93 protein-coding genes and 3 pseudogenes (2 of these 96 running past the window's edge) are annotated in these 115,343 nt (G+C 74.2%); 40 read left to right on the top strand and 56 right to left on the bottom strand.

Features of this window, described 5'->3' with window-relative positions; translation table 11 throughout:
- The 3 genes from IPL61_25345 to IPL61_25335 form a co-directional block, all read left to right on the top strand.
- Positions 1-3, top strand: partial view of a transposase gene (locus tag IPL61_25345; protein ID MBK9034552.1) — the 3' end only. It extends 729 nt beyond the left edge of the window; only the last 3 of its 732 coding nucleotides appear in the window; the start codon falls outside the window, past its left edge; its stop codon occupies positions 1-3.
- A gap of 453 nt (positions 4-456) precedes the next feature.
- Positions 457-1,095 carry a PhoD-like phosphatase N-terminal domain-containing protein gene (locus tag IPL61_25340; protein ID MBK9034551.1) on the top strand — a complete coding sequence of 213 codons (639 nt, stop codon included), beginning with the start codon at positions 457-459 and terminating at the stop codon, positions 1,093-1,095.
- Entirely contained in the window at positions 1,077-2,780 is a 1,704-nt protein-coding gene (locus IPL61_25335) for an alkaline phosphatase D family protein (GenBank protein ID MBK9034550.1), read from the top strand. The genes IPL61_25340 and IPL61_25335 overlap by 19 nt, the downstream gene beginning before the upstream one ends.
- A gap of 125 nt (positions 2,781-2,905) precedes the next feature.
- Here IPL61_25335 and IPL61_25330 read toward each other — a convergent pair whose 3' ends face one another.
- From IPL61_25330 to IPL61_25315, 4 genes are all read right to left on the bottom strand, one after another.
- Positions 2,906-3,268: a DUF2019 domain-containing protein gene (locus tag IPL61_25330; GenBank protein ID MBK9034549.1), complete on the bottom strand. Its 363-nt coding sequence runs from the start codon at positions 3,266-3,268 to the stop codon at positions 2,906-2,908.
- The gene (locus IPL61_25325; GenBank protein MBK9034548.1) at positions 3,262-4,374 is read right to left on the bottom strand and encodes a Hint domain-containing protein; all 1,113 of its coding nucleotides are present in this window, start codon (positions 4,372-4,374) and stop codon (positions 3,262-3,264) included. Before IPL61_25325 ends, IPL61_25330 begins: the two co-directional genes overlap by 7 nt.
- A 287-nt stretch (positions 4,375-4,661) precedes the next feature.
- Complete coding sequence (locus tag IPL61_25320; protein MBK9034547.1) at positions 4,662-6,365, bottom strand: CotH kinase family protein; 1,704 nt, start codon at positions 6,363-6,365, stop codon at positions 4,662-4,664.
- A gap of 283 nt (positions 6,366-6,648) precedes the next feature.
- Entirely contained in the window at positions 6,649-7,719 is a 1,071-nt protein-coding gene (locus IPL61_25315) for an EAL domain-containing protein (protein MBK9034546.1), read from the bottom strand.
- A 98-nt stretch (positions 7,720-7,817) separates the two neighbouring features.
- Between IPL61_25315 and IPL61_25310 the strand changes: the two genes are divergently transcribed.
- Positions 7,818-8,276, top strand: a complete 459-nt coding sequence (locus IPL61_25310; GenBank protein ID MBK9034545.1) for a DUF1579 family protein — start codon at positions 7,818-7,820, stop codon at positions 8,274-8,276.
- A gap of 149 nt (positions 8,277-8,425) precedes the next feature.
- On the opposite strand, the gene IPL61_25305 is transcribed toward IPL61_25310, so the two are convergent.
- The 12 genes from IPL61_25305 to IPL61_25250 form a co-directional block, all read right to left on the bottom strand.
- Positions 8,426-9,253, bottom strand: coding sequence for a hypothetical protein (locus IPL61_25305; GenBank protein ID MBK9034544.1), 828 nt, complete (start codon positions 9,251-9,253; stop codon positions 8,426-8,428).
- Between the two features lie 54 nt (positions 9,254-9,307).
- Entirely contained in the window at positions 9,308-10,309 is a 1,002-nt protein-coding gene (locus IPL61_25300) for a DUF72 domain-containing protein (GenBank protein ID MBK9034543.1), read from the bottom strand.
- Between the two features lie 11 nt (positions 10,310-10,320).
- Entirely contained in the window at positions 10,321-11,574 is a 1,254-nt protein-coding gene (locus IPL61_25295; protein MBK9034542.1) for a hypothetical protein, read from the bottom strand.
- 228 nt (positions 11,575-11,802) lie between these two features.
- Complete coding sequence (locus IPL61_25290; protein ID MBK9034541.1) at positions 11,803-12,522, bottom strand: hypothetical protein; 720 nt, start codon at positions 12,520-12,522, stop codon at positions 11,803-11,805.
- A gap of 4 nt (positions 12,523-12,526) precedes the next feature.
- Positions 12,527-12,871, bottom strand: a complete 345-nt coding sequence (locus IPL61_25285; protein MBK9034540.1) for a hypothetical protein — start codon at positions 12,869-12,871, stop codon at positions 12,527-12,529.
- Between the two features lie 225 nt (positions 12,872-13,096).
- Positions 13,097-15,094 carry a DUF362 domain-containing protein gene (locus IPL61_25280; protein MBK9034539.1) on the bottom strand — a complete coding sequence of 666 codons (1,998 nt, stop codon included), beginning with the start codon at positions 15,092-15,094 and terminating at the stop codon, positions 13,097-13,099.
- 152 nt (positions 15,095-15,246) lie between these two features.
- A complete protein-coding gene (locus IPL61_25275) occupies positions 15,247-16,128 on the bottom strand; it encodes an alpha/beta hydrolase (protein MBK9034538.1) in 882 nt (293 codons plus the stop codon).
- 31 nt (positions 16,129-16,159) lie between these two features.
- A complete protein-coding gene (locus tag IPL61_25270) occupies positions 16,160-17,272 on the bottom strand; it encodes a Stp1/IreP family PP2C-type Ser/Thr phosphatase (protein MBK9034537.1) in 1,113 nt (370 codons plus the stop codon).
- A 298-nt stretch (positions 17,273-17,570) separates the two neighbouring features.
- Entirely contained in the window at positions 17,571-18,347 is a 777-nt protein-coding gene (locus IPL61_25265) for a hypothetical protein (protein MBK9034536.1), read from the bottom strand.
- 534 nt (positions 18,348-18,881) lie between these two features.
- The gene (locus IPL61_25260) at positions 18,882-19,280 is read right to left on the bottom strand and encodes a hypothetical protein (GenBank protein ID MBK9034535.1); all 399 of its coding nucleotides are present in this window, start codon (positions 19,278-19,280) and stop codon (positions 18,882-18,884) included.
- The gene (frr, locus tag IPL61_25255; GenBank protein ID MBK9034534.1) at positions 19,277-19,834 is read right to left on the bottom strand and encodes a ribosome recycling factor; all 558 of its coding nucleotides are present in this window, start codon (positions 19,832-19,834) and stop codon (positions 19,277-19,279) included. Before frr ends, IPL61_25260 begins: the two co-directional genes overlap by 4 nt.
- Before the next feature lie 21 nt (positions 19,835-19,855).
- Complete coding sequence (locus IPL61_25250) at positions 19,856-20,605, bottom strand: UMP kinase (protein MBK9034533.1); 750 nt, start codon at positions 20,603-20,605, stop codon at positions 19,856-19,858.
- Between the two features lie 89 nt (positions 20,606-20,694).
- On the opposite strand from IPL61_25250, the gene IPL61_25245 reads away from it, so the two are divergent.
- Entirely contained in the window at positions 20,695-21,102 is a 408-nt protein-coding gene (locus IPL61_25245) for a hypothetical protein (protein MBK9034532.1), read from the top strand.
- Between the two features lie 103 nt (positions 21,103-21,205).
- Here the strand turns inward: IPL61_25245 and IPL61_25240 are convergent, their stop codons facing one another.
- The 3 genes from IPL61_25240 to rpsB all read right to left on the bottom strand — a co-directional run bounded on the left by IPL61_25240 (position 21,206) and on the right by rpsB (position 24,930).
- Positions 21,206-22,504 (bottom strand): hypothetical protein, encoded by a 1,299-nt coding sequence (locus IPL61_25240; protein MBK9034531.1) that lies wholly within the window; start codon positions 22,502-22,504, stop codon positions 21,206-21,208.
- A 694-nt stretch (positions 22,505-23,198) separates the two neighbouring features.
- Positions 23,199-23,855, bottom strand: coding sequence for a translation elongation factor Ts (tsf, locus tag IPL61_25235; protein MBK9034530.1), 657 nt, complete (start codon positions 23,853-23,855; stop codon positions 23,199-23,201).
- 175 nt (positions 23,856-24,030) lie between these two features.
- Complete coding sequence (gene rpsB, locus IPL61_25230) at positions 24,031-24,930, bottom strand: 30S ribosomal protein S2 (protein MBK9034529.1); 900 nt, start codon at positions 24,928-24,930, stop codon at positions 24,031-24,033.
- 248 nt (positions 24,931-25,178) lie between these two features.
- Here rpsB and IPL61_25225 point away from each other — a divergent pair, with 248 nt between their 5' ends.
- Positions 25,179-25,664: a hypothetical protein gene (locus tag IPL61_25225; GenBank protein MBK9034528.1), complete on the top strand. Its 486-nt coding sequence runs from the start codon at positions 25,179-25,181 to the stop codon at positions 25,662-25,664.
- Positions 25,648-25,833, top strand: coding sequence for a hypothetical protein (locus tag IPL61_25220; protein ID MBK9034527.1), 186 nt, complete (start codon positions 25,648-25,650; stop codon positions 25,831-25,833). The genes IPL61_25225 and IPL61_25220 overlap by 17 nt, the downstream gene beginning before the upstream one ends.
- Here IPL61_25220 and IPL61_25215 read toward each other — a convergent pair.
- Positions 25,794-26,285, bottom strand: a complete 492-nt coding sequence (locus IPL61_25215; protein ID MBK9034526.1) for a TlpA family protein disulfide reductase — start codon at positions 26,283-26,285, stop codon at positions 25,794-25,796. The two genes, IPL61_25220 and IPL61_25215, sit on opposite strands and share 40 nt — an antisense overlap.
- Before the next feature lie 253 nt (positions 26,286-26,538).
- Here IPL61_25215 and IPL61_25210 point away from each other — a divergent pair, with 253 nt between their 5' ends.
- Positions 26,539-27,081: a hypothetical protein gene (locus tag IPL61_25210; GenBank protein ID MBK9034525.1), complete on the top strand. Its 543-nt coding sequence runs from the start codon at positions 26,539-26,541 to the stop codon at positions 27,079-27,081.
- A gap of 115 nt (positions 27,082-27,196) precedes the next feature.
- Here IPL61_25210 and tesB read toward each other — a convergent pair whose 3' ends face one another.
- The 3 genes from tesB to IPL61_25195 all read right to left on the bottom strand — a co-directional run bounded on the left by tesB (position 27,197) and on the right by IPL61_25195 (position 30,786).
- The gene (gene tesB, locus IPL61_25205; GenBank protein ID MBK9034524.1) at positions 27,197-28,084 is read right to left on the bottom strand and encodes an acyl-CoA thioesterase II; all 888 of its coding nucleotides are present in this window, start codon (positions 28,082-28,084) and stop codon (positions 27,197-27,199) included.
- A 70-nt stretch (positions 28,085-28,154) separates the two neighbouring features.
- Complete coding sequence (locus tag IPL61_25200; GenBank protein MBK9034523.1) at positions 28,155-28,928, bottom strand: hypothetical protein; 774 nt, start codon at positions 28,926-28,928, stop codon at positions 28,155-28,157.
- 139 nt (positions 28,929-29,067) lie between these two features.
- Positions 29,068-30,786, bottom strand: coding sequence for a DEAD/DEAH box helicase (locus tag IPL61_25195; GenBank protein ID MBK9034522.1), 1,719 nt, complete (start codon positions 30,784-30,786; stop codon positions 29,068-29,070).
- A 120-nt stretch (positions 30,787-30,906) separates the two neighbouring features.
- Here IPL61_25195 and IPL61_25190 point away from each other — a divergent pair, with 120 nt between their 5' ends.
- Entirely contained in the window at positions 30,907-31,374 is a 468-nt protein-coding gene (locus IPL61_25190; GenBank protein MBK9034521.1) for a GNAT family N-acetyltransferase, read from the top strand.
- 32 nt (positions 31,375-31,406) lie between these two features.
- Here IPL61_25190 and IPL61_25185 read toward each other — a convergent pair whose 3' ends face one another.
- Together IPL61_25185 and IPL61_25180 are read right to left on the bottom strand one after the other, a co-directional pair.
- Positions 31,407-34,148: a carboxypeptidase regulatory-like domain-containing protein gene (locus IPL61_25185; protein MBK9034520.1), complete on the bottom strand. Its 2,742-nt coding sequence runs from the start codon at positions 34,146-34,148 to the stop codon at positions 31,407-31,409.
- Positions 34,145-35,866: a hypothetical protein gene (locus IPL61_25180; GenBank protein MBK9034519.1), complete on the bottom strand. Its 1,722-nt coding sequence runs from the start codon at positions 35,864-35,866 to the stop codon at positions 34,145-34,147. The genes IPL61_25185 and IPL61_25180 overlap by 4 nt, the downstream gene beginning before the upstream one ends.
- A 198-nt stretch (positions 35,867-36,064) precedes the next feature.
- On the opposite strand from IPL61_25180, the pseudogene IPL61_25175 reads away from it, so the two are divergent.
- Together IPL61_25175 and IPL61_25170 are read left to right on the top strand one after the other, a co-directional pair.
- A pseudogene (locus IPL61_25175) lies at positions 36,065-36,697 on the top strand (DUF4157 domain-containing protein).
- A 1,371-nt stretch (positions 36,698-38,068) separates the two neighbouring features.
- Positions 38,069-39,544, top strand: coding sequence for a serine/threonine protein kinase (locus IPL61_25170; protein ID MBK9034518.1), 1,476 nt, complete (start codon positions 38,069-38,071; stop codon positions 39,542-39,544).
- A 113-nt stretch (positions 39,545-39,657) separates the two neighbouring features.
- On the opposite strand, the gene IPL61_25165 is transcribed toward IPL61_25170, so the two are convergent.
- Complete coding sequence (locus IPL61_25165) at positions 39,658-40,932, bottom strand: sigma 54-interacting transcriptional regulator (GenBank protein MBK9034517.1); 1,275 nt, start codon at positions 40,930-40,932, stop codon at positions 39,658-39,660.
- Positions 40,933-41,103: 171 nt separating this feature from the next.
- On the bottom strand, positions 41,104-41,610 hold the full coding sequence (locus tag IPL61_25160) for a hypothetical protein (GenBank protein MBK9034516.1): 507 nt from the start codon (positions 41,608-41,610) through the stop codon (positions 41,104-41,106).
- 154 nt (positions 41,611-41,764) lie between these two features.
- Here IPL61_25160 and IPL61_25155 point away from each other — a divergent pair, with 154 nt between their 5' ends.
- Both IPL61_25155 and IPL61_25150 read left to right on the top strand, forming a co-directional pair.
- A complete protein-coding gene (locus IPL61_25155; GenBank protein ID MBK9034515.1) occupies positions 41,765-42,373 on the top strand; it encodes a TetR family transcriptional regulator in 609 nt (202 codons plus the stop codon).
- A complete protein-coding gene (locus IPL61_25150) occupies positions 42,355-42,675 on the top strand; it encodes a DUF962 domain-containing protein (GenBank protein MBK9034514.1) in 321 nt (106 codons plus the stop codon). The genes IPL61_25155 and IPL61_25150 overlap by 19 nt, the downstream gene beginning before the upstream one ends.
- A 9-nt stretch (positions 42,676-42,684) precedes the next feature.
- On the opposite strand, the gene IPL61_25145 is transcribed toward IPL61_25150, so the two are convergent.
- The 3 genes from IPL61_25145 to IPL61_25135 all read right to left on the bottom strand — a co-directional run bounded on the left by IPL61_25145 (position 42,685) and on the right by IPL61_25135 (position 46,113).
- Complete coding sequence (locus tag IPL61_25145) at positions 42,685-44,322, bottom strand: efflux RND transporter permease subunit (protein MBK9034513.1); 1,638 nt, start codon at positions 44,320-44,322, stop codon at positions 42,685-42,687.
- Positions 44,319-44,828, bottom strand: coding sequence for a hypothetical protein (locus IPL61_25140; GenBank protein ID MBK9034512.1), 510 nt, complete (start codon positions 44,826-44,828; stop codon positions 44,319-44,321). The genes IPL61_25145 and IPL61_25140 overlap by 4 nt, the downstream gene beginning before the upstream one ends.
- Positions 44,829-44,925: 97 nt before the next feature.
- Positions 44,926-46,113, bottom strand: coding sequence for a hypothetical protein (locus IPL61_25135; GenBank protein MBK9034511.1), 1,188 nt, complete (start codon positions 46,111-46,113; stop codon positions 44,926-44,928).
- Between the two features lie 151 nt (positions 46,114-46,264).
- On the opposite strand from IPL61_25135, the gene IPL61_25130 reads away from it, so the two are divergent.
- The gene (locus tag IPL61_25130) at positions 46,265-47,992 is read left to right on the top strand and encodes a serine/threonine protein phosphatase (protein MBK9034510.1); all 1,728 of its coding nucleotides are present in this window, start codon (positions 46,265-46,267) and stop codon (positions 47,990-47,992) included.
- 52 nt (positions 47,993-48,044) lie between these two features.
- Here IPL61_25130 and IPL61_25125 read toward each other — a convergent pair whose 3' ends face one another.
- On the bottom strand, positions 48,045-48,740 hold the full coding sequence (locus IPL61_25125; protein ID MBK9034509.1) for a DUF2490 domain-containing protein: 696 nt from the start codon (positions 48,738-48,740) through the stop codon (positions 48,045-48,047).
- Positions 48,741-48,878: 138 nt separating this feature from the next.
- Between IPL61_25125 and IPL61_25120 the strand changes: the two genes are divergently transcribed.
- Positions 48,879-49,727: a hypothetical protein gene (locus IPL61_25120; protein MBK9034508.1), complete on the top strand. Its 849-nt coding sequence runs from the start codon at positions 48,879-48,881 to the stop codon at positions 49,725-49,727.
- Positions 49,728-49,743: 16 nt separating this feature from the next.
- On the opposite strand, the gene IPL61_25115 is transcribed toward IPL61_25120, so the two are convergent.
- On the bottom strand, positions 49,744-50,148 hold the full coding sequence (locus IPL61_25115; GenBank protein MBK9034507.1) for an SRPBCC family protein: 405 nt from the start codon (positions 50,146-50,148) through the stop codon (positions 49,744-49,746).
- Between the two features lie 2,325 nt (positions 50,149-52,473).
- Positions 52,474-53,793 (bottom strand): Zn-dependent hydrolase, encoded by a 1,320-nt coding sequence (locus tag IPL61_25110; protein ID MBK9034506.1) that lies wholly within the window; start codon positions 53,791-53,793, stop codon positions 52,474-52,476.
- Positions 53,794-53,878: 85 nt separating this feature from the next.
- Between IPL61_25110 and IPL61_25105 the strand changes: the two genes are divergently transcribed.
- Positions 53,879-54,442 carry a hypothetical protein gene (locus IPL61_25105; GenBank protein ID MBK9034505.1) on the top strand — a complete coding sequence of 188 codons (564 nt, stop codon included), beginning with the start codon at positions 53,879-53,881 and terminating at the stop codon, positions 54,440-54,442.
- 31 nt (positions 54,443-54,473) lie between these two features.
- Here the strand turns inward: IPL61_25105 and IPL61_25100 are convergent, their stop codons facing one another.
- Positions 54,474-55,025, bottom strand: a complete 552-nt coding sequence (locus IPL61_25100; protein MBK9034504.1) for a hypothetical protein — start codon at positions 55,023-55,025, stop codon at positions 54,474-54,476.
- A gap of 246 nt (positions 55,026-55,271) precedes the next feature.
- On the opposite strand from IPL61_25100, the gene IPL61_25095 reads away from it, so the two are divergent.
- Positions 55,272-56,657, top strand: coding sequence for a tryptophanase (locus IPL61_25095; GenBank protein ID MBK9034503.1), 1,386 nt, complete (start codon positions 55,272-55,274; stop codon positions 56,655-56,657).
- Positions 56,658-56,729: 72 nt separating this feature from the next.
- Here the strand turns inward: IPL61_25095 and IPL61_25090 are convergent, their stop codons facing one another.
- Positions 56,730-57,161, bottom strand: a complete 432-nt coding sequence (locus IPL61_25090) for a sporulation protein (GenBank protein ID MBK9034502.1) — start codon at positions 57,159-57,161, stop codon at positions 56,730-56,732.
- A gap of 296 nt (positions 57,162-57,457) precedes the next feature.
- Here IPL61_25090 and IPL61_25085 point away from each other — a divergent pair, with 296 nt between their 5' ends.
- The 3 genes from IPL61_25085 to IPL61_25075 all read left to right on the top strand — a co-directional run bounded on the left by IPL61_25085 (position 57,458) and on the right by IPL61_25075 (position 62,363).
- Positions 57,458-59,788, top strand: coding sequence for a hypothetical protein (locus IPL61_25085; protein ID MBK9034501.1), 2,331 nt, complete (start codon positions 57,458-57,460; stop codon positions 59,786-59,788).
- Between the two features lie 69 nt (positions 59,789-59,857).
- A complete protein-coding gene (locus IPL61_25080; protein MBK9034500.1) occupies positions 59,858-61,618 on the top strand; it encodes a serine/threonine protein kinase in 1,761 nt (586 codons plus the stop codon).
- 118 nt (positions 61,619-61,736) lie between these two features.
- Entirely contained in the window at positions 61,737-62,363 is a 627-nt protein-coding gene (locus IPL61_25075; GenBank protein MBK9034499.1) for a glutathione S-transferase family protein, read from the top strand.
- Between the two features lie 111 nt (positions 62,364-62,474).
- Here IPL61_25075 and IPL61_25070 read toward each other — a convergent pair whose 3' ends face one another.
- Both IPL61_25070 and IPL61_25065 read right to left on the bottom strand, forming a co-directional pair.
- Entirely contained in the window at positions 62,475-63,068 is a 594-nt protein-coding gene (locus IPL61_25070; protein ID MBK9034498.1) for a DUF938 domain-containing protein, read from the bottom strand.
- Between the two features lie 31 nt (positions 63,069-63,099).
- Positions 63,100-66,588, bottom strand: coding sequence for a M36 family metallopeptidase (locus tag IPL61_25065; GenBank protein MBK9034497.1), 3,489 nt, complete (start codon positions 66,586-66,588; stop codon positions 63,100-63,102).
- A gap of 95 nt (positions 66,589-66,683) precedes the next feature.
- On the opposite strand from IPL61_25065, the gene IPL61_25060 reads away from it, so the two are divergent.
- From IPL61_25060 to IPL61_25050, 3 genes are all read left to right on the top strand, one after another.
- Entirely contained in the window at positions 66,684-68,444 is a 1,761-nt protein-coding gene (locus tag IPL61_25060; protein MBK9034496.1) for a M1 family metallopeptidase, read from the top strand.
- A 400-nt stretch (positions 68,445-68,844) separates the two neighbouring features.
- Entirely contained in the window at positions 68,845-69,018 is a 174-nt protein-coding gene (locus IPL61_25055; GenBank protein MBK9034495.1) for a hypothetical protein, read from the top strand.
- The gene (locus IPL61_25050) at positions 69,015-70,451 is read left to right on the top strand and encodes an XRE family transcriptional regulator (protein ID MBK9034494.1); all 1,437 of its coding nucleotides are present in this window, start codon (positions 69,015-69,017) and stop codon (positions 70,449-70,451) included. Before IPL61_25055 ends, IPL61_25050 begins: the two co-directional genes overlap by 4 nt.
- Positions 70,452-70,543: 92 nt before the next feature.
- Here IPL61_25050 and IPL61_25045 read toward each other — a convergent pair whose 3' ends face one another.
- The 3 genes from IPL61_25045 to IPL61_25035 all read right to left on the bottom strand — a co-directional run bounded on the left by IPL61_25045 (position 70,544) and on the right by IPL61_25035 (position 74,429).
- Entirely contained in the window at positions 70,544-71,755 is a 1,212-nt protein-coding gene (locus IPL61_25045; GenBank protein MBK9034493.1) for a peptidoglycan-binding protein, read from the bottom strand.
- Between the two features lie 107 nt (positions 71,756-71,862).
- Positions 71,863-73,737, bottom strand: a complete 1,875-nt coding sequence (locus tag IPL61_25040; protein ID MBK9034492.1) for a hypothetical protein — start codon at positions 73,735-73,737, stop codon at positions 71,863-71,865.
- A gap of 2 nt (positions 73,738-73,739) precedes the next feature.
- Entirely contained in the window at positions 73,740-74,429 is a 690-nt protein-coding gene (locus tag IPL61_25035) for a hypothetical protein (GenBank protein MBK9034491.1), read from the bottom strand.
- Between the two features lie 136 nt (positions 74,430-74,565).
- Between IPL61_25035 and IPL61_25030 the strand changes: the two genes are divergently transcribed.
- Positions 74,566-76,143, top strand: coding sequence for a peptide MFS transporter (locus tag IPL61_25030; protein MBK9034490.1), 1,578 nt, complete (start codon positions 74,566-74,568; stop codon positions 76,141-76,143).
- Between the two features lie 47 nt (positions 76,144-76,190).
- Here the strand turns inward: IPL61_25030 and IPL61_25025 are convergent, their stop codons facing one another.
- The 4 genes and pseudogenes from IPL61_25025 to IPL61_25010 form a co-directional block, all read right to left on the bottom strand.
- A complete protein-coding gene (locus IPL61_25025) occupies positions 76,191-76,703 on the bottom strand; it encodes a hypothetical protein (protein ID MBK9034489.1) in 513 nt (170 codons plus the stop codon).
- Positions 76,704-77,681: 978 nt separating this feature from the next.
- A pseudogene (locus IPL61_25020) lies at positions 77,682-78,506 on the bottom strand (thrombospondin type 3 repeat-containing protein).
- Between the two features lie 327 nt (positions 78,507-78,833).
- Positions 78,834-79,376 (bottom strand): annotated as a pseudogene (locus IPL61_25015) (thrombospondin type 3 repeat-containing protein).
- 143 nt (positions 79,377-79,519) lie between these two features.
- Complete coding sequence (locus IPL61_25010; GenBank protein ID MBK9034488.1) at positions 79,520-80,986, bottom strand: L,D-transpeptidase; 1,467 nt, start codon at positions 80,984-80,986, stop codon at positions 79,520-79,522.
- A 56-nt stretch (positions 80,987-81,042) separates the two neighbouring features.
- Between IPL61_25010 and IPL61_25005 the strand changes: the two genes are divergently transcribed.
- Complete coding sequence (locus tag IPL61_25005; GenBank protein ID MBK9034487.1) at positions 81,043-82,287, top strand: hypothetical protein; 1,245 nt, start codon at positions 81,043-81,045, stop codon at positions 82,285-82,287.
- Positions 82,288-82,521: 234 nt separating this feature from the next.
- Here IPL61_25005 and IPL61_25000 read toward each other — a convergent pair whose 3' ends face one another.
- The 3 genes from IPL61_25000 to IPL61_24990 form a co-directional block, all read right to left on the bottom strand.
- Complete coding sequence (locus IPL61_25000) at positions 82,522-83,886, bottom strand: hypothetical protein (GenBank protein MBK9034486.1); 1,365 nt, start codon at positions 83,884-83,886, stop codon at positions 82,522-82,524.
- A gap of 27 nt (positions 83,887-83,913) precedes the next feature.
- Complete coding sequence (locus tag IPL61_24995; protein ID MBK9034485.1) at positions 83,914-84,630, bottom strand: class I SAM-dependent methyltransferase; 717 nt, start codon at positions 84,628-84,630, stop codon at positions 83,914-83,916.
- A 249-nt stretch (positions 84,631-84,879) separates the two neighbouring features.
- Positions 84,880-85,527, bottom strand: a complete 648-nt coding sequence (locus tag IPL61_24990) for a sugar transferase (GenBank protein ID MBK9034484.1) — start codon at positions 85,525-85,527, stop codon at positions 84,880-84,882.
- 234 nt (positions 85,528-85,761) lie between these two features.
- Here IPL61_24990 and IPL61_24985 point away from each other — a divergent pair, with 234 nt between their 5' ends.
- Positions 85,762-86,895: a glycosyltransferase gene (locus IPL61_24985; protein MBK9034483.1), complete on the top strand. Its 1,134-nt coding sequence runs from the start codon at positions 85,762-85,764 to the stop codon at positions 86,893-86,895.
- Between the two features lie 62 nt (positions 86,896-86,957).
- On the opposite strand, the gene IPL61_24980 is transcribed toward IPL61_24985, so the two are convergent.
- The 5 genes from IPL61_24980 to IPL61_24960 form a co-directional block, all read right to left on the bottom strand.
- The gene (locus IPL61_24980; protein ID MBK9034482.1) at positions 86,958-88,289 is read right to left on the bottom strand and encodes a hypothetical protein; all 1,332 of its coding nucleotides are present in this window, start codon (positions 88,287-88,289) and stop codon (positions 86,958-86,960) included.
- 1 nt (position 88,290) lies between these two features.
- Positions 88,291-89,277: a Gfo/Idh/MocA family oxidoreductase gene (locus IPL61_24975; protein MBK9034481.1), complete on the bottom strand. Its 987-nt coding sequence runs from the start codon at positions 89,275-89,277 to the stop codon at positions 88,291-88,293.
- Positions 89,278-89,323: 46 nt separating this feature from the next.
- Positions 89,324-90,622: a hypothetical protein gene (locus tag IPL61_24970; GenBank protein MBK9034480.1), complete on the bottom strand. Its 1,299-nt coding sequence runs from the start codon at positions 90,620-90,622 to the stop codon at positions 89,324-89,326.
- 12 nt (positions 90,623-90,634) lie between these two features.
- On the bottom strand, positions 90,635-91,282 hold the full coding sequence (locus IPL61_24965; protein MBK9034479.1) for a hypothetical protein: 648 nt from the start codon (positions 91,280-91,282) through the stop codon (positions 90,635-90,637).
- A 228-nt stretch (positions 91,283-91,510) separates the two neighbouring features.
- Positions 91,511-92,422 carry a nucleotidyltransferase family protein gene (locus IPL61_24960; GenBank protein MBK9034478.1) on the bottom strand — a complete coding sequence of 304 codons (912 nt, stop codon included), beginning with the start codon at positions 92,420-92,422 and terminating at the stop codon, positions 91,511-91,513.
- A 118-nt stretch (positions 92,423-92,540) separates the two neighbouring features.
- Here IPL61_24960 and IPL61_24955 point away from each other — a divergent pair, with 118 nt between their 5' ends.
- The 6 genes from IPL61_24955 (at position 92,541) to IPL61_24930 (ending at position 97,151) form a co-directional block, all read left to right on the top strand.
- Positions 92,541-93,800 carry an NADH:flavin oxidoreductase/NADH oxidase family protein gene (locus IPL61_24955; protein MBK9034477.1) on the top strand — a complete coding sequence of 420 codons (1,260 nt, stop codon included), beginning with the start codon at positions 92,541-92,543 and terminating at the stop codon, positions 93,798-93,800.
- Complete coding sequence (locus IPL61_24950; protein MBK9034476.1) at positions 93,797-94,396, top strand: TetR/AcrR family transcriptional regulator; 600 nt, start codon at positions 93,797-93,799, stop codon at positions 94,394-94,396. Before IPL61_24955 ends, IPL61_24950 begins: the two co-directional genes overlap by 4 nt.
- 35 nt (positions 94,397-94,431) lie before the next feature.
- On the top strand, positions 94,432-94,698 hold the full coding sequence (locus IPL61_24945) for a PqqD family protein (protein ID MBK9034475.1): 267 nt from the start codon (positions 94,432-94,434) through the stop codon (positions 94,696-94,698).
- 4 nt (positions 94,699-94,702) lie between these two features.
- Positions 94,703-95,362: a class I SAM-dependent methyltransferase gene (locus IPL61_24940; protein ID MBK9034474.1), complete on the top strand. Its 660-nt coding sequence runs from the start codon at positions 94,703-94,705 to the stop codon at positions 95,360-95,362.
- Between the two features lie 36 nt (positions 95,363-95,398).
- On the top strand, positions 95,399-96,553 hold the full coding sequence (locus IPL61_24935; GenBank protein ID MBK9034473.1) for a hypothetical protein: 1,155 nt from the start codon (positions 95,399-95,401) through the stop codon (positions 96,551-96,553).
- 154 nt (positions 96,554-96,707) lie between these two features.
- A complete protein-coding gene (locus IPL61_24930; GenBank protein MBK9034472.1) occupies positions 96,708-97,151 on the top strand; it encodes a tryptophan-rich sensory protein in 444 nt (147 codons plus the stop codon).
- A gap of 68 nt (positions 97,152-97,219) precedes the next feature.
- Here the strand turns inward: IPL61_24930 and IPL61_24925 are convergent, their stop codons facing one another.
- Positions 97,220-99,583 (bottom strand): hypothetical protein, encoded by a 2,364-nt coding sequence (locus IPL61_24925; GenBank protein ID MBK9034471.1) that lies wholly within the window; start codon positions 99,581-99,583, stop codon positions 97,220-97,222.
- Positions 99,584-99,632: 49 nt separating this feature from the next.
- Here IPL61_24925 and IPL61_24920 point away from each other — a divergent pair, with 49 nt between their 5' ends.
- From IPL61_24920 to IPL61_24885, 8 genes are all read left to right on the top strand, one after another.
- Positions 99,633-100,784: a hypothetical protein gene (locus IPL61_24920; protein MBK9034470.1), complete on the top strand. Its 1,152-nt coding sequence runs from the start codon at positions 99,633-99,635 to the stop codon at positions 100,782-100,784.
- Between the two features lie 161 nt (positions 100,785-100,945).
- Positions 100,946-104,881: a hypothetical protein gene (locus tag IPL61_24915; GenBank protein MBK9034469.1), complete on the top strand. Its 3,936-nt coding sequence runs from the start codon at positions 100,946-100,948 to the stop codon at positions 104,879-104,881.
- Between the two features lie 161 nt (positions 104,882-105,042).
- Positions 105,043-106,284, top strand: a complete 1,242-nt coding sequence (locus tag IPL61_24910) for an ROK family transcriptional regulator (GenBank protein ID MBK9034468.1) — start codon at positions 105,043-105,045, stop codon at positions 106,282-106,284.
- A gap of 11 nt (positions 106,285-106,295) precedes the next feature.
- Positions 106,296-107,108, top strand: coding sequence for a glycoside hydrolase family 16 protein (locus IPL61_24905; protein ID MBK9034467.1), 813 nt, complete (start codon positions 106,296-106,298; stop codon positions 107,106-107,108).
- A 41-nt stretch (positions 107,109-107,149) separates the two neighbouring features.
- Positions 107,150-108,796, top strand: coding sequence for an ABC transporter substrate-binding protein (locus tag IPL61_24900; GenBank protein ID MBK9034466.1), 1,647 nt, complete (start codon positions 107,150-107,152; stop codon positions 108,794-108,796).
- Entirely contained in the window at positions 108,796-109,779 is a 984-nt protein-coding gene (locus IPL61_24895) for an ABC transporter permease (GenBank protein MBK9034465.1), read from the top strand. Before IPL61_24900 ends, IPL61_24895 begins: the two co-directional genes overlap by 1 nt.
- A 107-nt stretch (positions 109,780-109,886) precedes the next feature.
- Entirely contained in the window at positions 109,887-110,717 is an 831-nt protein-coding gene (locus tag IPL61_24890; GenBank protein MBK9034464.1) for an ABC transporter permease, read from the top strand.
- A gap of 58 nt (positions 110,718-110,775) precedes the next feature.
- Positions 110,776-111,744: an ABC transporter ATP-binding protein gene (locus tag IPL61_24885; protein ID MBK9034463.1), complete on the top strand. Its 969-nt coding sequence runs from the start codon at positions 110,776-110,778 to the stop codon at positions 111,742-111,744.
- 169 nt (positions 111,745-111,913) lie between these two features.
- Here the strand turns inward: IPL61_24885 and ung are convergent, their stop codons facing one another.
- The 3 genes from ung to IPL61_24870 all read right to left on the bottom strand — a co-directional run.
- On the bottom strand, positions 111,914-112,609 hold the full coding sequence (gene ung, locus IPL61_24880; GenBank protein MBK9034462.1) for a uracil-DNA glycosylase: 696 nt from the start codon (positions 112,607-112,609) through the stop codon (positions 111,914-111,916).
- Between the two features lie 1,029 nt (positions 112,610-113,638).
- A complete protein-coding gene (locus tag IPL61_24875) occupies positions 113,639-114,637 on the bottom strand; it encodes a glycosyl hydrolase family 17 (GenBank protein ID MBK9034461.1) in 999 nt (332 codons plus the stop codon).
- On the bottom strand, positions 114,634-115,343 hold the 3' portion of the coding sequence (locus tag IPL61_24870; protein MBK9034460.1) for a glycosidase. 2,506 nt of this gene lie beyond the right edge of the window; 710 of the gene's 3,216 nt are visible here — the last part of the coding sequence; its start codon lies off the right edge, out of view; it ends in the stop codon at positions 114,634-114,636. Before IPL61_24870 ends, IPL61_24875 begins: the two co-directional genes overlap by 4 nt.

Below are 115,343 nucleotides of genomic sequence, written 5' to 3'. Positions count from 1 at the left end.
TGAGCAGGGGCCCTCGGCCCCTGGCCGCGCTCGGTCGGCTGGCGCGCGGCGGCCTCGTCGACGTGGACGACGTCCCGGGCCGCCCGTGAGCCAGCCGCGGGCACCTGGCTGCTCGCGGTGGCTGGCGCCGCGGCGGCCTATCGACGTCGGCGCCGGCGCCGTGGGCGCCATGGTGGCCGGCCTGGCGTGGGTCGGGACTCGGTGGGAGGCCTCGCCCAGGTCAGCTGGTTCTCGGTGCCGGGCCGGCGACCGCGCTCCTCGGTCGCTGCACCGACGTGGCCCCACTCAGGCCACCCGGCGCGAGACGCCAGCACACCCCCGAGCCGCCCGAGCCGCCCGAGACTCCCGTCGCCGGCGCCGCCGCTCGATGGGCGCGACGCCGCGTCCCGTGTGCCGCTCACGTGGGTCGGCTCGTCGGCCTTGTGTAGCGCCCGCGGCTAGGCGATCCTGGCCGCCATGAAGCGTCGCGACTTCCTGCGTCTGTCCGGAACCTTCTTCGCCGTCGCCAGCCTGGGAGGGGTCGCCGCGTGCAGCGATGACAGCAGCGGCAGCCCCGACGCGGGCACCGACGCGCCGCCGACCGGCCTGGTCCTGTTCCCGCAAGGCCTCGGCTCGGGCGACCCGCGCGAGACTTCGGTCGTGCTGTGGACCCGGGCCGTGCCGGCGTCGGGCACCGCCGACGTGCCGCTGCGGGTCGAGGTCGCGTCCGACGCGGCGTTCGCGACGATCGTCGTGATGCAGGACATCACCGCCGGCGCCAGCGCCGACCACACCGTGCGCGTGGTCGTGACCGGCCTCGCCGCCGACACGATCTACTACTACCGGTTCGTCGCCGCCGCCGACTCGATCAGCGGCCGCACCCGCACCGCGCCCGCGGCCGGCGCCGACGTGCCCATCCGCATGGCCTGGGTCAGCTGCCAGGACTACGCCGCCGGCCAGTACCACGCCTACCGCCAGATGGTCACCGAGGACATGGCCCGGCCCGAGGCCGATCAGGTCCGCTTCGTCCTGCACCTCGGCGACTTCATCTACGAGACCCGCGGCGACGGCTTCCAGGGGCGATCGACGAGGAGTTCATGCCGATCATCGTCATGAACCCCGACGGCTCGCCGCGCACGGTCCCGACGTTCCCGTCGGGCGGCGGCACCGCCGGCACGTCGAACTTCGCCAACACGCTCGACGACTACCGCCACCTGTACAAGACCTTCGGTACCGACCCGGACCTCCAGGCCGCGCGCGCCCGCTGGCCGTTCGTCCACACCTGGGACGACCACGAGTTCTCCGACGACTGCTGGCAGTCGATGGCCAACTACACCGACGCCGAGACCCTCGACGAGCCGTCGCAGCGGCGCAAGCTGGCCGCCAACCAGGCCTGGTTCGAGTACGTCCCCAGCCAGCTCACCGGCGCGGTCGGGGTCACCGGCGTCACCCAGGACGCCCACGACTTCGCGGCCGCGACCGTCGCCGACGCGGCGTTCACCGCGGTCAATGCCGACAACTTCGTGCCCGAGCCCAACAACGTCGCCGCGGTCGGCTCGGTGACCATCTACCGCAGCCTGCGGTTCGGCCAGCACTGCGAGCTGATCGTCACCGACCTGCGCTCGTACCGCAGCGACCACGCGGTGCCCGAGGAGACCTTCGGCCTGGCGATCGAGTACCTGAACCCGCGCTACGTGCTGCCGGTGCCCGACGTCGAGACCCTGGATGCCGGCGCCACCGCCAACGGCGGCAACCCGCCGGCGATGGTCGGCATCACGCCGGTGCCTAACCCGCGCCTGACCACGCCGCCCGGCACGATGCTCGGCGCCGAGCAGAAGGCCTGGTGGAAGGCGTCGATGCAGGGCTCGACCGCGACCTGGAAGGTCTGGGGCAACCAGGTCCCGTTCATGCGCTTCTACATCAACAAGGGCCCGGTGATCAGCCTGATCGTCGATCGCCTCATGAGCTGCGACGCCTGGGACGGGTACCCGAGCGAGCGCAAGGAGCTGACGCAGTTCCTGCGCACCAACAACATCAAGAACGTGGTGCTCCTGACCGGCGACATCCACGCGCACTTCGCCGGCACCGTCAGCGACAACTTCGCCTCGACCACGCCCACGCCGGTCGGCGTCGAGTTCATCGCCGCCGGCATCTCGTCGAACTCGGTGTTCTCGTTCTACGAGTCGGCGTCGCGGCCCGCGCCCGGCGACGTGCGCTCGGTCGTCACCTACGACGCGCGGCCCGGGCGGACCGAAGTTCGTCGAGAACATGAACATGCTGCTGGTCCACGGCTCCGCCGCCGCGCGCACGATGGCGCAGACCAACGACCGCGCCATGGCGCTGGCCGCCTCCGATCGCACGATCAACCCGCACCTCAAGTACGCCGACACCAACGCCCAGGGCTACGGCGTCGCGCTCTTCACCGCCGCCCAGGTCGAGTCCACGCTCACCACCATCGGCCGCCCCATCCGCACCGGCGACCCCGTCGTCACCCGCACCGCCCGCTTCGTCGTCCCCAAGGACAACCCCGCCGGCATGACCGGCCCCACCTTCACCGGCACGCCGCCGTTCCCGTTCTGACGGCGGGTCACGTAGCGCGGCCCGTCGAGGCCTGGCCGCCCGGTCGCGCGGTCGGCGCGCGGCTTCACGGCGCGCGACCAGGTGCGTGCGCGCCGCTCGGGAAAGGCGAGACGCCCGACGCGGCGCGTTCGGCAGCGACTCGGGCCCGGGGCCGCAATGCGCCGCTCGGGCACCGCCGCGCCGTCGACATCGATGATTGGCTGACGAGACCACGCCGGTGACGCCGTCGCGCAGGAGCACCTGATGTGCCGGTGGCGCGACCTCGTGGAAGCATCGCAAGCCATCTAGCCTGTATGGCACGGGCTCGAACGTCCAGACTCGTCGAGCGGCTTCGCCCGGCGGCGCGTCACACTGGGTCGAGCTGCCAGACCCCTTCGTCCCATCGCTTGAGAGCCTCCTGCGCTTCGAACGGTATGAGCCCCGCGCCCCGAGCGATCTCCTGCAGGACCTTCCGCGCTTCGTCATGCCGGTAGCGCAGCAAGAACGCCGCGGCGGTCGCGCGGACGTCAGGTCGATGCTCCTTGGACATCAACGGCACGAGTGCCTCACGGCCTTCGTCGCCGATGGCTCGCAGGCGTTCGAAGGCGCGGATGTAGCGCTTGGCGTGCTTGTTGCCCGTCCTCGCGTCCCCCGACCAGATGGCATCGGTCTGAGCCGCGACGTTCTCGCTGAACTCCTTGACCAGCGTTGCCAAGTCGAACTTCACCATATGCCTCGAGCGACGTTCCGAAGTGCGCGCCGACCGAATGCGGCTTGGGCGCTGAAGGACTGGGAACTCAACCACTGCCGTACCGTGAGGCTACTCGATCCCGTAATGTTGACACGAATGCTGCTGTAGAGACCGCTTATCTTGTTGTGAAGCGTTCCCGCGCCGTGCGGAAGTCGGACGACATTGCGGGTGTTGTGGATCACCCGCGCTCCGAACCGCGCCACGTTCCGCGGGGTTTGCTCGACGACGTGGTGCCACGCCTGCCCAGGGCCGGCTTTCCCCAGTGCACGCACCATCTGGCTGTGCGAATTCCAGGCGCAGTTGTGGACCCACGCGCCGACCTGGCCGACGAAGAAGGTGTGGTCGTTGGCGACGGAGAGGTTGTAGACGTACTGCCGGGTGGGGCGCGGGGTGTTGGAGACGACGCGGGCCCAGGTGCCGCCCTCGGTGAAGACGAGGTCGCCGGGGGCGAGGCGGTAGGCCTTGGTCCAGCCGTGGTCGCGCAGCCAGAACGGGTGCTCGCGGGTGACGCCGATCGTCTCGTCGATGCCGTCGCGCTCGAGGCGCAGGTCGGACGCCTCCTTGTCGGCGGTGACGATGACGTGCTCGATCGGCTGGTACGAGACCTCGCCGGTGACCGCGTCGCGCGCGAGCACGCGGTCCCCGGGCACCAGCGCCTCGATCGGCACCAGCCCGTCGGGCGTGTGCACCGGCGTGCCGGCCACGAACGAGTTGCGACAGACCGCGGCGATCTCGGCGCCGCCGCCCAGGACGCGCGCGACCCCAGCTCCGATGATGTAGTCCCGGACGAGCTCGCCGGCGATGCGGCCGCCGAGGTACCAGCCCGAGCACTTGTTGACGACATCGTCGGTCCCCAGCTTGCGCCGCAGCCAGGCGGTGCCACCGAACGTCAGCCGGTCGCCGAAGCCGGCCGAAAGGTCGGCCAGGTTCTGCAACGAGACGCCCCACGTGCCGAACGGATCGACGAGGTTGATCGGATCGGAGTCGACGTAGGCGTAGCGGTTGCCGCCGTCGACGAAGCCCATCGGATCGCGCCACAGCCACCGACCGATGCCCGCGTCGTACTCGCGCGCGCCGAACAGCACCAGCCGGTGTCGTGGTCGTAGAGGCCGCCGGCGTGGAAGCCCTTTGCGCTGTCGGACAGGACGCGGCCGAACTCGTCCAGCTGCTGCGCGGCCGTCCGGCAGAGTGCCAGACCGTCGAGATCGCGTGGGGCTCACCGCCACTCGGACGAGGGACGTTCAGCCGCGGTGCGGTCAGAATCTCGAAAGATTCTGGATGGTTGAGATGGTAGAGCCTGTCCCTTTTTCGGCCGCGGTAGGCCGAAATACAGGCGTGATATCGAGGGGTTGGAGGGTAGGAGCCTGTCCCCCTACAGCTCGATGACCGTGCCGGTGACGGTGCCAGTGATGGGGGCGCCGGGGGTGGTGCCGGCGGCGGAGAAGGTGAGGGTGCCGGGGAGGAGCAGGCCGCCGCCGGTGGTGGTGTCAGTGACGGGGTCGTAGAAGGTCATGATCGAGGCGACGTTGACGAGGTCGATGGGGCGGGTGCCGGGGGTGACGTCGGCGGGGTTGGTGACGATCACGAACACGACGGCGTAGCGGCCGTCGGGGAGCTGCGCGAGCAGCTGCAGCGCGCCCTTGCCCTCGGCGTCGACGCCGGCGCTGGCCGACGCGAGGGGCCGGGTCACGTCGACGCCGGCGATCGTGCCGCTCATCATGCCGCTGCCGACGCCGAACATGCCGAGCGTGCCCCACGTGGTCGAGAATGTGGTCGTGATCGTGCCGAGGTCGATCCGGCACGAGGCCTCGCCGGCGGGGTACGGCCACACCGGGTCGCCGGCGGCGAGCTCGGCGCGGAGCTGGCCCTCGCGCGTCATCACGAACGCGCGCACGCGGTCGAGGCGGGCCGCGAAGTCGCCGGAGTTGGTGGGGTCGGCGAACGGGCGCAAGAGCGTCTGGAGCCGATCGATCTCGGCGACGATCGTCGGCCCGTCCCAGACCGTGTCGAGCACGCCGCGCAGCGCGGCGAGGTAGCGCGCGCGCGTGGCCGGGACCGAGTACAGGCGCCACGGCAGCGAGCCGCACGCGAACACCGAGTACGGACGGGTCGTGCGCTGGCGCCCGCTGAACAGCGCGTCGATGCCCCACGGGATGAACTGGAGCTGGTCCGAGGTGGGGTCGTGATAGAAGTAGTAGTTGTTGCGGTTGTTGGCGTAGCCGTCCCAGTGATCGGTCACGACCTCCATCGCCCAGAAGCGGTTGTAGGCGTCGAGATCGATCACCGCGCCGACCCGGGCCTCGAGCTCGGCGTCGGGGACGGCCAGCGCCGCCACCACCGGATCGAGATCGCTGCAGTCGGGCGCGGTCGAGTTGGTCTTGGGCTGGAAGCCGCCGGTGCCGCCGGGCGTGAAGTCGCCGCCGGCCTCGTAGAGGTTGCCGGTGGCGTCGGCGAACCGGCGCGCCAGGAACTCCTCGCGGATCGTCTCGACGTGCGAGTAGACGCCGAGGTCCTCGCCGTTGACGACGACGTGGGCGAACGCGCAGCGCGACGCGGGCAGCCCGGCGGCGCGGAACAGGCCGTAGCCGAGGCACTGGCTGATCAGCGTGTCGTCCTGGTGGTTGTTGTTGAGCGTGAGCGCCTCGAGCCCTGCGATGCGCTGGCCGGCGACGTACTCGTTGGCCTTCACCCGCATGCCGGGGCGCGTGCTCGAGAGCGAGCCCAGGTTGCCCTTCTTGCGCAGCCCGACGTCGGCGACGGTCAGGCCGTCGATCGTGATCGTCGCCGGGTAGTAGGTGTAGCCCTCGGCGGTGGGCTGGCGCGCGCACGTGGTGTTCGACAGATCGCTCGGCCGCGGCTGGTTGCGCAGCGCGGCCCAGTCGGCCGGGGCCATCGTGATCTGGACCGACATCACGCGGTCGGTCGGGAACAGGGCCGCGCTCGGGTCGACGCCGCCGTCGTCGGGCGCGTCGATCGGCCCGGCGTCGAGCGGGCTGTCGCCGGGGTCGTCACTGCACGCGGCGGCGAGCAGCACGAGGACGAGCGCGAGCCAGCCCAGGGCGTGGGATCGCGCCACGCGCGACGCATCAGCAGCGGCGGTCGAGGGCATCGTTCGGGAGCATTGCACGCCGCGTGCTTGCGCAGGTGCGCGGAATCTCACGGCGCTGGCCGTCGGATCTCGCCACACCCGGCGACCGGCGGCGGAAAGTCCGACGGTGCTCCGCGCGCGCTCGACGCCCGCGCTGACCGGCGCGCGGTCCTTCCGCGCCGCGCGCTCGACGCCCACCCTGGCCGTCGCGGTCCTTGGTCCTGCGCGCGCTCGACGCCCGCCCTGACCGGCGCGCGGTCCTCGGTGATGTCTACCCCGCGGCCGGCCGCGGGCGGCCGTACAGGTAGCCCTGGCCCAGGGCGCAGCCCAGCTCGACGCAGGCCTCGCTCTCGCCCTCGCGCTCGACCCCCTCGGCCAGCACCGCGATGCCCAGGTCGGTCATGACGTGGACCAGCGCGCGCACCAGCTCCTGGCGCTTGCCGCTGCGATCGATGTCGCGCACCAGGCTCATGTCGAGCTTCAGGAAGTCGGGCGGGACCTCGACCAGCTCCATCAGCCGCGACTGGCCGGCGCCGAAGTCGTCGTACGCGAGGTGGAGGCCGAGCTCGCGGAGCTGCGCGCGGATGCGCTTCATCGCGGCGAGGTCGGTGACCGCCGACTCGTGGATCTCGATCACCGCGCGCTGGCCCGGGCCGAGCGCGTCGACGATCGCGCGCAGCTCGGCGTCGAGCTCGTCCGGCTCGGTCATCTCCTGCGGGTGCAGGTTGAAGAAGATCGCCGCCGGCCGCGCCGGCAGCTGCGTCAGGTCGGCCAGGGCCACCGAGCGGAACAGCCGGCTCAGGCGCGCCCCGGCGCCGCGCGTGCTCGCGATCCGGAACAGCTCGCCGATGCCGTAGCGCGCGACGGCGACCTGGGGCCGGCCCAGGGTCTCGTACGCGACCACCGCCCGGTCGGCGAGGCGGACGATCGGCTGGAACACCGCGGTGACCGCGCGCTGGGTCAGCACGCGCTCGAGCGCGGTCGACTCGTGGATCAGGGCCTCCTGGACCGTGCCCGGGCTGGCCAGCGTGCGCTCGTCGCCGAACGCGGCCTCGCCGACGACGAACCGGAACTCTTCGTGGGCGACGTGGACGATGTCGCCGTCGAACAGCGGCGCCAGGTCGATCCGCTCGCCGTTGACGAACGTGCCGTTGCGGCTGCCGAGATCACGGACCGCGTAGCCGCCCTCGTCCTCGAAGATCTCGGCGTGGAAGCTCGAGACCTCGCGCGTCGGCAGCGTGTGGTCCGCGTCCTTGCTCCGGCCGATCCGGAACGGCAGCCGATCGAGCGCGACCCGGACCGCGTGCTCGCCGTGACGCTCGAGGAATGGCTGTCGACTCACGATCTGCCCTGGTGCCGCGAGGGTACCGCAGCCGCGCGCCCGCCGGGTTGACCGCGCGCCCGCGTCGTGGCGCCATGGTCCCGGAGGTGACCATGGCCATGCCGAAGGTTTCGGAGCAGATGCAGCGGTTGACCGAGCTGTTCGTCGGGACGTGGCGGGGCGAGGAGCGGCTGTTCCCGTCGGAGTGGGACCCGGTGGGCGGCCCGGCGACGGGCACCTGGACCGTGCGCCCGGGCGCGGGCGGGTTCTGCCTGCTGGTCGAGTACGACGAGGAGCGCGACGGCCAGGTCAGCTATCGCGGGCACGGCGTGCACGGCCAGGACGCGCGCGACGGGCACTTCTACGCCTACTGGTTCGACAGCATCGGCATGATGCCGAAGGCCGGCACGCGCGCGACGCTCGACGGCGACCGCTACACGTACACCGAGACCGGCCCGACGGGGCAGTCGCGGTTCACCTACGCGTGGCGTGACGGCGTGCTCAGCTTCTCGATCGAGCGCGCGCGCGACGGCGCGACCTGGGCGCCGATGCACGAGGGCACCTATCGCCGCGTGTGATCAGCGGCTCAGACGAACGTCGCGTCGGGCGGCGACGCCGCGTGTGATCAGCGGCTCAGACGAACGTCGCGTCGGGCGGCGACGCCGCGTGTGATCAGCGGCTCAGACGAACGTCGCGTCGGGCGGCGACGCCGCGTGTGATCAGCGGCTCAGACGAACGTCGCGTCGGGCGGCCACGGCGCGTCGGGCGTCGGTGGCAGCGGTGCGACCTTGGCGCCGGGCTTGGGCTCGGCGTCGAGCGCCAGGCGGCGTCCGGGCCAGTCGCGCATGAGCTCCCAGGCCAGGCGCGGCAGGTCGAGGGCGCGCCCGCGGTCGCTGCCGCGGCCGGTGGCCTGCCAGTGGCCGGCGATGCGCTCGAGCCCGACCGGCTCGGCGCTGTCGGGGAAGAACGCGGTGTCGTGGACCACGTCGAACACCGGCTTGCCGCGCTCGGCCACGCGCCAGCGCACGACGCCCGGGCTGAAGTAGCTGGTCGGGATGCGATCCGGCGTGGTCGTCCGGCCGGTGCGCACCTGCGCGTCGACCACGAGCTGCGTGCGCAAGAGCGGCGTCAGCCCGGCGGCGTCGCGGACGATCGGGACCGCGGTGAACGTGAACCGCGCGGGCGGCGGCGCCGGTGGTGCGACGGCGGCGCTCGCGGCCGGGGCGCGGGTGCGGCTCGACGACGGCGCGGTGTTGGCGGCGGGCGCCTTGGCTGCCGGCGCGGCCTTCCTGGCGGTCGGCGCCTTGGCTGCCGGCGCGGCCTGCTTGGCGGTCGGCGCCTTGGCTGCCGGCGCGGCCTTCTTCTTGGCGGTCGGCGCCTTGGCTGCCGGCGCGGCCTGCTTGGCGTCGGGCGCGGCCTGCTTGGCGGCGGGCACAGTCTTCTTGGCGACCGGCTCAGTGGCGACCGGCTTGGGATCCGGCTTGGCCTTGGCCGTGGTCTTCGCGGCCGGCTTGGCCTTCGCGCTCGATGTCTGCTTCGCGACCGGACGGGCCATGGGATCGATCGTCGAGCATCCGTCGGGCCGGGGCAACATCTGCACCGGCGACGGTCAGAACGGGACCGGATCGCCGTCGACCAGCTCGCGCGCCAGCTCGGCGACCGAGCGCGGCGACGAGCCCTCGGCCTTGTTGTTGACGATCACGGTCGCCGGGACGCCGCGCGCGACCGCGCCACGGACCAGGTCGACGATCGCCCGGCGGGTGCGCGGATCGGGATCGACCAGCGCGTGGAACGGGTGGTACGCGGCGACCGCGCTGTCGTAGTCGTGGTGCGCCGCCATCATCCAGCGCACCACCAGCGCGTCGGCCTCGGCCGCGCGCGTGGCCAGGGCCAGGGTCGCGAGCGCCGGCAGGCCCGGCAGCACCGCCAGGCACGGCACCGCGCCGACCGACCGCAGCGCCGCGGCGAAGTCGTCGGTGACGAGCGCCGCGGTGCGGACCTCGACCGCGTAGCGCGGGCCCCGGGGCAGCTCACGCAGGAACCGGTACAGGCGCTCGGCGAAGCGCCGCGCGGCGCTGCGCGGGCCGGGCCCGGCCAGCACCTCGGCCGGCTGCGGCGCGAACTGGAACAGCAGCACCGCGCCGCGCGGGCCGAGCCCGTCGACGAACGGCTCGACGACGGCGTCGCGCGCGTAGCCCGGGTCGAGGTAGTGCGGGCTGGGCTGACCGCGCAGCGCGCCGTAGCGCGGGTGGTTCGGGAACCGCGCCAGCGTCAGCGCCTCGTGGGCCTTCACCAGGAACCGGAAGCTCGACGGGACCGCGCGCGCGTAGCCCGCCATGACCTCGGTCGACACCGGCGCGTACAACGTGCGATCGAGGCCGACCGTGCGCAGGAGCGGGTGCGCCGCGTACGCGGTCAGGCCGTGGCGGGCCAGGGTCGCCTCGCTGGCGCGGTCCTGGTAGACCAGCCCGGCCCAGCCCGGGAACGTCCACGACGACGTGCCCAGGTAGACCTCGGGCGGCAGCGCCGCGCCCAGGCGACGGGTGTCGTCGTCGACGGTGGCGGGCGTGACCGGGGCGCGCGACCCCGCCGGCGGCGGCCCGCCGAACATGTCGAGCTGGGTCACGGCGTCGCGGCGTCGGGGCGACGCTCGACGACGATCAGGTGCTCGCGCTTGCCGCGCTCGCCGAACGCGCGTCGCTCGACCGCCCCCAGCATGGGCCGCTCCTGCGACGCCCACGCCACCTCGACCATCCGGGGATCGAACGAGCCGCGCAGATCCGCGTCGGCGTAGAGCGCCCGCTGGCCGGCAAGCGAGTCGCCGACGACGAACGCCGCCCACGCGCCCGGCACCATCACGTCGGCCAGCGCGCGCATCCAGGTCGCCTGGGCCTCCTTCCACACGCGCGCGGCGTCGACGCTGTTGGCGGCGAACGCGCGGCGCGCGCCCAGCTCGCCCTCGTCGAACGCGCGGTGGCGGATGCCGAGGAAGTCGAAGCGCAGCCGGTGGTGATCGGCGTAGTCGTAGGTGCCGGGGTAGGGCGGCGAGGTCACGACCGCGCCGACCCGCGGCAGGGCCAGGGTCGCGAGCGTGCGCGCGTCGGCCTCGTGCACGATCGTCGGCGGCATCCGCCCGACCGCGAGGTCGTCGAGGCCGGCCACGATCATCGCGACGCGATCGGCGAACCAGCGGGCGGCGGCGCCGCGCGCGACGGTGCGCTCGACCCAGGTGCCGTCGGTGTCGCTCTTGCGCGACGACACCTTGTAGAGCACCGCCGACAGCGCCATCGTCAGCACCTCGGCGACGTCGGGGTCGTCGACGCGCAGCTCCTCGATCGCCGAGGCCAGGCCCTCGAGCTCGCGGCGCACGTGCGGCGGGAACCACTTGGCGATCCGGCGCTGGCGGGCGTTGGGATCGAAGCCCGCGGGCGCGCGCTGCGGCGCCGGCGCGTAGCCCGACCGGCGCGCGTCCCGGCCCGCGGCCAGCACCTCGGCCGAGATCCGCAGGCCGGCGTCGCGGGCGTTGCGGCGGCGCGGCACCGACGGCGTCCAGGTCTTGACCCGGGCCAGGCGCACCGCCAGCGGGTTGAGGTCGATGCCGACCGCCGGCACGTTGACCGCGCGGGCCTCGACCAGGGTCGTGCCCGAGCCGCAGAACGGATCGAGCAGCACGGTTCCGTCGCGCATGCGCTCGGCGACCAGCTCGACCAGCGCGCGGGCCGTGGCCGGGTGCAGGCGCGCCGGGTAGCTGTGGACCGGGTGGGTCAGGCTGTCGGCGACGACGTCGTCGCGGCCGGCCTCGAGCAGCGCCTCGGCCAGCTGCTCGGAGATCGCCCGATCGCCGCCGATGTCGATGCGGCCGGGCGCGCGCGCCATCGACAGCGCGCGGCGTTGCCCGCCGGGGGCGCGCAGATCGGGCCGGGCCGGGCGCTCGCGGCCGCGATCAGTGCCGCGGCCGCGATCGCGCTCACCGGGGCCGGCGCCCGGTCCGCGCGGGCGCGCCGGGCTGGGTCCGGGGCGAGCACCGCGGCGCGGCGGAGGCGTACGTCCTGCCATGGCGCGCACCCTAGCACCCCCGGTCACGCCGTGCGCTACCACCGGCGGTCACGCCGCGCGCGCTCGGGCCTCCAGCCCGTCGAGGAAGGCCGCGCCCGGGGTCACGTCGACGCCGGCGCCGGCCAGCCCCGGCAGGAGCACGGCGCGCATGCCGTCGAGGAACGCGGCCCGGCGGTCGACGATCGGCGACGAGCCGAACCGCGCCATCGTGGCCTCGTCGCCGACCCGGGCGTGCGGGCCGAACTGCTCGACCGCGACCGCGCCGGCCAGCATCGCCGGCAGGTGGACCGCCACGCCCGCGGCCTGGGCGCGGTCGAGCGGGTGGGTGGCCAGGAACTGCCAGCCCAGGCGGCTGTGCTGGACCTCGTCGGCGAGGATCCGCCGGGCCGCGCGCTCGATCGGCGGATCGTCGATGGCGTCGAGGCCGCCGGCGACCAGCGCGGTGTTCGAGGTCTCGGTCACGCAGCAGAACGCGACCACCTCGTAGAGCACGCGCGCGTGGTGCGGCCACGCCGCCGGCGCGACCTCGGTCACCGCGTCGTCGGGCGGCGCCCAGGCCGCGCCGAAGCGCGCGGCGATCGTCGCGCACAGCTCGACGTGGGCGTGCTCCTGCCGGACCGCCGTGCGCGCGATCGCGGTCAGCGCCGGCGCGCAGCCGGCCGTGGTCATGCGGGCCGCGAGCCGCTCGAACCGGTGCGCCGCCGACCACTCGACCGTGGCCCGGGACGCCCACCGCCGGCCCAGCTCGGCGCGGGTGATCGCGTCCACGACCTCAGCCTCCGAACCAGCCGCGGACCCCGCCGGCCGCCGGGTCGGGCGCGGGCGCCGGGCGGGGCGCGGGCGTGGTGGCGTCGGGCGCGGGCGTCGCCGCCGCGGTCGAGGGCGCGGGCCTGACGTCGGGCTGGTCGCGGTTGACGTGGACCGGCGTCGTCGGCGCGGGCGCCGCCGCTGCGGTCGTGGTCGGCGCGGGTTGGGCTGCGGCGCTCGCGGGCTGCGTCGCCGCGCTGGCGTCGGCGGGTGTGGCGGTCGAGCGCTGGGCCGGGTGGTCGCAGGCCGCGGCGGCGAGCGCGCCACCCACCACCAGCACGTTGTAGAGCCTCTTCATCTTCGCGTTCACGGGATCTCCTTGGGTTTCCCCGAGAACGCGGCGTGGCCCCGACCGGCGCACCGAAATCGACCGAGCCCCGTCGCGGGTCAGCGCGGGTCGGCGCGGTCGGCGCGGTCCGCGCGGTCGGCGCGGTCGGTCGCTACTCGTCGGGCACCCGCTCGCCGAAGCCGGTCGGCGCGGGTCGGCGCGGTCGGCGCGGTCGGCGCGGTCGGCGCGGTCGGTCGCGGTCGGTCGCTACTCGTCGAGCACCAGCTCGCCGAACCCGGTCGGCGCGTGGAAGCTGGGCTTGGGCGTGCGGCCCGGGAACGCCATCAGGTAGCGGCGCGGCTTGCCGCCCTCCATGCGGTCGAGGCCGAGCGGCAGCACCGCGCCCGCGACCAGCGCCGCGAGCAGCTCGGGCGCGGCGATCGTGAACTCGATCGTCGCGGTGCGGGCGGCGGCGTCGCGGGTCGTGCCGATCGTCAGCGCGCCCGACCACGCGGTGTCCTCCTTCTTCACGCCCTTGCGGCCGGTGCGGTCGACCGCGATGTCGAACCAGTGCCCGTGGGGCCCGACCTCGATCTCGAAGTACCGCCGCGGCAGCGTGGGATCGGGCGCGATGAACAGCTCGACGCAGTCCTCGCGGTACAGGCCCTCGCGCTCGACGTCGATCGGCCGGGTCGTGTCGGTGGCGAGCCCGGCGCCCTCGACCTGCCACAGGACGTGCAGCCCCTTGCTCGACCACAGCAGGCGCACCGTCGAGCGGTGCGGCGTCGCGGCGCCCATCCAGTCGGTCGCGAACGCGATCGGCGGCGCGCGATCCCAGATCGGCTCGATCGCGCCGTCCATCGTCGGCACGTCGGCGTCGGCGACGTGGGCGGCGTGCACGCGCCGGTCCTCGGCCGCGGCGACGTCGTCGATCACGAAGCCGGCCATCGCGTAGAACCGCGCCGGGCGCCGCGTCGCGAGCAACGCCGCGCCGTCGCCGGTGACCGCCGGGTGGGCGAGGTCGACGCCGAACCGCCGGGCCGCGACCTCGAGCAGCGGCGAGGTGCGGTGGCCGCCCAGCTCCGCGGCGAGGCCGGCGTGATCCCACAGGCCCAGGAACTCGGCGGCGACGCGATCGACCAGGATCGGGTTGGTGCCGCCGATCGCGACCATCTCGGCCGACGGCAACAGCACCTGGAAGCCGTCGCCGCTCATCGCCGGCGCGCCCTCGGCGAGGATCACGTGCGGGGTCTCGACCTCGAACACGTCGACCATGCGCTCGGCGAACTTCTCGAGCGCGGCGACGTAGACCGCGCGGGCCTTGGGATCGCCCTTCTTCACCAGGTCGATCGCGGCGCCGACCTCCTTGTGGGTGCGCCACTTCTGGCGATAGGCCGGCGCGGCGTCGCTGTACATCGCGGCGCCCTGCAGCGACTTGATCGCGACCGAGAACACCGCGAACCGGTGGGTCTTGAGCTTCGGCAGCGACAGGAACAGCCCGTGGTCGAGGTGCTCGGCGACCAGCTTGGGCACGAGCAACGTCGGCACCCGGGTGCGCTCCATGCCGGAGAGGCCCAGCGGCTTGCCCGGCTGGGTGCCCTCGACGTCGAACCGGCCGTCGTCGTCGAGCGCGACCAGCGGCACGCCCTCGTCGGCGCACATCGCCTGGTAGCCCGACACCTTGATCAGGCGGTCCCAGTCGGCCGGCTGCGCGCCGAAACCGTCGGCGACGGTGATCGCGGTGTGGCCGCGGGCCTTGAGGCAGCGGATCACGCCGCGCACGAACTCGGGATCGGTGGTGCGCCCGGCGACGCCGTTGTCGCCGTTGTTGCTCTTGGGGTTCTTGAACCAGTCGAAGCCGCCGATGTTGGGCTTGAGCAAGACCGGCGTCGCCGCCGGCCGCTTGGGCACGACCGCCTCGCACAGCCGCTGGCCCAGCTCGAGGGCGGTGCCGCCGCGCAGGATCGTCACCGGGGACGTGTCCGCGGCCACGCGCGCGCGGTTGGCGGCGCGCAGCGCGGCGCCATCGACGGTGTCGCCGACCACCACCGGCGGCCCGGCCTGCCACGTCGGCGACGCGCCGGTCGTCGTGTCGACCGCCGGCACCGCGGCCTCGCCGGCGTCGGCCGTCGCGGCGGGGGCATCGAGCGTGGCCACCGTCGCCACGGCCGCGTCGTCGCCGTGCGCGCGCGCGGCCGGCTTGCCGCCCTTGCCGCACGCCGCCGCTACCGCCACCAGGATCGCGAACCGCGTGGACGTGCCCATCGCGCGAGCTTCGGCGCCCGGCCGCCGCTTGGCAAGCCGCGGCCGGGCTCGCGGCGCCGCATCGAGGCGCACGTCGACGCGCACCGTCCGGGCGAGGCGCCGCGGCGGCGCGCGGCCGGATCGAGGCGGGCGTCGCCGTCAGCGGTGCCCGGTCACAGCCGGTGGTCGGCGAGGAACGCGTCGATCGTCGCGTGCACGTCGGCCGGCCGCTCGACCTGGACCAGGTGGCTGTGGCCGGGGAACACGACGAGCCGGCTGCCGGGGATCGCGCGCTGCATGCGCTCGGCGGTGGCGACCGGCGTGAGCTGATCGCGATCGCCGGCGATGATCAACGTCGGCACGGTGATCGACGTCAGCACGTCGGCGGCGCTGTGCTCGAAGTAGGCCGCGGTGACCTCGCCGACCACCGCCGGCGCCAGCGCGGCGACGTGGGCGAACAGTCCCTCGAGCACCTCGACCGGGCACTGCGCGCGGTGGGCGCCGCCCGACAGGTAGGCCAGCTCGCGCGCCACCCGGACGCCGGCCCCGCTCCGCAGCGGCGCCAGCAGCCGACCCGCCAGCGCCGGGCGCGCGCCGAGCCACCGCATCGCCTGGGCCGCGGTGCGCCGCAGCCGCGGGGACGCCGACACCCGATCGAGCGGGTGCCCGGGCGTGCCGCAGATGAGCACCAGCGCGCGCACCGCCTCGGGGTGCTGGCGCCACAGCTCGAGCGCGACCTGCACGCCGAAGCTGAGCCCGACCACCACCGCCGGCGGCGCGGCCGCGGCCCGCCACACCGCGGCGCCGTCGTCGGCGAACTGCGCGACGCTGATCGTCGCGGGCGCGCGCGGCGCCGGCAGGCCGCCGTGCCCGCGGTAGTCCCAGGTCACGACCGGCCGGGTCGCGGCGAAGTGCGGCACGAACGCCTGCCAGTGCTGGCTCGACGACACCAGCCCGTGGGCGGTCAGCATCGGCGTCGCGCCCGCGGTCCCGTGGACCGCGAACGACAGCGGCTCGCCGTCCGCGGCGGTGATCGATCGAACGACGGCGGTCACGCCGCACGGTAGCGCGACCGGGGCGGGCGCGTCAGCGCAGGAGCGCGAACGCGACGCCGGCGCCCAGCACCACGAGCGCGATCAGGAGGTAGGGCAGCCAGGACCGTCGTGGCGGCCTGGTCGCTCCGGCGGGTGTGCCGGCGGCGGGCGCGGGCGCCGCCGCTGCGGGCGCCGCTGCTGCGGGCGCCGCTGCTGCGGGCGCTGCTGCCGCGGGCGTTGCTGCCGCGGGCGTTGCTGCCGCGGGCGCTGCTGCCGCGGGCGACGCTGCCGGCGCGTCGGGCCGCGGGCGCGCCGCGGGGCCTCCGGGGTCGTAGGCCTGCAGGATCTCGAAGGTCTGGGTCAGGGTCTCGGTCGTCGTCGGCAGCGGCAGGCCCTCGCCGTCGAGCGCGGCGACGATCGCGGTGATGTTGTCGTCGCCGCCGCGCGAGTTGGCCAGCTCGATGGTCCGCTCGCACGCCGCCGCCAGGTCGCGCTCGCTGATCAGGACCGCGCGCAGCTCGTCGTCGGACACCAGGTTCGACAGCCCGTCGGAGCACAGGAGCAGCCGGTCGCCGCGCCGCAGCTGCAGACGCCCGATCGAGACCTGGACGTCGTCCTTCAGGCCCATGCCCTGGAGGATGAGGTTCTTCTGGTTGGAGAGCTTGGCCTCCTCGAGCGTCAGCGCGCCGGCGTCGACCAGCAGCTGGACGAAGCTCTGGTCCTTCGTGATCTGCCGCAGCCGACCCTGCCGCAAGATGTAGGCCCGCGAGTCCCCGACCCCGGCGACGTAGGCCTCGTGGTGGTGGACCAGCACCGCGGTCAAGGTCGCGCCCATGCCGGCCTTGCGGGTCGCGCGCGCCGCTTCGAAGACGTCGGTGTTGGCGCGCTTCACCGCGTTGTCGATCAGGCGCTGCATGCTCGAGGTGTCCAGGCCCGGGACCTCGAGCGACCGCCGCAGCGAGTCGACGACCATCGCGCTGGCGACCTCGCCGGCGGCGTGGCCGCCCATCCCGTCGGACACCACCAGCAGGATGCCGCGCGCGCGGACGTCGAACGAGCGCGGGGCCGGGCCGCTCTCGAGCCGGGCGCCGTCGTCGAGGTCGGCGACCGAGAACGCGTCCTCGTTCTTCGTGCGCACCCGCCCGACGTCGGAGCGCGCGGACACCGTCAGCTGCACTGCACCCATGGTCGACCTCGCGGGCGACGCGATCGCGTCGTTCGTCCCTGCGGGCATGATGCCCGAACCCCGCGCCGAGCGCGACGCCGCGGGGCCCGCGCCGCTGGTCGAGCGGCGTCAGCGGCGGTCGCCGTCGCCGCTCCGCGTCAGATCGGCGTGCCGCGGCACTGGCTCGCGGCCGGGCGCGTGCACTGCGCGGCGAACGGCGTGCGGGCCCGGCGCGCGTCGAGGAAGTCGATGATCTCCGGCAGCGACCAGGTGGTGGCGCGGCGCGCGGTCGTCGTCGTCAGCGCCGGTCGGCGGTGAAGCCGGTCGTGAACTTCACGCTCGCGCTCGCGACCAGGGCCTCGAGCTGGCCGTCCATGTTGGGATCGCCGGCCCACAGGCAGCCGCCGGCGTAGCCCAGGGTCACCAGGCCGGCGTCCATCGCGACCGCGCTCCAGTCGGCGTCGCCGCGGGTGCCGGTCGTGCGCAGGGACGCGTCGGCCACCGACCAGCCGAGCACCGCGCAGTTGAAGCCGTTGCTGGCGATGCCAGCGCCGAGGTACAGCCGGAAGGTCTCGCCGGCCTCGCCGATCACGCCGAAGGTCTCGCGGCTCTCGGTGACCACCGCGCCGGTGCAGACGTCGTCGCAGTCGGGGTTGTCGGTGCCAGCGCCGCAGGTGCCCGGCGCCGGCCGCTCGAGCGCGCCGGTGCAGCGCTGGGTCGGCAGCGTCACGTACATGCGGTGTTCGAGGCCCGCGTCGCGCTGATCGGCGAGGATCTCGCGCGGCCACGCCTCGCTCGGGCACAGCACCTCGGGGCGGCTGCAGTCGAGGTTGAAGCGGAACGGCTGGCCGTCGTGGGTGATGTCGACGACGCCGCCTTGGGGACCCAGCTCGGCCGTGTAGACCGCGGCGCCGATCTTGATCTCGACCCCGATCGTGTCGTCGTAGGTCACGTCCCACCAGCCGGTCACGTCCGGCGCCGGCGACTTCGAGTTCGCCGCGCAGCCGTCGCCTTTCGCGCCACCGAGGAGGGGGAGGGCCAGGAGGAGGACCGCGGACAGGTGGATGGTGCGCATGCCTGAGCCTATCGCAAGGCTCGATCCAGCCCCGATCGCCCACGCTGGGTCACCCCTCGTCGCCGCCGGTTCACACCGCTGTCGAGTCTTCCGACACGGCCCGCGGTCGTTCCAGATCCCGCGGGCGCCGCGTTGGATCGGGTCGCGCTCAGGGCGCCGATCCCCCTGAAATCGTGGAGGGCATCTCCGCCGCGGGATGACGGATCTGGAGACACCACGCGATGGGTCGACCGCTGCGCGAGGTCCGAGCTCGCGAGACCGGGGACGGCGCGGTCGGTGCCGCCGCCGCCGAGTCGGCCGCCCGCCATCAGCGCCTGAACGAGACGTAGATGTGCGGCCGGGGCGCGGTGACCGACGCGGCCACCGGCCAGCATGCACCACGGTGGGGAGGTCGGCGCGAGGGGCGCTGCGCGCGACGTCGAGCCGGGGTCGGCCGCGGCGGGCTCACGGGCGTCGCGCCCGACTCGAGCCGGGGGCCGCGGCGTGTTCAGGCGTGTCGCGGTCGACTCGAGTCCGGGGACGGCCGCGGGGCGCTCAGGGGGCGTCGTGCGCGCCGGCCTCGAACCACGGGTGGAGGCAGTCCTCGGCGGCGTCGAGCAGCGCCTCGGCCTCGGCCTGGGCCAGCGGGCCGGGCGCGGCGGCGCGCACGACCTCGCGATGATCGAGGCCCCACTGCACGGCCAGGGCCTCGGCGTCCTCGGCGCACGCGCGATCGGCGCACGCGCACGCCCGGTCGCGCTGCTCGGCCAGGGCCGCCAGCAGCGTCACCGTGGCCGGGTCCCGCGCCTCGGCGGCGTCGACCGGCGCGCGCCCCGCGTCCACCGCACTACCACCACCACCACCACCGCCGGGCCGGGGCTGGGCCCCGCCGCACGCCATCGGCGCGGCCACCAGCGCGGCCGCGACCAGCGCGGCGCGCGCGCCGGCGATCACAGCTCGGTGATCTCCTTCTCCTTGGTCTTCTCGAGCTCGTCGACGCTCGCGACGTAGCGATCGGTCAGGTCCTGGACCCGCTTCTCGCCGTTCTTCTTCTCGTCCTCGGTGATCGCCTTGTCCTTCTCGGCGTCCTTGAGCATGTCCATCGCGTCGCGCCGGGCGGCGCGCACGGCCACCTTGGCGTCCTCGGCGGTCTTCTTGATGCCCTTGACCAGATCGCGGCGGCGCTCGGCGGTGAGCGGCGGGATCGGCACGCGCACGAGGTCGTTGTCGGCCACCGGGTTCAGGCCGAGATCGCTGGCGCGGATCGCCTTGTCGATCGCGCCGACCATCGTCTTCTCCCACGGCTTGACCGACAGCATGCGGGCGTCGACCACCGTCACCGTCGAGACCTGGTTCACGGGCGTCGGCGTGCCGTAGTAGTCGACGCGCACACCGTCGAGCATCGCCGGCGACGCGCGGCCGGTGCGGACCTTGGCCAGCTCGCGCTTGAAGGCCTCGACGGCCTTCTTCATGCCCTCTTCTGATTCGGTGGTGATCTCGTTCAGCATGGCTTCCCTCTGGTGCGCAGGTTACGCGAAACGCGAGCCCTCGACGTCCTTGACGATGCGGGTGCCCACGGCCTCGCCGCACACGACCCGCTGGATGTTGCCGGGCTTGGTCAGGTCGAAGACGTTCATCGGCATCTCGTTGTCGCGGCACAGCGCGAACGCGGTCGCGTCCATCACGCCGAGATCGTTCTTGAGCGCGTCGGTGAACGTGACCTGCGCGTAGCGGCGCGCGTCGGCGTGCTTGCGCGGGTCCTTGTCGTAGACGCCGTCGACCTTGGTGGCCTTGAGCAGGATCTCGGCGCCGATCTCCATCGCCCGGAGCGCCGCGGCGGTGTCGGTGGTGAAGAACGGGTTGCCGGTGCCGGCGCCGAAGATGACGACGCGGCCCTTCTCGAGGTGGCGCATCGCGCGCCGCCGGATGTACGGCTCGGCCAGCTGCGACATCGGGATCGCCGACTGCACGCGCGTGGGCACGCCGGCGCGCTCGATCGCGTCCTGCAGCGAGACCGCGTTCATCACGGTCGCGAGCATGCCGACGTAGTCGGCCGAGGCGCGATCCATGCCCTTGCTCGACTCGGTCAGGCCCCGGAAGATGTTGCCGCCGCCGACGACCACGGCCAGCTGGACGCCGAGCTTGGCGGTCTCGGCGACCTCGGTCGCGATGGTCCGGATGGTCTCCGGCGAGATGCCGTAGCCCTGGTCGCCCATCAGCGCCTCGCCCGAGAGCTTGAGGAGCACGCGCTTGTAGGCCGGTCGCGCCGCGTCGGTCATGTGCGCGCGAACTTACAGGTGTGACGGGCGCTTGCCTAGGGCCCGCGGTTCCTCGGTCGCCTCGGCGCCGGGAGTGCTACGCTCATGGGATGGAGCAGCGCGACACCCTCGTCGATCCGCAGATCCGTCGTGAGGTCGAGGCCCCGCGCGTCGACGCCCGACGCCCGATGCTGCTGATCGCGATCATCACGTCGGCCGCGATGGCCGGCGCCACCGCGATGGCGCTGATGATGTCGGGCCGCGGGGCGCCGCCGCCCCCCACGCCGGCGGCGATGGTGGCCCCGCCCGACGCGCCGAGGTCATGCCCAGGGCGCCACGGCCACGATCACCCTGCGCCACCGGCACCGCCGGCACCGCCCGCGCCGCCCGCGCCGCCCGCGCCGCCGGCGCCCGCCGTCGAGGAGGTGCACGGGCATCCGTGCGTGAGCTACCACCAGCGCGGCGTCGGCAGCGACGACGCGCCCGGCCGCACCGACTGCTTCCACCCGACGCCCTGAGGTCGTCGGATGAGCGCCCGCGTCCGCCTGGTCGGCGCGCTGGCGCTCGGCGCGGCCCTGACCAGCGTCGGGGACGCGCGCGCCGGTGCTGATCGCGCGCGGGTCAGCGCTCGACCCGGGCGGTGAGCGCCACCAGCACCTGCCCGCCGAGGGTCGCGACCGGTGCGCGATCACCGTCGAGGCGCGCGTACGGCGACACGCCCAGCTCGCCGTAGACGTCGAGGCGGAGCGCGTCGGTGAGCGGCCGGCCCGCGGTCGCCGACGCGCCGAGCGCGCGCCCGACGGAGCTGCCGGCGTCGCGGGTCCAGGTCCGGGTGCGGGTCGCGAACGGCGCCAGCGCCACGGTGGTCTTGCCGATCGCGCCGTCGAGCCGCGCGCTGGCGCGCTCCTCGGCCGCGACGTTGCTGTCGAAGGTCGGGTAGACCGCGCGGCCGACCGACGCGCTGGCCGACCACCCGCCGTGGCGGACGCCGAGGGTGGCCTGGCCGACCGGGATGATGAGCTCGGGCAGGCCGGCGCCATCGATCGTCTCGGCCCAGCCGTCGACGACCTCGCCGTCGACCTTGGTCTCGCTCGACGCCGACAGCGTGCCGCCGGTCATGCCCCAGCCGCCGTGGGCCGACGCGAACCAGCTGCCGCCGTCGAGCGACGCGCGCAGCGGCGCGAACGTGCTGGCGACGCCGCCGTGATCGTCGGTGCCCGACTTGAGCCCGCTGGCGCCGACGGCCAGCACCTCGAGCTTGGCGTCGAGCGCGGCGCCCGCGTAGTGGTACCAGTAGAACGTCACGTCGAGATCGAGCTGCGTGATCGCGCGCGCGCCGAGGTCGTCGTGCTGCGCGATCGTGCCGTGGCCGATCGTCACCATCGCGATCGCGTGGCGGTGCCGGATGTCGTTCCTCCAGAGCTCGCCGACGCCGACCACGATGCGCTCGTAGTCGGCGTCGTAGCGGCGCCGCCAGATCGACTGCCGGCGATCGAGCGCCGGGGCCACGCCGAGCTCGTGCACGCCGCTCATCTCGAACGTCATGAGCACGCGCGACAGGCACAGGCCCCACTGCGCGCTGGCGACCGCGCGCTGCTCCTCGAGCGGGCGCACCCGGCCCTGGACCGAGCCGCTGACCACATCGCACCCGATGCCCGAGACCGCGGCGGCCGCGCCGACGCCGACGTCGGGGCCGCTGGCGGACCCCGCGGTCACCTGCGCGAACGCGGCGGCGTGCCAGTACGGTCCGGTCGCGTCCTCGGACATCAGGTCGCGCCGCGGCAGTAGATCGAGCTGGGCGGCGCCGACCGCGAGGTCGCCGGGGGCGGCGGTAGCGCCGTGGGCGCTGAGTACGAGAACCAGCAGCGTAGAGATCGTCTTGAGCACGACCGGCCACATTGCAACCATCGGTCCAGCCACCGAACCTATGGTCATGGCCCACAACCGCTCAGGATCACTTGGCTGTGGATGGCGATGCCGGCTGTCAGCCGTCAGGATCTGGTCCAGGTCGCCAAGCCCCTGTCAGCCTCCGCCAAACGTGATCTTCGATGGGGACAGGCTCCTAGGTCTCAACATACTGTAACTAATTTGGTTTTTGGCGCTACCGCGTCAGGATCTCCGCTCGCCGGGAAACCCGATAGATTCCAGATGGTTCAAAGCCGACAGCGGCGGCCCCGGTGACGCAAAAAAGCCCTTTGGTTCCGGATGGTTGAGACCTGCGCAAATCCGCCGCGGTAGGGCTGAATTCGTGAGCGATTCCAGCGGGTTGGGACCCCGGAGCCTGTCCCTAATTCCGCCGCGGTAGGGCTGAATTCGTGAGCGATTCCAGCGGGTTGGGACCCCGGAGCCTGTCCCCAAATCCGCCGCGGTATGGCTGAATTCGTGAGCGATTCTAGCGGGTTGGGACCCCGGAGCCTGTCCCTAATTCCGCCGCGGTAGGGCTGAATTCGTGAGCGATTCCAGCGGGTTGGGACCCCGGAGCCTGTCCCCAAATCCGCCGCGGTAGGGCTGAATTCGTGAGCGATTCCAGCGGGTTGGGACCCAGGAGCCTGTCCCCGAAAACGAGGACGGGCCCGCCGGTGTGGCGAGCCCGTGGGACGTGCGAGGGATGGGATCAGGCGAGGCCGGCGGCCTGCGCGACCTCGGCGGCGAAGTCGGTCTGCTTCTTCTCGAGGCCCTCGCCGAGCTCGAAGCGCGTGAAGCGGCGGACGCGGATGTTCTCGCCGATCTTGGCGACGAGCTCCTGCTGGAGCTGCTCGATCGTCTTGTCGGGGTTCTTCACGAACGGCTGGTCGAGGAGGCAGATCTCCTTGAGCCACTTCGAGAGCTGACCCTCGACCATCTTCTGGGCGATCGCCTCGGGCTTGCCGGTCTCGACCGCCTTGGCGACGAGCACGGCGCGCTCGCGCGCGATCACGTCCTCGGCGACGTCCTCGCGGCGGACGAACTGCGGGCCCATCGCGGCGATCTGCATCGCGACGTCCTTGGTGAACGTGACGAAGTCGTCGTTGCGCGCCACGAAGTCGGTCTCGCAGTTGATCTCGACGAGCACGCCGATGCGGCCGTTGCCGTGGATGTACGACACGACCGCGCCCTCGGTGGCCTCGCGGCCCGCCTTCTTGGCGGCCTTGGCCAGGCCCTTGGCGCGGAGGAAGTCGATGGCCTTCTCCATGTCGGCGGCGCACTCGACGAGCGCCTTCTTGCAGTCGGCCATGCCGGCGCCAGTGCGCTCGCGCAGGTCCTTGATCATCGGGGCGGTCACTTCAGCCATGGCGGTCTCCTGAATAGCGAAGCCGCGACTGTCGCGGCGTCCAGAGTTCGTGCGTTGGGGCCGGCCGCAGCGGTCGCGTCCAGCCGTCGGTCAGCGTGCCGCGCGCGCGGTCCCCGCCGGTCCAGCCCGCGCGGGCAGCCCCGGCGGACCGGGGCGTCCTCGCGCGAACGCGGGCTCAGGGGGTCGTGGTGGTGGGCGGGGCGGGCGGCGCCTCGGGCGAGGGCGACGCCGAGGCCTCGCTGTCGCCGTACATGCGGCCGCCCGACGCCATCTCGACCTTGGGGCCGTCGCCACCCGACGACACGTGGATCACGCGCTCGTCGTTGTGCTCCTCGCGGGCGCCGCGGGTGTGCGCGCGCTCCTTGTGGACCTTGGCGCCGATGACGCACGCGTCGGCGATGCGCGACGTGAACAGCTTGATCGCGCGGATCGCGTCGTCGTTGCCCGGGATGACGTAGTCGATCATGTCCGGGTTGCAGTTGGTGTCGGTGATGCCGACGACCGGGATCTCGAGCTTGCGGGCCTCGTCGACGGCGATGTGCTCCTTGGCCGGATCGATCACGAACACCAGGCCGGGCAGCTTGGTCATCGCCTTGATGCCGCCGAGGGACTTCATCAGCTTGTCGCGGTCGCGGCGGATCTCGATCTGCTCGCGCTTGGTCAGCGCCAGCATCGTGCCGTCCTCTTCCATCTTCTCGAGGTTCTTCAGGCGCTCGAGGGAGCCCTTGACCGTCTTGAAGTTGGTGAGCGTGCCGCCCAGCCAGCGCTGGGTGACGTAGAGCTGACCCGAGCGGGTGGCCTCCTCGACGATGACGTCTTGCGCCTGCTTCTTGGTGCCGACGAACAGCACCAGCTCGCCGCGCGAGGTCGCGTCGACGACCGCGTTGAACGCGGCCTTGAACAGCTTGACCGTGTGGGTCAGGTCGATGATGTGGATGCCGTTGCGCGCGCCGAAGATGTACTGCTTCATCTTCGGGTTCCAGCGGCCGGTGTTGTGGCCGAAGTGAACACCGGCCTCGAGCAGCTGGCGCATCGCGATCGGGGTGGACGACGTGGCGTCTTGCATCGTTTCCATGTGCGTAACCTCTCGTTTCCGTTGGGCCTCCGGCGCTTCAACGGTCCCCTGACACCCGCTCTGCGGGCACGGACGAGGACCTCGGCCACCGTGGGAGTTAAGAGGGCGCGATCTAGCACGCCCCAGCGGCGAAAGGCAAGGCGGCGATGCGACCCACGACCCGGCTAGATTCGTGTCTGATTCCATACGGTTGGGTCAGCGCGCGGGCCGATCTGGTCGAACGCGGCCGCCATCGCTACAGTGACGGCGTGGCGCTCGACCTGATCGCAGAGCTCGAGGGGGTCATCGAGGCGTTCGCGGCGGCTGGGGTCCAGTACGCGCTGTGCGGCGGGCTGGCGGTGGCGATCCACGGGTATCCACGCGCGACGATGGACATCGACGTCTTGGTCGAGCCCGCGCAGCTGGCGCTCGCGCTGGCGACCGCGCGCGGGATCGGCTTCGATATCCCGGCACGATCGATGACTTTCGGCGTACGGACGGGCACCCCGCGTGAGGTCCAGCGTGTCTCCAAGCTCGATGCCCCAACCGGCGCGCTGCTGTCGCTCGATCTGCGGGTGGTCGGTGCGACCTTGGCGGAGCCGTGGCGCACACGCCAGACCGTGGTCTGGCGTGGACGACCCGTCGAGATCGTCTCGCGCGCCGGCCTGATCGTCATGAAGCGGCTCGCGGCCCGACCGCAGGACCTCGCCGACATCGCGGCGCTCGAAGGAGGTGACGATGACGGCGACGCCTGACGCCCCGGCGCCGCGCCAGGTCGAGCTGTCGGCCGACGAGATCGAGGCGCGCCTCGCGCAGGTCGGGGCGCTGTACCAGTTGATGGTGTCGCTGGGCACGGTGACGCGCGCGGGGGACGCGGCGCCCGCTCAGCGGATCGAGGCGATCACGGCGGGCAAGGACGCGTAGTCGGTCTCGCGTGGCTCCTCGAGTCGGAGCCGGACGCGGCCGGCGGCGTCGACGACCAGCACGGTCGGGAGCTTGGTGATCGCCAGCGGCGCGTCCTCGACCGACTGGGTGCGGTCCCGGGCGATCGGGAAGCGCGCGGGGATCTCGGCCAGGAACGCAGTGACCGCGGCGTCGTCCTCGTCGACCGACAGCCCGAGCACCGCGACCGTGGGATCCTCCGCGAGCTGGTTCAGGTGCGGGAACGACTTCCGGCACGGCTTGCAGTAGCTGGCCCACACGTCGATCACCGCGACGGTGCCGAGCGTGTCGGCGCTGCGCCAGGTCCCGCCGTCGCGCAGCGGGTAGCTGAGCGCCGGCAGCGGCGGCGCCTGGGCGGCGGCGACCGCGGTCGGCGCCGGGGTCGGCCGGGCGCACGCGCCCGCGAGGATCGAGATCAGCACCGCCGCGCGCATCGCGCGACCATAGCCGGCGGCGGCGTGATCGGCACGGCGCCGCGGTTGCGCGCCGCGCGAGATCGGCCAAGGTGCCGCGATGCGCGCGCTGGTCTCGGTCGCTGCCCTGGTCGTGTCGATCCCCGCCGCGCCCCGTCGCGCCGAGGCTTGAGGCATCGGCGCGCCCGTCGGTCCGACGGGGTGTGAGGGTCACGCGACGCCGACGACGACGTACTTCGTCAGCGCGGCCGGCGCGGCGTCGGCGACGCGGCTGGTGTTCGAGGGCGACCGCGACTTCGATCTCGATCAGCAGGCGGTGATGGTGTCGGTCGGGCAGGTGCGGCCGTCGCAGCTCAGCCTGCGCGCGTCGATCGGCGCGGTCCTCGACGGCACGATCGCCGGCGCCGGCCGCACCCACGACCTCGGGCCCGGCGTGGTCGGCGCGATCGCCGCGGCGCGGCCGTGGACCTGGGGGCCGTGGTTCGTGCACGGCACGCTGTCGGTGGGCGCGTCGCGCGTGACCACGACCGAGGTCATGGCCGGCGCGCCGACCGAGGGCCTGGTCGCGGTCGACGCGCGGATCGGCGTCAGCGCCGGGCGGCGGTTCGGCCCGGTGATGCCGTACGTGCTCGCGCGCGGGTTCGGCGGCCCGGTGCTCTGGACCGTCGACGGCGCCGGCGTGACCGGCACCGACGCCTACCACGTGCAGCTCGGCGCCGGCGCCAGCGTGACGATCGGCGACGCGTGGTCGGTGATGGTGGACGTGTCGGCGCTCGGCGAGCGGGCCGCGTCGGTGGGCGTGGCCTGGCGCCGCTGACGCGCGCGTGATGGTCGACGTGTCGGCGCTCGGCGAGCGGGCCGCGTCGGTGGGCGTGGCCTGGCGCCGCTGACGCGCGCGTGATGGTCGACGTGTCGGCGCTGAGCCGCGCGCGCTAGCGCCGGTCGCGGATCAGGCCCTCCTGCATCGTCGACGCCACCAGCCGGCCGTCGCGGGTGAACCACCGGCCGTGCGCGAGGCCGCGGCCGCCTTGCGCCGACGGGCTGTCGCAGTCGTAGAGCAGCCAGTCGTCGAAGCGGAACGGGCGGTGGAACCACATCGCGTGATCGAGGCTGGCGACCTGGATGGCCGGGGTCAGCCAGCCGACCGCGTGCGGCTGCAGCGCCGTGCCCAGCAGGTGGAAGTCGGACGCGTAGGCCAGCACCAGCTCGTGGATCGCGCGGCGGTCGGGCAGCGCGCCGTTGGCGCGGAACCAGACCTGCCGGCGGGGCTCGCGGGCGGGCGGGTGCACCGGCGGCAGCGGCGCCACCGGCCGGATCTCGATCGGGCGCTCGGCGACGACGCGCTCGCGGATCGCCGCCGGGATCGCGTCGCGGGCGCCCGCGGGCAGCGCCGCGAGGTAGCGCTCGCCGAGCGCGCGCTCCGACAGCAGCTCGTCGGGGTCGGGCACGTCGGGCATCGGCGCGGCCTGGTGCTCGAAGCCGGGCTCCTCGATCTGGAACGACGCCGCCATGCTGAAGATCGCGCGGCCGTCCTGGACCGCGACGACCCGGCGGGTCGTGAAGCTGTGGCCGTCGCGGATCGGATCGACCGTGAAGACGATCGGCTTGGCGACGTCGCCGGAGCGCAAGAAGTAGCCGTGGAACGAGTGGACCATCCGCTCGGCTGGCACGGTCTGCTCGGCCGCCGACAGCGCCTGGCCCAGGACCTGGCCGCCGAACACCCGGCCCCAGCCGAGGTCCTGGCTCTGGCCGCGGAAGAGGTTCTCTTCGATCCGCTCGAGCTCGAGGCGCGCGATCAGCTCGTCCAGGACGGTCGTCATCGCGGCACTTTCGCCCCCGCGCGGGCGCGGCGCAACCGCCCTGCCGTGGTCGTCCGCGTCGCGGCGGCGATCAGAAGGGTCGCGCGGCCGCGCCGAGCCAGGTCGGGAACCTCGTCGCCTCGAGGGGCTCGAAGCGCCAGGCGCGACCGTCGAGCGTCGCGCGCACGAGCACGCGCGCGATCCGGACCTGGTCGTCGACCAGCACCGGGACGATCAGCGTCGTGCCGTCGGCGACCGGCTGGCGAGCGTCGGCCGACCACAGGACCAGGGGGGTGGCACGGACGGCGCCCTCGGGCGCCATCCGGCCCTGGGCGATCATCCAGGCCGCGGCCGGGGCCACGGCGCCGCCGTAGGCCCGCGACGGCGCGCTCCAGGGCGTGAAGTGCCCGAGCGTCAGCCGCGGGCGGCCGTCGCACGCGTACCAGGTGGTGACGTCGGCCTCGCCGCGCTCGAACGCCACGAACGCGGTGTAGCGGGTGCGCGCGCGCGCCACGCTCGTGAAGCGCTCGAAGCGGCCGAAGCCCTGGACGTCGTCGAACGCGCGCGCGGCGGTGGCGCGGCCGCGATCGAACCGCGCCAGCAGCGCGTCGCGTCGCCCGGTCAGCAGATCGTCGAACAGCGCGCGGGTCGAGGGCGCCATCGCGGTCGGGTCGATGCGCTCCGCGCGGCCCCAGCCCGAGCAGTCGGTGGCCGCGAGCGTGTCCAGCTCGATGCGCGGACGTTCGTCCGAACGCCGGACACCCAGCACCGCGGCGGCGAGCCCGGCCGTGAGCGCGGCGGCGAGCCACACGCCCCGGCGCGCACGTCCCGGTGGAGCGAGGTCATCGGCGATGGCGAACCGCATCCGTCAAGGATAGTCGATCGAGGCGCGGTCCAGGGGACTTCCTGAGGGGCATGGGTCGGGCCCCGCGCGCGCACCGGTGCTGCGCCCGGCGTGGAGCTCACGCACGGCCGGCGCAGCAGTTGGCGGCGACCAACGGTGATCACGCCAGCAGCAGGCGCTCGATCTCGCGCAGGGTCTCGGCGTCGTCGCCGATCATCTCCTTCATGGCCTGGAGCCGGCCCGCGACCACGCGCGCGATCTTGTCCTCGATGGTGCCGTCGGCGTAGGCCCAGTAGACCTGCGCGAACCGGCCGTCGCGGTGGCAGCGGCCCTCGACCTGGGCCATCTGGATCGCCGACCAGCGCAGGTCGTGGATGATCTCGGACCGCGGCACGTCGTTGTGCTCGCCCTGGTGCAGCGAGATGCCCTCCTCGACGGTGAACAGCACGACCCGGGCGTCGCCGCGCTGGAACCGCAGGCGCTCGGCCTCGCGCGCGGCGGCCGGCAGGGCGCCGTGGATCGACGCGCACGGCACCGCGCCCAGGCCGCGCTCGAGCGCCTCGCGCATCGCGGTCAGGCTCTCGATGAACGCGACCGAGATCGCGACCTGGTGGCCGTTGTCGAGCAGCTCGCGCGCCAGCTCGACGGTGCCCTCGGCGCGGATGAGCGAGCTCTTCTGGCGCAGGCGCACCGTCGCCGCCAGCGCCGACTTCGGGTCGCGGCCGCGCGGGGACAGCTCGAGCTCGCGCCGGAACTCGGTCCAGGCCTGCTGGTAGAGGTCGCGGGCCGAGGCGTCGAGCTCGATCGGCGTCAGGATGCGGTTGATCGCCGGCCAGCCGACGATGTCCTCGGGCCGCCGGCGCAGTCCGGCCGGGCCGTGGCCGCGGGCCGGCTCGAACAGCATCGCGCGCACGCGCTCGCAGTCGGCGCGCTCGCCGCGCCACGCCCACTTGCCGTAGCCGCCGCGGGTGACGCCGAGCCCCTGCGCGAGGCACCACTGCTCGAAGTCCTTCAGGTCGGCGGCGCGGGCGCCGGTCGTGCTCGCGAGCAGCGGCGCCAGGTACGACAGCTCGAGCGGGTTCTGGCCCGCGGTCGCCGACAGCCACAGGCAGAAGCCCGCGTTGGCGACCAGCTTGGCGGCGAGCTTCGAGCGCGCCGCCGTGGGGTTCTTGCAGCGGTGGCTCTCGTCCAGGACGATCACGTCGAGCTCGGGCGCGGTGCCGGCCCGGGCCAGGCCCTTCTTGGTGCGGATCTTCTTGCGCGCCGCCGGGCTGACCTCGAACAGCTTGCCCAGCCGCTCGTAGTTGAGGACGACGACGTCCTTGCCGCCGTCGCCCATCGCCTCGATCGTGCGGCGCCAGTGCGCGATCACCGCGAGCGGGCACACGATCAGCACGCTGGTGGCGGCGCGCATCTGCAGGATCGCCGCCCACGCGGTGATGGTCTTGCCCAGGCCGACGTCGTCGGCGAGCAGGAACCCGGGGCGCCGCGCGGTGACGGCGCCGGCGATGGCGGTGACCGCGGTGGCCTGGTGCGCGCGCAGGGTGATCGCGCCGGTCGGCGTCGACGGCGCCGCGCGCTCGCCGCCGTTGAGCTCGCGCTCGACGTGGCGCTCCCACGAGTACGGCTGGGCCGCGAACGGCGCCAGCGCCGCCGGCAGGGTCGCGCCCTGGTAGAGGTGCACGCCGTGGTCGGCGTCCCAGCGCGCGTCGCTGGCGGCCGCGACCGCGCGCATCGCGAACGGGACGTCGAGGACGTGGACCCGGGTGCGCGGCGCGGCGGCGGGCGCAGCCTTGGTCACCACGGGCGCGGACGCGGCGGTCGGGCGGGTGGCGCGCAGCGGGGCCGACACGGTGCGCTTGGCGCGGAGGATGCTCACGCGTCCTGAGATAACACGCGCGATCGGCGCCGGCGTGCGCCACGATCACCGAGCGTCTCAGGAGATCTCGCCAGCGCGATCGCGGCGCGGTCGCGGGCGCCGTGCGACGATCCGGCCGCGATGGACCTCGCGCTGCGCTTCCAACTCGACGATCTGACCGGCGCGGCGATCCGCAGGCTCGTCGCGCAGCACCGCACGCGCATGCACGCGATCTCGCCGCGCGACAGCGTCCACGCGCTCGACGTCGACGCCCTGCGCCAGCCCGACGTGACCTGCTGGTCGGCCTGGGCCGGCGCCGACCTCGCCGGCTGCGGCGCGCTCAAGCAGCTCGACGCCGCGCGCGGCGAGCTGAAGTCGATGCGGGTCGCCGACGCGTTCCTCGGGCGTGGCGTCGGCAAGGCCATCCTCGCGCACCTCATCGCCGCCGCCCGGGCTCGCGGCCTCACGAGCTTGTGGCTCGAGACCGGCACCGGCCCGGCGTTCGCGCCCGCGCACCGCCTGTACGAGGGCGCCGGGTTCGTCCGCTGCGGCCCGTTCACCGGCTACGTCGCCGATCCGTTCAGCGTGTTCATGACCCGGGCGATCTGAGCGCAGCGCGCGCCGCCCGCGGGCGAAGCGCGCTACTCGGCGACGGTGACCGCGACCGCCGGCGCCCAGCGCTTGTCCTCGTCGGTGTAGTACAGGTACGCCGAGCTGGCGGGGGCCTCGTAGGTGCCGGGCACCGCGGCCAGCAGGTTGAGATCGACCTGCTTGTGCGCCGACGGCGGCAGCGCGCGCCAGTACAGGATGACCTCGCGCGGGCCGGTCTCGTAGAAGTCGATCTTGCCCTGGTCGCGCAGCTCCTTGAGCTGCCAGGTCTGGAACACCAGGCCGCCGGGGATGCCGATCCGCGCCAGGGTCATCGGCACCCCGGCGTCGGTCGTGTTGTCGATCTGGGCCCGCAGCGTGACGCCCTCGCCCATGCGGACGTGATCGGCCAGGAGCGTCGTCGCGACCGCGACCTTGGCCGCGGGCGATGACTGCGGCTGGGCCGCGCGGTACGCGATCGCGATCGAGTATGGCAGCGACGCGGCGCTGTCGAGCTTGACCTCGATCGTGTTGGGCCCGGGCCGCAGCGCGCCGGCGAGGTCGTCCCAGACCAGCGCGTCCTTGCGGCCGCGCTCGAACTGGATCGTGCCGGCCGGGCGGCCGTTGACGATCACGGTCGCGGCGCCGTCGGCGGCCATCTGCTTGGACGCCTCGGCGTAGGCGGTCAGCGCCTTGAGGCCGAGGATCGTCGCCTGGGTGTTGCTCCACTCGCCGTAGCCGCCGCGGTTGGCGTTGAGGTAGTCGACGGCGGCGCGGACCTGTGGCTGGTAGGCGTCGCCGGCCTGGAGCATGGCCAGGATCGCCAGCGCGGTGGTCTCGATCGTCAGCGACGCGTCGCCCGACATCGTGATCGACTCCTTGGCGCCGGTGAAGCTGCCGTCGCGCTGCTGCATCGCGGCCAGGCGCTTGACCATCGCCGCGCCGTCAGCGGCGCGCGCGCGCAGGTGCGTGTTGGCGGTGAGCGCGAGCAGGTACGGATCGCGGGTCGTGGCGCCGAGCTCGCGCTGCACCTTCAGCTCTGCGGTCATGCCGTCGGCGCGGCCGGCCTCGGCCAGGGCCCACATGATGTACGCGTTGGTGGTGGCCTCGCCGGCGCGGCCGAACGAGTCGAGCGCGGTGGTCGAGCGGGTGAACCCGCCGTGGCCGTCGCGCCGGCTCATGAGCCAGGCCGCGGTGCGCTCGACCATCGCCGGATCGACGTCGTAGACTCGGGCCATGTCGGCGAACTCCATCAGGCCGTAGGCGGTGAGCGCCTCGTGGCCGGGCGTCTGCCCGAACCACTCGTAGCCGCGCTGCTTGGTCTCGTAGCCGGTGAGGAGGCCGTAGCCGCGGTCGAGCACCGCCTGCGAACGCTCGACCAGCGCCGGGTCGGCGTCGTCGGACGACGCCAGGTACGCCAGCACCATCACGTTGGGGTAGTTGCTCGACGAGGTCTGCTCGAAGCAGCCGCCGGGCTCGCGGATCATGCCCTCCATGCCCTTGGTCATCGACGCCAGCGCCGAGGGGTACATCGTGACCGTGGCGGTGATCGAGCCCGGCAGCGCGCCGGTCAGATCGAGCTGCGCCCGGGCGGTGTGGCCGCCGCTGGCGGTGCCGGCGGCCGAGACCTCGAACGGGAAGCCGCGCGGCACGACCCGGATGGTCTTGCGCACCTCGTCGGCGAGGCCGCGCGCGGTGACCGCGAGCGCGACCTCGGCGTCGCCGCCGGTGGCGACGACCTCGAGCGCGAAGAACATCGACCTCTTCTCGCCGGCGCGGAGGTGGATCGGGGTGGTGGCGGCGGCGCCGGTGAGCTTGAACGCGCTGCCGAACCGGGTCGCGAGCGTGGCGTCGAGCGCGGCCTCGGTCTGGTTGGTGAGCGTGATCGGCAAGCGGATGCGATCGCCGGCGGTGACCTCGACCGGCAGGTGCGCGTCGAGCGTGAGCGGCAGCTTCGACTGCAGCGCGACCTGGCCGGCGCCGGGCGTGCCGTCGGTGGCGAAGCCCTCGGCCGTGGCCCGGAACGCGGTGACCGCGTCGGAGGTGACGAACGTGACCTCGGCCTCGCCGCGGGCGTCGGTCGTGACGGTCGGGTTCCAGTAGATGGTCTCGCGGAAGTCGGTGCGCGGGCCGTCGTAGGCCGCGGTGTACTGCGGCACCGGGAACACGCGCACCGGCGCGAAGCCGCCGCCGTCCTGGGCGATCAGCACGTCGTCGAGATCGCGGCCGCGGTCGGCGGCGACGCGGCGGTTCGCCTGCTTGCCGATCGGCGCCCGCGCATCGTCGAGCCGGACCACCCGCGGCGGTGGCGGCGGCGGCCGCGGCGGGGCCGCGGCGCGCATCTCCTCGGCGGGCGCGGCCCGATCGCGCGGCGCCGGGGCGCGGGCCGGCGCGACCATCGGCGGGGCGCCGCCGGCGCCGGCCATCGGCGCGGGTGCCATCGGCGCCATCGTCACCTCGGGCGCCGGCGGTCGCATCGAGATCATCACGCTGGCGATCGCGTCGTCGGCGACGGTCACGGTCAGGGCGACGGTCGCGAAGCCGGCGCCCTGACCGGAGACGGTGCAGGTGCCGGCTGGCAGGCCGGTGACGCTGAAGCCGCCGCCGCGGTCGAGGGTCGCGGTCTTCTTGACCGCGCCGCAGGTGATCGTGACGCGGACGCCGGCGGCCAGCGGCGCGCCGCTGCCGTCGACGACGACGCCCTCGATCGCGCCCGGGCCGGCGGCGAGGACGGCCGCGGGGGCGGCGAGCAGCGCGCCGAGCGCGAGCAGGGCGTGGCGAGGAAGTCGGGTCATGGCGTGCCTCCCAGCGCCGCGGTGATCGGGCGCCACTCGAACCGTCGGTAGCCGCGGGTCGCGAGCAGCGCGTCCATCGCCGCCGCGGCCTCGGGCTGGTCGCTGAAGTAGAAGTTCGGCTCCTCGATCGGCTCGGCGCCGGTCGCGCCGAGCTCGGGCTCGAGGTACATGCGCGCCAGGATGCGCGCCGACTTGTCGTCGGCGAACGCCAGCACGGTCTCGTCGACGACCGCGACCGCGACCGAGGCCGCCACCGGCTTGCCGGCGGCGTCGGTGGTCTTGACCCGCAGCTTGACCGGCTCGCGCGGCGTGTACGTGGGCTTGTCGGCGGTCAGCTCGACCCGCAGGTCGGCGCCGCGGTTGTGATAGACGAGGCGCTCGGCCAGCGGCGCGCGATCGCTCGAGAACAGGGTCACGCGCACGACGCCCTGGCCCTGGGCCTTGGGGTCGGCGGGGATCTCGACCACGGTCGGCTGGCCGGCGGCGACGTCGAAGCCGCCGCTGCCGAGCCGGCGCTCGCGCATGACCGCGACGACCTCGAGGTGGCGCGCGGTGTCGCACAGCGCCGCGACGCGGACGACGTCGGGCGTGGTCGGATCGACGCTGCGGATCACGCAGCCGCCGGGCTGCGCCGCCGGGACCGGGTAGCGCGCGGTGATGCCGGCCGGTCGCGTGATCACGACCTGGTAGCGGCGGTCGGTCTCGGGCGTGAGCTCGAACCGGCCGAGGCCGTCGTGGATCGACGTGAACTCGGCGACGACGCGGCCGCGGTCGTCGACGACCTGGCCCTCGACGTCGGCCGGCTTGCCGATCAGCGTCCGGGCCATGACGTAGACCCGGCCCGGCAGGCCGTCGATCAGGTCGCCGCCCTCGGGGAACAGCCCGAGCTGCAGGCTGGTCATGACGATCGGGATCCGCTTCTGGATCGACTCGGTGACGCCGCCGTCCTCGGCCAGGATCGTCAGCAGGCCGTCGCCGCGGGCCATCGTCGTCGGGAGCGTGAAGCGCGCCGTGGTCTTGCCGTCGCGGTTGGTCGTGAGCGCGAGGCGCTGGACCTCGACGTCGTCGATCGTGACGATGCCGGTGAGCGCGCGGTCGGCGAACGGCTCGCCGGTGGCCTGCTTGATCTCGATCGCGGCGGCGACGGCGTCCCCGGCGCCGTAGGCCTTGCGCAGGAGCTCGAGCGTCTTCTGCAGCCGCGGCGCCTCGTAGGTGTTGATGATGAGCTTGCGCTCGTCGGTGGTGCCGTCGGCGGCGGTGAGCTTGAGCGTGTACTCGCCGCCCTCGAGGGTCTCGGCCAGCGCGACGTCGTTGCGGGCGACGCCGTGCTGGACCAACACGAGCTTGGTCGCGACGATCGCGCCGCGCGGCGACACCAGCTGCACCGTGGTCGCCAGCGCCGGCCCCGCCAGCATGGTGCCGGTGGTGCGCAGATCGGCGCGGAACCAGATCGTCTCGCCCGGCTGGTACAGCGGCTTGTCGGTCTGGAGGTAGCCGCGCCGGGTCGCGGCCCGCTCGTAGTAGCTGGCGATGGCGGCGTCGAGCCCGGCGGCGCCGGCGGTGAGCGGCGCCGGCGTCAGCGCCGCGAGCTGGTGGTCGGTCGGGGTCGTGGCGATCGAGATCGGTGCGCTGCGGGCGGGGGGCGATGACGATGTCACCGTGCCCCCGCCGGCGCAGCCGATCGCGACCGCCAGCATGAGCGGCGGGAGGTTCCTCATGCCGCCCATGGACGCGCTGGGTGCGCGATGGATCTTCCAAGGATCGCGCGGGCGCTGGTGTCGCGGCGGCGCGTGCTCATGATGAGCACGGCGGCGACGCCGCGGCGCGGATTGAGCATCAGCGGGTCGGCGCGCGCAGCCAAGTCCACGAGATCTGGGCGCGGCCGCCGTGGCACGCGCGCTGCTGTTGTTCGGGGCATGAGCACCTACGACGAGGGTCTACGGCACGACGACCAGCGCGACCGCGCGACCGCCGACGGCGCCCGCCGGCGGTCGGCGCCCGGCAAGGCGACCTTGACCTCCCGGCTGGGGCCGTCGCTGCAGTCGATCGCTCGGGCGGTCGCCGCCGAGCTCGGTGGCGGTGCGTCCGGCCCCGCGGTCCAGGCCCGGGCCGACGTCGCGGCGCGCGGCGCCAGCGCGCCCGAGGTCCACGCGGCAGCGGCGGCGGGCGTCGCCGGGGCCGGCGGGCCGCTGCCGTTCCTCGATCAGATCCAGCGGGCCTTCGGTCACCACGACGTGTCCGGCGTGCGCGCCCACGTCGGCGGCGCGGCGGCCGAGGCCTCGGCCGCGATCGGCGCCCGCGCCTACGCGACCGGCGACGAGGTCGCGTTCGCCGCCACGCCCGATCTGCACCTGGCCGCGCACGAGGCCGCGCACGTGGTCCAGCAGCGCGGCGGCGTGCGCCTGGCGGGCGGCGTCGGCCAGCTCGGCGACGCCTACGAGCGGCACGCCGACGCGGTCGCCGACGCGGTGGTGCGCGGCGAGTCGGCGCAGGAGCTGCTCGGCACGATGGCCCACCGCGGCGCGGCCGGCGGACCGGCGGTGCAGCGCGATCCTCCGCGCGGCGGCGACGGCGCCACCGCGACCACGCCCGACGCTCAGCCGGGCAGCCCCGGCACCAGCGGCGCCACCGGCGCTGGCCCCGCCGCCACGACCACGCCGACCGAGTGGTTCGTCGACTACGACCGCGTCTACCTCGGGCAGAGCCGGCCGGCGACGCCGCGCTCGAGCTCGTCGGTGCTGCACGTGCGCGCGATGACGATCACGCCCACCGACGCCAGCGTCGCGCCGGGCCGCTTCGCGGGCTGGGACCTGACCGACGCGGGGCCGGTGCGCGCCGGCAGCTACGCTCACCCGCGCGAGGGCGACGGCGTCGTCGCGATGACCTACAGCTTCCACCGCCAGGGCGGACGGCGCAGCGTCCAGGTCGTGCTCGAGGGCTCGAGCGGGCCCGCGGCCCGGCAGGCGATCCGCGCCGCCGGCCAGCAGGCAGGTGTGCTCCGCCACATCCAGCAACAGATCGAGAATCCCGACGAGCTGGTCGACGACGCCGACGTTACGGCGATGCTGCCGCCGCCGGTGGCGGCCGCGGGCGTGACCGCGCGTCTGTCGGCGCCGGCGCTGGCCGCGGGCTTGCCCGAGCAGCACGTCGGGCACGCGCGTTACCCGGCCCCGGGCGCGAGCGCGCGCCGGTACACGGTCTACGCCGAGATCCCCACGACCCAGGCCGCGGTGACGCTGGCCGATCGACGCCTCGGGCGCTCGGGGCGCGAGCGCGAGGACACCCAGACGCAAGGCACCACCACGGAGCAGCAGCAGGGCTCCACCACGACCGACACCCAGACGACCACCGACCAGCACCACCAGCGCTACTCGACCCAGGTCACCCGCGAGCGCGAGCAGCTGATCGAGCGCGTGCTCGAGGCCGGCGTCGAGGCCGGCGTCGAGGGCAGCGGCGAGGTCCGCGGGGGCGGCTCGCTGACCGGGCAGCTCCCGCTCGGGCCGCTGCTGGCCGCCGCGGTGCCCGAGCTGGCGTTGCTCCTGGCCGGGCTCGAGGCGACCGTGAGCGGCACCGTCGAGGCGGGGCTCACGCTCGGGCTGCGCGGCCACCTCAACGGCAGCCTCACCCAGACCCAGCGCGACCAGCTCCGCACCGCGCTGCGGACCGTGGTCGAGTCGGGCTTCGAGCGGATCTGGACCACGACCCTGGAGTCGACGGTGAGCCACTCCCAGCAAGGCACCGAGGGCACGAGCGGCCAGCTGGGCGCGCGCGACACCAGCAGCGCCAGCGACGAGCACGAGCGCGCGCGCGGCGTCGCGACCCAGCGCGAGGACACCAGCGGGCTCGGCCGGATCCGCGTCGAATGACACCGCGGCGACCGCGGCATGGCGGGCGCGCGCCGGCGCGCGTACGATCGCCGCGTGGGCTCCCAGGGGCCAGACCTCGATCCGACCGTGCCGGCGGCGGCCGCGCGTGACCGGGCGCAGCCGGCCGGCGGCGACGCCGACCGGTACGCGCTGCTCGAGAAGCTCGGCGAGGGCGGGATGGGTGTGGTCTGGGTCGCCCGCGACCGCGTGCTCGATCGCAACGTCGCGCTCAAGCTGCTGCACGACGACTTGCTGGGCGCCGCGCACCAGGAGCGGCTGGCGACCGAGGCCCGCGCGATGGCGCGGCTGGCGCACCCCAACGTGGTCGCGGTCCACGACGCGGGCGTGCGCGACGGCCGCGCGTACCTGGCGATGGAGCTGGTGGCAGGCCAGCCGCTGTCGCGCTGGCTCGAGCGCGCGCGGGCCTGGCCCGAGGTGGTCGCGGTGTTCCGCGACGTCGCCGCCGGGCTGGTCGCGGCCCACGCCGCCGGCATCGTCCACCGCGACGTCAAGCCGAGCAACATCCTGGTCGGCGACGACGGGCGCGCGCGCATCGCCGACTTCGGCGTCGCGCACGTCAGCACCGTGCCGCCCGCGGCCGGGGCCCCGGCGACGATCTCGACCGCGACCGGCGGCGTGATCGGGACACCGGTGTTCATGGCGCCGGAGTGCCTGGCCGGGGAGCCGGCCGGGCCCCGCAGCGATCAGTTCGGCTTCTGCGCCGCGCTGTACGAGGCGCTGCACGGCCAGCGCGCGTACCCGGGCGAGACCCTCGCCGCGATGATGTTCGCGATCGCCCGCGGGGCGCCGGCGCCCGTGCGCCCGGTGCCGGCGTGGCTGCACGCGATCTGCGCGCGCGGGCTCGCGGCGGATCCAGACGAGCGGTTCGCGTCGCTGGCGGCGGTGCGCGACGCGCTGCGCGGGCCGGCGCCGCCTCGTCGGCGCCGCCTCGTCGGCGTCGGCGTCGGCGTCGCGGCGCTCGCGCTGGTCGCGGTCGTGGTCGGGCGCGGCGGTCGCCGGGCAGCCGCGCCGACGCGGGCCCCGGCCGTCGACGATCGCGCGCTGGCCGCAGCCCCCGCGCCAGACGCCGGCGTGGCCGCGGTCGCGCCCGTCGAGGTGCCGAGCGACGCGACGGTCGTCGACGCGATGGTCGCCGACGTCGCCGCGGACATCGACGCGCGCGCGCCGCCCGGGTCCGCGCCGCGGCGGGCCGCGGTGGGTCCGCCGCCCGGGATGGATCGCGCCGCGGTGGCGGCGCGCTATCACGAGCTCCATGGCGCGGCGCTGGCGGCGTTCCATCGGGGCGACGCCCGCCGCGCGCTGGCCGGCGCCGAGCAGGCGATCCCGTGGGCGCAGGGCGATCCCGACGCGCGCAACCTGGCCGCGATCGCGGCCTGTCACGTGGGCGACGCCGCCCGCGCGCGCAGGCACCTGGCGTCGATCCCGCAGGGCGAGATGCGCGCGCAGATCATCGGGATCTGCCGCGACCACGACCTCGAGCTGAGCGGCGAGGCCGCGCCGCCGCGCTGACCGCCGCGCGCTCACCTGCGCCGCGCGCTCACCTGCGCCGCCGCGCTCACCCGCGCCGCCGCGCTGACCGCCGCGCGCTCACCTGCGCCGCGCGCTCACCTGCGCCGCCGCGCTCACCCGCGCCGTGGCCGGGGGATCGCGAGCTCGGCCAGGCGCTTGACCAGCGTCCGCCGCGGCATGCCGAGCATCGCCGCGGCGCGGCTCTGGTTGCCGGCGCAGGCGGCGAGCGCGTCGACGATGCGCTCGCGCTCGTCGGTGGTCGGCGGGCTCACCGGCGGCGCCGCCGCGGCCAGCGCGGGGCCCCCGCGCAGCTCGAGGTGCGCAGGCTCGACGGTGTCGTCGGGCGCCATCAGCGCGGCCCGCTCCATCGCGCTGCGGAGCTCGCGCACGTTGCCAGGCCACGGGTGCCGGCGCAGCTGATCGAGCGCCGCCGCCGACAGCCGCAGCGTCGGTCGGTCGAGCGCCGCCGCGGCCCGCGCCAGCCACGCCGACGCCAGCGGCTCGATCTCCGCGGGGCGCGCGCGCAGCGGCGGCACCACCAGCACGACACCGGCGATCCGGAAGTACAGGTCGCTGCGGAAGCGCCCGGCCGCGATCTCGGCCTCGAGGTCGCGGTTGGTCGCCGCGACGACGCGCACGTCGACGGTGCGCGGCGCGGTCGCGCCGACCGGCGTCACCGCGCCGTGCTCGAGCACGCGCAGCAGCTTGGCCTGCACCAGCAGCGGCAGCTCGCCGACCTCGTCGAGCAGCACGGTGCCGCCGTGGCCCGCCTCGAGCAGACCCACGCGGCTGCGGTCGGCGCCGGTGAACGCGCCCTTCTCGTGGCCGAAGATCTCGCTCTCGACCAGCGCCTCGGGCAGGGCCGCGCAGTTGATCCGGATCAGCGGCCCGGCCGCGCGCGGCGACGCGCGGTGGAGCAGCTCGGCGAGCACCTCCTTGCCGGTGCCGGTCTCGCCGGTGATCAGCACCGGGATCCGCCCGCGCGCGACCCGGGTCGCCAGCTCGTGCAGGCGCACCATCGCGGGATCCCGGAGCACGACGTCGCCGGCGATCGGCGCGACCGGCCCCGACGGCTTGGGCGGGCGTGGCGCCGCGGTCGCGGAGGTCAGGCGCGCCCGATCCTGGATCACCACCGCTACCTCGCCGACGATCAGCACCTCGTCGCAGCCCAGCGGGACCCGGCGGTGCGCGGGCAGGCGCACGCCCCGCAGCGACGTGCCGTTGGTGCCGCCGAGGTCCTCGGCCTCGAGCCCGCTGGCGAGCCACAGGCGCAGGTGGCGGCGCGAGATCGACGGATGGTCGATCCGGATCGGTGCGTCGACCGCGCGGCCGAGCTCGACCGAGCCGGTCGCCGGCAGCTCGTGGACCGCGACCGTCTCGCCGGCCATGATCACCAGCGTCCGGCGCCCGTGCGGGCGCGTCGCCTGGACCGGCAACGTGCTGGCGTCGTTCCCCACGGCGGCTCGACGCTAGCACGCGCGGCGCGTTGTCACGGCCGCGCGACGCTAGCGCGCGCGGCGCGTTGTCACGGGATCGCCGGCGGCGCGCGCGGTCCTCGGTCAGACGCGGATGCCGCCGGTCGGGAACAGCTCGGCCTGGCGGGTCAAGACGACGCCGCGTCGCGCGAGGGCCTCGCGGATCGCGGTGGTCGCGGTGCCGAGCACGGTGTCACCGCCCTCGACGTGGCTGCCGTCGGCGAGGACGATGCGCACCGAGTGCTCATCGCCATGCGGCGGGCCGCCGTAGGTCGCGTAGTGGACGCGCCGGGTCACGAGGCCGACCGCCACGATCTCGTCGGCGCGCGTGCGCAGCACCCGCTCGGCTGGCGCCTCGCGCGGCTTGTACACGACCGCCTTGCCGAACCAGACGAACGCGACCACCAGCGCGACCAGCGTCGCGAGGGCGATCGCCAGCGGTACCTTGGTCAGGAAGTCGCGCTCGAGCAGGTGCGCGGACCCGAGCAGCGCGGCGGCGACGCCGGCGCAGGTCAGCGCGCCCGCGACGACGTCGTAGGTGAACTGCCGATCCAAGCGCGTGCGCCCCTGGCCCTTGTGAGCGAGCAGCACGAATGGAGGTAAGACGAGGGGGGCGGAGGAGGTCTTTGCCGGCACCATTCTAGGTGCTTATCATATGAACTTGACCTCTGGTTCATATTTGTGATTGTCTCGGTGCATGGACGCCGCGCCGACCCGAAACCGCGTGCCCTCGCAAGGGCGGGCGGTGCGTACCCGGGCCGCGCTCGTGGCGGCGGCGGCGGCGGAGTTCGCGGAGGCTGGGTATGCGGCCGCGACCGCGCGCAGCATCGCGGCGCGGGCGGCGGCGGCGACCGGGAGCTTCTACCAGTACTTCACCTGCAAGGACGAGGTGCTGCGCGAGCTGGCCGGCGCGCGCCAGGACGCGCTGATCGACCGCGCGCTGGGGCTGGTCGAGGCCGGCGAGGCGCAGCTGGCGCCCGACGTGCGCGCCCGGCTGCGCGCGGTGATCGACGCGGTGATCGACTACCACGCGGCCGACGCCGGGCTGCACGCGGTCATCACCGAGCGCCGCCACGCGGATCCTGGCCTCGACGCGCTGATCACCGCGGGCGAGCGCCGGCTGCTCGAGCGCATCGCCGCGGTGCTCGGTCGCTGGGGGCACGCCGGTGACCCGACCGCGACCGCCTTCATCTTGCTCGCCACGCTCGAGGGCGCCGTGCACGCGCACGTCCTCGGGCACCCGGTGGTCGACGACCGCCGCTTCGTCGACGCGCTCGCGGAGGCGTTGCTCCGCATCGCGCTGCCATCCTCGCCGCTGCCCCCGGAGAACCTGTCATGGCCCTCGTCAACCTGAACGCCGAATGGTCCGAGCTGATGGATCGCTACCAGGCCGATCACCAGCACCCCGTCAACCAGGCCTGCCACTCGATCGGCATCCCGATGATCGCGGCGTCGCTGCCGATCGGCGCGACCGTGATCGGCCTGCCGCTGGCGATCCCGCTGTTCACCGTCGGCTGGACCTTCCAGTTCGTCGGCCACGCCTTCGAGGGCAAGAAGCCGTCGTTCGTCGACGATCGACGCCAGCTCGTGACCGGGCTCCTGTGGTGGACCGAGAAGGTCGGCCTCGGCCTGGTCGCGCGCGCCGCGCGCGCCTGAGCTCCGCGGCTACCAGCGATCGCGGTCGAGCTCCGCGGTCCGCACGCGCGCGCCCGGCAGCGCCTTCGCCAGGACCGCGCGGGTCGCGCTCAAGGTGCGGCCGCGCGGCGCGCGCAGCCAGTAGACCACCGCGCGACGGCGGTCGTCGTGGAGGATGCGCTCGGGGGCACGGCGGTCGCTGATCGTGACCAGCTCGCGGAGCGGGAGCGTCGCGCCGGTGCTCGTGCGGACCGGCAGGTCCAGGCGCTCGACCGCGTCCGGATCGCCCCAGGTCAGGCGCACGTCGCGCGCGTCGTCCGGGCCCTGGACGCTGGTGACGACCGCGCCGCCGGCGATCCGCAGCGCCCCGATGATCGCTGCCACCGGCACGCCGAGCATCGCGGCGCGATCGGGATCGATGCCGATCGCGTGGGTCTCGCCGATCCGCGGCGTGATCACCGGGGCGCGCGCGGCGGCGGCGATCGTCCGCGCGGCCACGGCCGCTTCGGCGAGGGCGCGCTCGAGGTCGGGCGCGTCGACGATCGCCTCGACCGCGCGTACCCCTGGGCCGGACCAGCGGACGCCGTCGAGCTGCTGCTCGACGGCGAGCTCCTCGATGGCGGCGAGCGTGGCGTCGCCCGCGGCGGTGGTCGCGTCGGCGTCGACCAGGATCTCGAGCGTGCCCGGCGTCGGGTGGACGCGCACCGCGGCGGCCCCGCGCGCGATCAGGGTCGCCGCGAGCGCCTCGAGCTGGTCGGGCGCCGCACCTGGCCGCGTGAGCCGCCCGACGGTCGGCACGCCGACGAACGGCTGGGCGCCGCCGGCCCGCAGCGCCGCGAGCACGGCCGCGAGGTCGGCGCGCGCGCGGACCGGCACCTCCAGGATCGCGGCGCGACCGGCCGGCGTCAGCGCCACGCAGTCGGTGCGGACGCCGAGCGTGATCTGCGCGACGTCCTGCAGGTGGACGCCATCGGCGACCAGCACGCGCGCCAGCTCGTCGACCGACCCCGCGCCGGCCGTGCGGATCGTGAGCGCGTCGCGCCCGGCGGGTGCGGCGAGGCGGCCGGCCGGGACGGTCGTCGCGCGCGCGCGCACGGCGGCGCTGATCTGCGCCGGGTCGAGGCCGCGCGCCACCACCGCGCGCGGATCGAGGTCGAGCTGCAGCTCGGGCTCGGCCAGGCCGCACACGTCGACCGCGCTGACCCCGGGCAGGCGCTCGAGCAGGTGCCGGAGCGCAGCCGCGCGCGCGCCCAGCTCGACGGCGCTGGCGTCACCGGCCGGCAGGATCGCGGCGATCACCGCGGCCGGGCGCACGCGGCGGGTCACGACCGGCGCCTCCGCGCCGGTGGGCAACGTCGGCAAGAGCGCGCCCGCGGCCGCGCGCGTCGCCTCGGCCACGGCCTCGACCCGATCCCCGGCGCGGACCAGCAGATCGAGCGTGGCGACGCCGTCGGTGGCGACGCCGCGCATGCCGACCACGCCGCCGAGCCCGGCGGTCGCGGCCTCGAGCGGTTCGAGCAGCTCGCGCTCGACGGCCTCGGGCGCGGCGTCGGACCAGCGGATCTCGACCCGGACCGCGTGGGGCGGCGCCGCCGGCGCGCCACCGCCGCCGCAGGCCGCCAGCGCCAGCGCGGCGGCGATCGCGGCCGACCTCCGCGCGGCGATCACGGCACACCCTCGTCGGGCGCGTCGCGCAGCGCGGCGTCGAGGAACGAGCGCAGCTCGTACATCTGCTCGGACCCGAGGCCCTGGCCGATGTACGCGGTGCCGTAGCTGAGGCCGCCGCCGATCAGCGCGCCCGCGAGCAAGAGCGCCGGGACCAGCAAGCCCTGGCCCAGCGACCACAGGCTGAACACGTAGATCGCCAGGCCCAGCGCCAGGATCCCGAACAGGAGCTGGGTCGCGACGAACGTCGTCCACAGCCGCGGGTGCGGCGCGAACGTGCCGTCGACGTCAGTGCCGTCGGTCGGCGCGTCGCTGAACTGGACCTCGAGGTGCGGCGTCCAGAAGTGCCGGCGATCCTCGGCCAGCGTGAGCATGACCGTGCGCCGGAACACCCGGCCGGTGACCGGGTGCGGGTGGGCGCTCAGGTACGCGTCGACCCGCGCGATCGCCGCGTCGGGGGCGTGCGTCAGGTGGAACGAGAACCGAGGCCGGGCGCGCGGGCGGTCCATCGCGGGCAGCGTACACCGTCCGTCCGGGTCACGGCCCGGCGGCGTCGGGCGGCACCTCGGCGCGGTGCTCGGCAGGCGCGCGGTGACCGCGTCGCCGTCAGCCCCCGGCGCGCGCCAGCAGCGCGAGCGCCTTCTGGTAGGTGTCCCCCGACGGGCCCTTGGCGGCCTGCTCGAGGATCGGGCGCGCGTACGCCACCCGGGTCGCCAGCAGCGCGGTCGCGGCGGCGCGCGCGCGCGAGCCGACCGCGAGCGTCGCCAGCAGCTCGATCGCCTCGGGCAGCTGGACCTCGGCCAGCCAGCGCGCCAGCGCCACGGTCTCGTGCTCGGACTCGACCCGGCGCCAGTGGGGCAGGATCGCGCGGACCACGTCGGCGCCGCCGAGGAAGATCAGCCGTCCGCTGGTGATGTGCTTGCCGACCTTGGCGGCGGCGGCCACCGCGGCGGGATCGTCGGTCACGTTCAGGTAGAAGCTCGGCTGCAGCCCCAGCGCCTGGGCGCCGGCGGCCCCGCCGATGGCCGCGCGCAGGTGCTCGCGCAGCGGCTCGGTCGGCGCGGTCTCGAGCAGGGCCTCGATGCGGACCCGGGCGGCGGCCGCGGCCGCCGGCGGCACGCGCAGCATCAGCAGGCCCATCGTCGTCGCCAGCGTGCAGGCCTCCTCGTCGCGATCGAGCGGCTCGGTCGCGGTGGTCGCCTGCTCGAACGCGGTCAGCGCCCAGCTCAGCACCTGCTCGGTGCCGTGCATGGCCTCGAGCAAGAACACGAAGTGCTCCGTCGGCGCGCCGCCGCGGTAGCGCCGGTTCCCGAACAGCTGCGCCATGAGCCGCGGCCCCTCGCCGGCGCGGATCGGGGTCGCGTCGGCCAGCACCGGCAGCGCGTGGGTCGGGTTGAGGTTGCACGCGTTCACCGAGCTGCGCGCGTAGCCGCGGACGAAGCGCGTGGCCAGGCCGCGCGGCCACACCAGCCCGTACCAGCCGTTCTCGCTCGAGATCCGCATGAGCGTCGCCTCGGTCGGCTCGACGTCATCGGGGTGGTCGTCGCGCAGCCAGCGCAGGTGCGGCCAGCCCAGGGCGAACAGCAGGTCTTGCTCGGGCGTGTACGCGAAGCCGGGCTGCAGGAACGCGCGCCCGGCGGCGTCGTCGCGGTGGTCGAGCGCGCGCGTGACCGCGTCGAGCGCGGCGGGGGACGGCTCGGCCTTCACCTTCGCCGTCCGGGCGGCCCCGGCCCGGGCCTTCACGGGCCTGGGCGCGCGCGACGCGCCGACCCCGCCCGACTTCTTCGTTGGCATGCGCACACGATACCCGACCCGGGCCGTCCCCCGCGCCGCGCGACCCACGCATCGGCGGTGTCGTGCACGTCAAGCCTTAACAAGTGCGCGCGCCAGCTTGCGCGGTCGCACGGCCCTTGGTCACACTGGTGGGTGGAGGCACCTGAGCTACGTGCAGAAGCGCGCTGAACCGACCACCGCGACCGACGGCGGTGGCGGCCGGACATCCGAGATCGTCGATCTGCTGCTCACCGTCGGGTACATCGACGGGGTCTTCCATCAGCGCGAGCAGGTCTTCATCCAGCGCTACCTGGACTCAGTGCTGCTCGTGCTCGAGGCGTCGAGCGGCGGGACGCCGGAGCAGCGGGCGCAGCTCCGGGCCTCGTTCAACGCGCACTTCGCCGACCTCTACGCGCAGCTCAACGCGCTGATCGCGCGGCTCAGCGTCGAGGTGATGACCAGCGGCGATCCCAGCTACGTGCCGACCCGCCTGAAGGTCCGCGCGGTCACGATCTTTCGCGCCTTCAACTCGGCCGAGCAGACCACGGCCCTCGAGCTGGTGCGGGCGCTGATGCACGCGGACGGCCTGATCAGCCAGCCCGAGCAGCTGCTGTACGACGAGCTGCTCACCTACTTCACGGCGCCGAGCAAGCCGCCCGCGACCCGGGCCGCCGCCGCGCTGGCCCCGACCCTGATCGGCGCGCCGGCGGTGTCGGCGCCCCACGCGGGCCCGGTCACGGTCGCGGCGCCGCACTGGCTCGAGCTCAAGGCGCTCGCCCACCCGCTGCTCGATCCGCTCGAGCAGACCTACTCGCCGCACCCGGTCGAGCTCCAGGCCCAGGTCGCGCTCGACTACCAGCTGGTGTCGCAGGCGATGACCGCGTGGCACCGCCTGCGCGTCGTCGGCGACGGCCGGCTCGCGAACATCACCGACGTCGGCCAGCTCCCCGCCGGCGCGCAGTTCCTCGATCGCCACGTCCACGTGCTGCGCCCGAACCGGCCGATCGAGCTGGTCGTGCTCGGCGATCTCCACGGCTGCTACAGCTGCCTCAAGGCGGCGCTGCTCCAGACCAACTTCGTCAACCGGGTCTGGGCCCACCAGTGGGATCCCGACCACCACCCCGACGTCAAGCTGGTGCTGCTCGGCGACTACATCGACCGCGGCCGGTTCAGCTTCGACGGCGTGCTGCGGGCGGTGCTGCAGCTGTTCGTGGCCATGCCCGACCACGTCATCGTCCTGCGCGGCAACCACGAGTACTTCCACTCGTCCGAGGGCCGGGTCTGGAGCGGCGTCCACCCGGCCGAGGCGCTGGCGTCGCTGTCGCCGCACGTGCCGCGCGAGATGCTCGAGGCCTACCGGATCCTGTTCGAGCACATGCCGACGTCGTGCCTGTTCGATCGCACGCTGTTCGTGCACGGCGGCATCCCCCGCGACGACACCTTCGCGGCGCGCTACCGCGACCTGTCGAGCCTCAACGATCCCGAGCTGTGGTTCCAGATGATGTGGAGCGACCCCGAGCAGGTCGATCACATCCCGGTCGAGCTCCAGCGCCAGAACCCGCGCTTCAGCTTCGGCCGCGATCAGTTCCGCGCGTTCATGGAGCGGGTCGGCGTCCACACGATGATCCGCGGCCACGAGAAGATCGATCGCGGCTTCGACGTGGTCTTCGACGTGGCCGACCGGCTCCTGCTCAACCTGTTCTCGGCCGGCGGCCACGACAACCGCGACCTGCCGATCGACGGCTCGTACCGCTCGGTCACGCCGATGGCGCTGACGGTCCTGCACGACGCGCGCGGGCAGCGGGCGATCCCGTGGCCGATCAACTACCAGCCGTTCAACTACGAGGTCCACAACGGCCTCCACCGCCCGGCGCCGCTGCTCGAGTTCCGCTACACCTGAGCGCGCAGGGAGGGGGCCCGACCGGAACGCGTCGAGCCCCGACGGCGCGTCGTCACAGCTCGTGGTGGTAGCTGAGGCCGAGGATGTGCAGCGTCGGATCCGCGGCGTCGTACTGCGGCAGCTCGGCCCGGTAGTAGGCCTCGACCTCGCCGCGCCCGAGCGCGCGGCCGACGCCGAACGTCAGCCAGACCTTGTCGAGGTGGATCGTGTCGCCGTTGTCGAGATCGTGGTGGAGCTCGAGCGACGCGGCCGGCGTCCACGGCCGCACCCCGCGGTACTCGATCCCGACGCGGTTGCGGAGGCTGTGGCGGCGCGTGGTCTTGGCGTCGGGGCGGTACTGCTCCTGGAACTGCAGCCGGTACTCGACGCGGATCGCCTTGGTCAGGTCGGCGCGCGCGCGCGCGGCCAGCTGGAGCCGGTGGCGCAGCTCGAGGTCGCCGTTGTTGTTGCGCTCGTACTGCATGCGGTAGCCGGCGCCGAGGCGGAGCCAGCGCGCGGCCCGGACGCTGACGCCGGGCTCGGGCATGAGCGCCCCGAGCCGGCTCATGCCGTCGTCGAACCGGACGTGCTGGTCGAACGACAGCGTCACGCGCGCGCCGACGTCGTGGCTGACCCCGGCCTCGAGCCACAGCTGGCTGTCCGACTGGGCGTGCGCCGGGCGGGCGGCCAGCACGACCAGCGTCGCCGCGACGGCGATCAGGCGCAGGGCGCGGTGACGTAGGGGCGTGTGGGGGCGGCGCACGATCATCGCGGACAGGGCAGCAAGCCGCGTTCCTATCGTGCGACCCGCCAGGCGCGCGCTGCGCGCGGATCCGGCGGCCGCGCTGTACGGTTCGTGCACACGCGCCGACGCGGACCGGGACAGGTGACCGTGGTATCTGCGGGGATGCACACCCTCGTGGCGATCGCGCTGGTCGTGACCTCGGTCGGCTGCGCGCGGACCAAGCGCCGACCGCCGGCGCCCACGGCCGGCGACGCGGCGGGGGCGCCGATCGACGCGGGCGCGCCCGACGTCGACGCCGGCCTCGACGCCGGCCCGGCGATGCTGACGCCCGCGCCCGGCGCGCGCGGCGTGCAGATCAACGACCTCGAGTACGGCGGGTTCGCCCAACCGGGCCTGCCGGCGATCAAGGACGACGGCAGCGAGGTGGTCGCGACCACCGTCGCCGACGATGGCGGCCGCGGCTACCTCGACCTGGCCGTGGTCGTCGTCGATGGCGCGACCGGCCGCGTGCGCACGCGCCTGCGCCTGGTCGATCCCGACGAGACCAGCGCCGCGATCGCCGCCGACGACACCGCCGGGGATCAGGCGGCCACCGCCGCGCTGGCCGCGCAGGTGCAGACCCGGGTCGCCGCCGCGAACGCGCTGGTCGCGACCGGCACCTGGCGGACCCTGACCGGCGCCCGGCGCGCCGACGACGCCGGCGAACCCGCCGATCCCGAGGCGTTGACCGTCGGCGATCTGACCGTCACGTACGCGCTGGCTGGTCAGACGCTGACGATCGCGCGCGCCGGGGCAACGGTCGCGACCCACCCGCTGCGCGCGCTGGCGCCGGACCTGGCGCGGCCTGCGCCGGGCGCGCCCGACGACGCGTGCCCTGGCGACCTGGTCTACCTGGCCGGCGCCTATCCAGATCCGCCGAGCAAGCGGCTGGTGCTCGAGCTGGGGCGCGCCGCCCAGGGCCACAACTGCGGCGCCGCGGGCCAGGTCTACGCGGTCGTGCCGCTGCCGTGAGCCGCGCCGCCCGCGGTCACCGGGCCGCGACCATCCAGCGCACGAAGCTCTCGAGCAGCGCGTGGGGCGCGTCGAGCGCCCGATCGGCCGCGGTGCGCCCGTCGCCGTCCTCGGTCGTGTAGGTGACGCGGGTGCCGTGGTCCTCGGCGTCGAACCGGGCCGAGCCGCGCACGGCGTCGCGCTGGCCCATCCGCGGCGCCCAGCTCACCGCGCGCGCCTCGACGTCGTAGCTGTAGACCAGCGAGTACGTGCGCGAGGCCGCGAACTCGAACGCGACCTCGTGGGCCAGCCCGCCCGGATAGCTCGTGACGACGCGCGCACGGCGCAGGCCCGGCACCCAGCCCGTCAGGGTCGCGGCGTCGGTGAAGTGGCGCCAGCACGCCTCGGGCGCGCGCGGCACGAACTTGCTGGCCGTGGACATGCGCCGGCAGAGTGCCTGCACCGGCCCGTGCTTTTCAAGCACCGCGTGGGGCCGACGCGCGCGGCAGAGCCCGGCCGCCCCCGCCGCCCCCGCCGCCCCCCCCCCCCCCCCCCCCCGCCCCCCCCCCCCCCCCGCCGCCCGGCGACCGGGCGCCCCCCCCCCCCCTCCCCGCCGCCCCCGCCCCCCTCGCCGCCCCCGCCCCCCCCCCCCCCCCCGCCGCCCCCCCCCCCGCCGCCGGCGCGCCCCCCCCCCCCCCCGCCGCCCCCCCCCCCCCCCCGCGCGCGCCCCCGCCCCCCCGGCGCCCGCCCCCCCCCGCCCGCCCCCCCCCCCCCCCCCCCGCCCGAGGCCCCCCCCTCCCCCCGGCGCGGCCTCCGGCTGGGCCGCCCCCCCCGCCCCCCCCCCCCCGCCCCCCCCCCCGCCCCCCGCCCCCTTCGCCCCCGCGCGCGCCCCCCCGGCCCGCCCCGTCCCGCCCCCCGGCCCGGCCCCCCCCCCTCCCTTCCCTCCCGCCCCCCCCCCGCCGCCCCCCCCCCTCCTCCCCCCCCCCCCCGCCCCCTCCCCCGGCCCTCGCCGTGGGGCCTGCAGTCCCCCTGGGTGGGCCCCGGCGCGGGGCCCGCGGGGCCCGGCGCCCCGGGGCCCGCGCGCTCCGCCCGGCGGGCCCCCCCCCCCCCCGGCGCCGGGCGGGCGGCGGGCCGGGCCGGCGCCCCGCCCGCCCCGGCGCCGGCGCCCCGCCCCGGCCCCGCGGGGCGGGCCCGGCGGCGCGGGGGCGCCGGCCCCCCCCCGCCCCCGCGCCGCCCGCGCCCCCCGCGCCCCCCCCCGGGCGGCCCCCGCCGCCCGCCCCCCCCCGCCCCGCCCGCCCCCCCGCCCCGCCGCCCGCCCCCCCCGCGCCGGCGGCCCCCCCCGCCGCCCGCCGCGCCCCCCCCGCCGCCCCCCCCCCCCGCCCGGCGCCGCCGGCCGGGCCGGCCCCCCCCCCCCCCCCCCGCGCCGGCGCCCCCGGCCCGCCGGCCGCCCCCCCCGCCCCCCCCCCCCCCCCCCCCGCGGGGCCCCCCGGCGGCCCCCGCGGCCGCCGCCCCCCGCCGCGAGCGTCTCCCCCCCCCCCCCCCCCCCCCCCCCCCCCCCCCCCCCCCCCCCCCCCCCCCCCCCCCCCCCCCCCCCCCCCCCCCCCCCCCCCCCCCCCCCCCCCCCCCCCCCCCCCCCCCCCCCCCCCCCCCCCCCCCCCCCCCCCCCCCCCCCCCCCCCCCCCCCCCCCCCCCCCCCCCCCCCCCCCCCCCCCCCCCCCCCCCCCCCCCCCCCCCCCCCCCCCCCCCCCCCCCCCCCCCCCCCCCCCCCCCGCCCCCCCCCCCCCCCCCCCCCCCCCCCCCCCCCCCCCCCCCCCCCCCCCCCCCCCCCCCCCCCCCCCCCCCCCCCCCCGCCCCCCCGCCCCCCCCCCCCCCTCCCCCCCCCCCGCCCCCCCCCCCCGCCCCCCCCCCCCCGCCCCCCCCCCCCCCCCCCCCGCCCCGGCGCGCCCCCCCGCCCGCGCCCCCCCGCCCCCCCGCCCCCCCCCCCCCCCCCGCGGCGTCAGCGCCGGCGTGGGGGTGCGCCCCCCCCCCCCCCCCCCCCCCCCCCCCCCCCCCCCCCCCCGGGGCCCCCCCCCCCCCCGCCCGCGCCGGCGCCCCCCCCCGGGCCCCCCCCCCCCCGCCGCCGCCGCCCGCCCCCCCCCCCCCCCCCCCCCCCCCCCCCCCCCCCCCCCCCCCCCCCCCCCGCCCCCCCCCCCCCCCCCCCCCCCCCCCCCCCCCCCCCCCCCCCCCCGCCCCCCCCCCCCCCCCCCGGCCCCCCCGCGGGCCCCCCCCCCCGGGGCCCCCCGCGCCCCGCCCCCCCCCCCCCCCCCCCCCCCCCCCCGCCCCCCCCCCCCCCCCCCCCCCCCCCCCCCCCCCCGCGGCCCCCCCCCCCCCCCCCCCCCCCCGCCGGCGCCCCCCGCCCCGCCCCCGCGGGCGCCCGGGCCGGGGGGGCCCCCCCCCCCCCCCCCCCCCCCCCCCCCCCCCCCCCCCCCCCCCCCCCCCCCCCCCCCCCCCCCCCCCCCCCCCCCCCCCCCCGGGGCCCCCCGGGCCCCCCCCCCCCGCCGGCCCCCCCCCCGGGGCGGCCCCCGCCGGGGGCGCCGGCGGGGCCGCCCCCCCCGCCCCCCCCGGGGCCCCGCCCGGCGGGCCCCCCCCCCCCCCCCCCCGCCCCCGCCCCCCGCGGCCCCCCCCGCCCCCGCGGGGCCCCCCGCCCGGGCCCGGGCCCCGCCGGGGGCCCCCGCGCCGCCCCCGGCGGGGCGGCCGGGCCGGCGCCCTGGCGGGGGGGGTTCCACCGCTAGCGACGGGCGCGGGCGGGCGGGCGGCGCGGCGGCCGGGTCGGCGACCGCGGCGTCGGCGGCGTCGCCAGGTGGGCGATCGTGCGGTCGACCGCGAGCAGGAACGCCCGGATCGACTTGTCGAGCGCGGGGCGCGGGGTGTCCTCGAGGCGCGTGTGCGAGATGCCGGGGCTGCTCTGGGCGAACACCATCGCGGTCGGCACGACGCCGGCCATCTCGGCGGCGTCGTGGAGCGGCCCCGACGGGAGCTCGGGCGCGGCGCCGGTGATCTCCTTGATCGCCACGCGCGCGAACTTCATCAGGGTCTCGTCGAACGGCCGCGGCGAGATGTGGAGCAGCGGGCTCCAGCTCACCTCGACCTTGTGGGCGCGCGCGGCCCGGGTCGCGGCCGTGCGCGCGTCGGCCAGCATCTTCGCCAGGACCTTGCCGTCGAGGGCGCGCAGGTCGATCGAGATCTCGGTCGAGCCCGGCACGGCGGTGACGAAGTTGGGCTCGACCTTGACGACGCCGCAGGTCGCGACGACGCGCGTGCGCGGGGTCTTGCCGGAGTACTTGACGCTGATGTCGCGGCACGCCAGCGCGAACTGGGCCGCGGCCAGGAACGCGTCCTTGCGCAGGTGGATCGGCGCCGCGCCCGAGTGCGCGGCCTGGCCGACGAAGCGCAGGTTGTAGCGCTCGACGCCCATCGTGCCGAGCACGACCCCGGTCGGCTTGCGCAGGTCCTCGAGCACCGGGCCCTGCTCGATGTGGAGCTCGAGGTAGGCGATCGCGTCGAGCGTGTCGAAGTACGCGCGCGCGGTGCCCATGCCGGCCAGCGTGACGCCGTTCTCGGCGAGCGCGTCGGGCAGCTTGACGCCGGCGCGATCGGTGAGGTGCGCGAGCTCGGCCTCGGCGTCGAGGGTCCCGGCCGACGCCGCCGAGCCGGCCAGGCTGCGCCCGAACCGCGCGCCCTCCTCGTCGGCCCAGTCGACCAGGTGCAGCGTGAGCGGCGGTGTGCCAGCGGCCTTGGCCCGGCGCAGGACCTCGAGGCCGGCCAGCACGCCCAGGCAGCCGTCGAGCCAGCCGCCGCCCGGCACCGAGTCGAGGTGGCTGCCGATCACCAGGCTCCTCGTCGACGCGCCCGGCAGCGTCGCCCACAGGTTGCCGGCGCCGTCCCGGTGCGGCACCAGGCCCAGCTCGGCCTTGAGCTTGGCCGTGTACCAGGCGCGGGCCTCGCGCCAGACCGGGCCCCACGCCACCCGCTGCGCGCCGCGCGCGTCGGTGGTCCGCTCGGCCAGCTCCTCGAGATCCGCGATCACCCGCTTGGAGGTCGGCTTCATCGCCGCGACCCTACCAAACCCTGGCGCGCGCCGGGCCCGCGCCCGCGCCGTGACCGCTCGGCGCGGCCGCGCTACTGTCGCCGCGATGCTGGCCGAGGCGTTCCCGGGGTACCTGCGCGGATCCGCCCGCGCCGCCGCCGCGATGGTGACGACCGTGCACGCGTCGATGGGGACGATCGCGGTCGTGGTCGAGGGCGACGAGGTCACGCTGCCGGGCCGGATCTACGCCCACGAGCCCAGCGCCGAGGCCCTGGCCGCGTGTCCGGCGACGGCGCGCGCGATGGTGCACTGCCTCTACACGCGCCACCACAACGGCTTCGTGCGCGCGCGCCACCTCGACCACGTGCTCGCCTGCGACGCGCCGTGGGCGGCGCCGTTCGTCGTGCAGCTCGTCGGTGAGTACGTGCTGCCGATCGTCGAGACCATCGCGGCGCGGCTCGACCTCGCCGACCTGCACGGGCCCGTGGCCGCGCGCTACGGGCGCTTCATCGCGGCCAACCGACGCTTCGCCGCCGCCACGGTCGCGCGGACCATCAGCTACTGGAACTGCTACTACCGGCGCGCGTACGCGCGGGTCACGACCTATCCGGGCCGGATGGTGATGGCGAGGCTGCAGGAGGCGGCGGCGATCCACGGCCCGCCGACGTGAGCGCGTCAGGACCGCGCGTCAGGACTGCGCGTCAGGACTGCCAGTGCAGCGCCAGCACGGTGCGGGGCTCGTCGCGCCACGCGCGGGTGATGAAGCGCGCGAGGATGTCGCGGGCGCCGGCCAGCTCGAGCAGGCGCTCGAAGAAGCCCAGCGTCTGCATCGCGGCGGCCTCCTCGGCGGTCGCGCCCATGTGGAAGCGCACCTCGAGCTCGGCCTCGTCGTCGTGCAGCATCAGCACGTCGAGCGCGGGGAAGTCGAAGAACGTCGCGCGCATGACCCGGAACCGGTTGAGCGTCTCGAGCGGGTCGTCGGGCGCCAGCAGCATCGGGTTGGCCGCGCGCAGCACGTCGACCGAGTACCGCCCCCACATCCGCACGGCCTGCAGGTCGCCGCGGGCGACGTGGTGCAGGATCTGGTCGCCGAGCCGCTCGAACGAGTCCATCGGGTACCACGCCGCCACGTCGATGCGCGCGGCCAGCAACGCCATGTCCTCGGGCGGGAGGTGCCGGCTCCAGTCGACGCCCTTGTGCCCGCGGAGCATCTTCACGTAGTCGACGAACAGGGAGCCCTTGACCTGCCGCACGGCGCCAGCGTACCGCATCCGGCCCGGACCGATCGACGCGCGGATCGCGCGCGGTCGCCGCGCCCCGGCACGTTGTCGCGCCCGACGTCCGTCGCGGCGGCGCCGCCGCGGGCTTTTCGCGCGGCGGCGGCGGGATCTGCGTCGCCCGCAACGCTTGCGCGAAAATGGTCGCTGACCGCGGGCGTCGTTCTTGCTTGCGCAGGCGCCCATGACCACGACCTGCGCGTCCGTCGGAGCCACGACCCCATGACCGTCGCCGAGCCCGGCCGGCGCACGGTCATCGAGCCCTTCAAGGTCAAGGTGTGCGAGCCGCTGCCGTTCCTCGACCGCCCGACCCGGGCCAAGGTCCTCGAGGAGGCCGGCTGGAACCTGTTCCTGGTCCACGCCCGGGACGTGACGTTCGATCTGCTGACCGACTCCGGCACCACCGCGATGAGCGCGGCGCAGTGGGCGGCGATGATGGTCGCCGACGAGAGCTACGCCGGGTCGAGCAGCTTCGGCCGGTTCGAGGCCGTGGTCCAGCGCATCACCGGCTTCCCCCACGTCATCCCGACCCACCAGGGCCGCGCCGCCGAGCGGCTGCTGTTCTCGACCCTGGTCAAGCCCGGGCACGTGGTGCCGTCGAACAACCACTTCGACACCACCCGCGCCAACCTCGAGCACCTCGGCGCGATCGCCCTCGATCTGGTGATCCGCGAGGGCACCGACCCGTCGAACCCGCACCCGTTCAAGGGCAACATCGACCTCGATCGGCTCGAGGCCTGCTGCCGCGAGCACGCCGGCCAGATCCCGTTCGGGATGATCACGATCACCAACAACACCGGCGGCGGTCAGCCGGTCGCGCTGGCCAACCTGCGCGCGGCCGCGGAGATCTATCGCCGGCACGGCATCCCGTTCGTGATCGACGCGTGCCGGTTCGCCGAGAACAGCTGGTTCATCAAGTCGCGCGAGCCCGGCTGTGGCGACCGCCCGGTGCGCGACATCGCGCGCGAGACCTTCGATCTCGCCGACGCCTGCCTGATGAGCGCCAAGAAGGACGGCATGGTCAACATCGGCGGCTTCATCGCCACCCGCCGCGCCGACTGGCTGCCGGCGCTGCGCAGCCTGCTGATCCTGACCGAGGGCTTCCCGACCTACGGCGGGCTGGCGGCGCGCGATCTCGAGGCGCTGGCGGTCGGCCTCGACGAGGCGCTCGACGAGCGCTACCTCGAGTACCGGGTCGCGGTCGTGCAGTACTTCAGCGACGGCCTGGCCCGGGTCGGCCTGCCGGTGATGCGCCCGGCCGGCGGGCACGCGGTCTACATCGACGCGCGCGCGCTCTTGCCGCACCTGCCGCCCGACCACCTCCCGGCGCAGGTGCTGGCGTGCGAGCTGTACCTGGCGCTGGGCGTGCGCTCGTGCGAGATCGGCTCGGTCATGTTCGGCAAGACCGTCGCCGGCCAGTTCCAGCCGGCGCCGATGGAGCTGGTGCGGCTGGCGATCCCGCGCCGGGTCTACACCCAGGCCCACTTCGACTCGATCATCGAGGGCATGGTCGACATCGTCGCGCGCAAGGACACGCTGCGCGGGCTGCGGATCGTCGAGGAGCCGCCGTTCCTGCGCCACTTCACCGCGCGGTTCGCGCCGCGCTGACCGCGCGGCCGCGCTGACGGGTGTGGACCTGTGCCGCCGCGGCGCCGCTGACCGCCGCGCCGGCGCCGCCGCTCACTCGCGGATGTCGAAGTTGGTCGCGAACTCGGGGTCCTTGGCGTCGTCGATGTCGGCGCGCACGAAGAACTTGTACTTGAGCTTGTCGTGCGAGAGCGGGCTGTCGCTCGGGATCTTGAGCTCGACCGGGTAGGTGTAGCTGCCGCCCGGCTCGATCATGACGTCGGTGGTGTTGGGCCAGTCGCCGTACCAGATGCGGCCGGTGCCCTCGACGTTGATCATGCCGCCGTCGACGGTCGGCACCTGGAAGTGGCCGGTGTACTCGAGCGAGACGCGCAGGTAGCGCATCTTCTGCTTGTTCTTGCCGGGCTTGACGTGGATCAGCGCCCGCAGGGGCTCGCCCCGCTTGGTCGGCCGCTGCTGCATGTCGACTTCGAGGTCGGCGGAGTCCTTGCCGACCGACGCCTTGACCTTGTCCAGGAAGCTCATCGTGTCCCCCTCGATGTGAGGATCCGATTGGAGACGAATCCTGGGCTGGCCGCAAGGCCCGACGCGGGATCGTCGGTGCGGCCTGAGTTAGCGCCGCGCGACCGCGTCCCCGGACCGGCGCCGTCGCGTGGTGTCGTCGACACGCCCGCAGCGCGGCGGCCGCGCGCGCAGCTCGACCCGCGCCGCCACGTCGCGCCGTCGTCGACGCCCCGCCGCCGGGGCCGGCCGGCCAGCGCGCCGCCCATCGGATCCACCCGCCGCTTGCGTCGCCGGGACCGAGCGTCGAACATCCGCCGATGCGCGCACCGCCCCGGACGCTCGTCGGCCTCGGCCTGATCTGCTTCGCCAACCTGCTCTTGTCGGTGCTGATGACGCGGGTGTTCTCGGCGACGATGTTCTACCACTTCACGTTCCTGGCCGTGGCGCTGGCCATGTTCGGGGTCGCGGCCTCGGGCGTGTACGTGTTCATCCACGACGCCCGGCTCCGGGCCGACCCCGCGGTCGCGCTGCGGTGGGCCGCGCGCTGGTTCGGCGTCGCGACGATCGCCGCGCTGATCTATGCGCTCGCCAACCCGATCGACATCCTCTTCTACTACGGCACCGGCAAGGTCCCCAACTTCGCGCCCCGGCAGTTCTGGCAGCTCGTGCTGCTGGTGCTGGTCAGCGCGGCGCCGTTCTTCTTCTCCGGCGTGGTCGTGTCGCTGTGCCTGACGATCTACACGGACAACGTCAACCGGGTCTACTTCGCCGATCTGCTCGGCGCCGCCGCGGCGACCCTGGTGACCGGCCTGTTGCTCAAGCTCCTGGGCGGGCCCAACGCGGTGCTGGTGGTCGCGGGCCTGGCGTTCGTGTCGGGCCACCTGCTGGCGCCGACCCGATGGACCTGGGTGGCGCCGGTGGTGGTGCTGGCGCTGATCATCGTCAACGCCCGGGCCAGCTTCATCGAGGTGCCGTCGGGCAAGGGCGTCGCCGCCGAAAAGGTCGCGTTCGAGGAGTGGAACATCTTCTCGCGGGTCACCGTCGATCAGGGCGGCAACATCAAGATCGACGCCAGCGCCGCCACCCAGATCCACGACCTGCGCAAGCTCCGGCCCGGCCTGCAGGCGGTCGAGATCACCGCGCTGGCCCACGCGATCTTCGACGGCGGCGCCGATCGGGCGCTGGTGATCGGCCCGGGCGGCGGGCGCGACGTGCTGCACGCGCTGGCGGCCGGGGCCAAGGACGTGACCGCGGTCGAGATCAACCCGATCATCGGCCAGCGGATCATGCGCGAGCGCTTCGCCGAGCGCTCGGGCCGGCTGTACTTCGATCCGCGCGTGCACCTGGTCGTCGACGACGGCCGCAGCTTCGTGCGCCGCCAGGCCGGCCGGTTCGACCTGATCCAGGCGTCGCTGGTCGACACCTTCGCCGCGACCGCGGCCGGGGCGTTCGCGCTGTCCGAGAACACGCTCTACACGGTCGAGGCCTTCGCCGACTACTACCAGCACCTGACCGAGCGCGGGGTCGTGACGATGACGCGGTGGCACACCGGCGAGCGCAACGAGACCGCGCGCCTGCTGCTGCTGGCGGCGGCCGGGCTCGAGGCGGTCGGCGTGCCGGCCGGCCAGGCCCGGCGTCACATGATCTACGTGGTGGCGCCCAAGCTCGGCCTGGGCACGCTGATCGCCAAGCGCGGCGAGCTGACCGACGCCGAGCTCGATCGGGTCAGCAACGCCGCCGCCCAGCAGGGCTGGACCGTCGCGGTGTCGCCGCGGACCAGCGGCGCGGGCCTGCTCGAGCGCATGCTCGACGCCGGCCCGGACGGCGCGCTGGTGCGCAGCCAGGCCGAGGACCTGTCGCCGCCGACCGACGATCGGCCGTTCTTCTTCTACTTCAAGAAGCTGGGCGACCTGTTCAGCCCGTCGAAGAAGATGAGCGACCCGGCGCTGTGGATCCTGGTGTCGTTGGGCTCGGTGCTGGTGCTGGCGCTGGTGTTCATCGTGCTGCCGCTGGTGACGCGGGCGGTCCGCGGCGACGGGCCGCGATCGCCCGAGTCGCTCCGCGCCAAGGTGCTGACGCTGGCGTACTTCGGGCTGGTCGGGTTCGCGTTCATGGCGGTCGAGATCGGCCTGCTCCAGCGCATGACGCTGTTCCTCGGGCACCCGTCGTACTCGCTGGTCGTCGTGCTGTTCGGCGTGCTGCTCGCGACCGCGTTCGGGGCGTTCTTCGCCGAGCGCATCCCGACCGCGCGGCTGGGGGCGGCGATGGCGCTCGGCGGCGGCGCGCTGCTGGTGCTGGCGGGCTTCTACGCGCTGGCGCTGACCGGGGTGATCCACGGCTTCATCGCCCACGGGCTGACGGTGCGGATCGCGCTGGCGCTGGCGTTCATCGCGCCGGCCGGGCTGGTGATGGGCTCGATGGTGCCGGGCGCGGTGCGGGTGCTGGGCGCGCGCGGCAGCCTGCTGGTGCCGTGGGGCTGGGGCGTCAACGGCGCGACCTCGGTGCTGGGCTCGGTCATCTCGACGGTGGTCGCGATCTACGGCGGCTTCAGCGCGGTGTTCTGGCTGGGCGGGCTGTGCTACGCGGCCGCGGGCGTGGCCGGCCTGGCGATGGCGCGCGTGCGCGTGCCCGGCCCCGCCGTGGACTGACCGCGGGCGCGCGGGCGTCTGCGGGCCCGCCACCGTCGGTGGTCGGGCGCGCTGTGGTACCTTCGAGGCGTGGACGACCCGCGGATCGGCACGATCGTCGCCGAGCGGTACCAGGTGCTCGAACGCCTGGCCCAGGGCGGGATGGGCGCGGTCTATCGCGGCACCCACATCGACCTCGGCCGCGAGGTCGCGATCAAGTTCCTGCACGAGTGGGCGGTCAGCGAACCGGCGTTCGTCAAGCGGTTCGAGGTCGAGGCCCGGGCCATGGCCAGCCTGCAGCACGCGAGCTGCGCCCAGGTGCTCGACGTCGGCGTCGCCGGCGGCGCGCCGTTCGTGGTGATGGAGTTCGTCGGCGGCCGGACCCTGCACGAGCTGCTCGACGACGGGCCGCTCGAGGCGCAGCGCGCGATCGAGATCGCGCGCCAGGTGCTCGCGGCGCTCGATCACGCCCACGGCCAGGGCATCATCCATCGCGACATCAAGCCCGCCAACGTCGCCGTGACCAGCTCGGAGTTCGGCGATCAGGTCAAGGTGCTCGACTTCGGCCTGGCCAAGGTGCTCGCCAACGCCAGCCAGCTCACCGGCGCGTTCGCGGTCGGGACGCCCAGCTACATGCCGCCCGAGCAGAGCCTCGGGCTCGAGGTCGACGCGCGCACCGATCTGTACGCGGTCGGGGTGATGTTGTTCGAGCTGTTGACCGGCGACCTGCCGTTCGTGCGCGACGATCCGGCCGAGGTGATCGCGGCGCACCGCACCTCGCCGCCGCCGCTCTTGTGCGAGCGCAACCCGGCCGGCGTCTACTCGGCCGAGCTCGAGGCGGTGCTGGTCCGCGCGCTGGCGAAGGCGCCGGCGGATCGCTACCCCAGCGCGACCGAGATGGCGCGGGCGCTGGCCGCGGTGCCCGAGGCGCGGGTCGGCCGGGTCGTGGCGATGACGCCGGCGCCGACGCCGCTGGTCCCGCGACCGCTCGACAGCGGCACGATGGTCCTCGGCAGCGAGGCGATGATCGCGATCGAGCCGGCGGCCGTGGCCTCGGTCGCGGCCGCCCCGGTCGTCGCGGTCGCGGCGGCCCCGGTCGTCGCGGTCGCGGCGGCCCCGCCCGCGGTCGAGCCGCTGGCGGTCGAGCCGCCGGTCCCCGTGGTGGCGGCGCCGGCGGTGGTGCCGCTGGCGCTCCCGCCCGCGGCGGCGATGCCGATGCCGGTGGTCGCGCCGATGCGCGCGATGACGCCGACGCCGACGCCGCTGGGGCGGCTGCGCAAGCTGGTGGGGTCGCTCGATCGGCGCGGGCGCGTGATCGCCGCGGCCGTCGTCGGCGGCACCGTCGTCGTCGTCATCGCCGCGCTCGTGGGCGGCGGCGCCAGCTCACCCAAGGCCAAGCCCCCGCCGTCGCCGCCGGGCGCGAGCGCGGATCCAGATCCGCCGACCAGCGCGGAGCTCGAGGCGCTGCGCCCGCGGCTGCGCGGCGCCGACACCAGCGACGAGGTCGTGCGCGCGCTCCAGCGCCTCGGCGGCCGCGAGCCCACCAACGGCGAGATCCCGCTGGCGCTCGGGCAGGTCTACTGCGAGCGCTTGTGGGTCAGCGACTGCCTCCAGGCGTTCCGCAAGGCGATCCAGCTCGCGCCGGCGCTGCGCGACGATCCGCGCCTGGTCGGCAGCGCGGTCTACGGCCTCGGCAACGACCGGGCCCACGGCGACGTGCGGCGGTTCCTGGTGCGCGAGGTCGGCGCCAGCGCGGTGCCGACCCTGACCGCGGTGGTCGAGGGCCGGTGGCGCAAGGAAGTGAAGGAGCGGGCGACGGCCACGCTGCGCGACCTGGGCGCGGCGCCGTAGGGCGTCGTCGCGCCCCGCGCGCCCTGTCGCGAACGAATCGAGAAGAGATCGAGAGAAGATCGATGGGACCTGTCGATCGCGGCCGCGCCCGTTCGACCCGGCGGTGAAAGGAACCGCCATGACCCAGATCATCCTCCACGGACCGCCCCAGAGCTCCTACGTTCGCACCGCGCGCATGGTCGCGCACGAGAAGGGCCTCGCGTACCAGCTCGCGCCGGTCGAGCTCGGCAGCGCCGACCACCTCGCCAAGCACCCCTGGGGCCGGGTGCCGCTGCTCACCCACGGCGACGTCGAGCTCATCGAGACCTCGGCGATCGCCCACTACCTCGACGCGATCGGCCCGGGCCCGGCGCTGGTGCCGACCGCGCCGGTGGCGCGGGCCGAGAACGAGAAGTGGATCAGCGTCATCCACTGCTACGCCTACGGCGACCTGGTGCGGAACTACCTGTTCCACTACCTGTTCCCGAAGACCGCCGACGGCCAGCCCGATCGCGCGCTGATCGAGCGCGACGCGCCGGCGATGGCGCGCGACCTGCGGCTGTTCGAGGCCGGGTTCCGCGGCGAGTGGCTGACCGGGCCGACGCTGGCGCTGGCCGACCTGTTCCTCGCGCCGATCCTCACCTACGTCGGGATGTTCCCCGAGGCCCAGGCGGTGCTGGAGGGGGCGCCCAACCTGCGCCGGTTCCAGCGCGCGATCGGGGCCCGCGCCAGCTTCGTCGAGACCGCGCCGCCGCGCCCGGCGTGAGGGCGCCGCGGCGCCGACGCGGCTGCCGCCGGCCGACGCGTATCACGACGACGCGCACGTCGATTCACGCCGCCGGGGCGAGGGATCGAGCGCCCCTGCGGGCGCTGACGCTCAGCCGCGGCGCCAGACCAGGGCGTGGTTGTTGGCCGGCAGCGCGACGGTCTCGATGCGCGCGAGGCCGCAGGTGGCGGCGCACGCGTCGAGGTCGTCGACGTCGCGCACGCCCCAGCGCGGATCGCGCGCGCGCAGGCTGGCGTCGAAGTCGAGGTTCGACGGCGCGGTCACGCCGCCGAACCGGTACGGGCCGTAGGTGACCAGCGGCGCGCCGGCGGCGAGCACGCGCGCCGCGCCGGCGAACAGCGCCTCGGTCGCGGCCCACGGCGAGATGTGGATCATGTTGATGCACACGACCGCGTCGGCGGTGGCGAGCGGCCACGGCCCGGTGACGTCGAGCGGCAGCGGCGCGCGCAGGTTGGGCAGGGCCGCGTCCTCGCGCCAGGCGGCGATGCTGGCGCGAGCGGCCGGGTCGGCGTCGGTCGGCTGCCACGTCAGGGCCGGCAACGCGCCCGCGAAGTGGACGGCGTGCTCGCCGGTGCCGCTGGCGATCTCGAGCACGACGCCGCTGGGCGGCAGCGCCCGGCGCAGGACCTCGAGGATGGGCGCGCGGTTGCGCGCGACGGACGGCGACGATCGCTGGGCGGTCACGGCGCCAGCGTACGCCGGGACCGCGCCCGCGTCAGGCCGCGCGCCGACGGCGCCGCCGGAGCAGCGCCGCGACCACCAGCCCGCCGGCCAGCGACGAGCCGGCGCCGGCGCCGCCGTTGGTGCTGCAGCAGCCGCCGTCGTCGGTCTGGTCCGGCGGGGCGGTGCAGGCGTCGGCGTCGGCGACGACCACCGGGAACGGCGTGTTGGTGATGCCGGTGACGACGAGGTTGTCGATGTCCCAGCCCGGCGCGCTGGCCGAGGCGTCGGTGCCGATGCGGAACCGCAGGCGGAAGGTCGTGCCCGCGAGCTGGGTGCCGAAGTCGAGGACGACGTGGTCGCGGGCCGGGAACGCCGGGTTCTGATCGCTGAACGCCATCTGCCCGGCCAGGACGTTGCCGGCGTCGACGCTGAGCGGGCCGTCGTACGGGATGTTGGTCAGGTCCGCCACGTCGCGCCAGGTGGCGCCGGCGTCGGTGGTGATCTCGACGACGCCGCCGTCCCAGTAGACGTCGTTCGAGAACTCGAACTGGTAGGCGTGGTCGAAGGCCACGGTCACCGGGCCGGCGCCGGCGGTCATCGCCGGCGACTCGATCGCGGTGTCGCTGGGGAAGCCGAGGTCCTCGCCGTGCCAGAACCGATCGAGGCCGACGCCGTCGACGGCGCCCCACGCGCGGCGGGCGTCGGACCCGGTCGGCGTCCACGGCGACACCAGCGCGTCGAAGGTGTCGCTGGCCGCGGCGGCGGGGTCGTCGTCAGCGACCAGCCGGATCGGCAGCACGATCTGGCGGGTCTCGGTGCACCCGCCGGGCGCGGTGATCGTGACGTCGACGGTCGCGGCCACGGGGCCCACGGCGTCGGCGACGGTGACCTGGAAGCTCGCGGTGCCGCTGCCGTCGGGCGCCAGCGCGCCGAGGTCGACGGTCGGGGTGGAGATCGTCAGCCCGGCGCTGCCGGTCGCGGTCACGGTCACCGCGCTCAACAGCTCGACGCCGACGTTGGTCACCGGCACGGTGATCGTCGCGGTCTCGCCGACGTCGAGCGCGCCGTCGTGATCACAGTCCTTGACGTCGATCGCCACGGTGACGCCGCTGGGCTCGGCGTTGCCCTTGGTCACGAAGCTCTCGAGCGCGCCGATGAAGTCGCTGGAGTCACGCGGCGGCGACACGGCGCACGAGCCGAGCCCGCGCCGGGCGAAGGCGGCGGTGAGCACCGCGGCGTCGGCCGGGCTGGCGGCGCGCGCCGCCGCGAGGATGGCGTTGCGGGTCTCGGTGAAGGTGGCGTCGGTCGGCGCCAGCCCGAGGCCGGCGACCACGTAGCGCATCATCGTGCGGCGGGCCTCGTCGAAGGTGCGGGCGCCGCGCGCCTGCTGCAGCGCGACGTAGCCCTCCCACATCACCTGGGCCCAGATCTCGCCGGCGTTGTGGACCTCGGAGTTGGCGCCGGCGAAGGCGAGCGGGTGGCTGGTCGGCAGCGCCGCGTCGTCGGCGACCATCTGGAACGTGAACGCGTTCTTGGCGCCGTCGGTCGAGTACGGCGCGCGGCGGATGCCGAAGTACGGATCGTCGTTGCTGGCGTAGGTGCTGATCGCGTAGGCGCCGGTCAGATCGTCGCCGTCGCGGGCCAGCGTCAACAGCGCGATGAAGTCGCCCCAGCCCTCGCTCTGGGCGCCGCACATGCGCGTGTTGCAGTCGCTCAGGCGGTGGTGGACGTAGTGGCCGAACTCGTGCGCGACCAGCGCCGCGTCGAGCGCGCCGTCGACCTCGGGCCCGAGGTCGCGGTGGAAGGTCGCGGTCACCGGCCCGGCGCCGAGGTCGGCGCGGATCGCGACGCCCTCGTCGTAGCTGACCGACATCACGGGGATCGTGATCGGCTGCGTGACGTTGGCGTCGTTGGGCAGGCCCGGCGCGGGGCTGCCGACGACGTTGTGCGCGATGATCAGCCCGATCGCGCCGGCGGCCTGGGCGGTCGCCGCCTTGACCTCGCCGGTGCAGTTGCCCCGGGCCAGGAGCGCGACGCGGCCGGTGACGTCGTTGGTCAGCGGCTCGCACCCGTCGTCGAGCGCGGCGCCGGCGCCGTCGGTGCCGGCCACGATCGTGCCGACCAGATCGTACTGGGTCGGGCCGTACGTCGTGGGCGCCCGGGTGCTCGGGGTGCGCGCGCCGATCGTCAGCGTGCGGTCGTCGAGCCCGCTCCACAGGTACACCTGCATGCGCGGCGCCATGCCGTCCTCGGGCGTCGACATGTTGGCGTTGTTGCGGGCGCCGTCGTTCGCGCTGTCCTGGGCCTCGGCCAAGAGCGCGTCGCCGGCGACGCCGCCGCGGCCGTAGTTGTCGGCCTGGCCGTTGCCGGCCGCCTCGGTGAAGCCGGCGTCGTACCAGTCGTCGTGGAGCCAGTTGATCGCGTAGAACAGCTGCGCGATCGCGGCCGACTGCTGCGCGGTCGAGGCCAGCGCCTCGGCGCCGGTGTCGTAGGTGCGATCGAACGTGGACGCGCTGGTGGTCGTCGCGCGGAAGTCGCCCGCGGACAGGCCGCCCGGCAGGTTGATGTCGGTGTACGCGTCGACGTTGTTGCCGACGGTCTCGGTCGCGCCCGAGGCGAGCCACGGGTCGGCGGGGCCGCCCGCGGGGTGGTTCAGGCCGTCGACGGTGACCAGGTTGGGGGCGATGAACGCCGGGCGGGCGCCGCCCGGGGTGCCGCTCGGGGTCGGCGAGAAGTCCTCGATCGGGCCGTCGAGCATGCGCCGGTCGCCGCCGGTCTCGGCCCACACGCGGTAGGTGAAGGCGGCGTCGACGGTGAGGTCGTGGCGCGCCAGCACCCGGCCGTCGCGGGCCGCGACGACGACGCGCTCGGCGCGGCTGTCGGTCGAGTCGCTGGCGGCGACGTAGGCCTCGACCACCCAGACCGGCACCAGCGCGTCGCGGTCGCGGTGCCAGCGGTGGCGGGCGCGGGCGCGCTCGACGACCACGTCGCCGGCGCCGCCGCTGAACCAGCCCAGGTCGGCGGTCGCGCCGGCCTCGGCGCGCAGGCCGGCGGCGACGTCGACGCCGGTGCTGGCGGCGACCGCGCGGGCGACCGCGGCGCGCGCGTCGAGCTGGAAGCCGTCGCGGTCGCGCGCCAGATCGGCCGGGACGAGCACGCCCGAGGCCGCGAGCAGCGTGCCGCCGGGGCCGATCAGCACCTTCAGATCGGCGCGATCGACCGGCACGCCGTCGACCTCCTGGGCCAGGCGCACCAGCTCGCCGCCCGGGACCGGCAGGGTCGCGCGCGCGACCAGGTCGACGGCGCCGGCCGGCGCGCCCCAGCGCGGCGCGATCCGGCGGACGTGGGCGATCGCCGAGGCGGCGGCGGTGGCGGCGGGCTGGGCCGGCTCGGCGGCCACCCACAGGCGGCCGGCGACCGCGGGCGTCGTCGCCAGCGTCCGGGGTGTCACGTCGGTCGGTGCGGGCGCGCCATCGGCGCACGCCGCCGTCGCCGCCAGCGCGGCGAGCATCAGTCGTCGAGAGAACACCCGGAGCTTCATCGCGCGACCATACACCGGCCCGGGGCCGGTCCAGTGGGGGACGTCGGCCGGCGTGACGGCGCCGACCCGCCCGCGATTCGGGTATAGACAGCGCCATGGCCCGTCGCGATCCGCACTCGTACAACGACGACACCCAGGCCGAGACCGCGCACCTGGCGCTGGTCGCGCGGGTCGACTTCGCGAGCCACACGCTCGACGCCGAGGCGACCCTGACCTTCCGGGCGCCGGGGTCGGGCCCGCTCGATCTCGACACCCGCGACCTGACGATCGCCGAGGTGGTCGATCAGGACGGCGGCCCGGTCGCGCACGTGCTGCACCCGGCCGAGCCGTTCCTGGGCGCGCGGCTCGAGCTGACGCTGCCGGCCGGCACCCGCGCGGTCCGCATCCGCTACCGCACCGCGCCGACCGCGTCGGCGCTGCAGTGGCTCGAGCCGACCCAGACCGCCGGCGGCGTGCACCCGTTCCTGTTCAGCCAGTGCCAGGCCATCCACGCGCGCGCGGTGGTGCCGCTCCAGGACACGCCGCGGCTGCGCATCCGCTACAGCGCCGAGCTGACGGTGCCGCGCACGCTGACCGCCGTCATGGCCGCGGCCCACCTCGGGCGCACCGAGGACGGCGACGTCGCGATCGAGCGCTGGGAGATGCCGCAGCCGATCCCGCCGTACCTGCTGGCGTTCGCGGTCGGCGACCTGACGTCGCGCGAGCTGTCGTCGCGGTGCCGGGTCTGGGCCGAGCCGTGTGAGGTCGACGCCGCGGCCTGGGAGTTCGCGGGCGTCGAGCCGATGATCAGCGCGGCCGAGGCGCTGTTCGGGCCGTACGACTGGGAGCGGTTCGATCTGTTGACGATGCCGCCGTCGTTCCCGTATGGCGGCATGGAGAACCCGCGGCTCACGTTCCTGACGCCGACGGTGATCACCGGCGATCGCGCGCTGGTCAGCGTGGTCGCGCACGAGCTGGCGCACTCGTGGACCGGCAACCTGGTGACCAACGCCAGCGCCGAGCACTTCTGGTTGAACGAGGGCTTCACGGTCTACGCCGAGCGCCGCATCATCGAGGCGCTCGAGGGCCCCGAGGTGGCGTCCCTGCACGCGGCCCTGGGCCGGCGCGAGCTCGACGAGTCGATCGAGCGGTTCGCCGACCGGCCCGAGCTGACCCGGCTGCGCACGCACCTGGCCGGGGTCGACCCCGACGACGCCTACTCGCTGGTGCCGTACGAGAAGGGCTACTTCTTCCTGTGCGCGATCGAGGCGGTGGTCGGACGCCCGGCGTTCGACGCGTGGCTCAAGCGCTACCTGGCCGACTTCCGGTTCGGCGCGGTCACGACCGACGACTTCGTCGCGCACATCGAGGCCGCGCTGCCGGGCGCGCTGGCCCAGGCCGACGCGCCCCAGTGGCTCGACGGCGCCGGCATCCCCGCCTCGGCCGTGGCCCCGCGGTCGACCCGGCTGGCCGCGGTCGAGGCGGTGGCCACCACCGTGCCGTCGGTCGAGGCCACCGCCGGCTGGACCGCGACCGAGTGGCAGCTGTTCCTCGAGCTGGTGCCGCGGCCGGCCACCGTCGCGACCTGCCGCGCGCTCGACGAGCGCTTCGACCTGACCGCGGGCCGCAACTACGACGTGCTGGTGTCGTGGCTGACCCTGGCCCTCGGCACCGGCGACCACGCCGTGCTCGACCGCGTCGATCACGTGCTCGCGCACGTCGGTCGGATGAAGTACCTGCGCCCGCTCTACACCGCGCTCGTGCGCGAGCCCGCGACCCGCGACCGCGCCGCGGCGGTGTTCGCGAAGGTCGGCGCCGGCTACCACCCGATCGCGCGGCAGATGGTCGAGGCGGTCCTGCGCGACGCCGCGGCGTGAGCCGCGCCCGAGGCTGAGCCCCGAGCCGTCTGAGGAGTGGCGACCAGCCGCAACGGGCGGGACGGTAGTGGCGCGAGGTGGCGCCGACGCGGGCATGAGAGGTCCGTTCGACTCTCGCCACCCTCGACCATGTCCGCGGGGCGACCGCCGCGGTCCCATTTTTGGGCTTGCCTTCGAACATTCATTCGATAGAATATTCCCTGTCAGGAATGCCCAGGCCCCTCGTCCCAAGGTTCGCTCGGTTGCAGGTGTTCGTCGAGCGACTCCTGGCCGCCCCACCGTCAGTCAGCGGTGACGACGCGAAGCGCCTGATCGACGAGACGTTGAACCGCGTCGAGGACGAGTTCACGACATCCCGTTCGATCCTTCTCGTTGGCGCACGGACGGCCGGATGTACCCGGTGCAGGACGACAACGCCAGCGACGTCGAAGGACACCCAGGCGTGACGAGCTATCGGAGCCGGAAGCACGAGACGCTGATCCGCACGAACGGCGCCTTCGAGATCCGCGACGCGCTCACGAAGGACGTCGTGGTGACGAAGGCCGGCGCCGATGGTCATGGAGTATGGTCATGAACTCAATCGAAGCCCTCAAGCGAGACCTCGAAAGCACGCTCCCTGATGTGGAGACGAAGCTCCGGAAGCCTCGCAACGAGACTGGACACTGGTGGCTTGATGCTTCGCGTGATGGTCACGCGGTTGTGATCGAATGGTCACCTCGCCGCGGCTTTGGCATCAACACCGACGACCCCGGAGACGGATACGGCGAGGGACCCGACGAAGTCTACACGGACCGTGCGGAAGTCACTCGGCGCGTAATCGAGTTGTTCGCGAATCGCGGCCGTTCAGTCCCTCCGCGCGAGGTGGTCCTGCGCGAGCTACGCGCAGCGCTCGGCTTCACACAAGAGCAACTCGCCGATCGCCTCGGCGTCCAGCAAGCTGCGGTGTCACGGCTCGAGCGGCGACCGGACATGACCTTGAGCTCGTTGCGCAGGTATGTAGAGGCGCTCGGCGGTGCTCTCGAGATCAACGTGCGCACGCCCGAGGGCGAGCAGGTGCGGTTGCTCGATGCGCCCCAGCGCGTGCGGCGCGCGACCTGCGAGCACGTCGCGGCGACTCTGGCCGGCGAGTACGGTGCAAGTCATTCGCTATCCTCGTCGTCTGCCGAGTTGCTGGGACAACTCGAGCGCGAGGCGCGGCAGCGGTGGGAGTTGGTGGCGCCCGATGCGCTTCGGTTCGAGGAGCGACCGGGTGAGCTTGCGTCCGCGGAGCCCGAACAAGGACGGGTCGCGCTGAGCGCTGCGCTCGTGTCGACCTTGCAGCGCCGGCTCGCGAGCAACTCCTGCGATGCTTTCCGGCCGCCGAGTTGGACCACGCGCGAGCTCTATCGCTACTTGCTCGGACACGAGGTGGGGCACTTTGTTCGTGAAGATTCACTCCGACTCGGTCCGACGTCCAAGTCAGTCATCGATCCCGAGTTGCGGGCTGATGCCGTCGCCGGATGGCTGGCCGCGGCCGTGGGCGACGAGCCTTCGACTGGGGCGGTCGTCGCGAGTTGGCTCGGATGCAGGATCCCGAGGTGCACGCATCCAACGCCCGAGCAACGGATGTTCGCGTTCCTGTCCGGTCATGCCCATGGCCTTCGCGATGAGTCGCGGACACCTCGAGTGAGCATGCTGGTGCTTCGTGTCGCCGATCTCGACGCGTCACGCGCGTTCTACTCGACCTTGGGGCTCGGGCTCGTGGCAGAAAGGCATGGACAGGGACCGCTTCACTACTCGTGCAGCACGCGGAGCGTCCTCCTCGAGCTCTACCCATGCACGGATGCGAGCCCGCGCCCTCACGGTCTGAGATTCGGCCTCGTAGCCCAGCGACACGCCTTTGAGCAGTTGCGCGATTCGGGCTTGCTGAGGCAACCCCCACGCCTCATTCGGTCGCGACCAAGCGCGGAGGTATATCTCGTGAGAGATCCCGATGAGAACTCGATTGAGCTCGCCATCGCTGCCTGAGTCGCGGCCGTAGATCGCTAGTCGCCGCCGCCTCCCGGCTACGCGTCGGCCGCCCCGGCTTCGCGTCGGCCGGTCGCCGCCCCGCGCCGCGCTCAGCCGTTCGCGCCAGCGTCAGCCAGGGCGCCGATGTCGATCCAGCCGTAGACCATGCGCTCGCGGGTGCCCTTGAGCGTCGTGCCGGTCGCGGGGTTGTACTTCAGCGTGACCCGGGCGATCTGCTCGCAGCCCTGCTGCACGCAGACGCCGTCGACGTACTTGCCGGCCTGGCCCTGCCCGCCGTCGATGCACTCCCACTGCTCCATGCCGTCGTCGGTCGGCGTCGGGCCCTCGATGAAGTTGCCCATGTGCGCGAACGTGCGGCCGTCGAGCTGCGAGAAGATCACGATGTCGCCGGGGCGCGGGCGGTCGCTGCCGCCGCCGGGGTGGAAGCAGCCGTCGGGCAGGTTCTGCGCCCGCCACTTCGGATCCATCACGTACAGGTTGATCTTGGTCTTGAGCTTCACGCCCGACTTCTGCTCCGCCATCGTCTGCATGATCCCCGAGAAGGAGTTGCAGGTGGAGAAGGTCTTGCCGTCGGCGGCCTTGCGCTGGGCCTCGAGGCCCGAGTGCGACATGATCGACTCGAACTTCTTGTCGCCCTCGACCGCGCCCTCGAAGTAGAGCAGCTGTTCGACGTACTGCTCGCGGTAGCGGTCGCCCGCGGTCTGGGCGCCGGCGGGGCCCGAGCCCGTCGTGGTCGTGGCCGGCGGCGCGGCGGTCGTGGCCGGCTCGGTCGTATCGTCCTTCACCGGCGCGCCCTGCTCGTGCCCGGCCTCGGGCTCGGCCCGCTGCTCGAGCGGCGCGCCCTCGAGCGAGCCCCAGGTCCGCGGGCCGACCACGCCGTCGGCGACCAGGTTGCTCTGGAGCTGGAACGCCATGACCGCCGCTGCGGTCATCGGCCCGAACGCGCCGTCGGGGCTGATGCTCGCGCCGTGCTTGATCAGGTGGTGCTGGAGCCGCTCGACCGGCTGGCCGCGCGCGCCCATCCGCAACAGCGGCTGCGGCCCCTTCGGCGCCGACATCGCGTCGAGCACCTCGGCGCACAGCGCGTTGCCGCCCTGCGCCTGCATCGCCGCCACGATCGCCTCGCGCTGGTCGGGGTGCCGCTTCAAGAGCTCCGCGAGCGCGGCCGGGTCGGCGCCGCCGGCCAGGAGCACCTTGGCCTCGGCCACCGCCGGCGCCTCGTGGGCGTGGGCGTCGATCTGCGCTCCGACGTGTGGGTCGACCTGCTGCTCGGCCGCCTGCTGGTGTGCGAGCTGTTCCATGGTTCGATCGGTAGAGTCGGCTTGGTGTCGTTCGTGACACCGAATCCACACCGACCCGCCGATGTCGAATTCTTGAGCTGCCCCCAGCGGCTGCGGCCGCCCGCGGCCTACGCGCGCGCCGCGCGGGGCGGCGTGGTCGTCGCCCGGCCGATCATCGGCGCCAGCAGGTCGCCGAGGTGATCGTCGCGCAGGAGGTACTCGAGCACCTCGTCGCGGCTGGCCTGGCGATCGCCGACCAGGACCTCGGCGGCGCCAGCGGCGTCGAGCATCAGCTCGGCCCCGACCAGGCGCATCGCGTCGTCCTCCTCGATCCACACGACCGCGCCGCCGTGGGCGCTCAGCTCGGCCAGGAGCTCGTGCGACTTCTTGGCCGACTCGGGCAGCGGCGCGGCGCGCTCGCGCAGGAGCACCGCGCAGTCGGCGGCGTGGTTCTCGACCAGATCGCGCAGCCGGGTCAGCACCCGGACCGTCGCCTGGGCCGGGCCGCTGTTGACGTCGACCGCGATCCGGCGCGCGCCGGCGGGCGTGTCGAGCGTGACGACCGCCGGCGGCCGCGGGCCGTTGCGCGGCTTCTCGGGCTGGTCGATCACCGCGATCGTGACGCCGGCGATGACCTGGCCCTGGTGCTTGGCGCCGTCGAGGATGCCGAGCACGGCGTTGCGGACCAGCTCCTCGCGGAACGCCGGCGTGCCCAGCTCGCGGCGCTCGGCGGCGCCGCGGCGGAACTTGTCGCGGGCGGCGCGCAGGGCCTCACCCGGATCGGTCTTGGCCCGCTCCAGCGGCGGCGGCGGCAGCGCCGACGGCTCGCGGCTCGGCTCGACCACGAGCCCGGTGCGGCGCATGTCGCCGAGCAGGGCGTCGGCCTCGAGCAGGAGCTGCCGGATGGTCGGGCGACGCTCGTCGACCAGCGTCCGGATGAAGGCCGACGGCAGGGGCCAGGTCGGGTAGGGCGGCGTGTGCCCGGTGCCGGTCCAGATCGGCGCCAGGCGCGCCGCGATCACGGCCTCGGCCTCGTCGCCGGTCGGCTTGGCCAGCGGCGGCAGCACCCGGATGCGATCGAGCGCGGCCAGCGGCACGTCCTTGCGCAGCTCGATCCACTGCTGGGTCTGGCACATCAGCACGATCGCGATCGGCGCTTGCTGGTACAGCTCCATCAGCGCGGTGAACATGCGGGCGACGCCGTCGGCGCCGACCAGGCCCGCGATCGACTCGATCTGATCGAGGCACAGCACGACCGGCCGGCTCGAGCACACGCACAGCGCGCGCAGCACCTCGAACGCGCGGGCCTCGTCGGCGACGCCGGTCCGCAGGTCGAGCGCCGCGAGATCTTCGTCGGCCAGCTCGGCCGCGCGCAGCCAGTCGACGATCGCGCGCTCGGCGTCGCGGTCGGTGATCCGGCACAGCACCTTGCCGAAATCGGCTGGCAGCCCCGACAGCGGCGCCAGCCGACGGCCGCGCTTGTACAGGAGCGCGCCCAGCTCGGGGTCCTGCTGGGCCAGGTTGCGGAACGCCATCGCGAACTGCTCGCCGCCGATCAGCGCCTGGTCGATCCGATCGACCACGTCGTCGTCGTCGTGGTCCTCGGCGTCGGCCCGGACCGCGGTCGCGACCTGCCGCAGCGTGTCCCAGAGCAGGCGCTCGAGGGCGCCGGCGGCGGCCAGGCCCTGGACCGCGTAACGGGCGATGTGCACGAACGGCGCCGCCAGATCCTTGAGCGGCGGCACGTCGACGCACACGTACTGGCCGTCGGCGCGTCGGCGCAGGTGCGCGAGCTGGTGGGTCTTGCCCATGCCGGGATCGCCGGTGATGAGCACCATCTGCGAGCGGCGCTCGCGCCCGACCACCGCGATGGCCTCGGCGACCGCCATGCGCGCGGGCGCGTGGATCGTGGCGACGTCGGGCGGCGGCAGCGCGTCGGGATCGAGGCGGGCCACCGGGTCGGCGAACGGGCGAGCGTCGAGGAGCACCTGGGCCAGCGTCATCGCTACCTCCGCGCCACGTAGTAGAGGAGGCCGCGCCCGCTGCGCTCGATGCCGGCGCTGCGATCGGCGACCGCGGTCGGGGACTGGGCCACGGCCAGATCGAACGTCCAGGCCTTCTCGAGGTCCTCGAGCGCGCTGGTGACCTCGGCGTCGCTGGCGCCGACCCCGCGGCGGCGCAGCTCGGCGCGGACCTCGGGGATCGGGACCAGCCCGCCGAGCCGGCCGCTGGCGTCGAGCTCGCCGACCACCGCGACGATCGTGGAGCGCAGCGCGGCGGGCTCGATCGTGGGCTCGATCGCGGGCTCGATCGTGGGCGCGATCGTCGGCGCGATCGTCGGCGCGATCGTCGGCGCGACCGGACCCTCGAGCGCGGCGACCCGCGCCGCCAGCGCCGCGACGGTCGCCTCGAGCTGGGCCAGGCGGACGGCCGCGGTCGGGGCCTTGGGCCTGGCGACGCGGGCCGCCTTCGGCGGCTTCGGCGGCTTCGGCGGCGGGGCCAGCGCTTCCAGCCGCGCGCGCTCGGCCACCCCGGCCGCGGTCAGGCGCACCAGCACCACGCGGCCGTCCTTGCGGGCCTCGACCCAGCCGGCCTCGACCAGCGCTGGCAGCGCGGGCCCGAGCCCGCGCACCTTGCCGGCGGCGAGCTCGTCGCCGGGCGTCAGCTTGGCCAGGAGGTCGGCGGGGGTTCCCACCGCCCGATCGTAAGCCGTGCGGGCCGCCACGTCGATCCCCTGCGACAGGCGCGACGCGCCGGGCGCGACCGGGGCCCGCACTCCTGCCACCGCGCGCCAGCCGGGCGTCGCCGGCCCCATGGTAGTGTGCGCGCCCATGGCGACGACGGCCCCCTCCGACGACCGCGCGTTCTTCGGCCACCCGCGCGGGCTGATGACGCTGTTCATGCTCGAGCTGTGGGAGCGCTTCAGCTACTACGGCATGCGGGCGTTCCTGGTGATCTTCATCATCACCCCCGTCGCCCAGGGCGGCCTCGGCGAGAGCAAGACCACCGCCGGCATCATCTACGCGATGTACGGCTCGCTGGTCTACCTGATGAGCCTGCCCGGCGGCTGGCTGGCCGATCGCTTCCTCGGCCAGCAGAAGGCCGTGCTCTACGGCGGCATCATCATCATGGCCGGGCACATCGTCCTGGCGGTGCCGTCGCACTCGACGTTCTACATGGGCCTGGGGCTGATCATCATCGGCACCGGCCTGCTCAAGCCCAACGCCTCGACCATCGTCGGGCAGCTCTACGACAAGAACGACATCCGCCGCGACGCCGGCTACTCGATCTTCTACATGGGCATCAACATCGGCGCGTTCATCGCCCCGATCGCCTGCGGCTACCTGGCCCAGAGCAACGGCTTCCGCGCGCGCCTCGTCGACGCCGGCATCAACCCCAACAACGCCTGGCACTTCGGGTTCGGCGCCGCGGCGGTCGGCATGGGCCTGGGCATCGCGATGTTCTCGGCGATGCGCCACCACCTCGGCGCCGCCGGCCGCGATCCGGCCCCGCGCAAGCCGGTGGCCGACCGCGCGCCGCTGCCGATGCTGACCTGGATCGTCGTCGGCGTCGCCGCCGCGGTCACCGTCGCGTTCGGCACCTGGCGGCTGTCCTCCGGCGTCGACAAGAAGGCGATCGCCGACGCGTTCGGCGTCGGCCTCGGCACCATCGCGGTGGCGGTGTTCGTGATCATGCACCAGGTCGTCGCGGCCAACCGCGACGAGAAGAACCGGGTGCTGGCGATGGCGGTGCTGTTCTTCGGCTGCCTGTCGTTCTTCGGCATCTTCGAGCAGGCCGGCTCGACCCTGTCGTTCTTCGCCGAGGAGCGCACCCAGCGCAACGTGCTCGGCATCGACTTCCCGTCGAGCTACTGGCAGTTCGTCAACGCCGGCTGGGTGATCATGCTGGCGCCGGTGTTCACCTGGCTGTGGGTCTGGCTGGCCAAGCAGGGCAAGGAGCCGTTCTCGGTCAACAAGTTCGCGATCGGCATGGTCATCGCCGGCGTCGCGTTCGTGCCGCTGTTCATGGCCATCCCCGCGATCGATCGCGGCGAGCGCTCGAGCGCCGGCTACCTGCTCACCTACTACTTCTTCGCGACCTGCGCCGAGATGTGCATCTCGCCGGTGGGCCTGTCGGTCATGAACAAGCTGGCGCCCGAGCGGCTGGCCAGCTTCGTCATGGGCGTGTGGTTCCTGGCCATCTCGATCGGCCTGTACATCGCCGGCCGGGCCGAGGTCGAGGTCGGCAAGCTGTCGGCCAAGCTCGAGTGGGGCACCGGCGGCGTCTTCTACCTGATCATGATCTTCGCGCTGGTCGTCGCCGCCATGCTGTTCATCGCGGCCGGCCCGGTGCGGCGCATGCTCGCGGGCTCGGCGCCGTTGCCCCAGGCCAAGGCCACCGAGGCCTGAGCGGGCGCGGGTTCGTCGCCGAGCCCAGCGCGTCGACGCCGGTCGCGTCAGTCGTCTTCGTCGGCCGCGTCGTCCTGGCCGTCCTCATCGCCCTGGTCGCGGAAGTCGCTGGGGTTGTCGCCCAGGTTGCACTCGAGCGCCGACGGGCCCCAGCGGTCGATCCAGTCGACGCAGTCGCAGCCGCCGTGACACCCCTGGTCGAGGCAGGCGCGCAACGCCTCGAGGCCGTCCTCCGACAGCCTGGCCACCGTGGTCATGCAGGCCGCGCTCACCTGCTCATCGGCGTCGGGGTCGTCGGCGGGCTCCCGGCCGTCGCGCCACGCCGCCGCCAGGTCGCCGCAGCGGTCGTAGCCGGTGCACGCGCTGAGCGCGAGCGCGCGGCTGGCCTCGTCGGGGAACGGGTCGTCGGCGGCGGCGACCGGCGGCTCGTCCGTCGACGCTGGTGGGGCGGCCACGGTGGTCACCGATCGCGGCGACGACGGACCGCAGGCGACGGCCGCGAGGAGCCATGCGGCCAGCGTGATGCGGAGGTGTGAGGCCGGGGTGATGCGCATCGTCATCGGGATGATGGAGTCACCTCCGCCTGGGACGTGACCCGCGTAGCGTCGATTCTGGCGCCCGAGCCGCCGGCCCGCGCGGACGCGCAGGGTCGCCTACCGCTGACGGTGGCCGCCGGCGGCCACGCCGTCGAACATCCACGGCAGCAGCAACGAGGCCCGCGGCGCGCGGGGCAGCGGCGCCAGCGCGCGCGGCGGGGCCACCCGGTTGGGCACCACGGTCGAGTCGACGGCCTCGACCACGACCGCGTTGACGATCCACGCCAGGCAGTCGTTGGTCGAGGTGATCGTCGTGGTGATCGAGGTCGCGCCCGGCGTGACCAGCGCGGTCACGTCGTCGATGCGCGTGTCCCAGAAGTCGCCGTCGAGCCCGCTGAACGGGCTGGTGCCGCCGATCTGGGTGCCCTCGCAGAACAGCTCCTCGGGGAACGGCTGGCCGTCGCCGACGATGTTGTACAGCGTCGCCGCCTGGAAGCCGGCGCCGATCGTGAAGCCGTTCATGACCGACTGCGCCGGCGCGCCGTCGCCGAGGTAGCCGATCGCGCCCTCGGACACCTTGACCAGGTTGTGGCGAGGATCCGCGGGGTCGGCGTAGACCACCATGATGCTCAGGCCCTGACCGTCGAAGTTGGCCGAGGTCGACGGGTAGCCGGTGATCGTGTAGGCGCCGTTGCCGGTCACCAGCGCCGCCACGTTCGCCCGGTAGGCGAAGTTGCCCTCGGGCCGGCCCCAGCAGGTGTCGGGCGCGGTCGCGAACAGGGTCCCGGTGATCGGCGTGCCGTCGAGCTCGATCGCGTCGTCGCCGCCGCCGATGGTCATCCAGTACGCCGTCGCCGAGACCACCGTGGCGCCGGCCGGGATGCCGGCGACCGTCACGGTGGCCGAGGTCGTCGGCCCGCTGCCGCGGCCGGCCCACCCGACGCCGGCGGCGGCGAGGCCGCCACCGGTGATCACCTGATCGAAGGTCGGGTCGAGGCCGTCGCAGACGTCGCCGAGGCCGTCGCCGTCGGTGTCGTTCTGGTTGGGGTTGGACGCGGTCGGGCAGTTGTCGCAGTCGTCGCCGGCGCCGTCGCCGTCGGCGTCGATCTGGCCCGGGTTCATGATCGCCGGGCAGTTGTCGACCGCGTGGAAGACGCCATCGCCGTCGCTGTCCTCGCAGGCGTCGCCGAGGCCGTCGCCGTCGAAGTCGGCCTGGTCGGAGTTGCCGACCGTCGGGCAGTTGTCGCAGACGTCGCCGACGCCGTCCTCGTCGCCGTCGGCCTGGTCGGTGTTGGCGATGGCCGGGCAGTTGTCGTCGAGGTCGAACACGGTGTCGCCGTCGCCGTCGTCGCAGACGTCGCCGATGCCGTCCATGTCAGCGTCGGCCTGGTCGGTGTTGCCGATCATCGGGCAGTTGTCGCAGGCGTCGCCGAACCCGTCGCCGTCGCCGTCGAGCTGCATCGGATCGGCGGCGACCGGGCAGATGTCGCAGACGTCGCCGAGGCCGTCGGTGTCGCCGTCGGCCTGGCTGACGTTGTAGATCCCCGCGCAGTTGTCGCAGGCGTCGCCGACGCCGTCGCCGCCGGTCGCGGTGTTGAACTCCTGGGCGTCGTCGGTGGCGCTCCACGACGTCGCCGACCGGCCCGGGGCGACCCCGGCGCTGGTGCCGTCGAAGTTCTCGATGCCCTGGGTGTGCGGCCGGCCGTCGCTGGTGCAGGTCGCGCACACGAGCTCGATCAGGTTCGAGGTCTCGTGCAGGATGATCTGACCGGTGACCGGGGCGCCGCCGCCGGAGTAGTGGGGCACGGCGTTCCACGACACGATCAGCTCGCGGTCGGGGGCGGTGCCGACGACGCCGTAGGTGATCGTCCCGGTCGCGGTCGTGACGAGGTCGACCCAGTAGAGCGCGATCAGCCCGTTGGGGGCGGCGGCGTCGGGGATCGGGCCGCCCTGGCAGCAGCCGCTGGTGCTGACGTCGCCGAAGGTCAGGAAGCCGTTGGTCGACACGTTGATGTCGGTGACCGCGGTGCCGAAGAACTCGAACGGGAAGCCGATCGGGAGCGCCGGGGAGAAGGCGTCGTCGCCGGACACCGCGACCGTGGTCGGCGCCGGGCGCAGCACCGCGGGGATCGCGGTCACCGACGGCTCGCCGCTGTCGGTGTCGGCCTGGTCGAGGTTGGCTACGGTCGGGCAGTTGTCGACCGCGTCGAGCAGGGTGTCGTCGTCGTCGTCGGGGTCGCAGGCGTCGCCGAGGGCGTCGGTGTCGTGGTTGGCCTGGTCGGTGTTGGGGGCGCGCGGGCAGTTGTCGACGCTGTCGAGGATCGTGTCACCGTCGACGTCGTCGTCGCAGGCGTCGCCGAGGTTGTCCATGTCGAGGTCGGCCTGGTCGACGTTGGTCACCGTCGGACAGTTGTCCTCGCCGTCGAGGATCGTGTCGTTGTCGTCATCGGTGTCGCACGCGTCGCCGTCGGCGTCGCCGTCGGCGTTCGCCTGATCCGGGTTGCTGACCGCGGGGCAGTTGTCGGTGCTGTTCGGGACGCCGTCCCCGTCGTCATCGATCGAGCCGTCGAGCGCGACCGGCGCGTCGACGCCCGCGTCGGTGATCTGCGCCGGGCTGTCGTCGCAGGCGACGAGGCCGACCGTGAGCGCGGCGACGAGCCACGCGGATAGACGAAGGCGGTGCCAGTTGATCCCCATTCCCCCATCGTAAACAACGTGAGCCGGCGCACGTGTGGTCAGCGTCACGATTCCGCCTGATCGAGGTCGGACCGGTCGTCGATGTGTTCGAATTTATTGTGAAAGCTCGAATTTCGGGGGCACGCTCGCGGCGAAAAAATTCGTCACCGGTCGGGGTCGTCGACCTTCTGCGCGTACCCGCGGACCGGCGGATCCGGGTCGGCCTTGGACCGTACCCGCACGACCGAGCCCGGCGCCTCGACCACGCCGGCCGACATCGACCAGCCCGCGGGCACCTGCGGATCGCTGAAGAAGTACAGCCAGCGCGCGTCGCGCGGCGCCAGGTTCACGCAGCCGTGGCTCTTGGGGTAGCCGAACCGATCGTGCCAGTACGAGGTGTGCAGGGCCAGGCCCTTCTCGGGGCTGAAGAACTGCGTCCACGGCACCGTCGCGACCGCGTAGGGATCCTCGCCCGTGAGGCCCTTCATGTCGGTCTCCGACACCTTCTTCCAGATGCGGTAGACGCCGGTCTCGGTCGGCGTGTCCTTGAGCCCCGTCGACACCAGCGTCGCGTAGACCGGCAGGTCACCCTCGTAGGCGACCAGCAGCTGCTGATCGAGGTCGATGTCGAGCCAGCGCTCGCCCGGCTTGACCCCGGCCGGCAGCGGCATCGGCCTGGCGACGCGCACGTGGACCGCGTCGATCCACTCGGCGTCGCCGATGCGGTACGCGATCACGGCGCCGCCCTCCTGGGCGGTCTCGAGGACCGGCACCGCGGCGCGCGCCTTGAGCTGCCGGCGGCTGCCGCCGCCACGGGCCGCGCCGTGGGTCCACGCGGTGGTCGCGCTGCCGCGGGGCCACACGAACGCCAGCGGCAAGGTCAGGCCGGTGTCGTCGCCGAGGCGGGTCCCCTGGTACGTGCTGGGCTTGTGCTCGCGGATCGCGCTGGCCGGCAGGTACTCCTCGACGCCCCGGGTGATCTTCCAGAACAGCTTGCCGTTGGCGGTCAGCTCGCCGTACTTGCGGACGTTGACCGAGCCGACCAGCGGCCGGCCCTTCTCGAGCCCGACCGACGCGGCGGCCTGCGCGGTCGCGGCCCGCTGCTCGGCCTTGTCGTCGTCGGGGTCGGTCGCGGGATCGTCGTCGGGGGTCGGCTCGTCCTTGCCGCCCTTCTTCTTGCCCTTGGGCTTGGCGTAGACGTACGTCCCGGCCTCGATCACCTTGCCGTACGTGCCCGGCACGATCTCGGCGTCGGCGAGGCGCGGCAGCTCGACGCCGCTGGGGACCTTGGGCGAGGGCTCGAGGAAGTCGCCGCACACCCAGCCCTGGGGATCGATCGCGTACCAGCTCTTCTGGCAGCCCGGCCCGACGGCGGCGTCGCGCCAGCCGACGCGGGTGTCGCCGGCGACGGTGCCGATGCGCTTGGCGGCCTCGTCGGGGCCGAGCCGGGCGGCGACGGTGCGGATCAGGCGCAGCGACCGCGTGCCGGGCGGCAGCTCGGGCCGGGCCGGCGGGGGCGGCGTGACCGCGACGCCGGGGCCGCCGGCGTCGGGCGCGGGCGCGGGCGCGGCGCTGCGACCGCCGCCGCACGCGGCGCACAGGGCCAGAGCCGGGGCGAGAGCGCGACGCACCCGTAGGTGGTAGCACACCGCTGGGGTCGGCGCGCACCGTGGTACGATCGTCGACGATGAAGCTCGGTGAGATGCTGGTCCGCGACGGTCGGCTGACCGAGGCCCAGATCGACCAGGCCGTGGCGGCGCAGCAGCGCAGCGGCGGCCGGTTCGGCACCGTCCTGTTCGAGATGGGCTTCATCGATCTCGACGCGCTGACCGTGTACCTCGGGCTCGAGCTCGGCATCCCGATCGCGACCGGGGCGATGCTCGAGCGCGCCAAGCGCGCCGCGGTCAAGCTGCTCACGCCCGAGCAGGCGTTCCGCTACAAGTGCGTGCCGCTGATCATGCAGCACCGCCAGCTGATCGCCGCGATCGACGAGCCCCACGACCTCGACACCCTCGACGCGCTCGCGCACCTGACCGGCTACCGGATCATCCCGCGCGTCGCCGCCGAGGTCCGCATCTACTACTACATCGAGCGCTTCTACGGCATCGAGCGCCCGGCCCGGTTCCTGCGCCTCGGCGACAGCCCGCGCGGCGATCTCCCGCCGTCGTCGTCGCTGCCGGCGCCGCCGCTGCCGGGGTTGCCGCCGCAGTCGGCGCGGCCGGTGGTGGCGCCGCGCCCGGCCCAGCCGCTGCGTTTCGGGCGCGCGCCGACGCCGCTGCCGGTCGACCTCGCCGAGGACCTGACGCTCGAGGCCTCGGACATGCTCGAGGAGATCACCGCCGACAGCACCGCCGTGGCCGAGACCGCGCCGGTGGCGGCGGTGCGGGCCGCCGGCCAGCCGGTGCCCGAGGGCTCGATCACCCAGCGGACCTGGGTGCCGCTGCCGGCGGCGCCGGCGATCGAGGTGATCACCGGCGCCACCGATCGCGGCGCGATCGCCGACGCCGTGCTCGGGTTCGCGACCACGCTGTTCGACCTGGCGGTGCTGTTCATCGTCCGCGACAACTTCGCGTTCGGGTGGAAGGCCGTGGGCGACGGCGTCGATCTGGGCCGGATCGAGTGCGCGCTGGTGCCGCTCGAGGCGACGTCGATCTTCCAGCAGGCGGTCAGCAGCGCCGACGGCGTCTACCACGGCCAGCCGACGCCGGGCGCGGTGCTGTCGTACTGGTACAAGGTCCTGCGCGTGACCGCGCCCAGCCACGCCACCGTCGCGGCGGTGTCGATCCGCAAGCGCCCGGTCAACCTGCTCTACGGCCACCGGGTCGGGCGCCCGCCGCTCGCCGCCGACGAGCTGGCCGACCTGGCCGCGGTCACCGCCGCCGCCGCCAGCGGCTACGCCCGGCTGATCGCCGGCGCCAAGCGGCGCGGCTAGCGGCTGCTCCGACCGACTGATTGCTGTGCCCGCCACGATCCCGCCGGGGCGCCTCGCGCCCGTGCGATCCCGCCGAGCCAGCTCCCTCGAGCTACGCGCAATGGCTCGACGTGTGGCGCTCCAGGGGCGAGGCGCGACGACGAAGGGCTACTGCCCGTAACTCGAGGAGTTGGGACGAAGCCCATGGAGATGGATCGACGCCGTGGACAGAATCACGATCATCCTGTCCGAGCGCTAGTCCGGGCGCTCGGGAGGGGGCGCCGCGGCGTGATCGCGGATGCGGCCCCTCAGCGCGTACTCGGCGGCCAGCGCCAGGCACGCCCCCGAGAACACGTAGATGCACACGGTCGAGAGCGCGATGCCGTGGACGCCGAGATGCCACACCCGCGTGAACAGCCAGTTGAGCGTGCCGTTGAGGGCCAGCAACATCGCGCCGATCACGAAGCCGACGTGGTTCAGGCGTAGCGCGTTGAGCACGCGCAGGTATACGATCCCACCGATCACGAACGGCGCTTGTACGAACAGGAGCCGTTGCACCGAGATCACCGACTCGGCGTCAGCGGCCGTGAACGAGCCACGCTGCAGCGTCGCGCGGACGAGCAGGGGCCCGATGACGAGGCCGCCCAGGCACGCGAGCACACCGACGCCAAGCCCGGTGATGACCGTGTGCCGCACCTTCGCGCGCAGCGCCGCCGGATCGAGCTGGAGCGCGTCTTCGGCCATCGTCCGCAACAGCACCGTGCCGAGCGCGAGCGCCGGGAGCTGCGTCGCGAACATCGGCCAGCGCTGCGCGAACGCCAGCGTGGCGTAGCTACCCTCGCCGAGCGGCATCGTGTAGATCTGATCCACGACCGACATGCCGATCGTCAGGGTTCCGGCGCCGAGGCTGGGCAGGGCCTGGGCGTAGGTCCGGCGCAACAGCGCGCGGTCGCGGGCGGGGCCACCGAGGCGCACGAGGCCGGCGCCGAGCACCGCGGTCCAGGTCAGCGCGGCCGCGGTCGCGAACGAGATCACCGCCAGCTCCGCGGCGTCGGTGGCGCCGTGCGGGGAGCGGAGCATGACCAGGCCGCCGAACAGCAGGTTGCCGACCCCACCAGCGATCGCGAACGAGACGTAGCGCTTCTCTAGCGCGAAGATCGACTTGCCCAGCTCGTTGATCGCCAGCGCCGCAGTGAAGAAGGCGAGGATCGGCAGCACCAACGCCAGCGCCGCTGTGCTCGCTCGTGGTGCGATGAGGCGCGCCAGCGGCTCATTGGCCAGGAACATCACCAGCATCAACACCACGGCCAACGCGACGAACCGTAGCGAGAGGGTCCCCAGCAGCTCGTGCATGGCGCGCGGGCCCTTGGTCACTTTGGTGTGGACCGCCGACGAGAACACCGAGGTCTGAAACGTGGTCGGGACCAGCTGGCCGACCGTGGTCGCCACGATCAATCCCGCGAGCAGGGTGTCCGCCACCGCGGTCCGCCCCAGGTTGTCGGAGATCGCGATGTCGCGGAACAGCACCGCGGCCGCGGCGGCCATCGACCCCAGCGCCACGGCGCCGGCCTCGCGGAGGAGACGCAGGGTCGCGGCGATCCTCGCGCGCAAGCTATCCATGCGGGTTGCGGTGGTCCCCCGTGGGGCTTACGCGCGCGTGCCGATGTAGCAGAGGTTCGGTTGCGGTCTGCCGAGGACCTGTCGGGCGCGCGTCAGCAGCTGCGACTGCAACCAGTTGGGGGCGTACGCCAGCTCGATCGCGCGATGGTCGGTGAAGCCGTGGCGCGCCAGCTGCGCGACCAGCGACCGAGCGTTCCAGGTGCGCATATGCTGCCAGCGGTGGAAGGTCGCGCCACAGTCGGGGCACATCGTCGTGTTGCGACTCATGTCCTCGTCGTTGGGCGTGGTCAGGTACAGCGTGCCACCTGGGCGCAGCACCCGCGCGAACAGCTCGCACACGTGCTCGAGCGTCGGGTCGTCGAGATGTTCGATGACCTCGCAGCAAACGATGACGTCGAACTGACGGTCGAGCGTGATCGGGAACCCATCGATCGCGGCGCCGCCGCTGAACTGAGCGTGCGTGCCCCACTGGCGCTCGAGCTGCTCGATCGAGCCGGCGGAGAAGTCCATGCCGAAGTACTTCATCGTCGGCGCCGCCTTCACCATGTGGCGGAACAGGTGGCCGGGGCCGCAGCCGAAGTCGAGCACCGAGCGGCCGGCCAGGGGCACTTCGCGTGCGACGTGTCGGGCAACGACGGCGCCCACGGCGTAGGTGAAGTAGTTCTCCGGCCGTGTCGTCGCGGAGATGAAGTCCCAGTAGGACCCGATCTTCTCGGGCGTCCACACCACGTCGTGTCGCTTCATCAGGTAACTCCTCGGACGACGGTAGCACGGCCGACATGGCCGACCAACCAGCGCCACGGTCGACGTCGTCGTCGGTGCCAACGCCCGGCGCGCGTGAACATCTGCCGCTGGTGCGGCACTAACCCCGGCACCAACCCGCAGTCTGACCTGACCTCGCGAGTCCGGCGCGGCCGCCGCGCGTCGGCGCCGGTGACCGGCGGATCGGCGCCGTGGCTGGTGCAGCAGCCTCCGGTCGGGCGCTAATCTACGCTAGCCTCGCGAGCCCGGGGCGGCCGCCGCGTGGCCTGCGCCGGTGAACGGCGGCATCGTCGCCTCGGCGCCGTGGCTGATCCCGTCCCTGGCCAGCGCCGCGCGAACGGTGGCGATCAGGATCCGCAGGTCGAGCGCGAGCGACGCGTGATCGACGTACCAGACGTCGAGCGCGAACTTGTCATCCCAGGACAGCGCGTTGCGGCCATTGACCTGGGCCCACCCGGTGATGCCGGGCTTGACGTCGTGGCGCCGCGCCTGCTCCGCCGAGTACAGCGGCAGGTACTGCGTCAGCAGCGGCCGCGGACCGACCAGGCTCATGTCGCCCTTGAGCACGTTCCAGAACTGCGGCAGCTCGTCGAGGCTGGTCGCGCGCAGCCGCTGGCCGAACCGCGAGAGCCGCTCGCCGTCCGGCAGCGGCCGGCCGGCTCGATCGGTGGCGTCGCGCATGGTGCGGAACTTCACCAGCGTGAACGGGCGACCATCGCGCCCAGGCCGGACCTGCCGGAACAGGACCGGCCGCCCGAGTTCGCGCGCGACCGCGAGCGCGGTCGCCGCCATGATCGGCGCGCCGAGCGTCAGCGCGACCGTCGCGCCGGCGACGTCGATCGCGCGCTTGAGCGCGTGCTGCCACAGCGGGCGCGGCATGGACCCGATTGTAGCCGCAAGGCTGGGCGGAGACGAGGCCGGCGCCGCGGCGACCTGGCCGCGCGGAACCCAGGCCCGCGCCGCGGCGGCCCGGCCGCGCGCCCGCCAGGTCCGGCGCCGCGCGTGATGCGCGCCGACGTGCGTGTATGATCTCCGCGTGCGAACCCGCCAGCGGCCCACTCCGGGCGCCGTCCGCACGTGCGCGGTGGCGCCGCTCGCCTGGACCGATCCGTCGTGAGCCGTGACGCGATCCGGGTGCTGCACGTGTTCGGCGCGATGGAGCGGGGCGGCGCCGAGCTGCGGACGATCGAGATCATGCGCCGCGTCGATCCCCAGGTCGTGATCCAGGAGTTCGCGACGCTGTCGGGCCGGGCTGGGGCGCTCGCGCCCGAGATCTACGACCTCGGCGGCGCCGTCCACCCGTGTCGGCTCGACCTCGGGTTCGCGCCCCGGTTCGTCCGGATCGTGCGCGCCCGCAAGATCGACGTCGTGCACTCGCACGTGTTCTTGTCCTCCGGCCTGGCCCTGGCGCTGGCGATGACCGCGGGCGTGCCTCGCCGCGTCGCGCACTTCCGCTCGACCTCCGACGGACGCGCCACCACGGCCCGGCGGCGCGCCTACCGCGCTGCCATGCGCCAGGTGATCGACCGCACGGCCACCGACATCGTCGGCGTGTCGGCGGGCAGCCTGGCCGCGGGCTGGTCGACGGCGTGGGCGCGGGATCCGCGGTGCCGCGTGATCTACAACGGCGTCGATCCCGCGCGGTTCGCGGCGGCAACCGCGGCCGGCATCCGCGCCGAGCTCGGCCTGGCCGACGAGGCCCCGCTGGTGGTGCAGGTGGGTCGGTTCGATCCGCCCAAGAACCACCTATTCACCGCCGCGCTCGTGCCGCTCTTGCCCGAGGCGCACTTCGTCTTCGTCGGGCGCGGCGGCACGGCGCTCGAGGCCGAGACCCGGCGCCGCATCGCCGCGGCCGGCGCCAGCGGGCGGGCGCACTTCCCGGGCGAGCGCGCCGACGTCGGGCGCTGGCTCGCGGCCGCCGACGTGTCGCTCTTGCCGTCGCTGCACGAGGGGCTGCCCGGGGTCGTGCTCGAGGCGCTCGCGGTCGGCACGCCGGTCGTCGCTAGCGACGTGCCAGGAGCTCAAGAGATCGCCGCGCACCTCGACGGTGTCTCCACGCTCAGCCTCGGCGCCGGCCCGGTGGCGTGGGCCGCGGCCGTGCGCGCGCACCTGGCGGCCCGGCCGACCGCGACGACCCGGCGCCGGCTGCGCGACCAGCTCGCGGCCAGCCCGTTCACGCTGACCGCGGCGGTCGCGGCCCACGTCGACCTGTGGACCCAAGGCCAGGCAGTGCGAGGACGACGCTGACTCCAGGGCTCAGCCCGGTCGACCTGCGTGATCACGCGCCGGGGCCGCTCCGCGCGGTGCGATCACCTCCGTGGGCGGCGCAGCACCGGTGCGCCACCGGCGCCGGTCGTGGGTGTGGCGCCGAGGTCGGTGCGTCCTCGCGCCATCGTCACGATCCACAGGCCGATCAGCGGCATGTAGGCGATGACGTGCAGCATCAGCAGCAGCGAGGCGATCGTCACCGTCAGCATGCCGGCGAACGGTGACCGCCGGCGGTCGCCGACGCGACACACCAGCGCGGGCAGCAGCGGTCCGAGCAGCATGCCGAACCAGCCGAAGTTCGCGATCGCCTCCTCGAGCCACGAGGTCGTGATGCCCCAGCCCATGTAGGTCGGCGGGATGTCGAACATCGCCGCGGTGGCGTACACCGCGTACGGGTACGGCTTGCCGGGCCAGATCCCGCGCGGCACGAAGAACGTGACGTCGAACAGCACCGACTGGCCCCGGTACTCGAGCACCTGCAGCTCGTCGGGGTGGAGCTCGGCGTAGATCGTCTGCCGGGTCACCGCGTCGCGCCCGTAGTCGATGCGGTAGTTGAGGTAGAGCGGCGACGCCGTGACCGTCTGGTCGCGCGCCATTGGGCCCTCCACGACCCGGTCGAGGCTCGCCTGGTACGCGTACGAGAAGACACCGAGGGCGAGCGCCGCGGCGAACGCCACCGCGACGAACCGCCGGCCGCGCAGGACGCCGCGGGTCCACAGCAGGTACAGCGTCAGCAGCAGCGCCAGCGCCACGATCGAGCGCTTGCCGTGGATCCACACGCCCATGGCCAGGAACGGCAGCGTCGCGATCCGGAGCGGCGCCAGGGTGTTGGGCGCGGTCAGCACCAGCACGCCGGAGATGACGGCGAGCGTCGCGATCAGCGAGACGATGCCCTGGTAGCTCTGGTTCGCGCCGGGCGCGTTGCCGACGTAGGCGGCGTAGCGGGCGTACTCCGCCGGCGCCGGGGCCAGGGCGATGGCGAACGGCAGCGCCAGCATCGCGGCCCACGCCAGCGCCCGGAGCCAGCCGCGCAGCTGCTGGGCCGGCAGCGGCGTGTCGTCGAAGCGCGGCGGTCCGCCGACGACGCGGAACACCAACGGCACCACCGCCAGGTAGCCGAGGTAGATCAGGTTGGTCGTGGAGTCCTGCTGGCCCAGCAGGAAGCCGCGCTGGTACGTGAACGCGGGCGCGCCGATGGTCAGGTCCAGCAGCAGCGGCAGGCCGAAGAAGAAGTAGAAGACGATCTGGACGAACAGGATCGTGCGCCGGTCGCCGTGCGCGAGCGCGCGCACCGAGCGGATCAGGACGATCGTCAGCCACAGCGCGACGACGACGTGGGCGAAGAGCACCGAGCGGTCGAGCCCCGGGGCCATCTCACGCGCCTCCCGCGAGCAGCGACGCGTGCGCCGCGGCCAGCGTGCGCACCACGCGCACGCCGCTGGCGGCGTCGGTGCGCGGCGTCTCTCCGTCGAGGATGCACGCGATGAAGTGGCGGACCTCGGCCACCAGCGGCTCGGCCATCGGCACCTGCGGGATCGTCACGTCGCCGTTGCGCAAGGTCAGGTACTCGGCGAACGACGCGAACTCGGGCGGGCGATCGTAGCCGCGGTCGTAGATGTGGAGCTTGTCGGGGGCGACGTCGTCGAACTCGACCATCTTCTTCGAGCCGACCACGACCAGCCGCCGCTCCTTGCGCGGGTTGAGCCACGACACGTGCACGTGGGCCAGCGACGGCGCGCCCGGGCGCGGCTCGAAGCCGAGCGTCACGAACACGACGTCGTGGATGCCGGGCTGCAGGAAGCTCTGGCCGCGGGCGGTCACCGACGTGATCGGCGCGCGCACCAGGTAGTCGATCATCGACAGGTCGTGCGGCCCCAGGCTCCACAGCGCGTTCTCGTCGGACCGCAGCCGGCCCAGGTTCACGCGCGTCGACGACAGGTAGTACAGGTCGCCGAGCTCGCCGCCGTCGATCAGCTCGCGCAGGCGCTCGACCACCGGGTGGTAGAGCATCAGGTGGCCGACCAGCAGCACGGTGCCGGCGGTCGCGGCCGCGCGCTCAACCGCGAGCGCGTCCTCGACCGACAGCGCCATCGGCTTCTCGACCAGGACGTGCCGGCCCGAGGCCAGGGCCCGCTGGGCCAGCGCGGCGTGGGTCGACGACGGCGTCGCCACCACCACCGCGTCGACGTCGGGCGCCGCCAGCACGTCGTCGACCCGCTCGGTCAGCCGCGCGCCGGGCGCCATGCCGTGGGCCCGGGCCAGCGCCGCCGGGCTGCGATCGCACACCCAGGTCAGCTCGGCCCGCTCCGCCGCCGCCACCGCCCGGACCAGCGACGAGCCCCAGGCGCCCGCTCCGATCACGCCGATCCGGACCGTCATCGGCAGGGCCCGCGTGCCCGGGCGCTCCTCAGAACGCCGCGCGCGCGCCGAACATCAGCTCGTGGCGGGTGTAGCTCGGATCGTCGGGGAAGCCGCCGGCCGAGTACATGTAGCTGGTCGAGTCGACCGTGCCGATGTACGTGCCGGTCAGGTAGTAGCGATCGGTCAGCACGTACTGCGCCCGCGCGGTCGCGCCGAGGAGCAGATCGTCACGCGACGGGGCGCCGAGCGCCATGTCGATGCCGCGGTAGCCGCGCAGCCGCAGGTCGACGCCCGCGGTCAGCAGCAGCTTGTCCATGAGCTGCTGATCGACCTTCGCGGTGAACCGGTGATCCCGGTAGTAGTTCGCGTTGATCGAGTCCTCGTAGTCGTAGTTGTACTCGAGCACCACCCGGCCGGCCGGCGCGTAGGCGTAGCCGAACTCGAGGTCGAGCAGCGGGCCGTTGTAGCCCTCACCGGCGCCGTACGGGCCGTAGGCCCAGCCGACGTGCGCCTTGACGGTGATCGGCTCGCTCAGCGTCGTCGCGATCCCGGTCAGGCCGCGGATCGGCATCGACGAGTTCTTGGTGAGTGGGCCGCCGCCGGTGCTCGAGCCGATCGCGCCGAAGAACCCGAGGCTGACATCGGCGAAGAAGCGCGTGTACGGCAGCCACTGCCAGTCGCTGCGCACGCCGAGCGTGTGGTTCATGCGGTTGGCGACGGTCGAGTCCTCGAACACGTCGAGCATGTTCTGGTAGCGGATCGTCCCGCTCAGCGTGCGGCCACCGGGCTGGTAGCGCAGGCCCAGGTCGAGCAGGTTGTCGATCCGATTGTTCGAGGAAGGGTCCTCGAAGTTGCGGGGCCGGACGTCGCGCCGCAGGCGATCGTCGGCGATGAACGACCAGGTGCCCTTGGGGTAGGCCTGGAGGTGGGCCTGGGTGTCGAACGCGAGGTTGCGCTGGCCGGTCGCCGACGGGTTGGCGTAGTAGAGGTACTCCTCGTAGCGCAGCCCGCCCGAGGCCCGGAACTCGAGCGTCTGGGGCGCCGGCTCGTTGCCGGGCTCCTCGCCGGGGATCTCCTCGTCGGGCTCGATCTTCTCGGACGCCACCGCGAAGTTGGCCGTCAGGCGCAGCAGGCCCGACGTCACCGTCGTGTCCTGCTCGTAGAAGACGTTGTCGATGACGCCGAGCTCGACGCCGATGTTGGGGTGCAGGACGGTGCCCCGCGACACCTCGACGCCCTTGCCCTCGACGGCCTCTTGCGCGTGCGCCGCGCCGGCCGACAGGGCCATGGCCGCGAACAGCCCCGACGCGGCCGAGGCCGCGATCACGATCTTACGCTTGGTCATTGGCGCGGCTCGTCACAGCGGCGGAGCGAAGGGGCTGGCGTAGGCGGGGTCTTCGAGGGACTGGGTGTACGCGTCCTCGCCGCTCGCGTTGCCGACGTCGCCGTCCGCGGTCGGATCGTGCGGGATCGCCGGGCCATCGACCGTCACGTCGTTCTTGCCGATGAAGTAGAGCTCCTCGCCGATGCAGGCCTGGGCCTCGCCCAGCGCCTCCTTGGACTTCTCGGCGGCGATCGTGATCTGGCCGTACTGGTGGACCTGCTCGCCGCGATCGTCCTGGGCCTTGGCCTCGGTGAAGTCGTTCTTGGCCTGGTCGGCGATGTTGAGGAGCTGCTTGACCGCGAGGAGCTGCTCGTTGACACAGTTGAGCTTGATGACGTCCTTGGCCTTCTGGGCCGCGGCCTTGAGCTCGAGGGTACGGCGGTGGCCGGCCTCCATCTCATCGATCATCCGGCGGCCGTTCTCGTCCATCTCGCGCGGCGACAGGTTGGCGTTCTTCTCCGTCGGCAGCGACAGATCGGGCTCGTCGGAGGGGGCCGGCGCGGGCGCCGCGCTGCCGGGGCCGGGCGGATCGCTCGGCTGGCTGCCAGGTTGCGCGTACAGCACGCCGCCGCCCGCGAACGCGGTGGCGACGATGGCTGCGACGAAGGTGCGTGCTCGCATGATGGGGTTCCTGGCGGGGGGACGGCTGGGAAGCCACGTCGGCGGGACGCCGCGCCGGCGCGGAGGCCGGTGCCCGAGGAGAGTTCGAGGGAGATGCTACGCGGTGTCCCGCGCAGCGTCAACCTTGGGAATTCCCTTCGGGATTGTCGGCATCTGGGAATTGGATACCGGCGGGGGGGCTGGTGTTCAAATCGAGCGGCGGATTTCGAGGGGGTAGGGTGGAGCGCGTCACAGCCCGAGGCGAGTCCGGATGGCGCCCCAGGCCAGGCCGGGCAGGTCGCGCGGCGAGTCATGGATGGCGAGCTTGCGCAGCACCTGAAGCCCCCGGCCTGGCAAGGCGCCGCGGATCAGCTCATGGGTGTCTGGGAACACCTTGAAACTGCTGAAATGTTCGCCTCGGAGCGCCTCGACGTACCCGCGGACCAGGCGATCGGCCCGGCGGAGTCCCCAGACGGCGGCGAGCGTGTCGGTGGGGCCGGCGAGGGCAGCCAGCCGGTCGGCGTCGACGAACGAGATCAGCGCGAGCGAGAACTCGTGCCTGGCCATGTGCGCGAGATGAATCAGGTACTCATGCAGCGGGCGAGGTCGCAGCGTGCCGAGCGCGGCTGGGATCGCGTCGCGCCAGATCTGGTCGAGGTCGATGCGCATCCGGCCGGCCTGGACCATCGACCGGTGTAGATCGATCGCGCTCTCACGCCGGCGAAACGTGACCGCGTGGTTGACCGGTGACCGCTGGTTTCTCTTTCCATCATCATGATACCCAAGGGCTTTCAGACGATCAGCGGCATCGGCGAAGCGGCCGGCGGGGACCATCAGGTCGATGTCGGTCATCGGCCGGAGCGCGGGGTCCTCGTAGAGATCGTCGATGTACGCGATCCCCTTGAGCCGCATGATCGGGATGCCATGCAGGGCTCCGACCGCCTCGGCGAGAAACCCCGCCCGGCGCTCGGCGTGGAGCGCCGCGGCGATGTAGTCGGGCTTGAAGTCTTTGATTCCAGCTTGATAGGCCAGCGGGGCGAGCAGGTGGCGGCGGACCCTCGCAGGGTCGAGACCCGGCGTGGCCGCGAGCGTGCGGCGCTCAAGGATCGCGGCCACCAGCGCCAGCAGCGCACGATCGGACGTGGTGACCGCGCTCGCCATCCCCACACGGTGGTCGGAGTCCCGAAAACGTTCAAGGGCGGCCGAGATGCGCCGACTATGTATATCGGTCGGTATATTTTGTCTTGCGTTCTATGCCGACCGGTATAATGGTAGGAGCATGACGATCCTCGCCGCGCCGCTGACGCTCCCCTCCGGGGCGACCCTGCCCAATCGCCTCGCCAAGTCCGCCATGAGCGAGGTGCTGGGCGATCCGGAGACCGGGGCGCCGACCGCGCAGCTCGATCGGCTGTACGAGCGCTGGGGCCAGGGCGGGACCGGCCTGCTGATCACCGGGCATGTGATCGTCGATCCCGACGGCCGCGGCGAGCCCGGCAACGTCGTGGTCAGCGATCGCCGGCACCTCGCGGGGCTGAAGCGCTGGGCGACCGCGGCGCAGGCCCACGGCGCGCGCTTGTGGATGCAGCTCAACCACGCGGGTCGTCAGGCGCCGCGTCGGGTGGTCAAGCAGCCGGTGGCGCCGTCGGCGATCTCGCTGCGCGGGTTCGCCGGCGCGTTCGCGCGCCCGCGGGCGCTGACCGAGGACGAGATCGTGGCGATCATCGGTCGGTTCGCGACCGCCGCGGCGGTGGCGCAGGAGGCCGGGTTCGCGGGCGTCCAGATCCACGGCGCCCACGGCTACCTCGTCAGCCAGTTCCTGTCGGCGCGCACCAACCAGCGCGACGACGCCTGGGGCGGCGACGCGGTCCGCCGGCGGCGGTTCTTGCTCGAGATCGTCGGCGCGATCCGCGCGGCGGTGGGCCCGACGTTCCCGATCGGCGTGAAGCTCAACTCGGCCGACTTCCAGCGCGGCGGCTTCACGATCGAGGAGGCGATGGACGTGGCGCGCGCGCTCGAGGCCGCCGGCGTCGACCTGCTCGAGGTGTCGGGCGGCAACTACGAGAGCCCGGCGATGGCGGGCAGCGGCGAGCTGCCGGCCGAGCAGCGCGACAGCTCGCGCGACCGCGAGGCCTACTTCCTCGACTACGCGCGCCAGATCCGCGCGGTGACCACGCTGCCCTTGATGCTCACCGGCGGCATGCGCACGCGCGCGACGATGGAGGCGGTGGTCGGCGGCGGCGACGTCGACGTCGTCGGCCTGGCGCGGCCGCTGACGATCGCGCCGGCGCTGTCGGCGGACCTCCTGGCCGGGCGCGTCGCCGGCGCCCCGGCGGTGCGGATCCGCAGCCGGCTGCGCCGCATCGACGACGCGCTGCAGGTGTTCTGGTTCCAGGAGCAGATCCACCGCATGGGCCGCGGCGAGGATCCCGACCTCGCGCTCGGCAAGTTCGGGGCGCTGTGGCGGGGCGTGCGATCGACCTTGTGGCCGCGCGGCGGCGGGCGCGGCCCGACCCTGGCCGCGGCCGAGGCCGGCGCGTGACCGACGAGCGCACCAGCAAGGGCGAGCGCACCCGCGCCAAGCTCACCGCGGCGACCGCGGCGCTCTTGCAGCGGCAGGGCTACCACGCCACCGGCCTGGCCGAGATCGTCGCGGCCTCGGGCGCGCCCCGCGGCTCGCTGTACTTCTACTTCCCCGACGGCAAGGAGGCGCTGGCGTGCGCGGCGCTCGAGGAGAGCGGCCGGGCGTGGCGCGACCGGCTCGAGGGCGTGATCGCGCGGGCGCCGGATCTGGGCGCGGCCATCACCGCGGTGTGCGACGAGCTGGCCGGGGCGCTGGTCGACTCGGACTTCCGCGACGGCTGCCCGCTCGCGACCGTCGCGCTCGAGGCGTCGACCACGTCCGAGGCGGTGCGCGCGACGGTGGCGGCGAGCTACGACGCGTGGCTAGGGTCGATCGCGGCCCGGGTCGCGGCGCTGGGCGTGCCGGCCGAGGTCGCGGCGCGCCTGGCGACGTTCACCCTCGCCGCCATCGAGGGCGCGATGATGCTGGCCAAGGTCCAGCGCTCGGTGGCGCCGCTGATCGAGGTCGCCGAGACGCTGCGCGTGCTGACGGCGATGCTGGCGCCGGGCCGCTGATTGCCGGGGCCGGGGTTCGCGTGTAGCGTTGGCCCATGGCGCGCTACCGACGCAACCCGCAGACCGCCGGCCGCGTCATCGACGGCCAGGCGTTCGTGGTGACGCCCGACGACAACAAGCTGCACACGCTCAACGGCGCGGCGACGCTGCTGTGGCAGCTCACGCAGGCGGGCGCGTCGATCGACGACGCCGCGGCGCTCTTGGTGCGCGAGTACGAGGTCGATCTGCCAACGGCGACCGTCGACGCGGCCGCGTGCCTCGACGATCTGGTCGCGCGCCAGATCCTCGTCGTCGAACCGTGACCGCATGACCGGGCCGCGCGACTGGCGCGCGGTCGCCGCCGGCTACGACGCCGCCGCGGCGGGCTACGACGCGCGCCACGACGACGACGACCGCAGCGCCGCGCGGACCCGCGCGATCGATCGGGTGCTGCTCGACGGCGTGGCCGGGGCCGCGCGCGTGCTCGAGGTCGGCGTCGGCACCGGCCGGCTGCTGGCGCAGGTGCGCGCGCCGGTGCGGCTCGGGCTCGACGTCTCGGCCGGCATGCTCGCGCACGCGCGCGCGCGCGGGCTGGCGGTGGTGCGCGCCGACGGCCACGCGCTGCCGTTCGCCGCCGCCAGCGTCGACGCGGTCGTCGCCGGCAAGGGCGCGCTGCGCTACCTGGCGCCGGCCCGCGCGCTGGTCGAGATCGCGCGCGTGCTCGTGCCCGGCGGCGCGCTCGCGTTCCACCTGTACCCGCGGCGCACCTGGTCGCTGCGACCGGCGCCGGCGCCGGCGCCGGAGCTGTGGCAGCCGGCGTCGCTGGCCGAGCTCGAGGCCACGGTCGCCGCCGCCGGCTTCGCGATCGCGCGGATCGCCGCGTTCCGCTCGATCCGGGTGTGGCCGTACGCGCTGCCGATCGCGCCGTGGCTGGCCGCGCGCGCCCCGCTGTGGAGCCACGTCGCCGTGGTCGCGCGCCGCCGATAGGTCGCGCGCCGACCGCGGCTCCGCTACGCTGTGCGGGTGAAGCTCGGGCTCCTCCTCGCATCGGTGCTGCTGGCGTGCGCGAGCACCAACGACACCTCGATCGACGCCACCGAGGCGGACGCCGCGCGCGGCGACGGCCCGACCGCGCCCGACGCCGCGGTGGCCGCGGACTGTCCCGCGGGCCTGGTCGCGACCAGCATCAGCCCGACCGGCGAGCTCGGGTGCGCGGCCGTCGACGACGCCGCGGCGGTCGCCGTGCGCTCGCGGTGCTCGGTCTACCTGGGGCAGCGCGACAGCTGCACCGGCTGCGCCGATCCGCCGGCGAAGTGGACCATGAGCGGCCCGCTGGCGTGCGCGCCCGGCGTCGGCGCCGGCAACACCTGCCTGACCGCGACGCTCGACGACCCGACGACGCCGGTCGAGCTCGCGGCGCTCGATCTCGACGGCGACGTCAACGGCGACGACAAGCTGTACACGACGCTGCACTGCGTCGCGGTGCCGCGCGCGCCGGTGCCGGCCCCGTGCCAGCAGGGCTGGGCGATCACCGGCCGCTCGGGCACGTCGTGGACGTGCGCGCCGCTGGCGGAGGCGGTGGTCGGGTACGTCCGCTCGCAGTGCTCGATCTACCTCGGCTGGCAGGACAGCTGCGATGGCTGCACGACGCCGCCGAGCAAGTGGGGCCACGCCAACGACGCCGGGTGCACCTCCGGCGCCGGGGCCAACGGCACGTGCACGACCACGATCCTCGGCGGCGAGACGGTGAACCTGTTCGGCCTCAACACCGGCGGCGACGTCGACGGCAACGACAAGCTCCACCTCGGGCTCACCTGCACCCCGCCGACCGCGCCCGGCGAGGCGTCGCGGACCCAGTGCCCCGACGGCCAGTTCGTCGTCGGCACCAACGCCGACGGCTCGTTCGACTGCGCCGATCCGGCGGCCGCCTTCGCGGCCTACGTCGACACCCACTGTGCGCTGTTCCTGGGCTGGCGCGACAGCTGCGACGGCTGCACCCAGGCGCCGACCAAGTGGGGCAAGACCGGGACGAGCGCGTGCACGCCCGGCGTCGGCGCCGACGACACCTGCACCGCGATGACGCTGGGCGGCACGACCGTCCAGATGTTCGGGCTCAACACCGACGGCGACGTCAACAGCGACGACACGCTCTACCTCGGCCTCCGCTGCACGCCGTGACCGCGCGCGGCCGGCGGACCGGGGCGGCGCCTCACGTCCCGAGGATCGTCTTGAACGTGCGGACGGCGCGACGTCGGTAACCCAGGTGCGGGGCCTGCGTCCAAGCCGGGTGACCGCCACTGACTCGTCGAGCCGATCGGGCCGCGGCCTCGCGCTGGTCGGGTGGATCGCGCTGTGCCAGGCCGCCGGCGGCCTCGGCGCGCTGGCGACCAGCGCCGCCTGGTACCGCGCGCTGGACCGGCCGGCGTGGGCCCCGCCCGGCTGGGTGTTCGGTCCGGTCTGGCTCACGCTCTACGCCGCGATGGGGGTGGCGGCCTGGCTGGTGTGGCGCACCCCGTCGGGCGCGGCGCGGACCCGGGCGCTCCGGTGGTTCGGCCTGCAGCTCGGGCTCAACGCGGCGTGGACGCCGGTGTTCTTCGGCCTGCGCTCGCTCGTCGGCGGGCTGGTCGTGATCGTGGCGCTGCTGGCCGCGATCGTCGCGACGATCGTCGCGTTCGCGCCCAGGTCCCGGCCGGCCGCGTGGCTGCTGGCGCCGTACCTGGCCTGGGTCGCGTTCGCGGCCGCGCTCAACGCCGCGCTGTGGTGGCTGGCGCGCTGATCTCGTCGACGCGGCGCGGTGGCGCGACCGGCGGCGGATCGTCGTCGAGCGGGCGCACGCCCGCGACGTCACGGCTGGCCGGGCGCGGTGTCGACGTCGATCCGGGTGACCGCGCCGGTGCGCATGAACACCGCGGCGGAGCGCGCGGCGTCGAGCGTGTCGCCGGGGACCTCGTGGCGCGCGCCGGTGGCGTCGGTGACGATCACGCGGCGCGCGGTGCTGAGGTGATAGATCACCGGCACCTGGCAGTACGTGAACGCCAGGGTGTCCGGCGGCAGCGGGATGCGCAGGCGCTGGCCGTCGACGGCGATCGGCTGGAACAGGTCGGGCTCGGTCAGGAACTCGGCGCGGCGCAGCAGGTGCGGCGCGAAGGTCACGCGGCCGGCCCGGACCCGGACGCCCAGCTCGCCGAGGCGGATCAGGATCTCCTCCTTGACCTGGCCGGTCATGCCGGGCTGGCGGGCGCCGCCGTGGGCCGGCGAGTGCGAGTAGGGATCGAGCGGGAACGCGCCCCACACCGTCGGCGACTTGGCGGTGCCCGACATGCCGGCCCGGACCGCGTGGTAGTGCCGGGCCAGCGCCGCGCGGACGTCGCGATCGGCGCCGGCCGCGGTCGCGTCGAGGAAGCGCTCCTGGATCGCCAGCACCAGCTTGCCGACCATGTGCCAGTACACGCTGCCGAGGCCCTCGTACGCGAACATCGTGCCGCTGCGGCCGGTGAACGCGCGGTGCTCGAACACCTCCTCGTAGACCTCGAGCAGCTCGGCGATCGCCGCGTCGGCGTCGGCGTCCGCGGTCGCCGGCAGCGCGCCCGCGGTCCGCAGCGCGGCCAGGCGCGCGGCGCACGCGTCGGCGTTGGCCAGGTCGGCGTGGAAGCGCAGGGTGCCGTCGGGGTCGCTGACGATCACCCGCGCGGCGGCGTCGGCCGCGAGCCGCCCGATCAGCGGGGCCCGCGCCGCGGCGGCGGGGGCGATGCGGTTCTTGCCGAGGAAGCGCGGCATCGTGCGATCGGGGTAGAGCAGGTAGCTGTGCTGGTCGGCGCGGTACAGCCGGCTGGCCGGCAGCGCGTCGAGGATCGCCAGCGCGGCGCGATCGTCGAGCGCGCGCGTGGCCAGCGCGGCGACCTGGCCCTCGAGCATCTCGGCCAGCGGCGCGAGCCCGAAACGATCGGGGCCGCGCGGGACCAGGACGAGGTAGGCGTGGATCAGGTCGTCGGGCCGGCGGAGCTGGCCGAGCGTGTGGCGCAGGAGCGCGCCGGCGTCCCGCGCCAGGGCCAGCACGTCGGCGACCGCGACCTCGCTCCGACCGGTGAAGCCGCGGGCGTAGACGTCGGCGCGGTACGTGCTCGCGGCGGCGCCGAGCGCGCGCATCACCTGGCCGCGGTCGTCATCGGTGATCTCGGTGGCGGTGGTCAGGGACCGGTGGCGCGCCAGCGCGGCCCGGGTCGCGGCGAGCCAGGTCGCGACCTCGCGCGACAGCGCCACCGGCTGATCGGCGAGGTGGCCCAGCAGGTCGGGCACCAGCGCCAGGTACCGCTCGAGGTAGCACGCGGTCACCGCCGACACGCCGTAGCCGACCAGCGCGTTGTTGGCGTCGTTCCACTCCGGGCGCTGGGTGTTCATCCAGACGCCGCCGCCGGGGACGAAGCTGGCGAGCTTGGCCAGCGCCGGCACCAGCAGCTTCTCGATCAGGTTGACCCGGTACACCCCGGCGGCGTCGTGGACCAGGCGCGCGTCGGAGCCGAGCGCGGCGGCGCGGGCGACGATCTCGGCGTGGCGGGCGGCGTCGAACTCGATCGTCGTGCGCGGATCGGCGACGAGCTGATCGTACGAACGCAGGCGGTACGGGACGTCGGCGTAGGCGAACTCGGGGCGCGTCAGCGACGTCGCCAGCCGGTCGGGGTGGTGCGCGCGCGCGAGCTCGAGCAGGCGCGTCAGGTAGACGATCTGGTGATCGCCCCAGTAGCCGATCGTCGACCACGGGTGATCGGGCTCGGGCACCTCCCAGTCGATCCCGGCCCGGCCGATGCGGTACGGGTTGTGGCCGTCGACGGTCGAGGCGTTGACGAACTTGGCGACCATCTGCTCGAGGAACTCGGGCTGGGCGCAGCCGAGCGCCTCCCAGTTCTGGAAGATGTCGCGCCAGTTGCCCTGGTAGTCGAGCACCAGCTCGCCGCGGTCGTCGCGGACCCGGATGTCGAAGCGGTTCCAGGGGCGGCTGGGATCGCCGTGGCGGCGGCTGAACGTCAGCGGCAGGTACTCGGCGGTCAGGCGCGTGAGGTCGGGATCGCCGAGGGCCTCGAGCCGGGCCTGGTGGTCCGCGCGCGGCGCCAGCGCCGGCAGGGCGTCGAGGAGCGCGCGGTGGCGCTGCCACACGCCGGCGTTGGCCTGACGCACGAACGCCGCGAAGTCGGGGCCCGGGACGCTGGGCACCGTACGCGAACACGCCGCCGCGCATGTCGTTGAACAGCACGTTGGCGACGTGGTGGGCCGAGGCCAGGCGGTCGGCGGTGCGCTGCAGCCCGTCGGTCGCCGCGACGATCTGCGCGAGCCGGGCGGTGCCGCGGGCGACGTCGGCGCGGACCTCGGTCACCAGCGCCTCGGGCCCCCGCAGGCGCGCGACCAGCGCCGCGACGTCGGGCTGGGTCTGGGCGACGTCGGCGACGATCACCCAGGCGTGGTCGGCCCCGGGCGCCAGGGTCACCTCGGCCTGCACCAGGTACGCGCCGCGGCGGCCGCGCACGACCTCGGCGCGGTCCGGCTGGCGCCCGTGCGCGAACGCCTCGCCGCCGTCGTCGATCAGGATCACGTCGGCGCGCGGCAGGCCGTGGCTCCAGACCGTGGTCGCGTGGAGCGCCTCCATCGGCTCGGCCCGATCGATGACCTGGGCCGCGAGCGTGTACAGCGCCAGGGTCGTGTCGGGCACGCGCTCGTTCAGCTTGAACGCGTCGATGAGGCAGCTCGCCGACTGCTGCAGCGGCTCGCTGACGTCGCCCGGCAGCAGGTTGAGCAGGCCGTCGCGCACGCGCACGATCGCCGGGGTCGCGGCGCGGTTCACGATCGTCGAGGTGCGGACGAACCCGAACCGGGCGCTGGTCTGCCACGCCGCCCGGAAGCACAGCCCGAGCGCGTGGTTGTCCTCCTCGAACACCAGCAGGTTGCCGAGCACGTTCTTGTACAGCCGGCGGGTGATCGGGTAGGCGAGGCGATCGGCGTCGAGGAGCGGGCGCCACAGCGCGGGCGGCGCCCCGTCGCGGGTGACGACCAGCGCGGTCACCGGCCCGGTCACGCCCACGGCGTCGTAGATCTTGTCCTCGGTGACGTACGGGAACAGCGCGGTCGCCGGCCCGCCGCGCCCGGCGGTCAGCGGGCCGGTGCTGGCGGCGAACAGCCAGTGGTCGGTGTCGCTGACCACGCTGGTGAGGAACGGCGCCAGCGCCTGGACGTCGTCGATGACGTAGCACTCGTCGCCGAACGCCGGCGTCAGGCGCCCCGCCGCGCCGGGCGCCGCGACCGGCACCGGCGTACGTCCAAACACCAGCGTGGGGTGGTCCATCGGTGGGGGCTCCGGCGCAGGTTCGCACGCGGTCGGCGTGGTCGCGCCGATCGGGGCGGGTGGGGCGATGGTGCTTGACATCGGGCGGTTGATGAGTCGTACTTAGTTTGTTCGCTCACAGAACAAAGTCAAGAGCCGACGCGCCCGCGTGCTCGCCTGCGCCTGACCCTGACCCCGGAGGCACGATCATGAACGCCCCTCGAATTTGGCTCCCGAAGCTCGCGACCGTCGCGTTGACCGTGCTCGCCGTGGGGTGCTTCGACGATCCGTCCGACAGCTCCAGCATCGTGTTCGCCGACGACTACGCCGCCGGGGTGGGCTACCAGGCGTTCGCGCAGTCGAAGCTCGACGCGGCCGTCCGCGACACCACCGAGCACTACGTCGGCAGCGCCTCGCTCGGCTACCGCGTGCCGACGCCGGGTGAGCCCGGCGCCGGCGAGTTCAACTTCTCGGGGGGCGCGTTCACCTCGGACCGGGCGCGCGACCTGTCGCGCTACACCGCGCTGACGTTCTACGCCAAGGCCAGCCGCCCGGTCGCGGTCGGCGCGATCGGCATCGGCAACGACAACACCGGCACGTCGCGCTTCCAGACCGAGACCTCGGACCTGGCCCTGACCGCCGAGTGGGCGCGCTACGTCCTGCCGATCCCGGCGCCGAGCAAGATGACGACCGAGCGCGGCCTGTTCTGGCTCGCGGCCGGGGCCGCCGGCATGCCGCCGACCGGCTACCAGATCTGGTTCGACGAGATCCAGTTCGAGGACCTCGACGCGGCGACCTGGAACCCGCGGCCGACGCTGACGCCGACCAACGCGGGGCTCGACGTCGGCGCGACCGCGCAGATCGACGGCACCGCGGCCACGTACACGATCGACGGCGCCGACATCCGGGTCGGGGTCCTGCCCGCGACCTTCGACTACACCGGCTCGGATCCGGCGGTCGCGACCGTCAGCGCCGGCGGCGTGATCACCGCCACCGGCAACGGCACGGCGACGATCTCGGCCACGCTGGCCGGGGTCGCGGTGCCCGAGACGATCGCGGTCACGGTGCCCGCGCCCGAGCTCACCCAGATGGATCTGCCGGTGACGTTCGACTCGGCCACCGTCGACTACGGCCTCCTGGGCTTCGGCGGCGCCGAGGACTCGTCGATCGTGATCGATCCGGCCGGCGGGCCCAACCGGGTCGCGCGGGTCGTGCGCTCCGCCACCGCCGAGGTGTTCGCGGGCACCACGCTCACGGCCCCGGCCATGCTCGGCTTCGCGAACAAGGTGCCGTTCACCGCGACCGAGACGTCGATGACCGTGCGCGTGTTCACGCCCGCGGCCAACATCCCCGTCCGGCTCAAGGTCGAGGACCACGCCAACTCCGGCGTCTCGGTCGAGACCGAGGCGCGCACGACGATGGCGAACACCTGGGAGACGCTGACGTTCAACTTCGCCAACCAGGTCGTGGGCACCGCGGCGCTCAACCTGGCCAGCACGTACGACAAGGCGACGGTGTTCTTCGACTTCGGCGCCGGCGGCGCGACGGTCGGCGCGCGCACCTACTACTTCGACGACGTCGCGTTCGGCGGCGGCACCACGACGATGCTCCAGATGGATCTGCCGGTGACGTTCGACGCGGCCGACGTGCAGTACGGGCTGCTCGGCTTCGGCGGCGCCGAGGACTCGACGATCGTGGTCGACCCGGCCGGCGGCACCAACCAGGTGGCGCGGGTGCTCAAGGGCGCGACCGCGGAGCTGTGGGCCGGGACGACGCTGACGGCCGACGGCACCAACGGGTTCGCGACCCGGATCCCGTTCGCGGCGGGCGCGACCAGCCTGACGGTGCGGGTGTGGTCGCCGGACGCCGGGATCCCGGTGCGGCTCAAGGTCGAGGACCACGGCGACCCGACGGTGTCGGTCGAGACCGAGGCGACGACGACCGTGGCCAACGCCTGGGAGACGCTGACGTTCGACTTCGCCAACCAGGCCACGGGCACGGCGGCGCTGAACCTGGCGAGCACCTACGACAAGGCCAGCATCTTCTTCAACTTCGGCACGACCGGCGCGACGGCCGGCGCGAAGACCTACTACTTCGACGACGTGGCGTTCGGCGGCGGCGGCGGCATGCTCCAGATGGATCTGCCGGTGACGTTCGACGCGGCCAACGTCGAGTACGGGCTGCTCGGCTTCGGCGGCGCCGAGGACTCGACGATCGTGGTCGACCCGGCCGGCGGCACCAACCAGGTGGCGCGGGTGCTCAAGAGCGCGACCGCGGAGCTGTGGGCCGGGACGACGCTGACGGCCGACGGCACCAACGGGTTCGCGACCCGGATCCCGTTCGCGGCGGGCGCGACCAGCCTGACGGTGCGGGTGTGGTCGCCCGACGCCGGCATCCCGGTGCGGCTCAAGGTCGAGGACCACGGCGACCCGACGGTGTCGGTCGAGACCGAGGCGACGACGACCGTGGCCAACGCCTGGGAGACGCTGACGTTCGACTTCGCCAACCAGGCCACGGGCACGGCGGCGCTGAACCTGGCGAGCACCTACGACAAGGCCAGCATCTTCTTCAACTTCGGCACGACCGGCGCGACGGCCGGCGCGAAGACCTACTACTTCGACGACGTCGCGTTCGGCGGCGGCGGCGGCATGCTCCAGATGGATCTGCCGGTGACGTTCGACGCGGCCAACGTCGAGTACGGGCTGCTCGGCTTCGGCGGCGCCGAGGACTCGACGATCGTGGTCGACCCGGCCGGCGGCACGAACCAGGTGGCGCGGGTGCTCAAGGGCGCGACCGCGGAGCTGTGGGCCGGGACGACGCTGACGTCCGACGGCACCAACGGGTTCGCGACCCGGATCCCGTTCGCGGCGGGCGCGACCAGCCTGACGGTGCGGGTGTGGTCGCCGGACGCCGGGATCCCGGTGCGGCTCAAGGTCGAGGACCACGGCGACCCGACGGTGTCGGTCGAGACCGAGGCGATGACGACCGTGGCCAACGCCTGGGAGACGCTGACGTTCGACTTCGCCAACCAGGCCACAGGCACGGCGGCGCTGAACCTGGCGAGCACCTACGACAAGGCCAGCATCTTCTTCAACTTCGGCACGACCGGCGCGACGGCCGGCGCGAAGACCTACTACTTCGACGACGTGGCGTTCGGCGGCGGCGCGCCGCCGCCGGCGTTCGCGCCGATCACGTTCGACGACGCGGCGGTCATGTACGCGCTGACCGGCTTCGGCGGCGCCGAGGACTCGACCGTCGTGGTCGACCCGACCGGCGGGCCGAACCAGGTGGCGCGCGTGGTCAAGAGCGCGACCGCGGAGCTGTGGGCCGGCACGACGGTGTCGACCGGCGCCAACACCTCGATCCCGCGGATCCCGCTCGCGGCCGGCGCGACGCGCATGACCGTGCGGGTGTGGTCGCCCGACGCCGGCATTCCGGTGCGGCTCAAGATCGAGGACGCGACCGACCCGACCCACTCGTGCGAGACCGAGGCGATGACGACCGCGGCCAGCGCCTGGCAGACGCTGACGTTCGACTTCGCGAACCAGGCCACGGGCACCGCGGCGCTCAACCTCACCTACAACTTCACCCGGGCCAGCATCTTCTTCAACTTCGGCACGACCGGCGCGACGGCCGGGGCGAAGACCTACTACTTCGACGATATGGCGTTCGGCGGCAGCGCGCCGCCGCCGGCGTTCGCGCCGATCACGTTCGACGACGCGGCGGTCATGTACGCGCTGACCGGCTTCGGCGGCGCCGAGGACTCGACCGTCGTGGTCGACCCGACCGGCGGGCCGAACCAGGTGGCGCGCGTGGTCAAGAGCGCGACCGCGGAGCTGTGGGCCGGCACGACGTTGTCGACCGGCGCCAACACCTCGATCCCGCGGATCCCGCTCGCGGCCGGCGCGACGCGCATGACCGTGCGGGTGTGGTCGCCCGACGCCGGCATCCCGGTGCGGCTCAAGATCGAGGACGCGACCGACCCGACCCGCTCGTGCGAGACCGAGGCGACCGTGACGACGGCGAGCGGTTGGCAGACCCTGACGTTCGACTTCGCGAACCAGGCCACGGGCACCGCGGCGCTCAACCTCACCTACAACTTCACCCGGGCCAGCATCTTCTTCAACTTCGGCACGACCGGCGCGATGGCCGGGGCGAAGACCTACTACTTCGACGACGTGGCCGTCGCGCCGTGACCGAGGGGCAGCCTTGACAGGCGCCCGCCCGAGTCGCTACTTTGTTTGATAGGAAAACAAAGTCCGCTTCCAACCCACCAGGTCGGAGCGTACACCGAACGCGCGGGCCGGCGTCAACCGACGCGCGCGCAGGGCCCTGGCGAACCGAGACGCGGACCACGATGGCCAAGACCGCAACCACCACCCGATCACACGCGCCGGCGCCGCTGGCGCCGAGCCCGAGCATGCCGGGCGTGCTGCGCCTGATCTGGCACGAGCGCCAGATCTCCCGGGCCGACATCGCCCGGCACACCGGCCTGTCGCGCTCGACGGTGTCCGAGATCGTGAGCGAGCTGCTCCCGACGGGGCTCCTGGCCGAGGTCGGGGTCGGCGCGTCGAGCGGCGGACGCCGACCGATCGTGCTGCAGTTCCAGGACGACGCGCTCGGCGTGATCGGCGTCGACGTCGGCGCGGCCCACGTCTCGGTCGCGGTCACCGACCTGCGTGGGCAGGTGCTCGCGTGGGAGAGCCGGAGCCATGCGGTGCGCACCGACCCGACCGGGACGATCGCGCTCATGACCGAGCTCACCACCCGGTGCGTGCGCGCGTGGGGGCGCAAGCCCGAGCGCCTGCTCGGCATCGGCGTCGCGGTGCCGAGCCCGGTCGATCTGACCCGCCCCGACGAGCTGTGCGACGTGATCCTGCCGGCGTGGCGGGGCGTGGCGGTCGGCGCGGCGCTGCGCAAGCGCTTCCGCGTGCCGGTGCTGATCGACAACGACGCCAACCTGGCGGCCCTGGCCGAGCGCTGGTGGGGCGTGGGCCAGGGCATCGACGAGGCGGCGTACATCAAGATCGCGACCGGCGTCGGCGCGGGCCACATCATCGGCGGCCGGATCCACCGCGGCGCGCGCGGGCTGGCCGGCGAGATCGGCCACCTGGCGATCGATCCGCGCGGCGCCGAGTGCGTGTGCGGTCTGCGCGGCTGCCTGACCACGCTCGTCGGCGCGCAGGCCCTCGCCACCCGCGCGCAGGCGCTGGCCCCGGCCTACCCCGACACGCAGCTGACCAAGGCCGGCTTCACGCTCAGCGCGATCGAGGACGCGGCGCTGGCCGGCGATCCGCTGGCGCTGCGGGTGGTCGACGAGGCCGCCGATCACCTCGGCATCGCGATCGCCAACCTGCTCAACCTGCTCAACCCGGCGATCGTGATCATCGGCGGCAGCATCGCCCGCCTGGGCGAGGTCCTGCTCGCGCCGCTGCGGCGCGCGGTCGATCGCCGCACGTTGATCACGTCGGTGCGCGCCGCGCGGATCGTGACCAGCAGCCTGGGCGCCCAGGCGGTCGCGGTCGGCGCGGCGACGATGATGCTCGAGCGCGCGTTCACCGATCCGACGCTGTTTCCAACCGCGGCCACGGGCCAGTGAAGGACCAGTCGATGGCGATCCATCCAACCCCGACCGGCGTCGCGCTCGCGCTCGCGGGCGTACTCGTCGCGGGCGGTTGCGGCGCGCCGGCGTACGAGGAGGTGTGGGCCGACGAGTTCACCGGCGCGGTCGGCGCCGCGCCCGACCCGGCCAGCTGGGGCTTCGACATCGGCACCGGCGCGGCCGGCTGGGGCAACGGCGAGCTGCAGTACTACCGGCGCGAGAACGCCGCGCTCGACGGCGACGGCCACCTCGTGATCACCGCGCGCGAGGAGGACTTCGCCGGCCAGCGCTACACCTCGGCCCGGCTGCTGACCAAGGGCCTGCGCGAGTTCACGCACGGCCGGTTCGAGGCGCGCATCCAGGTGCCGCGCGGGCAGGGCATCTGGCCGGCGTTCTGGCTGCTCGGCGCCAACATCGACACGGTGTCCTGGCCCGACTGCGGCGAGATCGACGCGATGGAGCTGCGCGGCCAGGCGCCGGATCGCGTGCTCGGCAGCCTGCACGGCCCCGGCTACGCTGGCGCCGGCGCGGTCACCGACACGTTCGTCCGCCCGGGCGGGCTCGGCTTCGACGACGACTTCCACGTGTTCGCGATCGAGTGGGACGAGCGCTACGTCGCGTGGGAGGTCGACGGTGAGACCTACCAGGTCGTGACCCCGTCCCAGCTCCCGGGCGGCGCCCCCTGGGTGTTCGACCACGACTTCTTCATCCTCCTGAACGTCGCGGTCGGCGGCAACTTCGTCGGGCCCCCCGACGCCACCACCCGGTTCCCGCAGGCGATGGTCGTCGACTACGTCCGCGTCACCCAGGCGGCGCGGTGACCACGCGCGGGCGCGCCGGCGGTCGGATCGTGGCGCTGGCCATGACCGTGGCCACGCTCGCGTGCGTGCGCGAGCGCTCGGACCCGCCGCCGGGCGTGCTGACCGTGTCGGTCGAGCAAGAGGCGTCGTGGGTGCGCAACTTCAACCCGCTCACCACCGCGACCGCGCCGCGCTGGCCGACGCTGGCGGGCATCTACGAGCCGCTGTACGTGTTCAACAGCGTCCGCGGCGAGCAGGTGCCGTGGCTGGCGACCGGGTACACGTGGCGCGACGACTACCAGGTGCTGAGCCTGACCACCCGCGCCGGCGTGCTGTGGTCCGACGGGACCCCGTTCACCGCCGCCGACGTGGCGTTCACGTTCACCCTGCTCAAGCAGTTCCCGGCGCTCGATCGCCGCGGCCTGTGGAGCTTCCTGGCCGGGGTCACCGCCGTCGACGACACCACCGTCGAGTTCCAGTTCAGCCGGCGGTTCCTGCCCGGCCTGGACGACGTGCTGGCCCAGCTGATCGTGCCGGCCCACGTCTGGCGCACGGTCAAGGATCCGATCGCGTTCGCCAACGAGCACCCGGTCGCGACCGGGCCGTTCACCGAGGTCCGGGTGTTCCGCAACCAGATCTACGAGCTCGGCCGCAACCCGCACTACTGGCAGCCGGGCAAGCCCAAGCTCGAGGCCCTGCGCTTCCCGGCCTACCCGAGCAACGACCGCGCCAACCTCGCGCTGATCTTCGATGAGGTCGACTGGGCCGGCAACTTCGTGCCGGCGATCGACCGGGTGTTCGTCGCCCGCGCGCCCGCCCACCACGCGTACTGGTTCCCGCTGACCGGCTCGACGATCTTCCTGTACGCCAACACCAAGCGGCCGCCGTTCGACGATCCGCGCGTGCGCAAGGCGCTGAGCATGGCGATCGATCGTGACCTCGTGGTCGCGGTCGCGCTGTACAACTACTCGCGCCCGGCCGACGCCACCGGGCTGTCGGACGCCTACGCGACCTGGCGCGACCCCGCGGCCGCCGCCGCCGGCTGGACCCACCACGACGTCGCGGCCGCGAACGCGCTCCTCGACGAGGCCGGCTTCCGCCGCGACGGCGACGGCCACCGCCGCATGCCCGACGGCAAGCGCTGGCGCTACGAGATCATGGCGGTGTCGGGCTGGTCCGACTGGGTCCGCGCCGCCCAGGTCATCGCGCGCGGCCTGCGCGAGGTCGGCATCGACGCGTCGGTGCGCACGTTCGACTTCGGCGCGTGGTCGCAGCGGGTGCAGGAGGGCAAGTTCGATCTGACCCTGGGCTGGTCGTTCGAGGGGCCGACGCCGTACACGTTCTATCGCTGGCTGATGGCGTCGGCCACGATCAAGCCCGAGGGCACGGTGTCGATGTCGAACTGGCACCGCTACGGCAGCGCCCGCGCCGACGAGCTCCTGGCCGCGTTCGAGGTCGAGGCCGATCCCGCGGGCCAGCGGCGCCTGAGCGCCGAGCTGCAGCGCACCTTCGCGGCCGAGGCCCCGGCGATCCCGCTGTACCCCAACCCGTCGTGGGGCGAGTTCAACACCCGCCGCTTCACCGGGTTTCCCTCGGCCGCCGACCCCTACGCCGACCCGTCGCCCAACAAGACCGATCGGGCCGAGACCTTGCTCTTGCTCACGACGATCGAGCCGCGCCCGATCGCGCCGCGAACGGAGCCCCGCTGATGCGCTACCTCCTCCGACGCCTCGGGTTCTACCTGGTCGCGGCCTGGGCCGCGCTGACGATCAACTTCTTCCTGCCGCGGCTGATGCCGGGCGATCCGGCGACCGCGCTGTTCGCGCGCTTCAAGGGCCGGCTCAGCCCCGAGGCCATGGCCGGCCTGCGCGAGGCGTTCGGCCTGACCGACGCGCCGCTGATCACCCAGTACTTCACCTACCTCGGCCACGTGCTCCAGGGCGACTTCGGCACGTCGGTGACCTACTACCCGCAGCCGGTGTCCCAGGTGATCGTCACCGGCCTGCTGTGGACGCTGCTGCTGGCCGGCACCGCGGTGATCGTCAGCTTCGCGCTCGGCTCGATCCTGGGCGTGATCGTGGCGTGGTGGCGCGGCGGCTGGGCCGACACGGTCCTGCCGGCCACGTTCGCGTTCCTCGGCGCGTTCCCGTACTTCTGGCTGGCGATGCTGGCGCTGTACGTGCTCGGGTTCCGGTGGGGCCTGTTCCCGCTCGGCCACGCCTACAGCGACGACCTGAGCCCGGCCTGGACGTGGACGTTCATCGTCGACGTCGCCCAGCACGCGGCGCTGCCGATCGCGACGGTCGTGATCGCGACCCTCGGCGGCTGGATGCTGGGCATGCGCAACGCGATGATCTCGGTGCTGGGCTCGGACTACGTCGCCCTGGCCCGGGCCAAGGGGCTGCCGCCGCGCCGGGTCGTGCTGCGCTACGCCGCGCGCAACGCGCTCTTGCCCAACGTGACCGCGTTCGGCATGGCCATCGGCTTCGCGCTGTCGGGCTCGCTGCTCACCGAGATCGTGTTCTCGTACCCGGGCCAGGGCTACCTGCTGGTACAGGCCGTGCGCAACCAGGACTACCCGCTCATGCAAGGCATCTTCCTGGTGTTCACGCTGGCGGTGCTGGGGGCGAACTTCCTCGTCGACCTGGTCTACTTCTGGCTCGATCCGCGCACGCGCGAGGTGGGCTCGTGAGCGCCGGGGTGTCCGCCCGCGCCACCGGCGTGGCGGTGTGGTGGGAGGCGATCCGCCGGGACCGCAAGGCCACGATCGGCTTCGCGCTGATCGCCGGCTTCGTGCTGATGGGCGTGGTCGGCTCGTGGCTGGTCGGCGATCCCGACGCCATGGTCGGCGTGCCGCTGCAGCCGCCGTCGAGCGCGCACTGGCTCGGCACCACCGGCCAGGGCCAGGACGTCGTGGCCCAGACCGTCGTCGGCACGCGGGTGTCGCTGCTGATCGGCTTCGGGGTCGGCCTGATGGTCGTGACGATCGGCGCGCTCATGGGCGTGGCCGCGGGCTACTTCGGCGGCGTCGTCGACAGCGTGCTGTCGCTGATCATCAACGTGTTCCTGGTGCTGCCGGGCCTGCCGCTCGCGATCGTGATCGCCGCGTACCTGCCGGCCGGGCCGATGACGGTGGCGTTCGTGCTGGTGGTCACCGGCTGGGCCTGGAACGCGCGGGTGCGGCGATGGCCGACGCTGATGCTGCGCCAGCGCGACTTCATCGCCGCGGCGCTGGTCAGCGGCGAGAGCCACGTGCGGATCATCACCCGCGAGCTCTTGCCCAACATGACGTCGGTCCTGGTGGCGCAGCTGATCGGCAGCGCGATCTACGCGATCGGCGCGCAGGTCGGCCTCGAGTTCCTCGGCCTCGGCGACGTGTCGGCGGTGACCTGGGGCACCAACCTGTACTGGGCCACCAACGACTCGGCGCTCCTGACCGGCGCGTGGTGGACGTTCGTGCCGACCGGCCTGTGCGTCGCGCTGGTCGGCTTCGGCCTGGTGATGCTCAACTCGGGCTTCGACGAGGTCACCAACCCGCGGCTGCAGCAGGAGCGGGCCTGGCGCGCGTTCCTGATCGGCGGCGGTCACGCCGTGACCCGGTCGACGCCGGTGGTGGTGCCGCGTGACTGAGCCGGCGCGCGACGCGGCCGCGCCGGTGCTGTCGGTGCGCGACCTGTGCGTCGACTACGTGACGCCGACCGGGCCGGTGCGCGCGGTCGAGCGGGTGTCGTTCGATCTGGCCCGCGGCGAGATCCTCGGCATCGCCGGCGAGTCCGGCAGCGGCAAGTCGACCGTGGCCCAGGCGGTGCTGCGGATCCTGCCGGCGCCGGCGGTGATCACCGGCGGCCAGGCGCTGCTCGAGGGCGCCGACCTGTTCCGGATGACCGAGGCCGAGCTGCGCGCGGTGCGCTGGCGGCGCATGTCGATGGTGTTCCAGAGCGCGATGGACGCGCTCAACCCGGTGCTGACGATCCGCGAGCAGCTCGAGGACACGCTGCAGGCCCACCCGAGCGTCGAGATCGGCCGGCGGCCGGGGCGGCCCGAGGAGCTCCTGGCGCTGGTCGGCATCGCCGCCGACCGGCTCGACAGCTACCCGCACCAGCTGTCGGGCGGCATGCGCCAGCGGGTCGGCATCGCGATCGCGCTGGCGCTCGAGCCGGCGCTGGTCGTGCTCGACGAGCCGACCACCGCCCTCGACGTGATCGTCGAGGGCGAGATCCTGCGCAAGCTGCTCGAGCTGCGCCGCCGGTTCGGGTTCTCGGTCATCTTCATCACCCACGACCTGACCCGCATGTTGCAGCTCTGCGACCGGGTCGCGATCTTCTACGCCGGCCGGCTGGTCGAGCTGGCGCCGGCCGCGGCCCTGCGCGCGACCCCGCGCCACCCCTACACCCAGGGCCTGCTGCGGGCGTTCCCGTCGGTCCACGGCACCGAGGACGAGCTGGTCGGGATCCCGGGCGCGCCGCCGAGCCTGCGCGATCCGCCGCCGGGCTGCCGGTTCCACCCGCGCTGCGATCAGGTGATCGACCGCTGCCGCACCGAGGCGCCGCAGCTCGTGACGATCGGCGCCGGCCGGCAGGTGGCGTGCCACGTCGCGGCCGCGGCCGCTGAGGCCGCGCCCGCCGCGCCGCCCGCCGCGCCGCCGCCGTCGAGTTGAGCGCGCGCCGCGGGGCTGGGGAAGTTCAAGCCGGGTGATCTCGGGCTTCTGAGTGGCGCGGGCGGTCTTCTCGCCCATGCCGTTGCACAGCACGGGCAGAGCGACCGTCGGCGCCGTGCCGCCGATCCGGCACCTCGACGGCGACCCGATCAGCGACCGACCGTCCCGGTCACAGCGCCCAGCGCATCGGCGCGTGGCCGGCGCGGACCAGCGCGTCGTCGATGGCCGTGAACGGCCGCGTGCCCAGGAACCGCCACGCCGACAGCGGCGACGGGTGCGCGGCGGTGACGACGACGTGCCGCGCGGGGTCGACGCGCGCGCCCTTCTTCTGGGCGTAGTTGCCCCACAGCGCGAACACCACCGGGCGCGGGCGCGCGGCCAGCGCGTCGATCACGTGGTCGGTGAACGTCTCCCAGCCCCGGCCCTTGTGCGAGTTGGCCGCGTGGGCGCGCACCGTCAGCACCGCGTTGAGCAAGAGCGCGCCCTGCTGGGCCCAGCCGGTCAGGCTCCCGTGGCCCGGCGGCGCGACGCCGAGATCGGTCGCGAGCTCCTTGAACATGTTCTTGAGCGACGGCGGCGGCGGCACGCCCGGCGGCACCGAGAAGCACAGGCCGTGGGCCTGGCCGTCGTCGTGGTACGGGTCCTGGCCCAGCAGCACCAGCTTGACCTGGTCGAAGGGCGCGTGCGCGAACGCGGCGAACACGTCGTCCTCGGGCGGGAACACCGGCCCGGCGGCGCGCTCGGCCTGGACGAACCCCCACAGCGCGCGGAACCACGGCGACTCCAGGTGCGGGCCCAGCACCGCGTCCCAGCCGCCCGGCAGCTGGGGCAGCGGGTCCGTCCACGGCGGCGCGGCGTCGATCATCGCGCGGACGATAGCGCGGCGGGAGACGGCGGGCGCCTGGTCGATCCAGCGATGGACACCGACGTCGTCGTCGCGGCGCGTCGATCTTTGGGGACCGCCGCCGTGCCCGGCCCGAAGTCGCGGCCGCCAGCGCCGCGAGGGCGCGCCTCAGGGCTGTCGCCGGGGAGCCGCGATAGCGCCGCCTGGCCTCCCCGGGCCCAGGTCGCAGAGGTCCTCGCTGATGAACTGCTGAGGATTCTCGGCGAGCGGACCGCACGCGCAGTCCCAGCGCCCCGTCATGCCGCCGCAGTACACCGCGCGCTCCGGCACCGTGAAAATGTTCACCTGGCACGGCGGGCGGGGCCCGCGCCCCGCCCCGCCCCGGCCGCCGCGCCCGCGCGCCGCCCGGCGGCGCGGCGCGCGGCCCCCGCCGGGCCGGTGCAGCGTGCCGCCCGGCCGGCCGAGGCCCGTGGGCGTCTGCGCGAGGCCGCCCGCGAGGCTCGGGCCCCCGGCCGTCCCCCCCCGGGCCGGCCCGGGGCCGGCCGCCCCGGGCCCGGGGGGCCCCCCGGGGCCGGGCCGGCGCCGGGCCCGCGCCCGGCCGCCGCGGGCCCCCCCCGGGGCCCCCCCCCGGGGCCCCCCCCCGGGGGCCCCCCGGGGGCCCCCCCGGGGGCCCCCCCCGGGGAACCCCCCCCGGGCCCCCCCCCGGAACCCCCCCGGGGGCCCCCTAGCGCCCCGGGGGGGGGCCGCCCCGCCGGCGGCCGGGCCCGCCCGCCGGGGGGGGCGGCCCCCCGCCGCGGGGGCCCCGGGCCGCGCCCGGGCGGGCCCGCGCGGCGGCGCCGGGCGCGGGTGTCACCCGGGGGCGGGCGGCGCCATGCCGCCGCGTCCGCCACGCCCCGGGCCGGCCGCGGCGCCGTTGTTGCGCCAGGACCATTGGCGGGCGCGCCACGACTGCCGCCCCCGCTGCCCGCCGACGACCACCTGCGGCGCCCGGCGCGGGCCCAGGGCGCATCATCGCGCCGCGACCGGCGGCCCCGCGCGCCGCAGGCGCTCTCACCCGACCAGCGGCCTGGCTTTCGGGTGCCGCTCGGGCTCAGGGTCCGCGACCGCGGCCTTGGGCGTGCGGTCGGCGCGGTACAGGCCCCAGTGCTTCTCGACCTCGTCGGGGTGCGGGCCGCCCTTCCAGTTCTCGTCGAAGGCCTCGAAGTAGGTGCTGGGGATCCGCGCGTCGGTGACCCAGGCGGTGAACGCGTCGAAGAACACGCGCTGTTCGGCCTCGCCGGCGGCGCCCTTGATGAGCGTGGCCTGCTCGCCCTCGTCGTGGCGCTGGGTGGCCCAGCCGGCCTCGCCCAGGATCACCGGCACGCGCGGGTGGCGCGCGACGACCTCGCGGTACTTTCCCTGCGTGAAGGCCAGCGCGTCGTCGAGCTGCTGGCCGTTCCACATCGGGTGGACGTGCAGCACGATCGCGTCGAGCTCGGGCACCAGCGGCGCGATGGCCGGATCGAGCCAGGCCGCGAAGTCGTCGGCGACGGTGACCGGCACCGTGGTGGCGCGGCGGACCGCGCGCACGTAGCCGATCAGCTCGTCGAGGGGCACGCGGTGATCGGACCACGACACCTGGGTCTCGTTGCCGACGACGACCGCGATCACGACGTCGGGGTAGGCGTTGGCCAGCGCGATCGCGGCGTCGACCTCGCCCTGGTTGGCGGCGGCCGCGTCCGGTGCGATCCACACGCCGAGCAGCACCGTGAGCGGCAGGCGATCGCCGCGGATGACCTCGAGGATCCGCGGCGCGGGATCGACGGCGCCGTAGATGCGGATGAGCCCCCAGCGCGGCGCCAGCAGCTGCAGATCCTCGCGCAGCTCCGCCGTCGTCGGGGCCGCGCCGCCGGGGCGCTGGCCGTCGCGGTGGGGGCCGTAGCAGACGCCGGCGCCGAGCCAGCGTCCGTCGCTGGTGAGCGCGAGCGGTCGATGGCGGGCGCCGGCGCCGCCGCACGCCGTGAGCGCGACCAGCGCCGCGACGATCAGCGCGCGGACCGAGCTGGTCACAGCGCGACGTTCAGGTAGGTGCGGATCTCGTACTCGTGGCCCCACCGCGTCGGATCGGTCGGGTCGGGCACGAACCGCGCCCCCGAGTAGCCGTTGAGGTAGCGGCTCATCACGCGCACGCCGAAGCGGGTCTGGCGCTGCCACAGCCACCGCACCGGCCCGGCGGTGTACGCGACGTCGCCCATCAGCTGCAGCGGCAGCGTGCTGTTGAAGTCGCGGTAGTAGTCGAACGGGCCCCAGTCGTTGAACTTCGCGAAGCCCGCGAACATCAGCGAGCGCCAGGTGACGCGGCCCTCGGCGCCGTAGCGGTTGGGCTGGCGCCCGTCCTGGCCGAACGCCTGCGGGTTGCCGGCGTAGGCCAGCGCGGTGAGGCGCAGGTCCGGGCGCGGCGCGCCGACCAGCCGCAGCTTGGCCTCCCACACGTCGGCCGCGGGCACGCCGCGATCCCACGCGAACCGGGTGACGCCGTCGCCGGCGAACCAGAAGCCGGCGTCGAGCGTGGTCGGCTGGTGCCGGAACGCGACGTCGAGGCTGGCCGCGAACGACGCGTCCTCGCGCAGGTCGTTGTCCCAGGCCCACATCCACGTCGCCGGGGTCGGGTCGTAGACCAGCATCAGCTCGCCGCCGACGGTCTCGCGGTTGCCGCGGACCGCGAACGGATCGTCCTCGATGTTGCGGGCCGAGTTGCCGCCGATGCTCGGGCCGG

Source organism: Myxococcales bacterium (assembly GCA_016717005.1).
Taxonomy (GTDB): domain Bacteria; phylum Myxococcota_A; class Polyangia; order Haliangiales; family Haliangiaceae; genus UBA2376.
The sequence above is the reverse complement of the archived record's forward strand: the minus strand, read 5'-3'. Positions and strand labels throughout refer to the sequence as shown.

Bases quoted from the DNA above. Each gene is read 5' to 3' on its own strand.
- rpsB (MBK9034529.1), bottom strand. From the start codon at position 24,930: ATGGAAACGATGCAAGACGCCACGTCGTCCACCCCGATCGCGATGCGC.
- IPL61_25025 (MBK9034489.1), bottom strand. From the start codon at position 76,703: ATGACGATGCGCATCACCCCGGCCTCACACCTCCGCATCACGCTGGCC.
- IPL61_24895 (MBK9034465.1), top strand. From the start codon at position 108,796: ATGCGCTACCTCCTCCGACGCCTCGGGTTCTACCTGGTCGCGGCCTGG.
- IPL61_25060 (MBK9034496.1), top strand. From the start codon at position 66,684: ATGGCCCGTCGCGATCCGCACTCGTACAACGACGACACCCAGGCCGAG.
- IPL61_25330 (MBK9034549.1), bottom strand. From the start codon at position 3,268: ATGGTGAAGTTCGACTTGGCAACGCTGGTCAAGGAGTTCAGCGAGAAC.
- ung (MBK9034462.1), bottom strand. From the start codon at position 112,609: ATGATCGACGCCGCGCCGCCGTGGACGGACCCGCTGCCCCAGCTGCCG.
- IPL61_24990 (MBK9034484.1), bottom strand. From the start codon at position 85,527: ATGCCGCGCCCGCTGTGGCAGCACGCGCTCAAGCGCGCGATCGACGTC.
- tesB (MBK9034524.1), bottom strand. From the start codon at position 28,084: ATGACGACCGTCCTGGACGAGCTGATCGCGCGCCTCGAGCTCGAGCGG.
- IPL61_25215 (MBK9034526.1), bottom strand. From the start codon at position 26,285: ATGCGCGCGGCGGTGCTGATCTCGATCCTCGCGGGCGCGTGCGCCCGG.
- IPL61_25115 (MBK9034507.1), bottom strand. From the start codon at position 50,148: ATGTCCACGGCCAGCAAGTTCGTGCCGCGCGCGCCCGAGGCGTGCTGG.
- IPL61_25200 (MBK9034523.1), bottom strand. From the start codon at position 28,928: ATGCGGTTCGCCATCGCCGATGACCTCGCTCCACCGGGACGTGCGCGC.
- IPL61_24940 (MBK9034474.1), top strand. From the start codon at position 94,703: ATGACCGGGCCGCGCGACTGGCGCGCGGTCGCCGCCGGCTACGACGCC.
- IPL61_24945 (MBK9034475.1), top strand. From the start codon at position 94,432: ATGGCGCGCTACCGACGCAACCCGCAGACCGCCGGCCGCGTCATCGAC.
- IPL61_25040 (MBK9034492.1), bottom strand. From the start codon at position 73,737: ATGACGCTGGCCCAGGTGCTCCTCGACGCTCGCCCGTTCGCCGACCCG.
- IPL61_25265 (MBK9034536.1), bottom strand. From the start codon at position 18,347: ATGCGCACCATCCACCTGTCCGCGGTCCTCCTCCTGGCCCTCCCCCTC.
- IPL61_24965 (MBK9034479.1), bottom strand. From the start codon at position 91,282: ATGCGAGCACGCACCTTCGTCGCAGCCATCGTCGCCACCGCGTTCGCG.
- IPL61_25190 (MBK9034521.1), top strand. From the start codon at position 30,907: ATGGACCTCGCGCTGCGCTTCCAACTCGACGATCTGACCGGCGCGGCG.
- IPL61_25030 (MBK9034490.1), top strand. From the start codon at position 74,566: ATGGCGACGACGGCCCCCTCCGACGACCGCGCGTTCTTCGGCCACCCG.
- IPL61_25310 (MBK9034545.1), top strand. From the start codon at position 7,818: ATGCCGAAGGTTTCGGAGCAGATGCAGCGGTTGACCGAGCTGTTCGTC.
- IPL61_24910 (MBK9034468.1), top strand. From the start codon at position 105,043: ATGGCCAAGACCGCAACCACCACCCGATCACACGCGCCGGCGCCGCTG.
- IPL61_25305 (MBK9034544.1), bottom strand. From the start codon at position 9,253: ATGGCCCGTCCGGTCGCGAAGCAGACATCGAGCGCGAAGGCCAAGCCG.
- IPL61_25150 (MBK9034514.1), top strand. From the start codon at position 42,355: ATGGCCCTCGTCAACCTGAACGCCGAATGGTCCGAGCTGATGGATCGC.
- IPL61_25075 (MBK9034499.1), top strand. From the start codon at position 61,737: ATGACCCAGATCATCCTCCACGGACCGCCCCAGAGCTCCTACGTTCGC.
- IPL61_25280 (MBK9034539.1), bottom strand. From the start codon at position 15,094: ATGGGCACGTCCACGCGGTTCGCGATCCTGGTGGCGGTAGCGGCGGCG.
- IPL61_25165 (MBK9034517.1), bottom strand. From the start codon at position 40,932: ATGGCCGGCGAGACGGTCGCGGTCCACGAGCTGCCGGCGACCGGCTCG.
- IPL61_24905 (MBK9034467.1), top strand. From the start codon at position 106,296: ATGGCGATCCATCCAACCCCGACCGGCGTCGCGCTCGCGCTCGCGGGC.
- IPL61_25095 (MBK9034503.1), top strand. From the start codon at position 55,272: ATGACCGTCGCCGAGCCCGGCCGGCGCACGGTCATCGAGCCCTTCAAG.
- IPL61_24995 (MBK9034485.1), bottom strand. From the start codon at position 84,630: ATGAAGCGACACGACGTGGTGTGGACGCCCGAGAAGATCGGGTCCTAC.
- IPL61_25000 (MBK9034486.1), bottom strand. From the start codon at position 83,886: ATGGATAGCTTGCGCGCGAGGATCGCCGCGACCCTGCGTCTCCTCCGC.
- IPL61_24960 (MBK9034478.1), bottom strand. From the start codon at position 92,422: ATGGCGAGCGCGGTCACCACGTCCGATCGTGCGCTGCTGGCGCTGGTG.
- IPL61_25340 (MBK9034551.1), top strand. From the start codon at position 457: ATGAAGCGTCGCGACTTCCTGCGTCTGTCCGGAACCTTCTTCGCCGTC.
- IPL61_24970 (MBK9034480.1), bottom strand. From the start codon at position 90,622: ATGACCAAGCGTAAGATCGTGATCGCGGCCTCGGCCGCGTCGGGGCTG.
- IPL61_25220 (MBK9034527.1), top strand. From the start codon at position 25,648: ATGACGGCGACGCCTGACGCCCCGGCGCCGCGCCAGGTCGAGCTGTCG.
- IPL61_25250 (MBK9034533.1), bottom strand. From the start codon at position 20,605: ATGACCGACGCGGCGCGACCGGCCTACAAGCGCGTGCTCCTCAAGCTC.
- IPL61_25005 (MBK9034487.1), top strand. From the start codon at position 81,043: ATGAAGCTCGGTGAGATGCTGGTCCGCGACGGTCGGCTGACCGAGGCC.
- IPL61_25245 (MBK9034532.1), top strand. From the start codon at position 20,695: ATGGAGCAGCGCGACACCCTCGTCGATCCGCAGATCCGTCGTGAGGTC.
- IPL61_25300 (MBK9034543.1), bottom strand. From the start codon at position 10,309: ATGTTCGGCGGGCCGCCGCCGGCGGGGTCGCGCGCCCCGGTCACGCCC.
- IPL61_24955 (MBK9034477.1), top strand. From the start codon at position 92,541: ATGACGATCCTCGCCGCGCCGCTGACGCTCCCCTCCGGGGCGACCCTG.
- IPL61_24890 (MBK9034464.1), top strand. From the start codon at position 109,887: ATGGGCGTGGTCGGCTCGTGGCTGGTCGGCGATCCCGACGCCATGGTC.
- IPL61_24900 (MBK9034466.1), top strand. From the start codon at position 107,150: ATGACCGTGGCCACGCTCGCGTGCGTGCGCGAGCGCTCGGACCCGCCG.
- frr (MBK9034534.1), bottom strand. From the start codon at position 19,834: ATGCTGAACGAGATCACCACCGAATCAGAAGAGGGCATGAAGAAGGCC.
- IPL61_25125 (MBK9034509.1), bottom strand. From the start codon at position 48,740: ATGATCGTGCGCCGCCCCCACACGCCCCTACGTCACCGCGCCCTGCGC.
- IPL61_25050 (MBK9034494.1), top strand. From the start codon at position 69,015: ATGAACTCAATCGAAGCCCTCAAGCGAGACCTCGAAAGCACGCTCCCT.
- tsf (MBK9034530.1), bottom strand. From the start codon at position 23,855: ATGGCTGAAGTGACCGCCCCGATGATCAAGGACCTGCGCGAGCGCACT.
- IPL61_25295 (MBK9034542.1), bottom strand. From the start codon at position 11,574: ATGGCGCGCGCGCCCGGCCGCATCGACATCGGCGGCGATCGGGCGATC.
- IPL61_25045 (MBK9034493.1), bottom strand. From the start codon at position 71,755: ATGGAACAGCTCGCACACCAGCAGGCGGCCGAGCAGCAGGTCGACCCA.
- IPL61_25135 (MBK9034511.1), bottom strand. From the start codon at position 46,113: ATGCCAACGAAGAAGTCGGGCGGGGTCGGCGCGTCGCGCGCGCCCAGG.
- IPL61_25120 (MBK9034508.1), top strand. From the start codon at position 48,879: ATGCACACCCTCGTGGCGATCGCGCTGGTCGTGACCTCGGTCGGCTGC.
- IPL61_25185 (MBK9034520.1), bottom strand. From the start codon at position 34,148: ATGACCCGACTTCCTCGCCACGCCCTGCTCGCGCTCGGCGCGCTGCTC.
- IPL61_25065 (MBK9034497.1), bottom strand. From the start codon at position 66,588: ATGAAGCTCCGGGTGTTCTCTCGACGACTGATGCTCGCCGCGCTGGCG.
- IPL61_24980 (MBK9034482.1), bottom strand. From the start codon at position 88,289: ATGGCCCCGGGGCTCGACCGCTCGGTGCTCTTCGCCCACGTCGTCGTC.
- IPL61_25110 (MBK9034506.1), bottom strand. From the start codon at position 53,793: ATGAAGCCGACCTCCAAGCGGGTGATCGCGGATCTCGAGGAGCTGGCC.
- IPL61_25090 (MBK9034502.1), bottom strand. From the start codon at position 57,161: ATGAGCTTCCTGGACAAGGTCAAGGCGTCGGTCGGCAAGGACTCCGCC.
- IPL61_25140 (MBK9034512.1), bottom strand. From the start codon at position 44,828: ATGGACCGCCCGCGCGCCCGGCCTCGGTTCTCGTTCCACCTGACGCAC.
- IPL61_25085 (MBK9034501.1), top strand. From the start codon at position 57,458: ATGCGCGCACCGCCCCGGACGCTCGTCGGCCTCGGCCTGATCTGCTTC.
- IPL61_25105 (MBK9034505.1), top strand. From the start codon at position 53,879: ATGCTGGCCGAGGCGTTCCCGGGGTACCTGCGCGGATCCGCCCGCGCC.
- IPL61_25180 (MBK9034519.1), bottom strand. From the start codon at position 35,866: ATGAGGAACCTCCCGCCGCTCATGCTGGCGGTCGCGATCGGCTGCGCC.
- IPL61_25335 (MBK9034550.1), top strand. From the start codon at position 1,077: ATGCCGATCATCGTCATGAACCCCGACGGCTCGCCGCGCACGGTCCCG.